The sequence below is a fragment of the Maribacter chungangensis genome (assembly GCF_042676845.1).
Taxonomy (GTDB): Bacteria; Bacteroidota; Bacteroidia; order Flavobacteriales; family Flavobacteriaceae; genus Maribacter; species Maribacter chungangensis.
On sequence record NZ_JBHTHY010000014.1, the window covers coordinates 1 to 115,343 of the forward strand.

The 115,343-nt window shown below is 41.3% G+C and carries 104 protein-coding genes, 2 tRNA genes and 1 pseudogene (1 of these 107 running past the window's edge); 44 read left to right on the top strand and 63 right to left on the bottom strand.

Going from position 1 to position 115,343, the window contains the following annotated elements:
• Nucleotides 1-315: 315 nt before the first annotated feature.
• Nucleotides 316-2,307: a putative porin gene (locus ACFQZJ_RS14345; RefSeq protein WP_379935507.1), complete on the bottom strand. Its 1,992-nt coding sequence runs from the start codon at nt 2,305-2,307 to the stop codon at nt 316-318.
• A gap of 371 nt (nt 2,308-2,678) precedes the next feature.
• On the opposite strand from ACFQZJ_RS14345, the gene ACFQZJ_RS14350 reads away from it, so the two are divergent.
• The 3 genes from ACFQZJ_RS14350 (at nt 2,679) to ACFQZJ_RS14360 (ending at nt 6,761) form a co-directional block, all read left to right on the top strand.
• Nucleotides 2,679-3,275 (top strand): ribonuclease HII, encoded by a 597-nt coding sequence (locus ACFQZJ_RS14350; protein ID WP_379935508.1) that lies wholly within the window; start codon nt 2,679-2,681, stop codon nt 3,273-3,275.
• Nucleotides 3,276-3,410: 135 nt separating this feature from the next.
• A complete protein-coding gene (locus ACFQZJ_RS14355; protein ID WP_379935509.1) occupies nt 3,411-5,873 on the top strand; it encodes a ribonuclease HII in 2,463 nt (820 codons plus the stop codon).
• Between the two features lie 189 nt (nt 5,874-6,062).
• Nucleotides 6,063-6,761 carry a TapB family protein gene (locus tag ACFQZJ_RS14360; RefSeq protein ID WP_379935510.1) on the top strand — a complete coding sequence of 233 codons (699 nt, stop codon included), beginning with the start codon at nt 6,063-6,065 and terminating at the stop codon, nt 6,759-6,761.
• 123 nt (nt 6,762-6,884) lie between these two features.
• Here the strand turns inward: ACFQZJ_RS14360 and lipB are convergent, their stop codons facing one another.
• Nucleotides 6,885-7,583, bottom strand: coding sequence for a lipoyl(octanoyl) transferase LipB (lipB, locus tag ACFQZJ_RS14365; protein ID WP_379935511.1), 699 nt, complete (start codon nt 7,581-7,583; stop codon nt 6,885-6,887).
• A gap of 85 nt (nt 7,584-7,668) precedes the next feature.
• Nucleotides 7,669-7,824 (bottom strand): YqaE/Pmp3 family membrane protein, encoded by a 156-nt coding sequence (locus ACFQZJ_RS14370; protein ID WP_379935512.1) that lies wholly within the window; start codon nt 7,822-7,824, stop codon nt 7,669-7,671.
• A gap of 186 nt (nt 7,825-8,010) precedes the next feature.
• Between ACFQZJ_RS14370 and ACFQZJ_RS14375 the strand changes: the two genes are divergently transcribed.
• The 15 genes from ACFQZJ_RS14375 to ACFQZJ_RS14445 all read left to right on the top strand — a co-directional run bounded on the left by ACFQZJ_RS14375 (nt 8,011) and on the right by ACFQZJ_RS14445 (nt 27,864).
• On the top strand, nt 8,011-9,063 hold the full coding sequence (locus ACFQZJ_RS14375; protein ID WP_379935513.1) for a helix-turn-helix domain-containing protein: 1,053 nt from the start codon (nt 8,011-8,013) through the stop codon (nt 9,061-9,063).
• 104 nt (nt 9,064-9,167) lie between these two features.
• Nucleotides 9,168-9,731 (top strand): thioredoxin family protein, encoded by a 564-nt coding sequence (locus ACFQZJ_RS14380; RefSeq protein ID WP_379935514.1) that lies wholly within the window; start codon nt 9,168-9,170, stop codon nt 9,729-9,731.
• An 88-nt stretch (nt 9,732-9,819) separates the two neighbouring features.
• A complete protein-coding gene (gene lysS, locus ACFQZJ_RS14385; RefSeq protein WP_379935515.1) occupies nt 9,820-11,511 on the top strand; it encodes a lysine--tRNA ligase in 1,692 nt (563 codons plus the stop codon).
• Between the two features lie 83 nt (nt 11,512-11,594).
• Nucleotides 11,595-11,732 carry a hypothetical protein gene (locus ACFQZJ_RS14390; RefSeq protein WP_379935516.1) on the top strand — a complete coding sequence of 46 codons (138 nt, stop codon included), beginning with the start codon at nt 11,595-11,597 and terminating at the stop codon, nt 11,730-11,732.
• Between the two features lie 436 nt (nt 11,733-12,168).
• Nucleotides 12,169-14,904 (top strand): PSD1 and planctomycete cytochrome C domain-containing protein, encoded by a 2,736-nt coding sequence (locus ACFQZJ_RS14395; RefSeq protein ID WP_379935518.1) that lies wholly within the window; start codon nt 12,169-12,171, stop codon nt 14,902-14,904.
• 249 nt (nt 14,905-15,153) lie between these two features.
• Nucleotides 15,154-16,668 (top strand): DUF1501 domain-containing protein, encoded by a 1,515-nt coding sequence (locus ACFQZJ_RS14400; protein WP_379935520.1) that lies wholly within the window; start codon nt 15,154-15,156, stop codon nt 16,666-16,668.
• Between the two features lie 256 nt (nt 16,669-16,924).
• Nucleotides 16,925-17,791: a sugar phosphate isomerase/epimerase family protein gene (locus tag ACFQZJ_RS14405; protein ID WP_379935521.1), complete on the top strand. Its 867-nt coding sequence runs from the start codon at nt 16,925-16,927 to the stop codon at nt 17,789-17,791.
• Nucleotides 17,792-17,991: 200 nt separating this feature from the next.
• Nucleotides 17,992-19,386: a c-type cytochrome domain-containing protein gene (locus ACFQZJ_RS14410; protein WP_379935523.1), complete on the top strand. Its 1,395-nt coding sequence runs from the start codon at nt 17,992-17,994 to the stop codon at nt 19,384-19,386.
• Between the two features lie 90 nt (nt 19,387-19,476).
• Complete coding sequence (locus ACFQZJ_RS14415) at nt 19,477-20,907, top strand: SLC13 family permease (protein ID WP_379935524.1); 1,431 nt, start codon at nt 19,477-19,479, stop codon at nt 20,905-20,907.
• Nucleotides 20,908-21,065: 158 nt separating this feature from the next.
• Nucleotides 21,066-23,564, top strand: a complete 2,499-nt coding sequence (locus ACFQZJ_RS14420; protein ID WP_379935526.1) for a zinc-dependent metalloprotease — start codon at nt 21,066-21,068, stop codon at nt 23,562-23,564.
• Between the two features lie 178 nt (nt 23,565-23,742).
• Complete coding sequence (locus ACFQZJ_RS14425) at nt 23,743-23,919, top strand: hypothetical protein (protein ID WP_379935528.1); 177 nt, start codon at nt 23,743-23,745, stop codon at nt 23,917-23,919.
• Between the two features lie 247 nt (nt 23,920-24,166).
• Entirely contained in the window at nt 24,167-24,322 is a 156-nt protein-coding gene (locus ACFQZJ_RS14430) for a hypothetical protein (protein WP_379935529.1), read from the top strand.
• 173 nt (nt 24,323-24,495) lie between these two features.
• Nucleotides 24,496-24,924, top strand: coding sequence for a hypothetical protein (locus ACFQZJ_RS14435; protein ID WP_379935531.1), 429 nt, complete (start codon nt 24,496-24,498; stop codon nt 24,922-24,924).
• Nucleotides 24,925-25,283: 359 nt separating this feature from the next.
• A complete protein-coding gene (locus ACFQZJ_RS14440; RefSeq protein WP_379935532.1) occupies nt 25,284-27,203 on the top strand; it encodes a DUF294 nucleotidyltransferase-like domain-containing protein in 1,920 nt (639 codons plus the stop codon).
• Nucleotide 27,204: 1 nt separating this feature from the next.
• Nucleotides 27,205-27,864 (top strand): 3'-5' exonuclease, encoded by a 660-nt coding sequence (locus ACFQZJ_RS14445; RefSeq protein WP_379935534.1) that lies wholly within the window; start codon nt 27,205-27,207, stop codon nt 27,862-27,864.
• Between the two features lie 8 nt (nt 27,865-27,872).
• Here the strand turns inward: ACFQZJ_RS14445 and acs are convergent, their stop codons facing one another.
• The 9 genes from acs to ACFQZJ_RS14490 all read right to left on the bottom strand — a co-directional run bounded on the left by acs (nt 27,873) and on the right by ACFQZJ_RS14490 (nt 36,388).
• Complete coding sequence (gene acs, locus ACFQZJ_RS14450; protein WP_379935536.1) at nt 27,873-29,780, bottom strand: acetate--CoA ligase; 1,908 nt, start codon at nt 29,778-29,780, stop codon at nt 27,873-27,875.
• 125 nt (nt 29,781-29,905) lie between these two features.
• Complete coding sequence (locus ACFQZJ_RS14455; RefSeq protein WP_379936118.1) at nt 29,906-31,621, bottom strand: sodium:solute symporter family protein; 1,716 nt, start codon at nt 31,619-31,621, stop codon at nt 29,906-29,908.
• A 23-nt stretch (nt 31,622-31,644) separates the two neighbouring features.
• Entirely contained in the window at nt 31,645-31,905 is a 261-nt protein-coding gene (locus tag ACFQZJ_RS14460; protein ID WP_379935538.1) for a DUF4212 domain-containing protein, read from the bottom strand.
• A gap of 158 nt (nt 31,906-32,063) precedes the next feature.
• Nucleotides 32,064-32,138: a DUF6500 family protein gene (locus ACFQZJ_RS14465; RefSeq protein WP_379936119.1), complete on the bottom strand. Its 75-nt coding sequence runs from the start codon at nt 32,136-32,138 to the stop codon at nt 32,064-32,066.
• 174 nt (nt 32,139-32,312) lie between these two features.
• A complete protein-coding gene (locus ACFQZJ_RS14470; protein ID WP_379935539.1) occupies nt 32,313-32,747 on the bottom strand; it encodes a nucleoside deaminase in 435 nt (144 codons plus the stop codon).
• A 262-nt stretch (nt 32,748-33,009) separates the two neighbouring features.
• The gene (gene hemL, locus ACFQZJ_RS14475) at nt 33,010-34,290 is read right to left on the bottom strand and encodes a glutamate-1-semialdehyde 2,1-aminomutase (protein WP_379935540.1); all 1,281 of its coding nucleotides are present in this window, start codon (nt 34,288-34,290) and stop codon (nt 33,010-33,012) included.
• A gap of 3 nt (nt 34,291-34,293) precedes the next feature.
• Nucleotides 34,294-35,145, bottom strand: coding sequence for a glucosaminidase domain-containing protein (locus ACFQZJ_RS14480; protein WP_379935541.1), 852 nt, complete (start codon nt 35,143-35,145; stop codon nt 34,294-34,296).
• Nucleotides 35,142-36,068 (bottom strand): 1-aminocyclopropane-1-carboxylate deaminase/D-cysteine desulfhydrase, encoded by a 927-nt coding sequence (locus ACFQZJ_RS14485; protein WP_379935543.1) that lies wholly within the window; start codon nt 36,066-36,068, stop codon nt 35,142-35,144. Before ACFQZJ_RS14485 ends, ACFQZJ_RS14480 begins: the two co-directional genes overlap by 4 nt.
• A complete protein-coding gene (locus ACFQZJ_RS14490; protein ID WP_379935545.1) occupies nt 36,065-36,388 on the bottom strand; it encodes a hypothetical protein in 324 nt (107 codons plus the stop codon). Before ACFQZJ_RS14490 ends, ACFQZJ_RS14485 begins: the two co-directional genes overlap by 4 nt.
• 376 nt (nt 36,389-36,764) lie before the next feature.
• Between ACFQZJ_RS14490 and ACFQZJ_RS14495 the strand changes: the two genes are divergently transcribed.
• Together ACFQZJ_RS14495 and ACFQZJ_RS14500 are read left to right on the top strand one after the other, a co-directional pair.
• Nucleotides 36,765-36,923: a DUF5522 domain-containing protein gene (locus ACFQZJ_RS14495; RefSeq protein ID WP_379935547.1), complete on the top strand. Its 159-nt coding sequence runs from the start codon at nt 36,765-36,767 to the stop codon at nt 36,921-36,923.
• 77 nt (nt 36,924-37,000) lie between these two features.
• Complete coding sequence (locus ACFQZJ_RS14500; protein WP_379935549.1) at nt 37,001-37,603, top strand: DUF4136 domain-containing protein; 603 nt, start codon at nt 37,001-37,003, stop codon at nt 37,601-37,603.
• A gap of 63 nt (nt 37,604-37,666) precedes the next feature.
• Here the strand turns inward: ACFQZJ_RS14500 and ACFQZJ_RS14505 are convergent, their stop codons facing one another.
• Complete coding sequence (locus tag ACFQZJ_RS14505; protein ID WP_379935550.1) at nt 37,667-38,134, bottom strand: Lrp/AsnC family transcriptional regulator; 468 nt, start codon at nt 38,132-38,134, stop codon at nt 37,667-37,669.
• A 498-nt stretch (nt 38,135-38,632) separates the two neighbouring features.
• Between ACFQZJ_RS14505 and ACFQZJ_RS14510 the strand changes: the two genes are divergently transcribed.
• Entirely contained in the window at nt 38,633-39,097 is a 465-nt protein-coding gene (locus ACFQZJ_RS14510; protein WP_379935552.1) for a DUF3291 domain-containing protein, read from the top strand.
• A gap of 3 nt (nt 39,098-39,100) precedes the next feature.
• Complete coding sequence (locus ACFQZJ_RS14515) at nt 39,101-40,864, top strand: aromatic amino acid hydroxylase (RefSeq protein ID WP_379935553.1); 1,764 nt, start codon at nt 39,101-39,103, stop codon at nt 40,862-40,864.
• Here the strand turns inward: ACFQZJ_RS14515 and ACFQZJ_RS14520 are convergent.
• From ACFQZJ_RS14520 to alaS, 13 genes are all read right to left on the bottom strand, one after another.
• On the bottom strand, nt 40,854-41,465 hold the full coding sequence (locus tag ACFQZJ_RS14520; RefSeq protein WP_379935554.1) for a DUF4230 domain-containing protein: 612 nt from the start codon (nt 41,463-41,465) through the stop codon (nt 40,854-40,856). The genes ACFQZJ_RS14515 and ACFQZJ_RS14520 overlap by 11 nt on opposite strands.
• A gap of 16 nt (nt 41,466-41,481) precedes the next feature.
• Nucleotides 41,482-42,444: a GSCFA domain-containing protein gene (locus ACFQZJ_RS14525; RefSeq protein WP_379935556.1), complete on the bottom strand. Its 963-nt coding sequence runs from the start codon at nt 42,442-42,444 to the stop codon at nt 41,482-41,484.
• 151 nt (nt 42,445-42,595) lie between these two features.
• Nucleotides 42,596-42,820, bottom strand: a complete 225-nt coding sequence (locus ACFQZJ_RS14530) for a hypothetical protein (RefSeq protein ID WP_379935557.1) — start codon at nt 42,818-42,820, stop codon at nt 42,596-42,598.
• A 289-nt stretch (nt 42,821-43,109) separates the two neighbouring features.
• Nucleotides 43,110-43,406, bottom strand: coding sequence for a type II toxin-antitoxin system RelE/ParE family toxin (locus ACFQZJ_RS14535; RefSeq protein WP_379935558.1), 297 nt, complete (start codon nt 43,404-43,406; stop codon nt 43,110-43,112).
• The gene (locus ACFQZJ_RS14540; RefSeq protein ID WP_379935559.1) at nt 43,403-43,627 is read right to left on the bottom strand and encodes a type II toxin-antitoxin system ParD family antitoxin; all 225 of its coding nucleotides are present in this window, start codon (nt 43,625-43,627) and stop codon (nt 43,403-43,405) included. The genes ACFQZJ_RS14535 and ACFQZJ_RS14540 overlap by 4 nt, the downstream gene beginning before the upstream one ends.
• 105 nt (nt 43,628-43,732) lie before the next feature.
• Entirely contained in the window at nt 43,733-44,026 is a 294-nt protein-coding gene (locus ACFQZJ_RS14545; protein WP_379935561.1) for a type II toxin-antitoxin system RelE/ParE family toxin, read from the bottom strand.
• Nucleotides 44,013-44,255: a type II toxin-antitoxin system ParD family antitoxin gene (locus ACFQZJ_RS14550; RefSeq protein ID WP_379935563.1), complete on the bottom strand. Its 243-nt coding sequence runs from the start codon at nt 44,253-44,255 to the stop codon at nt 44,013-44,015. Before ACFQZJ_RS14550 ends, ACFQZJ_RS14545 begins: the two co-directional genes overlap by 14 nt.
• Nucleotides 44,256-44,459: 204 nt before the next feature.
• Entirely contained in the window at nt 44,460-44,771 is a 312-nt protein-coding gene (locus ACFQZJ_RS14555; RefSeq protein WP_379935565.1) for a hypothetical protein, read from the bottom strand.
• A gap of 94 nt (nt 44,772-44,865) precedes the next feature.
• Nucleotides 44,866-46,215 (bottom strand): rhomboid family intramembrane serine protease, encoded by a 1,350-nt coding sequence (locus ACFQZJ_RS14560; RefSeq protein ID WP_379935567.1) that lies wholly within the window; start codon nt 46,213-46,215, stop codon nt 44,866-44,868.
• A gap of 233 nt (nt 46,216-46,448) precedes the next feature.
• A complete protein-coding gene (locus tag ACFQZJ_RS14565; protein WP_379935568.1) occupies nt 46,449-46,721 on the bottom strand; it encodes a type II toxin-antitoxin system RelE/ParE family toxin in 273 nt (90 codons plus the stop codon).
• Nucleotides 46,711-46,950 carry a hypothetical protein gene (locus ACFQZJ_RS14570; protein WP_379935569.1) on the bottom strand — a complete coding sequence of 80 codons (240 nt, stop codon included), beginning with the start codon at nt 46,948-46,950 and terminating at the stop codon, nt 46,711-46,713. The genes ACFQZJ_RS14565 and ACFQZJ_RS14570 overlap by 11 nt, the downstream gene beginning before the upstream one ends.
• 180 nt (nt 46,951-47,130) lie before the next feature.
• Complete coding sequence (locus tag ACFQZJ_RS14575; protein WP_379935570.1) at nt 47,131-47,385, bottom strand: type II toxin-antitoxin system RelE/ParE family toxin; 255 nt, start codon at nt 47,383-47,385, stop codon at nt 47,131-47,133.
• A gap of 454 nt (nt 47,386-47,839) precedes the next feature.
• Nucleotides 47,840-50,455, bottom strand: a complete 2,616-nt coding sequence (alaS, locus tag ACFQZJ_RS14580; protein WP_379935572.1) for an alanine--tRNA ligase — start codon at nt 50,453-50,455, stop codon at nt 47,840-47,842.
• Nucleotides 50,456-50,559: 104 nt separating this feature from the next.
• Here alaS and ACFQZJ_RS14585 point away from each other — a divergent pair, with 104 nt between their 5' ends.
• The 5 genes from ACFQZJ_RS14585 to ACFQZJ_RS14605 are packed head-to-tail and all read left to right on the top strand — an operon-like array spanning nt 50,560 to nt 53,747.
• A complete protein-coding gene (locus ACFQZJ_RS14585) occupies nt 50,560-51,537 on the top strand; it encodes a M23 family metallopeptidase (RefSeq protein ID WP_379935573.1) in 978 nt (325 codons plus the stop codon).
• Nucleotides 51,537-51,866 (top strand): MerR family transcriptional regulator, encoded by a 330-nt coding sequence (locus ACFQZJ_RS14590; protein WP_379935574.1) that lies wholly within the window; start codon nt 51,537-51,539, stop codon nt 51,864-51,866. The genes ACFQZJ_RS14585 and ACFQZJ_RS14590 overlap by 1 nt, the downstream gene beginning before the upstream one ends.
• A 50-nt stretch (nt 51,867-51,916) precedes the next feature.
• Nucleotides 51,917-52,513, top strand: a complete 597-nt coding sequence (locus ACFQZJ_RS14595) for a LemA family protein (protein ID WP_379935576.1) — start codon at nt 51,917-51,919, stop codon at nt 52,511-52,513.
• Nucleotides 52,514-52,522: 9 nt separating this feature from the next.
• Nucleotides 52,523-52,960 carry a TPM domain-containing protein gene (locus tag ACFQZJ_RS14600; protein ID WP_379935577.1) on the top strand — a complete coding sequence of 146 codons (438 nt, stop codon included), beginning with the start codon at nt 52,523-52,525 and terminating at the stop codon, nt 52,958-52,960.
• A complete protein-coding gene (locus tag ACFQZJ_RS14605) occupies nt 52,941-53,747 on the top strand; it encodes a TPM domain-containing protein (protein WP_379935578.1) in 807 nt (268 codons plus the stop codon). The genes ACFQZJ_RS14600 and ACFQZJ_RS14605 overlap by 20 nt, the downstream gene beginning before the upstream one ends.
• Nucleotides 53,748-53,963: 216 nt before the next feature.
• Here ACFQZJ_RS14605 and der read toward each other — a convergent pair whose 3' ends face one another.
• From der to ACFQZJ_RS14620, 3 genes are all read right to left on the bottom strand, one after another.
• Nucleotides 53,964-55,268: a ribosome biogenesis GTPase Der gene (gene der, locus ACFQZJ_RS14610; RefSeq protein WP_379935579.1), complete on the bottom strand. Its 1,305-nt coding sequence runs from the start codon at nt 55,266-55,268 to the stop codon at nt 53,964-53,966.
• A gap of 76 nt (nt 55,269-55,344) precedes the next feature.
• On the bottom strand, nt 55,345-56,226 hold the full coding sequence (gene era / locus ACFQZJ_RS14615; protein ID WP_379935580.1) for a GTPase Era: 882 nt from the start codon (nt 56,224-56,226) through the stop codon (nt 55,345-55,347).
• 1 nt (nt 56,227) lies between these two features.
• Nucleotides 56,228-57,580 (bottom strand): alanine/glycine:cation symporter family protein, encoded by a 1,353-nt coding sequence (locus tag ACFQZJ_RS14620; protein WP_379935581.1) that lies wholly within the window; start codon nt 57,578-57,580, stop codon nt 56,228-56,230.
• Between the two features lie 187 nt (nt 57,581-57,767).
• Between ACFQZJ_RS14620 and ACFQZJ_RS14625 the strand changes: the two genes are divergently transcribed.
• Nucleotides 57,768-57,840 (top strand) — tRNA-Met (locus ACFQZJ_RS14625).
• A gap of 273 nt (nt 57,841-58,113) precedes the next feature.
• Nucleotides 58,114-58,695 carry a hypothetical protein gene (locus ACFQZJ_RS14630; RefSeq protein ID WP_379935582.1) on the top strand — a complete coding sequence of 194 codons (582 nt, stop codon included), beginning with the start codon at nt 58,114-58,116 and terminating at the stop codon, nt 58,693-58,695.
• 738 nt (nt 58,696-59,433) lie between these two features.
• On the opposite strand, the gene ACFQZJ_RS14635 is transcribed toward ACFQZJ_RS14630, so the two are convergent.
• From ACFQZJ_RS14635 to ACFQZJ_RS14675, 9 genes are all read right to left on the bottom strand, one after another.
• Nucleotides 59,434-60,285: a CPBP family intramembrane glutamic endopeptidase gene (locus ACFQZJ_RS14635; protein WP_379935583.1), complete on the bottom strand. Its 852-nt coding sequence runs from the start codon at nt 60,283-60,285 to the stop codon at nt 59,434-59,436.
• A 196-nt stretch (nt 60,286-60,481) separates the two neighbouring features.
• A complete protein-coding gene (locus ACFQZJ_RS14640) occupies nt 60,482-61,534 on the bottom strand; it encodes an alpha/beta hydrolase (RefSeq protein ID WP_379935584.1) in 1,053 nt (350 codons plus the stop codon).
• Nucleotides 61,521-62,975, bottom strand: coding sequence for a serine hydrolase domain-containing protein (locus ACFQZJ_RS14645; RefSeq protein ID WP_379935585.1), 1,455 nt, complete (start codon nt 62,973-62,975; stop codon nt 61,521-61,523). The genes ACFQZJ_RS14640 and ACFQZJ_RS14645 overlap by 14 nt, the downstream gene beginning before the upstream one ends.
• Nucleotides 62,962-64,140 carry a hypothetical protein gene (locus ACFQZJ_RS14650; RefSeq protein WP_379935586.1) on the bottom strand — a complete coding sequence of 393 codons (1,179 nt, stop codon included), beginning with the start codon at nt 64,138-64,140 and terminating at the stop codon, nt 62,962-62,964. Before ACFQZJ_RS14650 ends, ACFQZJ_RS14645 begins: the two co-directional genes overlap by 14 nt.
• Complete coding sequence (locus tag ACFQZJ_RS14655; RefSeq protein WP_379935587.1) at nt 64,140-64,826, bottom strand: hypothetical protein; 687 nt, start codon at nt 64,824-64,826, stop codon at nt 64,140-64,142. The genes ACFQZJ_RS14650 and ACFQZJ_RS14655 overlap by 1 nt, the downstream gene beginning before the upstream one ends.
• Before the next feature lie 110 nt (nt 64,827-64,936).
• Nucleotides 64,937-65,812 carry a LytR/AlgR family response regulator transcription factor gene (locus ACFQZJ_RS14660; protein WP_379935588.1) on the bottom strand — a complete coding sequence of 292 codons (876 nt, stop codon included), beginning with the start codon at nt 65,810-65,812 and terminating at the stop codon, nt 64,937-64,939.
• 690 nt (nt 65,813-66,502) lie between these two features.
• Nucleotides 66,503-67,177: an ABC transporter ATP-binding protein gene (locus tag ACFQZJ_RS14665; RefSeq protein ID WP_379935589.1), complete on the bottom strand. Its 675-nt coding sequence runs from the start codon at nt 67,175-67,177 to the stop codon at nt 66,503-66,505.
• Between the two features lie 3 nt (nt 67,178-67,180).
• Nucleotides 67,181-68,443 carry an ABC transporter permease gene (locus tag ACFQZJ_RS14670; RefSeq protein WP_379935590.1) on the bottom strand — a complete coding sequence of 421 codons (1,263 nt, stop codon included), beginning with the start codon at nt 68,441-68,443 and terminating at the stop codon, nt 67,181-67,183.
• Nucleotides 68,440-69,546: an efflux RND transporter periplasmic adaptor subunit gene (locus ACFQZJ_RS14675; protein ID WP_379935591.1), complete on the bottom strand. Its 1,107-nt coding sequence runs from the start codon at nt 69,544-69,546 to the stop codon at nt 68,440-68,442. Before ACFQZJ_RS14675 ends, ACFQZJ_RS14670 begins: the two co-directional genes overlap by 4 nt.
• A 243-nt stretch (nt 69,547-69,789) precedes the next feature.
• Here ACFQZJ_RS14675 and hpf point away from each other — a divergent pair, with 243 nt between their 5' ends.
• Nucleotides 69,790-70,089: a ribosome hibernation-promoting factor, HPF/YfiA family gene (hpf, locus tag ACFQZJ_RS14680; protein ID WP_379935592.1), complete on the top strand. Its 300-nt coding sequence runs from the start codon at nt 69,790-69,792 to the stop codon at nt 70,087-70,089.
• Nucleotides 70,090-70,149: 60 nt separating this feature from the next.
• Here hpf and ACFQZJ_RS14685 read toward each other — a convergent pair whose 3' ends face one another.
• Complete coding sequence (locus tag ACFQZJ_RS14685) at nt 70,150-70,566, bottom strand: hypothetical protein (RefSeq protein ID WP_379935593.1); 417 nt, start codon at nt 70,564-70,566, stop codon at nt 70,150-70,152.
• A gap of 496 nt (nt 70,567-71,062) precedes the next feature.
• Nucleotides 71,063-71,362: a thioredoxin gene (trxA, locus tag ACFQZJ_RS14690; RefSeq protein ID WP_379935594.1), complete on the bottom strand. Its 300-nt coding sequence runs from the start codon at nt 71,360-71,362 to the stop codon at nt 71,063-71,065.
• Nucleotides 71,363-71,481: 119 nt separating this feature from the next.
• On the opposite strand from trxA, the gene ACFQZJ_RS14695 reads away from it, so the two are divergent.
• From ACFQZJ_RS14695 to ACFQZJ_RS14705, 3 genes are all read left to right on the top strand, one after another.
• Nucleotides 71,482-72,324, top strand: a complete 843-nt coding sequence (locus tag ACFQZJ_RS14695; protein ID WP_379935596.1) for a universal stress protein — start codon at nt 71,482-71,484, stop codon at nt 72,322-72,324.
• Between the two features lie 127 nt (nt 72,325-72,451).
• Nucleotides 72,452-72,844 (top strand): hypothetical protein, encoded by a 393-nt coding sequence (locus tag ACFQZJ_RS14700; protein WP_379935598.1) that lies wholly within the window; start codon nt 72,452-72,454, stop codon nt 72,842-72,844.
• 147 nt (nt 72,845-72,991) lie between these two features.
• Nucleotides 72,992-73,654 (top strand): hypothetical protein, encoded by a 663-nt coding sequence (locus ACFQZJ_RS14705; RefSeq protein WP_379935600.1) that lies wholly within the window; start codon nt 72,992-72,994, stop codon nt 73,652-73,654.
• A 133-nt stretch (nt 73,655-73,787) separates the two neighbouring features.
• Here ACFQZJ_RS14705 and cls read toward each other — a convergent pair whose 3' ends face one another.
• From cls to ACFQZJ_RS14720, 3 genes and pseudogenes are all read right to left on the bottom strand, one after another.
• Nucleotides 73,788-75,191, bottom strand: coding sequence for a cardiolipin synthase (gene cls, locus ACFQZJ_RS14710; protein WP_379935602.1), 1,404 nt, complete (start codon nt 75,189-75,191; stop codon nt 73,788-73,790).
• Between the two features lie 470 nt (nt 75,192-75,661).
• Nucleotides 75,662-76,789, bottom strand: a complete 1,128-nt coding sequence (gene galK / locus ACFQZJ_RS14715) for a galactokinase (protein ID WP_379935603.1) — start codon at nt 76,787-76,789, stop codon at nt 75,662-75,664.
• Between the two features lie 67 nt (nt 76,790-76,856).
• Nucleotides 76,857-76,961, bottom strand: a pseudogene (locus ACFQZJ_RS14720) (hypothetical protein); the annotation flags it as partial.
• A 528-nt stretch (nt 76,962-77,489) separates the two neighbouring features.
• Here ACFQZJ_RS14720 and ACFQZJ_RS14725 point away from each other — a divergent pair.
• Nucleotides 77,490-79,154, top strand: a complete 1,665-nt coding sequence (locus tag ACFQZJ_RS14725) for a hypothetical protein (RefSeq protein ID WP_379935605.1) — start codon at nt 77,490-77,492, stop codon at nt 79,152-79,154.
• On the opposite strand, the gene ACFQZJ_RS14730 is transcribed toward ACFQZJ_RS14725, so the two are convergent.
• The 5 genes from ACFQZJ_RS14730 to ACFQZJ_RS14750 all read right to left on the bottom strand — a co-directional run bounded on the left by ACFQZJ_RS14730 (nt 79,141) and on the right by ACFQZJ_RS14750 (nt 85,433).
• Entirely contained in the window at nt 79,141-80,040 is a 900-nt protein-coding gene (locus ACFQZJ_RS14730) for a flavin reductase family protein (RefSeq protein WP_379935606.1), read from the bottom strand. The genes ACFQZJ_RS14725 and ACFQZJ_RS14730 overlap by 14 nt on opposite strands.
• A 202-nt stretch (nt 80,041-80,242) precedes the next feature.
• Nucleotides 80,243-81,478 (bottom strand): fumarylacetoacetase, encoded by a 1,236-nt coding sequence (fahA, locus tag ACFQZJ_RS14735; RefSeq protein ID WP_379935608.1) that lies wholly within the window; start codon nt 81,476-81,478, stop codon nt 80,243-80,245.
• 256 nt (nt 81,479-81,734) lie between these two features.
• Nucleotides 81,735-82,898, bottom strand: a complete 1,164-nt coding sequence (locus tag ACFQZJ_RS14740) for a homogentisate 1,2-dioxygenase (protein ID WP_379935610.1) — start codon at nt 82,896-82,898, stop codon at nt 81,735-81,737.
• A gap of 225 nt (nt 82,899-83,123) precedes the next feature.
• Entirely contained in the window at nt 83,124-84,257 is a 1,134-nt protein-coding gene (gene hppD / locus ACFQZJ_RS14745) for a 4-hydroxyphenylpyruvate dioxygenase (protein WP_379935611.1), read from the bottom strand.
• A gap of 63 nt (nt 84,258-84,320) precedes the next feature.
• Nucleotides 84,321-85,433 (bottom strand): pyridoxal phosphate-dependent aminotransferase, encoded by a 1,113-nt coding sequence (locus ACFQZJ_RS14750; RefSeq protein WP_379935612.1) that lies wholly within the window; start codon nt 85,431-85,433, stop codon nt 84,321-84,323.
• 110 nt (nt 85,434-85,543) lie between these two features.
• On the opposite strand from ACFQZJ_RS14750, the gene ACFQZJ_RS14755 reads away from it, so the two are divergent.
• Together ACFQZJ_RS14755 and ACFQZJ_RS14760 are read left to right on the top strand one after the other, a co-directional pair.
• On the top strand, nt 85,544-86,002 hold the full coding sequence (locus ACFQZJ_RS14755) for a MarR family winged helix-turn-helix transcriptional regulator (RefSeq protein WP_379935614.1): 459 nt from the start codon (nt 85,544-85,546) through the stop codon (nt 86,000-86,002).
• A 174-nt stretch (nt 86,003-86,176) separates the two neighbouring features.
• Nucleotides 86,177-86,250: transfer RNA gene (locus ACFQZJ_RS14760), tRNA-Arg, on the top strand.
• 384 nt (nt 86,251-86,634) lie between these two features.
• On the opposite strand, the gene ACFQZJ_RS14765 is transcribed toward ACFQZJ_RS14760, so the two are convergent.
• From ACFQZJ_RS14765 to ACFQZJ_RS14795, 7 genes are all read right to left on the bottom strand, one after another.
• Nucleotides 86,635-86,976, bottom strand: a complete 342-nt coding sequence (locus tag ACFQZJ_RS14765) for an L-rhamnose mutarotase (RefSeq protein ID WP_379935616.1) — start codon at nt 86,974-86,976, stop codon at nt 86,635-86,637.
• A gap of 44 nt (nt 86,977-87,020) precedes the next feature.
• A complete protein-coding gene (locus ACFQZJ_RS14770) occupies nt 87,021-90,185 on the bottom strand; it encodes a PVC-type heme-binding CxxCH protein (protein WP_379935618.1) in 3,165 nt (1,054 codons plus the stop codon).
• A gap of 21 nt (nt 90,186-90,206) precedes the next feature.
• Nucleotides 90,207-91,178, bottom strand: a complete 972-nt coding sequence (locus ACFQZJ_RS14775; protein ID WP_379935620.1) for a Gfo/Idh/MocA family protein — start codon at nt 91,176-91,178, stop codon at nt 90,207-90,209.
• Nucleotides 91,175-92,194, bottom strand: coding sequence for an NAD-dependent epimerase/dehydratase family protein (locus tag ACFQZJ_RS14780; protein WP_379935621.1), 1,020 nt, complete (start codon nt 92,192-92,194; stop codon nt 91,175-91,177). The genes ACFQZJ_RS14775 and ACFQZJ_RS14780 overlap by 4 nt, the downstream gene beginning before the upstream one ends.
• Before the next feature lie 26 nt (nt 92,195-92,220).
• Nucleotides 92,221-93,333 carry a zinc-dependent alcohol dehydrogenase gene (locus tag ACFQZJ_RS14785; RefSeq protein ID WP_379935623.1) on the bottom strand — a complete coding sequence of 371 codons (1,113 nt, stop codon included), beginning with the start codon at nt 93,331-93,333 and terminating at the stop codon, nt 92,221-92,223.
• Between the two features lie 93 nt (nt 93,334-93,426).
• A complete protein-coding gene (locus ACFQZJ_RS14790) occupies nt 93,427-94,590 on the bottom strand; it encodes a Gfo/Idh/MocA family protein (protein ID WP_379935625.1) in 1,164 nt (387 codons plus the stop codon).
• A gap of 51 nt (nt 94,591-94,641) precedes the next feature.
• Complete coding sequence (locus ACFQZJ_RS14795) at nt 94,642-95,691, bottom strand: TIM barrel protein (RefSeq protein ID WP_379935626.1); 1,050 nt, start codon at nt 95,689-95,691, stop codon at nt 94,642-94,644.
• Nucleotides 95,692-95,873: 182 nt separating this feature from the next.
• On the opposite strand from ACFQZJ_RS14795, the gene ACFQZJ_RS14800 reads away from it, so the two are divergent.
• The gene (locus ACFQZJ_RS14800) at nt 95,874-96,758 is read left to right on the top strand and encodes an AraC family transcriptional regulator (protein WP_379935628.1); all 885 of its coding nucleotides are present in this window, start codon (nt 95,874-95,876) and stop codon (nt 96,756-96,758) included.
• Nucleotides 96,759-97,257: 499 nt separating this feature from the next.
• Here ACFQZJ_RS14800 and ACFQZJ_RS14805 read toward each other — a convergent pair whose 3' ends face one another.
• From ACFQZJ_RS14805 to ACFQZJ_RS14815, 3 genes are all read right to left on the bottom strand, one after another.
• The gene (locus ACFQZJ_RS14805; RefSeq protein ID WP_379935629.1) at nt 97,258-98,265 is read right to left on the bottom strand and encodes a zinc-binding alcohol dehydrogenase family protein; all 1,008 of its coding nucleotides are present in this window, start codon (nt 98,263-98,265) and stop codon (nt 97,258-97,260) included.
• Nucleotides 98,266-98,807: 542 nt separating this feature from the next.
• Nucleotides 98,808-99,923: a ThuA domain-containing protein gene (locus tag ACFQZJ_RS14810; RefSeq protein ID WP_379935630.1), complete on the bottom strand. Its 1,116-nt coding sequence runs from the start codon at nt 99,921-99,923 to the stop codon at nt 98,808-98,810.
• A 22-nt stretch (nt 99,924-99,945) separates the two neighbouring features.
• Complete coding sequence (locus tag ACFQZJ_RS14815; protein WP_379935632.1) at nt 99,946-100,785, bottom strand: sugar phosphate isomerase/epimerase family protein; 840 nt, start codon at nt 100,783-100,785, stop codon at nt 99,946-99,948.
• A 979-nt stretch (nt 100,786-101,764) separates the two neighbouring features.
• On the opposite strand from ACFQZJ_RS14815, the gene ACFQZJ_RS14820 reads away from it, so the two are divergent.
• The 7 genes from ACFQZJ_RS14820 to fucP all read left to right on the top strand — a co-directional run bounded on the left by ACFQZJ_RS14820 (nt 101,765) and on the right by fucP (nt 109,378).
• Nucleotides 101,765-102,646, top strand: a complete 882-nt coding sequence (locus ACFQZJ_RS14820; RefSeq protein WP_379935634.1) for an AraC family transcriptional regulator — start codon at nt 101,765-101,767, stop codon at nt 102,644-102,646.
• Nucleotides 102,647-102,751: 105 nt separating this feature from the next.
• Entirely contained in the window at nt 102,752-104,071 is a 1,320-nt protein-coding gene (locus tag ACFQZJ_RS14825; protein ID WP_379935635.1) for an L-fuconate dehydratase, read from the top strand.
• Between the two features lies 1 nt (nt 104,072).
• Entirely contained in the window at nt 104,073-104,846 is a 774-nt protein-coding gene (locus ACFQZJ_RS14830; protein WP_379935637.1) for an SDR family NAD(P)-dependent oxidoreductase, read from the top strand.
• Between the two features lie 11 nt (nt 104,847-104,857).
• Entirely contained in the window at nt 104,858-105,715 is an 858-nt protein-coding gene (locus ACFQZJ_RS14835) for a fumarylacetoacetate hydrolase family protein (protein ID WP_379935638.1), read from the top strand.
• Complete coding sequence (locus ACFQZJ_RS14840; protein ID WP_379935640.1) at nt 105,712-106,542, top strand: amidohydrolase family protein; 831 nt, start codon at nt 105,712-105,714, stop codon at nt 106,540-106,542. Before ACFQZJ_RS14835 ends, ACFQZJ_RS14840 begins: the two co-directional genes overlap by 4 nt.
• Nucleotides 106,543-107,272: 730 nt before the next feature.
• The gene (locus tag ACFQZJ_RS14845) at nt 107,273-108,052 is read left to right on the top strand and encodes an SDR family oxidoreductase (RefSeq protein WP_379935641.1); all 780 of its coding nucleotides are present in this window, start codon (nt 107,273-107,275) and stop codon (nt 108,050-108,052) included.
• A gap of 15 nt (nt 108,053-108,067) precedes the next feature.
• Nucleotides 108,068-109,378 carry an L-fucose:H+ symporter permease gene (gene fucP / locus ACFQZJ_RS14850; protein ID WP_379935643.1) on the top strand — a complete coding sequence of 437 codons (1,311 nt, stop codon included), beginning with the start codon at nt 108,068-108,070 and terminating at the stop codon, nt 109,376-109,378.
• A gap of 205 nt (nt 109,379-109,583) precedes the next feature.
• Here fucP and ACFQZJ_RS14855 read toward each other — a convergent pair whose 3' ends face one another.
• The 5 genes in view from ACFQZJ_RS14855 to ACFQZJ_RS14875 are tightly spaced (at most 35 nt apart) and all read right to left on the bottom strand, a layout consistent with a single transcriptional unit that may run on beyond the window.
• On the bottom strand, nt 109,584-109,766 hold the full coding sequence (locus ACFQZJ_RS14855; protein WP_379935645.1) for a CPXCG motif-containing cysteine-rich protein: 183 nt from the start codon (nt 109,764-109,766) through the stop codon (nt 109,584-109,586).
• 20 nt (nt 109,767-109,786) lie between these two features.
• The gene (locus tag ACFQZJ_RS14860; protein ID WP_379935646.1) at nt 109,787-110,458 is read right to left on the bottom strand and encodes a hypothetical protein; all 672 of its coding nucleotides are present in this window, start codon (nt 110,456-110,458) and stop codon (nt 109,787-109,789) included.
• A gap of 35 nt (nt 110,459-110,493) precedes the next feature.
• Nucleotides 110,494-111,885 (bottom strand): TolC family protein, encoded by a 1,392-nt coding sequence (locus ACFQZJ_RS14865; protein ID WP_379935648.1) that lies wholly within the window; start codon nt 111,883-111,885, stop codon nt 110,494-110,496.
• Entirely contained in the window at nt 111,882-115,184 is a 3,303-nt protein-coding gene (locus ACFQZJ_RS14870) for an efflux RND transporter permease subunit (RefSeq protein ID WP_379935649.1), read from the bottom strand. Before ACFQZJ_RS14870 ends, ACFQZJ_RS14865 begins: the two co-directional genes overlap by 4 nt.
• Nucleotides 115,184-115,343 carry the end of an efflux RND transporter periplasmic adaptor subunit gene (locus tag ACFQZJ_RS14875; RefSeq protein ID WP_379935650.1) on the bottom strand. Its footprint extends 971 nt past the window's final position, so the window shows 160 of its 1,131 coding nt (coding positions 972-1,131); its start codon lies off the right edge, out of view; its stop codon occupies nt 115,184-115,186. Before ACFQZJ_RS14875 ends, ACFQZJ_RS14870 begins: the two co-directional genes overlap by 1 nt.

The window sequence follows — 115,343 nt, forward strand, 5'->3', positions numbered from 1 at the left end:
GCCATTTGCCTAAGCGGCTGCAAATATACAACTGTTTTTATTCCCGACAAGCTTTTTCAAAAAAAAATATTTTTTTTTCCAAGGCCGGGAAAACAACCGGACACCAACAACACTTTTAAGGAACGTACCGCTACTAACACTACATCACATAGCCCGTTTGCGGGGTGCAAATGTAACACCCTTTTTCAAACAGACAACAATAAAAAACAATCTTTTTTCAACCTTTTTCAACACAAGGCCATAAGACACTATTAGATAGGTGATTGAGAATAATTAAAAGTTATAAAAAAAACAAAAAGGACGAACCAATTAGCCTTAAGAAAAGAAATTCCAGACCAAACCAAAACGAACAACAAAATCTCGAAACGGATAGTTAGGTGCCGTATAGTAATTGAAACCGGTAAAAGAGGAGTTAAAATGTTCAGCTTTTAAATATATTCTTGTTTGCTTTACTTTAGCATTGATAAAAAAGTCCAGTAAAGGAAACCCTCCCAGCTCTTCATTATTCTGCACAAAGAACTCACCTAGTACAGGATTGTAAGCATCCATTGTATAGCTAGTGAAATATTTCAATGTGACACCCGTTTGCAGGTACATCGCCTTTTTAAATACATCCGAAGAAAAATACAAGGTATTCCTTGTGACCAATTGGGGCACGTTCAATACACTTTGGTCTTGGGATACGGATTGATACATAACGGTATTATTCAACGCAAACTTACCCAACCTAAACTCTTTGGCGTATTTGATTTTTAAATGTGTTACGCCATCAGCCTCTTGAAGCGGTTTGATATTCGCATGCTCAAGCCCCTCTTCAAAGACAGCGTTTGGATCGGCCGAGAAATAGGTATAATTATCCAATGCACTAAATTTCATAGACAAATTACCCCATAAGGGAGAATCTAATCCCACTTGCATAGAGTTCACCCGTTCTTTCTCAAAATTTGTGGTATTCTGCCAATTATAATTTAAATAATCACTTTGGTATAATAGAAAATTGAAATCGGGCATACCACTGGAAGAGTGCAGCGCAACCTTTACTCTGTGCTTATCATTAAATACATAGGAAACGGAACCATTAAAAACATTACCGGTCAAATCCCCAGCAACATTGTACCTAAGCGAGCCATCAACGGCAAACGAACCAATTTGTTTTCTATAATCACCCCCTACGGCAATTTCCGAACCCTTAAGCTGGTTCCCTACAGTCTCCCCATCCGCCGTAGTAAGTATGCTATTAAAAAAGTAGTTGTAATTATACACACTCACCACACCTTTAAGTGCTCCCAAGGTCTTATTGTAAAATGCAGCACCAAAATCATTATTAAACACCTTCAACGATGCCTTATCATTAATGGAACCTAAGATAGCATCACCAAAATATGAATCACTTGCATCTTGTAGGTATTGGTAGAATTTTGTTTCATAATTAAATGAGTGGGTGATTGCTAACGAAGTCTTCTCTACCAAGCTAGAATCTTGCCGGCTTCGTATCAGTTTATATTGCTGGTCTACATAATAACGCTTCCCCAATACCTTATTATCCGCATCCGTAAAGCGAACATCGACCTTAGGCCTGTCTATAAAATCATCGTCTCCACTCTCGAACTGTAGTTCCTTTTCCGTTAAGCCTCCATTTTCCTGAGAGGTGATATCCTGTGCAGCAATATGTGCCCTTAACAGATACCTATCGTTTTTACTAACATAATTGACCGTACTTATAAAATTACCGGATTGAATCTGTTCCGAATTGTATTTGCCCAAAGACCTAAAACCGGTGTACCCGATTGATATGTTAAGGCGCCTAGAGGTATTAAAGGTTAGCAGCGCATCCAACAATTGACCTTCCTCCAACGTAGTTTTGAACATAAGATCCGTCATAGGGGTCATTACATTATAATACTGCATCTCCTCTATCTCCCTATATCTGTGATGCTTTGCCCTTGCTCCCAACCTTGGATAAAGGTTAGACCGTTCGAAGTCTACCCCAAGTTTATTATAACCTTGACCAATGTTTCCAAAAGGCATGAGCTCAAAATCATCGGCACGAAGGTAATTGTATTTATATTCCTTCTGTATGGTCAATGTTGTATCCAAGAATGTGGTATCTCTTTGATGGGAAATCAACTTATAGTTTCTGATACTCACGGTATCTATCATTGCAGCTAAAGGCAGCTCCCTAGTCTTTGTCCTTGGTGTCCGCGCTATTGAATCCGCACTAGGCCTTAACCCAGACTCTTGTTCCGTTTCTTGCGCCATTAGCCCAAATGCAACTAACAAAAAGAGTGCAGTCAAAAAATATTTCATACCTCTCATATCTTCGGTGTCAAAGTTACTTTTTTTGTTCCTAACTAAATGTGAAAGTTTAGCCTAGAATAAAAACCCTAAATTTTCAATCATACTTTTGTTCCTCTATTGCATGTTTACAACTATTTTTTTTAAGCAGTTATTCATCTAATCCAAAACAAGGGTGTCTAATTTAATTTTTAGCTTCTGCAATGCTTAAAAACAGTACGATTAGCTTAATTGAAACATTTTTCACAAGCGTATTTTCGCGAATCTCCCTTACATATTGACCTCTCTTAACCAAACGATTATGAACCTAACCCTTGTAAAGCACTACTATAATTCCAATATTTGTTCAACAAACTAAAACAGAAACCAAAAGAATTCCCTAAATGCTTTTGAACTATTTTAAAATGCAGAATGAAGCCGGCACCGATGAAGCTGGCAGAGGATGCCTTGCGGGACCCGTTACCGCAGCAGCGGTGATCCTACCAAAAGATTTCAGAAACGAAGTATTGAACGACTCCAAACAATTATCGGAACATAAGCGAAATGAACTAAAACCGATTATAGAGGCAGATAGCACATCTTTTGCCGTAGCGCACGTGTATCCATCGGAAATAGATAAAATAAATATTTTAAACGCATCTTTCTTGGCCATGCACCGATCTTTGGAACAACTTGGAACTATGCCGGAACACATTATCGTTGATGGCAACAGATTTAACCGGTATAAGGAGATACCGCATACGTGCATCATCAAAGGGGATTCTAAATATTTAAGTATCGCAGCGGCATCCGTGCTTGCCAAAACTTTTAGAGATGCCTATATGGAAAAAATTCATGAGGAATATCCCATGTACAACTGGAAGAAGAACAAAGGTTATCCGACCAAGGAGCACAGGGCGGCAATTCAAAAATACGGCGTAACGCCCTACCACAGAAAAAGCTTTCAACTACTTGCCCCTACCCTTACACTAGAACTTTAAAAAGTATAAATTTGTTAAGCGATTTTTTTGAACTTGATTTAAAACCAAGGTGGGTGAAGTTTGCATTACCCAGCGAAGTTGGAATTATGTTCAGAAATGTAAATCAATGTCAAAAAGAAACAAAAAAAGGGATAGATGAAAGTTAAAATTCTACTGATTTTCAGTGTTTTATTAAGTCTTCAATGTTCCCCGGAAAAGGAATACGAGACCAGCTTATTGCAGTTTATGCCCGAAAATGCGAGCGCAATCATAAAGATAAACGATTATAACTCCTTTACCGCAGCGCTTGATGACAACGAACTGGTTAAAAAGTTACAAACATTAGATTTGAGCAAGAAAATTTCTAAGCTTCTTGTTCCACTAAATTATGCACAACCATCGCAGGAAGCCCTGCTAGGTTTTACAATAGACTCGCTACAGAAATTGAATTTCACTTTTACAGCTTCGGATACTATACCATACTTGCAACTATCCGAGGTAACCGACAAAAAGATAGAAACCCTTCAACACAAAGACTTCGATATTAAAAAATACACAGTAGAAGGTCATGATTTTTTTACGATCAAGCTTAACGGAAAAGAGGTTTTAAGCTCCTCGATTACGATACTAAAGGAGCTTATATCTTCTTTTACTACACGAAATACAAACCAGCAGCTAGCAAAATTCTACCGTGTTTCCGACCCCTCAAAACTGGCTCATTTATGGATCAACTTGAATTACAGTGATGTCCTTTTGCAGTATCTGACCGAGACAAGGACCGCCCCCCTGCCCTCGGGTTTTGCAGATTGGTTGTTTTTAGATATATCCTTAGGAAATGAAGGATTATTTTTAAACGGTATCAGTACTGCCGAGGCTTCCGAAACGAACTACCTGAGCTTGTTTACAGGAGCTAAACCTTTAGCAAACAGCACGTTTGAAATGCTCCCTGCCAATGTATCGTCCTTTGCTTCTTATACCTTTAGCGATTATACATCGTTTTCTACCAATCAAATGCGTTATTTGAATCAGAATACTGCGCTTGATTCCCTTTTCAATACCATTGAGGAAATAGGAACAGCGCAATTAGGGAAAGAACCACTGGTACTTATGAAAACCTTTGGCACGGACCAAATCACAGATTACCTTAAAGCCAAACGAAAAAGCGCGGAGGCGTTCCAAGGAAGTGAAATTTGGGAACTAGGAGATGCCTCCCTTCTAGTGGATACTTTCCGCCCCCTGGTATCCGGTTTTGAATCCAACTATAGCAGTGTTTTAGAAAACACCTTGATTTTTGCCCAAGATAAGAAGGTGCTAGAAAAAGTAATCATAGCATATAAGAACGCTAATACGATCCAGACCACCAACCTTTTCCAAAATATAGAAGCGCTTACCACGGAAGCCTCCTCCATTCTGGCCATTGCCAACGCCAAAGGTTTTGAAGATAGATTAACGGAATATAATTTTATAGAAACAGCGAAACAGCTTGGGGAGGCCAAGCTATCCGATTATATTTTTGGTTCCGAAATCATTTCCGATGCCGGTTTTTTTCACAGTAGTTATTTCATTAAAAAGAATAGCGCAAAGAAAGTTAAGAACAGTATCACGCCTTTGTTTACCTTACATCTGGATGCCGACCTGCGTTCGGTTCCACAGTTCGTGACCAACCATCGCACAAAAATGGGAGAGCTAATAGTGCAGGACATGGACAATGTTCTTTACCTTGTTTCCAACAACGGTAAAGTGCTATGGAAAAAAGAATTGGATGGTGCTTTACAAGGTAAGGTACATCAAGTAGACCTTTACAAAAACGGAAAGCTCCAATTTGCATTTACAACCAATAACAAGTTTCTAATTCTTGACAGAAACGGCAAGGAGGTAAAACCTTTTTCCATTGCTTTTCCCGGAGGAAATCTAAATCCCTTGGCCGTATTTGATTATGAAGGAAAAAAAGATTATCGTTTTGTAGTTACGCAGAACCAAAAAGTTTTCATGTATAATAATAAGGGTAAAATCGTAAGTGGGTTTAAATTCACCTCGGCACCTGAATCAATTATTGAAGCGCCGCAGCATTTTAAAATAGACAGAAAGGACTACCTCGTGTTTAAATTGGCCAACAATACACTTAAAATCCTTAACCGGGTAGGCAAGGTAAGGATTAAAACAAATGAAAAAATCCCTTTTTCCGATAATTCCATAAACGTGTACCAAAACAAGATTAGCCTTACCTCTAACAAAGGGCTGCTTTATCAAATAGACACCAAGGGAAAACTTTCGAAAACAGACCTTGGACTACAAGTAGACCATGGTTTCGATGCCACTTCAAAAACCTTGGCGATTATGGACGACAATGTACTAAGGATACGGGACAAGGAGGTGAGCTTGGATCTTGGTGTGTATTCCAAACCCACTATTTTCTATATCAATGACAAAATTTACGTCTCCGTAACGGATATTCAAAACCAAAAATCGTATTTATTCGATAGTCAGGCCGTACCTGTTCCCAACTTCCCCATCTACGGTTCCTCCGTGATCGATATGGCAAATATTGATAGCGATAGAAAGCCAGAGTTGGTCATTAAGGAACAGGACAACTCGTTTACGGTGTATAAAATCAACTAGAAACACCAAAAGCACGACACCTCTACATTACTGCAAATAAGCTACTTCGTCCGATCTGCCATAGATAGAGTGAACAAATCACACATTGTAACGCCCCTAACATACACCATCATCGGCCAAACATAATATTCTAGGATGCGCCGTAATAGAAAATTTATACATTAGACCACGAAACAAACAAGCACACGTATGAAAACTAGAATTTTATTATTGATTACATTTTGTTACGGCACACTAACCATGATCGCACAGACAAACTGTAGTAGATTTTACCCCATGGAGGAAGGCACTGTCTTTGAGTACACCATGTACAACAAAAAAGGCAAAACCGACGGTATCAGCAGCTACAAGGTCACCAGTGTGGAAAACAATGGCGACAGCACCACGGCTACCATGGCCATCGCTTTTACGGACAATAAAGGCAAAGAGGTTTACAATACCGACTATTCTTTTACCTGTACCGGGAACGTGGTCACCATTGATTACGAGTCCTTAATGCCCCAACAAATGTTGGAGCAATACGGGGAGATGGATGTGCAGATGGATATTACCGGAACGGACCTGGAGCTCCCCAACGACCTATCTGTTGGGCAAGTACTGGAAGATGCCAATGTTACCGTAAAAATAGCCATGAGCGGAATAAACATGACCACTACGGTAGACACGACCAACAGAAAGGTAGAAAAACAGGAGTCTGTAACCACACCGGCAGGCACCTTTAACTGTTACGTAATCTATAGCGACAACGAATCTAAAGCCATGATGGTAAAACAGAGCTTTCCATCACGGGTATGGCTAGCAGAAGGGGTGGGTATGGTAAAACAGGAGACTTACAACAAAAAGGGAAACTTGATGAGCAGTTTGGAACTGACCAAGTTTTCAAAGTAAAAATAAAAGCCCCAAAAACAACTAATAGTGGTTTTTGGGGCCGTATTGCAAGCTGCTCGATTATTACAGAAAGTTGTTAGTGCAATATCATTTCTTTAAAACGGATTTGGCGTAGGCTGTTTACTATATAATTTCCGCATCGAACAAGATTTTAAAATGATGTAATAGCTTTTGCTTCACCTCGTTCATATCAATTTTGGCCATACCGAGCTCTACGTTCAAGGATGTAACGGCTTTATCTTTTATCCCACAGGGCACCATTAAATCAAAATAACCCAAATCGGAATTTACATTTAGTGCAAAACCGTGCATAGTTACCCAACGGGACGCCCGTACGCCCATGGCACAAATTTTACGTGCAAATGGCGTTCCAACATCCAACCAAACACCGGTTTCGCCTTCGGAACGCTCCGCCTTTAAACCGTAATCGGCCAAAGTTAAAACCACCATTTCTTCAAGTAAACGCAAGTATTTATGAATATCCGTAAAAAAATTATCAAGATCTAGAATAGGGTAACCTACGATCTGCCCGGGACCGTGGTAGGTGATGTCCCCGCCTCTATTTATTTTATAGAATTTTGCTCCTTTGCTTTCCAATTCTTTTTCATCGACCAGAAGGTTTGAAAGATCTCCACTTTTACCCAAGGTAAATACATGGGGATGCTCCACGAACAAGAAATGATTCGGAGTTTCCAATCCCGCATCCTCGCGCCTATTTTTTATTTTAATATCTAGGGTCTGTTTAAAGAGTAACTCTTGGTAGTCCCAAGTTTCCTTATAGTCTTTTTGTCCTAAATCCAGTAAATTCACTTTCTTGTTCATTGGCACAAAGATACCAAAGTCCCTTAAGACCTATAAGACCGAACAAAAGGTTATTATCGGATACCTAGTTTAAAAAATAAACCTGTTAATTAGGGTTGTTTAGGATAACCAATGCTGCAATAACTCCAGGAACCCAGCCGCACAAGGTCAACAGAAAAACGATGATTATAGACCCGCACCCTTTTCCGATAACGGCAAGCGGCGGGAATATAATGGCCAATAAAACTCTTAAAAAACTCATTGATTTTGTGATTTTGATCGATGTACTAATATGTCGTAAAAATAGGCGTATTGTTACAAAATCCCTTACTTTTATAACAAAAGACCTCAAGGTTAGCCCTTGGGGCTTTAGTCATTAAACGAACTAAAATAACGTAGCAAGCTTTTTTCGCCATTGAATTTCAATTATCTAGCAAATAAAAAACAAGTGAATACCATACACGTATACATTGTCTTTCTACTTGGCATGCTGGGTTGTAATGCACAATACTCCTTCAGCGGGCAAATTTCGCCTAGCGCGGATAATAAGAAGGTATATCTTTCCATAATCGAGAACTACAGAAAATCTAGTCGAGTTTATGCAGATCAAGTATTATTAGAGACAAATGCCGATGCGGAAGGCAATTTTACTTTTGAGGGCGACAATCTATCGCCAAAAAACACTATGTACCGTATACATACGGACGACTGTAATGAGGACAATAAGGGAGGAAGTCATTTCTTTAGAAATTGCGCCAGTAGTAGAAGCATTTTATTCCTTGCTAAAAAAGGAGATACCATCCTCTTCCCTTTATTGCAAAACAACCAATCCTTTTGCGACATTACATCTAATAACCCTAAATCCGGTATCTTATTAAAAATTGATGAATTAAAAGAGGAAATGATTTTAGACTTTATGGAGTATCAAAGTGATGCTAGCATAACATTGAATTTAAAAAAATGGTTTCGAAGGCTGCAAGATTTTAGTATGAAAGCAAAGGAGCCTTTGGCCGAACTATATGTATATGATTTCCTTTCCGATAGAAAAAATGAAACCTACACCTTCTTTCTAGAAGATTTAAATACAAATGAATACTACACAGAGCTTGAAAAAAGACTGATAGCTACTTACCCCAATCGTCAGTTCACTTCACAGTATATACAGGAACGCAAGGCAGATACCGGTATTCAACTAGCTTCGTTGGGGAGACCAAAAGGGGCGCACTTTAACTATCACTGGTACGGGGGCGGGCTCTTCCTAATTTGCATTACAGGATACTATGCCCTTAAGCTAAAGAAACGCAAAATCGAAAAAAAAGCCCTGAAAAATTTAACCCCGCAAGAGCTGACCATCTTAGATGCCATTAAAAAGGACAAAACGAACAAAGAAATCGCTAACGAACTGTTTATTAGTCATAGTACTGTAAAAACACATATCAATAACATCTACAAAAAGCTAGGAGCGAACACTAGATCAGATGTAAAAGATATGTTTAAGTAAGCCACAGCAAAAATCCACCCCCGGTCTAGTCCTTATTTACAACTCCAAATACTCTGACTATACTGCACATTTAAGCAACTTCGGTTTTCAATTCTAAAAGCAAGATGATGAAAACCATGTTACCACTTTTAATGACCTGTCTTATTTGCGCAATCGGTAGCGCGCAACACACCAACCAAGAAATTACTTTGGATAATGGTCAAAAATTCCTTGTAGGTGAAATAACCAAGGAAAACTTATCCCGAACCGGCTACGCAAATTGGTATCTGCCAAATTTGAAGAACTATGCTCCTAATCACGAAATCCTTTCGGCAATAGAAGAAGACCTGCAAGGATATCAAATTTTGATATTTCTAGGCACTTGGTGCGGAGATAGTAAAAGAGAGGTTCCCAGATTTCTAAAAATTTTGGAAACAGCGAATTTCCCTAACGACCAATTAAAAATAGTGGCCCTAGACAAAAGAAAGGGCAAATACAAACAAAGTCCGACAGGTGAAGAATGGGGACTTCAAATTTTAAGGGTGCCTACCTTTATACTCTATAAAAACGGGAGAGAAGTTAACAGAATCATTGAATCTCCAAATACCAGTTTAGAGAAAGACCTACAAAAAATAATAAGAAGACAAGGCTATATTCCCAACAAAGCAAAATCAATGCACTTTGATTAGGACAAAACAGAAGTATAGCTCTTTTATGTTGTACCTACTAAGAGATTAATCCATTGTTAAGTATATTTGCGGCTTTAAATTAAGCGCTATGCAATTAACCGAACAAGAGGTTGTAAGAAGAGAGAAGTTAAGAAGATTACGGGAAATGGGAATAGACCCCTATCCTGCTGCCTTATATCCTGTAAATGCAACCTCTAAAAGCATAAAGGAAGATTACCAAGAAAGAAAAAAAGTAGTGATTTCGGGTAGGTTGATGCGAAAAAAAATACAGGGAAAAGCTTCGTTCGGGGAACTACAGGATAGCGAGGGCCGGATTCAAGTGTATTTCAACCGGGATGAAATATGCCCGCCGGACGACCATACCAAATACAATGAAATCTTTAAAAAATTATTGGACCTTGGGGATATCATAGGTATAGAAGGGGAACTTTTTACGACTCAGGTTGGAGAAATTACCGTGTTGGTAAAAGACTATACCATACTATGCAAGGCGTTACGTCCATTACCATTACCCAAACAGGATGCCGAAGGTAATACCTATGATGAGTTTAACGACCCAGAATTACGTTACCGTCAACGTTATGTAGACTTGGTGGTTAATCCGCATGTGAAGGATACGTTTATAAAACGTACTAAAATCACGAACAGTATTCGGCAATTTTATAATGATAAAGGCTACTTGGAAGTGGAAACGCCAATTCTGCAGCCCATCCCGGGAGGAGCCGCCGCGCGACCTTTTTTAACACACCACAATGCACTAAATATACCCTTGTATTTGCGTATTGCCAATGAGCTTTACCTTAAAAGATTGATTGTTGGCGGATTTGATGGCGTTTATGAATTCTCCAAGGACTTTAGGAACGAAGGCATGGACCGAACCCACAATCCTGAATTTACGGTAATGGAACTCTATGTGGCCTACAAGGATTACAACTGGATGATGGACACCACGGAAGAACTTCTGGAGAAAGTTGCCATAGACGCCACGGGAAGTTCAAAAGTAACCGTGGGGGAACACGAAATAGAATTTAAGGCGCCCTATCCACGAATTCCCATTTTAGAGGCCATTAAAATACATACAGGTGTCGATGTTGCCGGAATGAACGAAGTAGAACTCCGTGACACAGCCAAAAAATTGGGCTTGGAAGTGGACGATACCATGGGTGTGGGCAAACTGATAGACGAGATATTTGGTGAAAAATGCGAGCATTTTTACATTCAGCCTACCTTTATAACCGATTATCCAAAGGAAATGAGTCCGTTAACAAAGGAGCATCGCGACAACCCCGCATTGACAGAACGTTTTGAGCTCATGGTTAACGGCAAAGAGCTGGCCAATGCCTATTCCGAACTTAATGACCCCATTGACCAACGAGAACGTTTTGAGGAACAGTTGAGACTCTCCGAAAAAGGGGACGACGAGGCTATGTTCATTGATCAAGATTTTATCCGCGCCTTGGAATACGGTATGCCACCAACCTCGGGCATAGGTATTGGGATAGACCGTTTGGTAATGTTGTTGACGAATAACTCCTCCATACAAGAAGTCTTGTTCTTCCCTCAAATGCGTCCTGAGAAAAAGGCAATTGAACTGAGTGATGAAGAGAAGGCGATTATGGCTATTCTTAAGCCAAAAGGCACCATGGAACTATCTGTATTAAAAACCGAGGCCGGACTTAGCGGTAAAAAATGGGACAAGGCCATAAAAGCACTTGCTAAGCATGGACTTACCAAGGTTAACAAAACGGATGATGGTTTGTTTGTAGAGGTGGCTTCGTAAGTACTTTTTATACTTTTTAGCTCTAGTTAAAAACAGCGTTGATTTACCAAATCCATAAACGTCCCGTTTAAAAGTGGTCGCTAATGTTCGAAGCCCTGTGGGCTATGGGTCGCTTACCCATTATTCTTGACAGGCACTCCTTTTTTTTGAACAAACTGTTCCCATTATGGTTCCCTCCCCTAGCAGGGGAAGGAACACAGACCGAAAATAAAAGTGTATAGCGGTAATTTCAAAAGGTTCTATTTTGCTTAGTACAACATAAAGCTGTCAACGCAAAATTAAACTACAGCCTACTTTTTAAACTATATCGTAACCGGGATAAACTTTAGAAAGGTATAAAAAAACTTGGTTCGTTTAGATTACCAATAACGTGATACCCCAATTATAAAATAGGGTATCACGTTTTTTTTACTCCAGTGTTGGGTATAGCCTAGGTTTAAAAAAAATACCATAAACCGTTACGGAAACAACAAAACAATATCATCTATGGTTAAAATATCGCCGTCGGGCTAAAATTATCCATATTTTCATAAAAATTGTCTAATTTAATATCCGTGATAAGTCCTTAGTATTGAACAACCAACGGATTAACTGGTTGTTCAAAAAGATATTAAAGGAAGTATAATAGAAATTCTAGTTTTAGAGGGGAAGTTTAAAATGAAACACAAGACGTTTATCAAAATTAAACACCTATGCCTTGCCATAGGCGTCGCTTTACTGCACTCCTGCCAAAAACAAGAGCAGGTAGATTTCAGCACCCAAATAAAACCTATCCTTAACAACAACTGCATTACCTGCCATGGAGGGGTGAAAAAGAACGGCGGATTTAGCCTTCTGTTCGAAGAAGAGGCCTTTGCAAATACCGAATCTGGTATACCGGCCATTATTCGTGGGGATGCTGCCAATAGCGAATTGATCAAAAGACTCTCCGAAGACGATCTCGAACTCCGAATGCCCTACGAAAAACCAAAGCTTTCCGATAAAGAAATCGACTTATTAACGCGCTGGGTAGACCAAGGAGCCAAGTGGGGTGAGCACTGGGCCTACTCCCTTGCAGAAAAAGTTGAAGTGCCCAGGCAAACTATAGAAGCTAGTTTTGCTCCTGAAACAAGATCCCAATTTATCCAGAATGATATTGATCATTTTATACTGGCGCGTTTAGAGGACGAGCAACTGGAACCCAACGCACCAGCTAGGAAAAATACTATTGCCCGACGATTGGCCTTGGATATTACGGGCTTACCTCCGTCCCCAGCACTCTTAAAAAAATTCAATGACAACGAACTAAGCTATGAAACCCTTGTAGACAGCCTATTGTCCCAAAAGACGTATGGAGAGAAATGGGCTACATGGTGGTTGGATGTTGCGCGCTACGCAGATTCCAAAGGCTATGAAAAAGATATGGGACGATCCATCTGGAAGTATCGGGATTGGGTCATTGATGCATTTAACAGAGACCTTTCCTACGATCAATTTACCATAGAACAATTAGCCGGGGACCTGCTTCCAGAACCCTCTACAGATCAATTGATCGCTACGGCCTTTCATAGAAATACCATGAACAACGACGAGGGCGGTACGGATGATGAAGAATACAGGGTAGCCACGGTCATAGACAGGGTAAATACCACTTTTGAGGTCTGGCAAAGCACCACCATCGGCTGTGTGCAATGCCATAGCCACACCTATGATCCGTTTAAGCACGAGGAATATTACAACCTTATGGCCTTCTTTAACAATACCCGCGATGAGGACACCCCCAATGAATCACCGGTACTCAAATTCTATACGGAAGAACAACAAGGGCAAGTGGACAAGGTATTGGACTGGGTAGGCCAACATGGAAACAAGGCCGACCTAAAAACTTACAGGGATTTTATCCAGTTTACGGAACCCGTGTACAAATCGCACTTTTTTAAGGAGTTTAAAAACAGTGTTTACGACGACCATGCCTCGGTTGTTTTTTGGGATGATGGCAACCTCATTATACCCAATGCCTATACCAATAAGGCAAGTTATGTGTACCTCAACTACCGGTCGCATTATGACAATACAAAAATGACCATCCGAGAAAAAGATGCCAACGGTCCTATTTTAGCCCAATTCACGATAAACAAAAATAAAGGCAATACTACCTCGCAATTTGCCCTTAAGCGCATCGATAAACAAACGGATATCTATATTGAAACCCATAATAATGCCATAGCACCGGAAAAGAATATTTTAAACCTGTACTGGGTAGGTTTCATTCCCGATATGCCTGCGCAGGGAGCTCAGGGTTGGTCGGATATCAATACCACATTTTTAGAATTACTGAATACCAATACGGAAACGGTTCCCATTCTGGTAGAAAATCCGGAGTATATGAAACGTACCACACAGGTATTTGAGCGTGGAAGCTGGCTTACCAAGACCGATACCGTAATACCCGGCACCCCTCAAAGCCTGAATGCATGGAATGATACGTGGAGCAAAGACCGCTTAGGACTCTCCCAATGGATCGTGAGCAAAGAAAATCCGTTAACGGCCAGAACTTTGGTCAACAGGGTCTGGCACCAAATTTATGGTCGCGGATTGGTTGCTACGATCGAGGATATGGGCTCCCAATCGGACGCCCCTTCGCATCCTTATTTATTGGATTGGCTCGCGTTGCGCTTTATGAACGAACACAACTGGAGCATCAAAGCGTTGGTCAAGGAAATCGTCCTATCGGGCACCTACCGGCAAAAATCGGAAAGTACGCCGGAAATGTACCAGCTAGATCCGGAGAACGAACTCTACGCCAGAGGGCCGCGTATGCGATTGGGCGCGGAACAAATACGAGATCAGGCTTTGGCCGTGGCCGGGTTGTTGAGCGATAAAATGTACGGTCCGGGCGTAATGCCACCACAACCGGACGGTGTTTGGCAAACCGTGTACAATGGTGCCAACTGGATAGAAAGTAAAGGCGAAGATCGCTACCGTCGCGGAATCTATACTTATTTAAAACGCACCAGTCCCTATCCCTCGTTCCTCACCTTTGATGCTGGAAGCCGCGAAGTTTGTATGGTTCGAAGAACGGTGACGAACACTCCTTTACAGGCCTTGGTCACCCTAAATGACCCGGTCTATTTGGAAGCCTCCTATCATTTGGCAAAAAACAACCGTGTTACGGACAATCTGGAGCAAAGTATCTCACAAAGCTATGAACGTGCTACCTACAAAAAAATAACACCGAACCGACTGGAGGCCCTCACGGAACTATATGAAAATGCCATAACGGAATTTAAGGAAAATGGGGAGGCATCGGAATTGTTCCTGCATTTTGAGGAACAGCCAACGGCAGAGCTCGCCGCGCTGACCATGGTGGCCAACGCCATTTTAAATCTGGACGAATTTTTAACGAAAACCTGATGGATAGATAATAGTCGCTAGCTGATAGACGGTAGAAAATAGTAAATGAATCAAAAAAAATATACTAAAAAAGTTTTTGCGAGGAGCGATTTAGAGACGAAGCAATGTATTGAATAGATAAAATGCATTTCAAAAATTCACCAAACCAATATGGTATTTGTATTTGAGTTTATGAATTGTCGGGTAAGGCGAATAATCCTCCCTAATCCAGCAGCGGGCATCTAGCCCTTAGAACAAAAGAACGTAGACATGAAAGACATCGTAGAACGACTGATACAGGAAAAGCTAGCGAGGGAAGCCCAGGAAAAGACCCGTAGGCATTTTATAAAAAGTTGCGCCCAAGGCATGGGCGGTTTGGCCCTCAGTTCCATTTTTATGGGCTGCGACCCGTTGAGTTCATCGGCTCACAAAAAAGCCCCTGTTGCTTTCTCCGAGCGTGACCTTAATCCGTTATCTACCTTGGCACCTCCTTTTGCACCCAAGGTAAAATCCGTTATTTACCTGCACATGGCAGGTGCGCCGTCGCAGTTGGAAATGTTCGATTACAAACCTGCCCTACAAAAATTGGATGGTCAAGACTGTCCCCAGTCGCTTTTGGAAGGAAAAAAATTCGCCTTTATCAAAGGTACGCCCAAATTAATGGGCCCACAAGCAGAATTTAAGCAGGAAGGGGAATCAGGTAATTGGGTGTCGAACTTTATGCCACACTTTAAAAAGGTCATAGATGATGTAGCCTTCTTAAAAGCGGTGCATACAGACCAGTTTAACCACGGCCCGGCTCAACTGTTTATGCATACGGGAAGTGCACGTTTGGGCAGGCCAAGTATCGGGTCTTGGGCAACCTACGGCCTAGGCTCGGAAAACCAAAATCTACCCGGTTTTGTAGTCTTGACTTCAGGTGGGAATACTCCGGATGCCGGTAAAAGTGTTTGGGGCAGCGGGTTTCTACCAAGTGTATATCAAGGTGTACAATGCAGGTCCGAAGGCGACCCCGTATTATATATCGAGGACCCTGACGGCATTACCCGCGACTTAAAGAAAAGTACCATTGATGCCATCAATAAAATAAACAAGGAAGAATATGCCAAATATGCCGACCCGGAGATATTGGCGCGTATCAACCAATACGAAATGGCCTACCGCATGCAAATTGCTGTTCCGGAGGTCATGAACATTAATAATGAACCGGAACATATAAAACAAATGTACGGCGTAGAACCCGGAAAGGAATCCTTTGCCAATAACTGTTTGTTAGCCCGAAAACTGGTAGAAGACGGCGTGCGTTTTGTACAGCTTTTTGACTGGGGATGGGATACCCACGGTAATATAAGGGAGGGCTCAATTGATTTAGGCTTGCGTAATAAATGTCGTGAAATAGACCGTCCCATTACCGCCTTGATCATGGATTTGAAACAACGGGGCTTACTGGACGACACCCTTATTATTTGGGGAGGGGAATTTGGTCGTACCCCCATGCAAGAGAACAGGGGCAATACAAAAATGGCCTATAAAGGTAGAGATCATCACGGTGATGCCTTTACTATGTGGATGGCCGGTGGTGGTATTAAAAAAGGCGCCTCACACGGAAAAACGGACGATATTGGATTTTCTGGAATTGAAGGCCGGGTATCCGTCCATGATGTGCATGCCACGATTTTACACCTTTTAGGTTTTGACCACGAAAAATTTACACATGAATTTCAAGGAAGACCTTTTCGATTAACCGATGTGGAAGGACAGATCATAAAGGAGATTTTGGCATAGCCCCCTCACGAAGGGGGAAATTATTACTCGGAAGTAAAAATTTAAATGAATGAAAGAATGTTAGGGATTAAAGTGAAAAGAGCATTGAAGAATTGAAAGTTCAAAGACTCCTCCCACCAGGCGAGGGGAGGCGGTTTTTCCAGGTTAGTGTGGAAAAATCGGATGGGTTGAAAGCTCAAGCTATATTCCCAAACGCATCACTCAAAAAGAAGGAACAAAACACCCTTTTCTTAACATAGAAACACCAAACTAAAAAATGAGAATTCCACTAGTACTATCCATTTTTCTAGTCGTGCTTTACACCAATGCACAAGAAAAAAAACTGGAATTTTACCAGACCGATTGGGGCCGGCAGACTTCCTGGGACGCTTTTTGCGAAAAAACAAAAGCGGCTGGTTACGATGGCATTGAGGTATGGTACCCAACCGAACTACAGAGTAAACTAGATCTAAAAAGAGCACTTGACCAATACAGCCTAAAAGTCATTTTTTTGGCAGGCACTAATAAATCCCTACCGTTTGAAGAAGCCCTTATCCGCTATACGGAGAATTTAATGCGGTTGGTAGAATTTAACCCTGCTGCCATAAATTGCCATACAGGAAATGATTTCTATACTTTTGAACAAAACAAGGCTTTTATAGATGCCGCCAACAAACTGGCAAAGGAACATGATATCCCCATTTACCATGAAACCCACCGCGGGCGTTTTAGTTACAACCTCCCAGATACCAAAAAACACCTTGACGCCATACCAGACCTCAAATTAACCTTGGACATAAGCCATTGGATGGTGGTACACGAGTCGTTATTGGAAAATCAAGATGTACTTTTGGAAGAAGTTTTGAATCGGACCCACCATATCCATGCTCGTGTAGGTCATGCGGAAGGGCCACAAGTAAATGACCCGGAGGCTCCCGAATGGAAAAAAGCGGTTGACCGTCATTTGGATATTTGGGAAAAAGTGATTCGGGATAAATGGAAAACCCAAGATGTATTTACCATTACCACCGAATTTGGTCCGGCTAATTACATGCCTACCTTGCCCTACACCCGGGTTCCGGTAGCGGATCAATGGAAAGCGAATGTGTATATGATGACAAAACTGAAGGAGCGGATGAAGTAGGTTTAAGGTTTAAGGTTTAAGGTTTAAGGTTTAAGGTTTAAGGTTTAAAAAAATAATGTTAAGCTCATAACCAACTAAACTTCTAAACTATTCTGAACTAAAACCCTCCTGCGGCGTACAAGCTTGAGTTTGACATTTGTGATTGTATTTGTGCTTGATTTTGTATTTGTATTTGTATTTGTATTTGTATTTGTAAATAGATGGAAATTATAAAACAACTTTTGGGTCGCTTGCACCCGCTTATCGTTCATTTGCCTATCGGTTTTATACTGCTTGGGCTGTTGCTGCAATGGCACGACCGTAAGACAAAGCAATACAACATCCTTATAGCGCTCGTTTACAAATGGGCCGGTATTAGTGCTGTATTTGCCTGCATTACGGGATATTTGCAATATTTGGGAGAAGGCTATGCCTTTGATACCGTAAAGTGGCATTTATGGTCGGGTATCGCTACTGCGCTGTTCTCTTTTTTAATGTATGCCAAGCTTGCAAAACTAAATGCGATGGCTACGTTTGCAAAAATTCCGATTTCCACTTTTTCGATCGTATTCTTTATACTTCTTTCCTACACGGGCCATCAAGGCGCCAACCTTACCCATGGTGAGGATTTTTTGGTAGAGCCCCTGCCCAATAACATTAAATCGGTGTTAGGCTTTGAGACTTTTGAAGAAAGAGCTATCGCCCTGAACGAAGAAAATTGGGAAGAAGCCCAGATTTACGAAGATGTCATCAATCCCATATTAAATAATAAATGCGTAAGCTGCCACAATCCCAAGAAAACCAAGGGCGGATTACTATTGCATACCAAAGAGGGAATCTTGACCGGAGGCGAGAACGGTGAGGTGCTTTTGGCAAACAATGCGGAAAAAAGTGAACTGTTCCATAGGATCACACTGCCTATAGAGGACGACCTCCACATGCCGCCGGATGGAAAAACACAGCCTACAAAAGAGGAGATTCAACTCATGGGCGCTTGGATAGATGCCGGGCATCCATTTGAAGGTAGCATCAAGGACGCTGGCCTGCATAAAGCACTTTTTGCTTCGTTTTTCCCAAAAAAACACGATTTCGATTTTCCGGATATGGAAATTACAGCAGCTTCGATAGATAGTATTTCGGTCCTAGAGCAAACGGGAATCCACGTAGACCTCATCAGCACATCTTACAATTTTCTTAGTGTATCGGCCATCAACAAACCCACTTTTAACGACAATGATTTTAATAGCTTGCTTTCCATAAAAAACAATATTGCAAGACTGGACCTGGGGGGCACTGAAGTAACGGATGTTTTGGTCGAAAAGTTGAAACAGCTTCCCAACCTCACTGTTTTAAAGTTGGACAACACATTGGTAACCGGTAGTACCATAGACGCCCTGAATACGCTGGAACATTTAAAGGCCATCAACCTAACAGGTTCGCAATTTGACACCGCACATTTGGATAAGCTAACCGACTTTTCAAAACTAGAACAGGTTTTTTTATACGGCACCTCAGCGGACGCCAAGGGAATTCAAATGCTACGGGACGGACAGATCACGGTGGACTATGGAAATTATGAACTACCTCCTATTCCTTCCGATTCTATTGTGTATTAAAGCAAAGAAATGGCTTAACTAAAAATAGTAAGAACAAAAACTTCCCGAACTAAAAGAAAAAACATAGCTTAGAGCAGTCAATTTTATGATATGCCCTTAAGTAGCAAACTGGGTCTTTTTTTAGGCCCTATTGTATTTTTAATAGTCATCAACCTACCATTCGATTTACTTTCCTCGAACGGTGATGCGGTTATCGCGGTAGCCCTTTGGATGATTGTTTGGTGGATATCAGATGCCGTCTCCATCTCCGTTACCGCGCTTTTACCCTTACTTCTTTTCCCCCTACTTAAGATCATGCCCATTGCGGAGGTTGGTTCCAACTACGGGAGTCCCATTATTTTTCTATTCTTTGGAGGCTTTGTTATGGCCTTGGCCCTCGAAAAAGTGAACCTACATAAACGAATAGCCTTAAATATCATAAGAATTACCGGTACCACGCCCAATAAAGTGGTGCTTGGTTTTATGATCGCGACGGCCACCTTGAGCATGTGGATCAGTAATACCGCCAGCACGGTGGTCATGCTTCCCATTGCGATGTCGGTCATTGGTCTGTTAATCAATGACGCCGACGGCTTTACCAAGAGTGACCAAAACTTCGCGCTCTGTGTGATGTTGGGTATTGCCTTTTCGGCAAACGCCGGGGGCATAGCAACCGTTATTGGCACACCACCCAATTCGGTACTCATTGGCCTATTGGAAAGTGAATATGATATAGAGGTTTCCTTTTTAAAATGGATGGTGATAGGCTTGCCCTTTTCGATACTCATGATCGCCATTAGTTATGTGGTCTTGGTAAAATGGATGTTCCCCAACAAGCAGCTAAAATTTAATGCCAGCAGGGACGTCATCAAATCCGAATTATCAAAATTGGGTCCCATGAGCGGAAAGGAAAAAATGGTTTTGGTCATTTTTGGCATCACTATCTTTTTATGGATATTTAGAACCCTGATCAATAAACTGTTTCCAGATCTGGGACTTTCGGATACCATCATCAGTATCCTAGCGGCAATTTCGTTATTCGCCATTCCATACAATTTAAAAAAGGGTGATTTTATCATTCAATGGAAAGATACTTCCAAGCTTGCATGGGGTATCCTTATTTTGTTCGGTGGCGGTTTGGCCTTGGCCAAAGGAATGGCGGTAAGTGGTATTGTAGACTTTGTAGCCAATACCATTGCGGCCAGTGAAATATCGATATTAGTTACAGCCGTACTTCTGATCGCCCTAATGCTTTTTATGACCGAGCTTATGAGCAATGTAGCGCTCGTGGCCGTTCTTGCTCCCGTAGTGGCCGGTATCGCCATAGGTTTGGAAATTCCCATGCTCTATCTTTTAATTCCCGTAACCATGGCCAGTAGCTGTGCGTTTATGCTTCCCATGGCTACCCCGCCCAATGCCATTGTTTTTGCAAGTGGCTATATTAAAGTGCATGAAATGGCCCGTGCCGGAATTATCCTGAACCTAATTTCGGTTGGTTTGTTGATTTTGATGTTCCAATTTGTACTACCAATACTTTTTTAAGTCGGTAAATCGTGGCAGCCGATACAGACTACATCATATCACCGAGGTGCTTGTTAGCTTCTAAAAAAAAGCTCACTTAGGGTAGGCTTATGATTTAATTAACAATGGTTTTATTTATTTTTCCTGTTCTTTGGATATTGTACAAATGAAACCAAACAATGATTAGAAAACTAAGTATTCCCCTACTTGCTGTGCTTTTTATGTTCAGTTATCAAACTGCTGAGGCACAACTTTTCAAAAAGAAAAAAAAGAAGACCGAGCAAGCGGCCGAGAAACCAAAAAAAGATGCGATCAAACCTTATGACAAGGTAATTACCAAGGATGCCAAAACCGACTCCGGCCTTTTTGATGTGCATATAGTAGAAGACAAACACTACTATGAGATTCCTGATTCGCTTTTTAACAAAGAAATGTTGATGGTAACCCGTATCTCCAAGACGGCATCCAAAATTGGCTTCGGCGGTGGAAAAATAAATACAAAGGTGCTCAGGTGGGAAAAGAAGGACAAGAAAGTGCTCCTGCGTGTGGTATCCCATGATGTAGTGGCAGCCGACTCCCTTCCCGTACATGAAGCAGTAGTGAATTCCAACTTTGAACCGGTACTGTATGCATTTGATATTAAGGCGATAAAGAAAGACTCGGTAAATCCGGATGCATCTGCCACTGTTATAGAAGTAAACGATATTTTCACAAAGGACACCAAGGCGTTTGGAATGCCGGAATCCTATAGAAAACGATATAAGGTATCGCGTTTGGATACAGACAGGAGTTTTATAGAAAGTCTTAAAAGTTACCCCTTGAACGTTGAAGCAAGACACGTAAAAACCTATTTGGCCGGTGCACCGCCAAGTAACGGTAGCCTAGGCTCCATATCGGTAGAAATAAACAATTCCATGGTCTTATTGCCCTCCGAACCTATGAAAAGACGCTATTTTGACCGTCGTGTGGGTTGGTTCGCCAGGGGGCAGGTAGATTACGGACTGGATGCCCAAGAAAGCAAGACAGTGACATTTCTAGACCGCTGGCGTTTGGAAGTAAAGGAAGAAGACATAGAAAAATTTAAGCGTGGCGAACTGGTAGAGCCCAAGAAACAGATCGTGTACTACGTAGACCGCGCTACGCCGAAGCAATGGGTACCTTTTATAAAGCAGGGCATAGAAGATTGGCAGGTAGCCTTCGAGGCCGCCGGTTTTAAAAATGCCATTATTGCCAAAGACCCCCCAACGGTAGAAGAGGATCCGGAATGGTCGCCTGAGGATGTGCGGTATTCCGTTGTCCGCTATTTGGCCTCGCCTATCCCAAACGCCAACGGTCCGCATGTGAGTGATCCAAGAACGGGAGAAATTTTAGAATCGGACATTAACTGGTACCATAATGTCATGTCCTTGCTAAGAAATTGGTTCTTTGTCCAGACGGCTGCTATCAATCCAGATGCACAAAATGTTGCGTTTGATGACGAAGTTATGGGCAGGCTTATCCGTTTTGTATCTTCTCATGAAGTAGGCCATACCATTGGACTTCCTCACAACATGGGCAGTAGTGTGGCCTATCCTGTAGATTCTTTACGTTCGGCAAGTTTTACAAAAAAGTATGGTACGGCACCATCTATTATGGACTATGCCCGTTTTAATTATATAGCCCAGCCCGGAGATGAAGGTGTTGCCTTGATGCCAGATATCGGTGTTTATGACAAGTATGCCGTGCAATGGGGTTACAGACCCATTTTGGACGCTACGGCCGAAGAAGAAAAACCTACTCTGGACAGTTGGATACTAAAACATGCGGGGGATCCAATGTACCGTTTTGGCCATCAGCAGGTAGGCGATGTGGTAGACCCAAGTTCGCAAACAGAAGACTTGGGAGACGATGCCGTTAAGGCGAGTTCTTACGGTATCGCAAATCTAAAGCGTATTGTACCCATGTTAGTGACCTGGACCAAGGAAGATGGAAAGAACTATGACGACCTAGAAACATTATATGGACAGGTAATTTCCCAATTAAATAGATATATGGGGCATGTTTCCAATAATATTGGGGGCGTTTATGAACACCATAAGACCTACGATCAAGAAGGTGCGGTCTATACCCCGGTCTCAAAAGCCCATCAACAAAAATGTATGGCCTTTTTACAAGACGAACTCTATGCGACGCCAACATGGTTACTGGATCAAGATATTTTTGGCAAAACACAGTACTCCGGTTTTGTGGAACGCATTCGCAGTATGCAGGTAAGAACGCTGAACAACACCTTAAGTTTGGGTAAAATGGCCCGTTTGATAGAGCATGAGACCGCCAATGGCTCCCAAGCATATACCTTGATCGATATGATGAGCGAACTACGCAAGGGAATCTGGTCCGAACTTCCAAGAGGTGGCACCATTGACACCTATAGAAGAAACCTCCAAAAAGCACACATAGACCGTTTGGCGTATCTTATGACGGCTGAAAACCAAGGTAAAAAACCTGATTTTGGCGGATACCAAAAATCCACGGTTGTAAATACGAGTCAGTCCGATATTCGTTCTTTGGCCAGGGCCGAGTTAAATAGTTTAAAGCGCAGTATCAGAAATGCAGTTCCTAGAACATCGGACCAAATGAGCAGGTATCATTTACAGGATAGCGCGGAACGAATAGACATGATTTTGGACCCTAAATAGGGTTACGAATACGTTAGTTTTTTAAGCCTATCGGTCAAATGCAAATTACTTCGATAACCTAATAGCCTAAACCACAATTTATAGCTAGTTGACATCACAAAAAGCCCATTTAACAACAATGGGCTTTTTTGCGTTAACATGTGATTTACCTTTGTCATGTAATTAAAACCCCCAAATCATGACTAATAAAATCAAAAGTTTAATCTACCTAGGTTCTTTCATTTTTGCCGCTATAATCTATAATACGACCATAGAAACAAATACGTCGGAGTTATCCAATAATATGGAACTGAACAAAGCAAATACTATTGCAGACAGTAACTCCGAAGAATTGCATACCAGTACCATGAACTAACACCTACCTATACCTAAAATTTGAGCGCGGCCACTAGCCGCGTTTTTTTGTTTTGGATAGTTTTGGATTTGAGTAAAAACGGGGTGTTTTAGATTGAAATCGACCAAGTGCAAATTAATCGGACAACGCGATTTAGCAAACCACAAAAACAGGTTACTTTACATCAAAAAACACCAAGTTCACAACAAGCTACTTTTTAGCGTTTACTTGTAATTTACCTTTGTCATGTAATTAAAACCCCCAAATCATGAATAATAAAATCAAAAGTTTACTATATCTAAGTTGTTTCGTTTTTGCCTCTATAGTGTACAACGCTACCATAGAAGAAAATATGCCCGAGTTATCCAAAAAAATGGAATTGACAGAAACAAATACATTAGCAGATAGTCACTCCGAGGACTAACCACCTGCTTCTATGAATTAATACTTACTTGAACCCCTTATCTGGAGCGTGGCTATTAGCCGCGCTTTTTTTAAAATCTTTCTTGTTAGTTAAAGCTTTACTAAAAAGAGAAAGTTCTTTAAACCTTTGAAGACATAAAAAGTCATAAGTGCAAATCATTAAAATATAAAGAGATGAAAAAATTAGCACTTATTGTTTTATTGTTCTCGGGCGTTTATTTAACGGCTCAAGGACATAGCGCGAAACACAACGGAATGAAAGATTTAAACCCAGAGCAGATAGCTAAATTACAAACAAAGAAAATGACGCTTGCCTTGGATCTTAATCAAAACCAACAAACAGAAATCGAGGCATTGCTTCTTTCCAATGCCACCTATAGAAAGAACAAGATGGAAGAACACAAGGCTAAAAAAGAAGAAGGTAACCGCCCTTCAAAAGAAGAACGATTTGCGATGCAAAACGAACGCCTAGACCGAATGATAGCTCAAAAAGTTGAAATGAAAAAAATATTGACTTTAGAACAGTTTGAGAAGTGGGAAAAAATACAGCACAGCGGGAAGAATCGAAAAAAGGGTCAAAGACACAGGAAATCCAAACGATAATGTCTTATCGAAACAAATAATAGGATTATAATGGCCGCGTTCTCATGAACGTGGCTTTTTTTGGCAATGAATTTTACTTATAGAAGTCATTTAAACTATTTCCATTCGCTAAAAAATTGCCCTTTTTCGCCCATTTTTCGTCTTTTTTTCCTTCCGTAGCCCTGCTATGTAACTCAAAAAAGCCATCAACTGGGCAAAAAATGTCTAGTTTTCGCTATAAAGCAAAAAGTTTAAATCACTTCATAGTTTATGTCCTTACACAGCAGCTCGTTAAAATCCCAGCGACTATTAAAATCCGCAGGACCATACTTTTTTACCTAAAAAATTTAGTAGCAGATGTTAATTCACTACTTTAAAGTATGCAAAACACAATTTCAGATAGAATTGCCGACTTCCTAAAGAAGTACCCTCCGTTTTCCTATTTACAATTAGAGGAACTACAAGCATTTACTCCTGAGATCACCATCGTTTACAAGGAAAAAGATTCGATTGTCTTTGAGCGGGATTCCAAGCCTCACTTGTTTTTTTATGTGGTACACCAAGGAGCAATAGGACTTATACGCAAAGAGGATGGTATTATATTGGATATTTGCGACGAAGGGGATATTTTTGGTCTGCGGCCGTTAATGGCCAATGAAAACTACAGACTCCAAGCCAAAGCTCAAGAGGAAACAATACTCTACGCTATACCCATCTCGCTTTTTAAACCTATAGTGAAGCAAAATATGGATGTAGGCAGTTTTTTGGTAGAAAGTTTTGCCTCCAACACCCGAAACCCATATTCCAATACGCATAAAGGGCAGCTATTGGGCGATTCCGTACAATTTAATCCCAACAACACCGGATCCCGACTTTTAGATGTACAGCCAGTAGAGTTTAGCACCAAAATAACCAGTGCAAAACCAGGAACTGCAATACAGACTATAGCCAAGAAAATGTCCAAAAAAGGAATTGGTGCCATGTTGATCGAAAAAGACGGACTCCCAGTAGGTATCATTACGGATAAGGATTTTCGGAACAAAGTAGTTACAGGAATTGTTCCCATTACGGCCAAAGCGAAAGTGGTCATGTCCAGTCCCGTTATTACCTATCCTACTAACCTGACCATTACCCAGGCACAAATGGCCATGATGAAAAGTGGGATCAGCCACCTCGTTCTTACCCAGGATGGGACTCCAAACACGAAAGCCATAGGTATACTTTCCAAACACGATATTATGCTATCCTTAGGCAACAATCCGTCCGTTTTGGTAAAGGCGACAAGGCGTTGCAAACACGTAGACGAACTTGCACCTATAAAAAAAGGAGTCATGAACTTGTTAAAGGGATATTTGGAACAGAATATCCCCATGAGCCTTACCTCCAAAATAATATCCGAACTCAACGATGCCTGCACCAAACAAGTTATTCGCCTATCCTTAAAACAAATGGATACCCCGCCACCTGTAGACTTTGCCTGGTTGGCCATGGGGAGTCAAGGAAGGAGTGAGCAACTATTACATACCGATCAAGACAATGCCTTGCTATTCGCATCGGTTTCAGAAGCCCAAATGAAAGTAACCCGTGACTATTTTTTGCGCTTGGCAAAATTGATTACAAAAGGATTACACGAAATAGGATATGCATTCTGCCCTGCCGATATGATGGCCTCCAACCCAAAATGGTGTTTGAGCATCGACGAGTTTAAACGAGCTACCTCAAAATGGATTACCAATCCAGGACCGGACGAGGTGCTTTTGTCGGCCATCTTTTTTGATTACAATATAGTCTATGGCAACAAGGAACTAACCGACGACCTGTCCTCCCACATTTTTGCTACTGTAGCCCACTACCCTATGTTTTTGACCCATTTAGCGAGCGGCGCCCTACAAAACCCATCCCCTTCTGGTTTTTTTAGAAAATTTTTATTAGAACAGGACGGAGCGCACAAGGATTTTTTCGATTTAAAAAGGCGGGCGTTGATGCCCTTGATAGATGCAGCAAGAGTACTTATTTTATCGCATCAGGTTAAAGGAATAAGCAATACCTGGCAACGTTACGAGAAATTGGCGCTTTTGGAACCCAACAATGCAGAATTGTACCTCTCTTGCTCCTATGCTAGTAAAGCTTTGTTAAAATTTAGGACACGACAAGGACTGCTACATAACGATTCCGGACGTTATATTTCATTGGAAAAACTAAATAAAGAAGAGCGCATGAAACTTAAAAGGACCTTTTCATCGATAAAAGATATACAAGAAGTGCTGGCCGTAAGATTTATGACCTCTATAGTTCGCTAATATGTTCACAAAAAAAAACTACCCTGATTTTTGGAACAAATATGCAGCATCCTTTACAAACGGACTGCCTAAATTAGTAGTAGACAACACGTTTGTGGTACTGGATACGGAGACTACCGGGTTTGATATAAAAGAAGATCGCATATTAAGTATTGGCGCACTGGTGCTTCACCAAAACATGATACAACCCAAACAAGCCTTTGAGGTATTCTTGGAACAAAAACACTACGACAAATCAACCGCTAAAATACATGGGATACTCAGAACGGGAAAACAGAAAAGGATTACAGAGTTAGAAGGATTACAACGCACACTCAAAATACTGGAAAACTCCGTTTTGGTGGCACACCATACGGGTTACGATGTTGCCATGCTCAACAGTGCCTTAAAACGAAACGGATTACCCAAATTAAAGAACAAGACCTTGGACACCTCAAAGCTGTACTTTAAAACACTGGGTAGGATAAAACAGAAGGAATCGAACCGGCATAGCAGCTTGGACGATTTGGCAAAGATGTACGATATTTCAAAAAAAGACCGGCACACCGCTTTAGGGGATGCCTATATTACGGCAATAGCCTTTCTGCGGATATTGGAAAAACTAAAGCCCGTAACGCTCAACGAGCTGTTGAGGCAAGACGGGCCATTTAAACTTTGGTAAACTAGGTACTATAAGACTTCTTTAATGATTTCGGATACTACCTCGGGATTTAAGAGAGTAGATGTATCACCAAGATTACTTGTATCCTTAGAAGCGATTTTCCTTAAAATACGTCGCATGATTTTACCGCTACGGGTTTTAGGAAGTGCGGATACGAACTGAATCTTCTCCAATTTGGCAATGGGACCGATATGTTCGGTAATCATTTGATTTATCTCTTTCTTAAGGTTGTCCCGATCTCTAGACTCACCTGTCTCCTTTAACATGACATAACCATATAAGGCGTTCCCTTTGATATCATGTGGAAAACCGACAATGGCAGATTCGGCTACAGCTGGGTGCTCGTTAATAGCATCTTCAATAGGTGCCGTGCCTAAATTATGTCCGGAAACGATAATCACATCATCTACGCGACCCGTGATACGATAATAGCCAACCTCGTCTCGCAATGCGCCATCACCCGTAAAATACTTGTCTTTAAATGCGGTAAAATAGGTTTCTTTATACCGCTGATGGTCACCCCATATAGTACGCGCCATAGACGGCCAAGGAAATTTGATACACAACCTGCCATCTACCTGATTGCCTGTAATTTCTGTACCGTGCTCGTCCATTAACGCAGGCTGTATACCGGGCAAGGGCAAGGTTGCATACGTTGGTTTCGTAGGAGTTGAGAATGGTATGGGCGAGATTAATATTCCACCGGTCTCTGTTTGCCACCATGTATCTACTATAGGGCATTTTTTGTCCCCAACATGATCGTTGTACCAATGCCAAGCTTCTTCGTTTATAGGTTCCCCTACTGTCCCCAAGACTTTTAAACTGGAAAGGTCATGACTGTTCACAAAGTCCAAATGCTCTTTGGCCAAAGCCCTAATAGCGGTTGGTGCCGTATAAAATTGAGTAACCTTATGTTTTTGAACTACATCCCAAAAACGTCCAAAATCAGGATATGAGGGGACTCCCTCGAACATTACGGTGGTAGCACCATTTGCCAAAGGACCGTAAACGATATAAGAGTGACCGGTAATCCATCCAATATCGGCAGTACACCAATAGATGTCGTTTTCGCGATACTGAAAAACGTTCTTAAATGTATATGCGGTATACACCATATACCCTGCGGTAGTATGTACCATTCCTTTAGGTTTGCCTGTAGATCCGGACGTATACAAAATAAACAAAGGGTCTTCGGCATCCATAATTTCGGGCAAACAATCCTCTTTTGCAGCTAGCATTAAAGGTGCCAGCCATTCGTCCCTACCCTCTTTCATAAAGATGTCTGCATTGGTGCGCTTAACGACCAATACATTTTTAACATCCGGACAAGCGTCCATAGCATCATCTACGATTCCTTTTAAATCGATAGTCTTTTTACCCCGATAAGAACCATCTGAGGTAATCACCATTTTTGCACCGCAATCGTTTACCCTAGTGGCTACGGCCGTTGATGAAAAACCTGCAAAAACAACGGAATGTACCGCTCCAATGCGCGCACAGGCCAAAAGAGCTACTGCCAACTCAGGAATCATGGGCAAGTAAATAACAACCCTGTCCCCCTTGTTTATTCCTTTATCCTTTAACACATTGGCCATTTTACAGACACGCTCCTTTAACTCCAAATAGGTAATGTGCCGGGCTGGTTCATCTGGATTGTTAGGTTCAAAAAGAATGGCCGTCTTATCTCCTCGTATATGCAAATGCCGGTCGATGCAATTTTCGGTGATGTTCAACTTGGCCCCTTGGAACCATTTTATCTCAGGTTTGGAAAAATCCCAGTCCAGTACCCTATCCCATTTTTTGCGCCACACGAAATGTTCCTCGGCAATTTCGTCCCAAAAGTTTTCAGGGTTTCTTACCGATTTTCGATATACTTGATAGTACTCTTCCAAGTGTTTGATATGGTAATTACTCATGTAAGTCGAATTTTTAATTAAGTCCCAATACGATTAACGGATTTCTTAGCTAAATATAATTATAAAAGTCTCGAATTTCTAAATCGAAAGTGTATCTTTTTCGACCAGTTACGCATTAGAAAACACTAATGAGACGATGCCTCGCCCGCACCGCTAGGTATTCTAATATTTTCTACAATCTCTTGCACCTCTTTAGGCGGTGCGGGCGTAAACATGTTTACGGCCAAGGCCACGATAAAGTTCACAAGCATTGCTACGGAACCAAAACCTTCCGGTGATATACCAAACCACCAAGAATCCTGTAAACCGGCCACCGCTTCTTTACCTCCATCGAAAATACCGAATTTGAATTTCAGCATATAAAAGAGCATTAATAAAATACCTGTGACCATACCGGCAACGGCACCCTCTTTGTTCATTTTTTTATAAAAAATTCCGAGCACGATAGCCGGAAAAAATGAGGCTGCCGCCAGACCAAAGGCCAAGGCTACCACCGCCGCAACAAAACCAGGCGGGTTTATTCCGAAATACCCGGCAATGACCACCCCTACTATGGCCGCACCACGAGCTGCCCATAATTCTCCCTTTTCCGAGATGTTAGGAATAAAGATCTTCTTTACCAAATCGTGGGAAACAGAAGAAGAAATCACTAGTAATAATCCTGCCGCCGTAGACAAAGCCGCTGCCAGGCCGCCTGCCGCAACTAAACCTATTACCCAAGCCGGTAGATTAGCTATCTCCGGATTTGCCAAAACCATGATATCGGGATCAACCGTTAACTCATTTTTATTCGTATCAGCAACGTATTGAATCCTACCATCGTTGTTCTTATCATCAAAAGAAAGCAATCCGGTTCCCTCCCAGTTTTTGAACCAAACCGGCATACTATCATACTCTTGATCGCTTACCGTTTCGATCATGTTGGTTCTTGCGAAAACTGCTACGGCGGGGGCTGCGGTGTATAAAATGGCGATTAGCAATAGTGCCATTCCAGCAGATTTCCTTGCATCCTTTACCTTTTTGACCGTAAAAAAACGTACAATTACATGAGGTAGCCCAGCTGTGCCTACCATAAGCGCCAGGGTAATTGCAAATACATCTACCAAATTTTTAGAGCCGGACGTATATTCAGAAAAACCAAGTTCCGTAGATAGACCGTTTAGCTTTTCTAACAAATACATTCCAGAACCGTCGTTTACGATACTGCCCATACCCAATTGTGGAACAGGGTTACCGGTCATTTGAATGGATATAAAAATTGCGGGTACCATGAAGGCAAAAATCAACACACAGTATTGGGCAACTTGGGTATAGGTAATTCCCTTCATTCCTCCTAGAACCGCGTAAAACAGAACGATAACCATCCCTATGATGACTCCTGTATTGATATCCACTTCCAAAAATCTGGAAAAAACAACACCTACACCTCGCATCTGCCCTGCTACATAAGTAAATGACACTAGTAGAGCGCAAAATACGGCTACCATTCGCGCGGAATTGGAATAGTAACGATCACCTATAAAATCGGGAACCGTAAACTTGCCGAATTTTCGCAAATAGGGCGCTAATAACAAGGCCAACAACACATACCCACCGGTCCATCCCATTAAATAAACAGAGCCATCGTAGCCAGCTATGGAAATAATACCTGCCATTGAAATAAAGGAAGCTGCGGACATCCAGTCGGCTGCAGTTGCCATAGCGTTGGCCAATGGGGAAACGCCACCGCCGGCCACATAAAATTCTTTGGTAGAACCGGCACGTGACCAAATAGCGATTCCTATATAGAGACCAAATGTTAAAGCAACAAGGACATAGGTCCAAATACGAACATCGTTCATCATAATTTATTAAAGGTTGGTTGTTATTCGTCGTAGCCGTATTTCTTATCTAATTTGTTCATTAAACGAACGTAGACAAAAATCAAAATCACAAATACATAGATACTTCCTTGTTGTGCGAACCAAAAGCCAAGTTTAAAACCTCCTAAAGTAAATGCGTTCAAGGCATCTTTAAAAAGTATTCCGGCACCATAAGAGACGGCGAACCATATAGCAAGAAGAATAAATAGATATTTGACGTTTTCTTTCCAGTAAGCCGAAGCCTTTTTTTGTTTTTCTGACATTTGGTCAATGTTTTGTAAATTATCTAAAAATACTCTTAAAATTAGGATTGTAAAAGCTAATCCGGAATTTACATGAATACAACAATCAAAAATGAAACAAGGTAAAGTTCATACTTACCAACGAGCTAGACCTTTGCTAAACCAAAATATGATAAAACTTAACTAGTTTGAGCAACCATCATTTCCCTAATTTTCACCGCTTTCTCAAAATGGTCTAATCTATGCTCCTTAATCTACCATGTCGCTACTTGCATTAAAAGTTCTGGGGTATCATTTTATTCTTAAAAAAAAGTGTAAAACGATAGTACTACGTTGGCTCCCTTGGTACGAATTTTTTGATCACAAACATTGATAATCCTATCTCGTATTTGGCTATTCATATTTTTGATTGTTTTAAAGATTTATAACTAACGCCAAACATCTAGTGCCTCTTCTTTAAGAAGTTGGGTCATTTTAAACTCCGTTTGCCTCAGAGTACCGTCCATTTTATAGAATGTCTCCGAATATTCATACCCAAATTTTCGAGCATCGTCGGCAGATGCGCCATAGTAGATTGCTTTGAACTTTGCCCAATGGCATGCGCCCAAACACATCATACAAGGTTCACAACTTGTATACAGCACACACTCTTTAAGTTGGTCCTTGCCTATTTTAGCGCATGCAACCTGTATTGCTAACAATTCTGCATGTTGTGTTAAATCATCTGTTCCTTTGACCCGATTATGTACCTCGCAGATTATCTCGTTATCCCTAACTATTACAGCGCCAAAAGAACCGCCCTCTTTAGACTCTTTTCCTTCTTTGGCCTTCGCTATGGCTCTTCTTAGGTAGGTTTCATGCATAGGTAATTATTAGGAATTATAGAGGTCGGCAGATAAATACTTACATTTTTAACAAGTCAATACATTGAAAATCAAATTATTAAATCAGGTACCATTGTCAGTTTGAGCGCTCCCGAATTGTCGGGAGAGAACACTTGATCGGCAAAATGAGACTTCGACTGCGTTCGGCTTAACATTTTACTATTAATTCAGCTTAAAACAGGCAACTACCTGCTCACGTCTAACGTTTTAAATATAGCATCCCTTAAAATGCCAAATCGTCTTAAAGGTTCAGGTTTTCTACCGCGGCAATAGTTTCCTCCAAATCGGCATAGGTTAAAGCATCGTTCAGAAAATAGCTTTCAAATGCGGATGGGGGCAGGTAAATACCTTGATCTAGCATCCCGTGAAAAAAAGTGTTGAAACGTTCGTTGTTTCCTTTGGCGGAAGATGCAAAATCCACTACCGGTTCGTCCGTAAAATGCACAGAGACCATACTACCAAAACGATTGATTTGATGTGGTACACCTTTTTTCGACAATGCCTTGCCAATACCCTCATGCAGAAAAGCCGTTTTTTTGGCGAGGCTGTCAAAAATATCCGGATTCGTATTCAGTTCGGTCAGCATGGCCAGTCCGGCACTCATGGCCAACGGGTTTCCGCTTAATGTTCCCGCCTGATATACAGGGCCATCGGGAGCCAAATGGTTCATTATTTCGGTTTTGGCGGCAAAGGCTCCCACAGGAAGTCCACCGCCAATAACCTTACCGAAGGTTACAATGTCGGCATCAATACCCAGTGCTTCTTGCGCGCCACCTTTTCCTAAACGAAAACCGGTCATAACCTCATCAAAAATGAGCAAAATCCCTTCCGCAGTGCACAACTCGCGCAATCCCTTTATAAAACTGTCCGTAGGTACGATACAACCCATATTTCCGGCAACCGGTTCTATGATAATGGCTGCGATTTGACCTTTGTTCGCCTGCACCAGGGTTTTCACCTCGTCTAAATTATTATAAGCCGCCAGTAACGTATCCTTTGCCGTACCTTGAGTTACACCAGGGCTATTGGGGCTGCCAAAAGTAACGGCTCCACTACCGGCCTGTATCAAAAAAGAATCCGAATGGCCGTGATAACAACCTGCGAATTTTATGATCTTATCCTTGCCCGTATACCCGCGTGCCAAACGCACAGCGCTCATACAAGCTTCGGTACCACTGTTTACAAAGCGTATCTTATCTATATTGGGCACCATGGATACCGCCAATTTTGCCAGTTCTGTTTCAATTTCGGTTGGCATTCCAAAAGAGGTTCCCTTTTTGGCCTTATCTATAATAGCATCTATAACAGGCTTGTAAGCGTGCCCTAGTATCATAGGACCCCAAGAAGCGATGTAATCTATTAACCTGTTTCCATCTTCATCATATAAGTAGGCGCCTTTAGCCTCTTTTACAAAAATAGGATCTCCGCCTACCGCCTTAAAGGCCCTTACGGGAGAATTGACACCACCGGGAATGTATTTTTTAGCCTCTGCGAACAAGGCACTGCTTCTTTTATAAATCATTGCTTATTTGTTGATTTCCGTACTTTTAACCATCAATTTTTGACCAACGGAAAGGTTTGCGTTCCTTAGTCTATTGAGCCTCATTAGTTCCTCTATAGACACAAAGTACCGTTTGGAAAGCGAGTAAAGGGTATCACCCTTTTTAACGGTATGCACGGCATTATTCTCCGCCACCACGGGTTTGTTCTTTGCATAAACCGATTTGGGCACATCGCCATCATATTCATATAATCGATGTTTTTCTATAAGGTAAATCAATTTTTGGGGATATTTCTTATCGGTTGCATAGCCGGCCTTCCGTAAACCTTTTGCCCAGCTCTTATAATCCGTGGTATCATAATCGAACAAAAAGGCGTACCTGCTGCGGGTGGTGAGGAAAATACTGTGGTCCCTGTAGGAATACATAGGATGATTGTACTTTCTAAAACATTCCCCCTTTTCATCATCATCGTGAAAATCATAATCGCCCTCCCAACCGGTATGGCATTTGATACCAAAATGGTTGTTGGTCTTTTGAGCCAATTCGCCCTGTCCGTAGCCGCTTTCCAAAAGTCCCTGGGCCAACTTAATACTTGCGGGTATGCCGTAGGCCTTCATTTCGCGCTGTGCGACCTCGGCAAAAGTTGCTATGTAATCGGATATATCGTTAATCTCAAAACGCTCAAATTTTCCGGTATCGTGGGGTAATGAGGTATCTTTATTGCTCTTTGGGGCCGTATAATCAGACTTAGATTTTTGGTGCTCCGCAAGTACGTTCTTGGTACGAAGGGAATCCGAATAGGCCTTTTTAGATTTACACCCCGTAAAGGAGATACCAAAACCTAAGACCAGTACTAGTAAAAAAATCTTTTTCATAAGTCGAGTAAAGGTAAATTTTTCTTCCTGAGCACCGTATTCATTCCTTCAACACCCTGTAAACCTCCGGTATGTACGGCCAAAATTTTAGTGCCTCTAGCAAAATTATCATTCTTAATCATATCCAACAACCCAAATAGCATTTTTCCGGTATAAACGGGATCCAAGGGAATACCCGTTTCTGTTTTAAATGTATTGATAAAACGCACCAATTCACTTGTGATTTTTGCGTAACCTCCAAAATGATAGTCCATAATCAAGCTCCAATTGTCTTTTACGGTGATTTCAGCCAGGGTCTTATGAAGAAAATCGCCTTTTAAAGCAGGAAATCCTAACACTTGTTGTTGTTCATTAGCCGAATTAATGAGTCCGGCTATGGTACCGCCCGTACCCACGCAGGAAGTTATGATATTAAACGCAGCATCCTCTTCCGTCAAAATCTCTTCACATCCTTTTACGGCCAAAGGGTTGGTGCCTCCTTCCGGAACTAAATAAAAATCCCCGTATTCCTTGCTTAACTCCGCTATAAAACCTACACTATCCTTCTCTTTGTAGGCCTGTCTGCTGACAAACTTAAACTGCATACCATCTTGATAGGCCCTATCCAGGGTCGGGTTTCCGTACCAGTTATGATAAAGCTCTTCACCTCTTATTACTCCAATGGTCTTTATTCCCCTTTCCTTTCCTGCATAAGCAACCGCGGCAATATGATTGGAGAACGCCCCGCCAAAAGTAAGCAGCGTATCGCTTCCCTGTTTTTTGGCGGTCATAAGGTTGTACTTTAGTTTACGGTATTTATTGCCAGATATATAGGGATGCAACAAATCCTCGCGCTTTATGGCAAGCGTAATATTCTTTTCCGCAAGAAGGGGAAGGTCTAGATATTGATTAGTACTATGCAACTGAAATCTATCAGCTATCAAAGATATTTAATAAAGCTGTATGGTTTACGTTTGGACAGGTAATCGGACCGGCTTTCATTATGATAGGCCTCCCGTTCAAAACTGATATTCTGGTACCCACGATAGCTGTCCATGTACCATACGGCTCGCAATAACCATTCTGTAAGGTAAAGGATGTAAAATGGAATAATTAATAATTCCTGTTGTTGCCTTAAGTGAATTTTTTCATGATTAATGAGTACCATATCCTCCTTAAACGCATCACTTTTTAGAAAAATAAAGGGCCAAAGGGAGAGCCCCACATAGTTTTTATAAAAGAAATGTCTGAAAACCAATATCATAGGCAGTTCTGTAATCACTTTACACAAAGATAAATGTTAATTTTTTAATTAGTAAACATACCCTATGTTATTCCCAACAATGTCGACAAACAGGGAAACACCTTAATTTACTCACAAAATTAGCCATCGCATCGAGGTTATTAACAGAAAAAAACTAATTTTATTCATGGAAGTAGCGCAAACCCGTAAGGTTGGCAAAACAACAAGACACCTACTTCCTACACCATATTAAGCGTGGTCAACAAGAGCTGAAACAAATGGAATCTGTACGCCGGACCTCAGTAAAACGGATGACCCAAGATGCTTTAAACGGATACATTAAATTCAAGAGCAATGAAATGCCGCATCGCTATACCGGGTACAAGCTTGAGATATCATGAAAAAAATTATACCTATTGAAGAAGGCGACTCCTACTGGACCGAAGAAGGGTATCGTGTATTCACCGAACAATTTCATTTAAAACGGGGCTATTGCTGTGAAAGTGGCTGTAGGCATTGCCCGTATGGCTACGACCCAAAAACAAATAGACAATAAACACAAAAAGCTTCGGCATGATTTTTGAGGCATGATATATGATACGATAGAGGCCCCATAATTTAAAAATAAGTAAAATGAAAAAGTTAAAACTACTCCTATTACCAGTACTTGCACTTGCATTACTTGGTTCCTGCAACTCGGTACGCGTGCTATCGGATTATGACCAAAACACTAATTTTAGCGCCTATAAGTCTTATGCGTTTTACAAAACGGGTATCGACAAAGCACAAATTTCCGATTTGGACAAGAAAAGAATTCTTAGGGCCATTGAGACAGAAATGTCCTCTAGAGGTTTCGTTAAGTCCGAAAGTCCCGATATCCTCATCAACATCTTCACCAAAGAACAGGAACGTGTAGACGTTTACAACAACAACTTTGGTTGGGGCTGGGGAGGTTTTGGCGGCTGGGGCTGGGGCGGCTGGGGCTGGGGACCCGGACTCGGATGGGGACCCGGACTCGGATGGGGCTGGGGCGGTGGCGGCATGGTGAGCACAAGCACGGAAGGCTCCCTGTACATTGACCTGGTAGATACCCAGAGCAAACAATTGGTATGGCAGGGCAAAGGCGAAGGCACACTGGCCAACACCAAAAACATACAAAAGAAAGAACAGCGTATAAAGGAGTTTGTTTCACAAATCATGGAACAATACCCACCTAGTGGCATAGCGGCAAATTAAACCGCACACCGATCAAACAAAATCCAACATGGTTTTTTAACCTATTGTTGGATTTTTTTTGAACTATAACAAGGGAAAGTGTTGGGTGTTTTTGGCCTCGTTGAGTACAAAGGCACTTTTTACCGCGCCGATATTGGGAAGACTGGCAATCTTGGATTTTGCAAAATCATAGTACGCATCCAAATTTTTTACGGTCACCTTCAAAAGGAAATCGAACTCCCCTCCTACCACATAACAGGCCGTTATTTCCTCGAGCTCCTGAATCCGAAGGAGAAAATCGTCCATAAAGCTTCCCTTTTGGGCATCTAGGGAAACAAAACTGAAGACCGTAATACTACGTTCTATTTTGTCGGTATCCAAAAGAGCCACATAGCCCTTTATATAACCCTCTTTCTCTAGTCGTTTTATACGCTCGTAGACGGGAGTTTTCGTTAAACCCATACGTTCGGCTATGGTTTTGGCCCCGATTTTGGCATCGGTTTCCAAGATTTTTAATATTCCACGATCTATACTATCCAGTTGTTCGGGCATACTTTTTCCTGTTAAACGTTCTATTGATACATCAAATTAATAATAATTTCCTTTAAATTAATTTAAAAACAGGAATAATCACTTTAAATACATCCAAAGTTAATAAATAGGACTATAGTTACTATCTTTAGTAGAAAATAAATTAGCGCATGATAAACATTATTTTAGCCAGAACTGTTAAATTGAACACAGTCGAGATGCTAAAGAAACTTTAGGTTTAGAGGTCTTGGACTGCGCCTAGATTGACATTTTTTTATCGAAGTGGTTCAAACTTCTCGTGTTCAAGCGAAAACTAGTGGTTTTTTGAACATTTGAAGACTTTTTTGAGTTGTAAGGCATCACTACGGAAGGAAAAAAGACAGGGCCGAAACAAAAGCCAACATTTTGGCTTTTGAATGAGGAGCCAGCTGCAGCGCACAGTGAAAAAGAGCAATTTTTTAGTGAAAGGAAAAAGTTTAAATGACTTCATCATGTACTGAGGGAAAACAATTAAAATCTATGTATTATTTAGCACAGGTGAACGTAGCACGTTTTAAAGCTTCGTTAAACGATCCGGTGATGAAAGAGTTTGTTGACTTTTTGGAACCGGTAAACAAATTTGCAGAAGAAAGTCCCGGATTTGTTTGGCGTTTAAAAGACGAGCAAGGGAGATCTGCCAGTTATATAGAAACGCCTTTTAAAGACGAAATGATGGCTGTAAACATAAGTGTTTGGGAAGATTTGGATTCTTTTAAAGGCTTTGTTTACGGCTCCGTTCACAGTTACTTTTTACGGAACAAGAAAAAATGGTTCGATATGAAAGGTACCTCTCAATTTGTACTTTGGTGGCTACCCAAAGGCGAACTCCCCACCTTAAAAATGGCCAAGGATAAGCTAGAACTACATGAAGAAAAGGGAGATTCGCCCGAGGCCTTTACCATGAGAGCATTCTACGACCAGAACGGCAAACTTTTAAACCTATAACAGATGAGCGCCCCATCCTACGAAAGCAATCCCATCTTGGACAAACTGCCCAAACACCTAAAGCAGTATATAAAACCACAGAACTATGACGACTATACGGCCATAAACCAGGCCGTTTGGCGCTATGTAATGCGTAAAAACGTAGATTACCTGAGTAAGGTGGCCCATAGCTCATATACCGAGGGACTTAAAAAAACAGGGATTTCCATTGACCACATTCCTAACATGTACGGTATGAACCGGATCCTAAAGGATTTGGGTTGGGCCGCCGTGGCGGTAGACGGATTTATTCCGCCCGCTGCTTTTATGGAATTCCAAGCCTATAATGTGCTTGTCATTGCGGCAGATATTCGCCAATTGGAGCATATTGAATATACGCCCGCACCCGATATTATTCACGAAGGTGCAGGCCACGCCCCTATCATCGCCAACCCGGAGTATGCAGAGTATTTGCGGCGTTTTGGGGAAATCGGCTGCAAGGCGGTATCCAGTGCCAAGGATTTTGAACTTTATGAAGCGGTGCGCCATTTATCCATTATAAAAGAAGCCAAGGGCACCGACCCTTTGGAAATACGAGCTGCGGAAAAACATATTGAGGAACTACAGGACAATATGGGCGAACCCAGTGAAATGGCCCTTATACGAAACCTACATTGGTGGACCGTGGAATACGGACTCATAGGCACTGTGGACAACCCTAAGATCTACGGTGCCGGCCTGCTTTCGTCTATTGGAGAGAGTGCTTGGTGCATGACCGATAAAGTGAAGAAAATACCCTATTCCCTAGCGGCGGCACATACCGCATTTGATATCACCAAGCCCCAGCCACAGCTATTCGTTACACCGGATTTTGCTTTTTTAAACCAAGTGTTGGAAGATTTTGCCAATACCATGGCATTGCGCACCGGAGGTCTAAAAGGCATTCAAAAACTGATCAATTCCAAGGAACTAGGCACGATTGAACTGAGTACCGGACTACAGGTTTCCGGTAATTTTGAATATGTTATAGCGCACGAAGGGAAACCCATCTATTTTCAAACTACCGGGAAATCTGCATTGGCCTTTCGCGAAAAGGAACTGGTAGGGCAGGATTCCAACAAACACGCTACTGGGTTTGGCTCCCCTATTGGCCGTTTAAAAGGCATCAATATCGCTATTGAGGAAATGAGCCCAAGAGACTTAAAGGCCTACAATATCTTTGAAGGAGAGGTTGTTTCCTTGGATTTTGTAGGAGGCATCAATGTAAGCGGAAAAATCATCACCGGCACCAGAAACCTGCAAGGGCAAATTATTCTGATCACATTTGAGCACTGTACGGTTACCCATGAAGGAAAAATCCTGTTTCAATCTAAAAAAGAACTCTATAATATGGCGATCGGGGAACATATCGTCTCAGCCTTTAACGGTCCGGCCGATGTAAAAAGCTTTGACCTTCTAGACCATGAACTAAGCAAGACCATTTCCAACAAAGAAGACCTTTCCGAGAGCGGAATAGAACCGTACTACCAACAAATCCGCGATCTTAGGGAGGGAAAAAACACCACCATTTCCAGACATAAAGTGTTTGCAGAGGTAAAAAAACGTTTTCCAAAGGATTGGCTGCTCTCCGTGGAGCTTTATGAACTGGCCGTTACCAATGGGGATATCACATTTGCCCAAGAAATCAAAAATCATTTAGAGAACGTAAAGCGAGACCAACCTAAGTTAGGCCATTTGATTGACGATGGACTTTCTTTAATGGATAATCCGAAAGGCATTAAGGTTTAATTTGCACTTGACTAAAATCATCTACAGGCATATCTTCATAAACCAATTTCCAGCCCATGCTATTGGTAAGGATATAGAATTTTTGAAGCTCGCTCAGTAACCTGTTCTTTGCATTGGTCTTTAAACTGGATGCCGCTACTTTTTTGAGCAGCGATTTGTTTACATTTCGTTTTATTTGGTTGTAATCGCCTGCTTCGAACGGATTCAGGTAATCTGCCGTAACGTCGTAGTATTCAAAATCGGGGTTTAATTTGATTTCCGGTTCGGGAATGTTGTTCAAGTAAAGTGTTTTGTTGGCCTCGTCCAGTTCGAACTCAATTTTGGAAAGGTCGTAAGCGATAATTACTTCGGCATTTACCACTACCAAGGCCTTTTTATCCGCCGTAATCAAAGGACCGAACAGTTCTTTTGAATCCTTGTAATTGTAAACTTCCGCAAAATGGCCTTCGGTTACAATGAGTTTGGATACATTGTCTATTTGCCGTTGGATGAGCATGGAGTTTTCCTGAAGAATGGATTTTGAGGCTTTTGCATCGCCACAGGTTTTAAAAACCAGAAAAACAACTACCGTAACGGCAACACCCACCAAAACTTTTTTCATTTGTAACTGCTTTTAGTTAAGAATCAAACTCCATAAACGGATACGTATCCTTAAGATACGCAATACGGTCTTGAAGCGCAACTCTAAATTTCCGATGTTCCAATCCTTCGGGGTTAAAGGCCCTGTGCCGTAATCCCCTTTGCACTTCTTCCACTTTTTTCATGATTGCCCTTACGGCATCTGAAATCCAAACCGTTCGGAATTTTTCCCAGATATAATCAATGGCCAATTCGTTTGGGTGTACCATATCGGCAGCATAAAAGCGATAGTCCCGCAACTCGTCCATCATGATCTCGTAAGATGGGAAATAATATCCCCGAGCCCCAAAAGAGGGATCACCAAGCAGATTGTTCAAAGCTGTAATCAAGTGCGATTTACTTCGTTGGTTTTCTATAAAACCATCTTTAAGGTGGCGTACCGGGGAAATAGTAAAAATTAGCTGTGCATTTTTGTTGACTGTTTCAATTTGATGGGCAATTCGTTGTAAACTAAAAGTAATTTCATCTACCGACAACAATAGCTTATTGAACTCTTTTTGGGGAACTTTATGGCAGTTGGCTACCGTTTTTCCCGTTTCATTTGCCGTATAGGTCCACGCCGTACCCAAAGTGATGATGATATGGGTTGCTTCTTGAAGTTTCTTTTGAGTCACCCTCAGTTGGGCATTCAAATTTCCCAAGAGTTTTTCCTTGGAGATATCACTTACACTGGAATGCGCATCAAAACAATGCCATCTATCATTGAGGAAGAATACCTCATTTTCTGAATAGAATTGCTTTTTGATGGCCCGTGAGATCAAATTTTCGATGGCCAAAGGATGAAAAAGGATGCCGAACGGATTTTGTACGGTTTGAAATTTATAGTAATCCAACTTTGCGCCCATGTTCTCCGAAAAACAGGAACCCAATAGGAACAATTTACTAGCATAATCTATTTGATGATCTGCTTTCGTTAACGGAATTTGGGTTTGGAGTTTCATTTACTCGCGTTATGTTCAAATTTCAAAATTAGCTAAGCCCTTTTGTGTCATTATTCTGTTGTTCCAATATAAATCGATTCGAATTTTCATCTATATCGGCACCTTACATCTTATATGCCAAAACAAAATTATACGTATCCTTTATTTGAACTTAGGGTGTTGACATGTTAATAGCTCTTACCTCACTTTCAGGTACACAAACAGGCCCATTTTGACCTGGTATTTCAATAAACCCATCTTTACAAGGTAGCGAGTCAGTTTCGCAGCCTAAGAATACCATTCCAAAAATAACTATCAATACAATTCTTTTAACATCATCCTTTTTTTGAACTTTAGCTCTTATTAAGTTTCCTAATCCTGTCACTAACTTTCTCAATTCCTGGTCGTTCACCAATTTCAATGTACCTAATGGAAATTGTCTTGCATGAGCTGCACCAACCTTTTAATATCACATCATTTAAATTGCTGATATAACTTTTATAATTGACCAGTTCTCTATTTTCATCTCCACAATCACAAAAGAAAGAGTGTGTAAAAAGATGTATGTCTTCCTCCCATGAATCACCAAACATTAAACGGAGTTGAAATGGTCCGATTTCAACTTCATCCTTTTGTATGATATGTTCAGTTCTTTTTTTAGCCAATTTTCATCCTTTATTTGAACTTTAGTCTAGAAATCTAATAAGATCTCTTCCGCCATATAAAACCCTCACAATTCGTATTTTATCTTTTAAAATTCGGTAAAAAATAACATGTGAAATGTAAGGTAAACTATAAAGACCTTTTTTGATGTCATTACGCGTACGTCCTATATGATAATTGGCACTTAACTTATCAAAGTGCTCTTCAAGTCCGATTAAATATTTAATTGCTTGGTCATGGCCAAACTTATCTTTTCCGAATTCATAGATTTCATCTATATCGGCTTTGGTTTCTTCCGAGAGAGAATATGGATATTTCATGAACTCTTCTTGGATGCTATTATCTGGCTCATTGATAAATTACTATCTGGGCCATCCCATCCTTTTTCAATTTCTCTTCTTAAATCTTGAATAACCTTTTCTCTATAAATACTGTGTAATCTTAAGGCATCTCTTATCACCTCGCTATTATTTTGATACTCACCAGAAGCAACTTGCTCGTTTATGTAATCTACCTGTTTTTTAGTGAAACTAATATTCATATCTAAAATTATTTACAACTAAAATAACAAAAAATGTCCAAATAAGACATATTTGGACATTTTATTTGCAATATTATAAGGTTTAATCAATCCTTTATTTGAACTTTACAGATGTTCTTCAAAATTCATTCTTTTGCCGAGTATCCTAACCACAAGTATTTCCTTATGATCATCAAATGAATAATAGATAACATGACCTTTGAAATTGTAAAATTTCAAAGCGTTAGCTATTGGGGAAGCATCTCTGGCCAATTCAGGACGTTCGGCTAATTCTTCCAAAAAAATTTCTAATTGAGTTAAATAATCTAAAGCCTGCTCTGTGCCAAAAAACTTGATGCCATGCTTATATATACCAACAATATCAAATTGAGCTCTAGTGGATAAATTATAGCTCCCCATTATCCACCTTCTTGATTATATCGCTAATTTTTAGGGGGCTTCTGCCGCTTTGCAGCCCCTCATCAATGGCTTGTTTCAATTCTAAAAGTTTCATATTCTCCGCTTGGTCCTTTCTTACCAAATCTCGGATGTATTCACTATCGTTAGTGAAATCACCTTTTTCAACCCTTAGCTTTATCCAGCTATCCTGTTGTTCCGTAAATGTTATTGACTTTCTAGTAGTTTGCATAGAATAATAGATTATGGTGCAATATAGTTATTATCCGCACCATTATCAAATGAATTACTTGGGTTTCTCCCATTGAAAATGGAATATATAATTGAAACTTTTAATTTCATTTTGTTTGCCGATAATGTGTCCTAACCCATCGTTTTATTGAACTTTAGGTTTCGGGATTACACCACCCCAATTGAACAATCGTTTATTTGAACTTTAGCTCTTATTAAGTTTCCTAACCCTGTCACTAACTTTTTCAATTCCTGCTCGTTCACCAGTTTCAATGTACTTAATTGCAATTGTCTTGCATGAGCTGCACCAACCTTTTAAAATCACATCATTTAAACTACTGATATAACTTTTATAATTGACCAGTTCTCTATTTTCATCTCCACAATCACAAAAGAAAGAGTGTGTGAAAAGATGTATGTCTTCCTCCCATGAATCACCAAACATTAAACGGAGTTGAAATAGTCCGATTTCAACTTCATCCTTTTGTATGATATGTTCAGTTCTTTTTTTAGCCAATTTTCATCGTTTATTTGAACTTTCCTAAAGATAATGATTTTGCATTGTAACCTGTCCAGCTTTAAGGGAGGTGATCAGACCAAAATTGTAAAAATCATTTCGGATCAATTGATTTCTTATTGTAAGCAAGCATTAAAAAGTAACCAATTACAAACCCGGAAATCAGGCCGCCAAAATGAGCTGCGTTATCAATCCCTCCAATTAAAGTACCCAGTACAAGACTAACCCCTGCGTAAAAAATGAGAATCATCCAAATAAATCGTCGTACTTGAGAATCAAATACCTTAATTACCGTAAAGGCCAAAATAATTCCGAACAATCCAAAAATGGCACCTGAGGCACCAACGCTCACAACATTGTTGTTAAAATAAAAACTGGATAAACTTGCTAACAAACCACATGCTAAAAAAGACAATATCAATTTATGTTGACCAAGTTTTTCTTCCAAAACAAACCCACTCAATCCAAGTCCCATAATATTCATTAATAAATGTAAAGCACCTCCATGGATAAAAACAGAGGTTAATAATCTCCAATATTCACCATTTAAAACCTCTTCCTTTCTGCTTCCCCCAATTGCCAATAACTCATGACCAGTAGGCGAGATAATGTTGATTCCCATGACGATCATAACCAAAAAAGCAAAAATGTTTATCCAAACCAATAGGGCGGTCCCCTTGTATTCTCCCATAGGATTAAGAGCACGAAGGATTTCCTTTAAATCATCATCTTTTGAAGGTCTACCTGATTTTAATCGTTTTAACTCATCTTCATTTATTTGAGGAACTAGAACCATTATGAAAAAAATGAACGAGCCAATGGCAAAGGATCCAAAGGTCCATCCTAATGAATTATTACTTCTTTCCGTAAATGCATCTTTATGGGGAATCAATATTGTCAAATCCTGTCTATCTAGTTTAGGATACCTGAGCTGAATAGCATTTACATATCCATCTAGTTCATCGGAATGACGAAGTTTTTCAAAGTACCTGGCGCCATAAACATTATTGTGGTTGAATTGAATTTCCCAAGAGTCCATGAACTTTCTATAAGTCCTATTTTTTTCTGCCTCGGATAAGTAATTGCTCATGCTTGCCTTGTATTCGATTCCGTACCATACAGTATTGGATTTTTCAAAGGGAAGAGCAATAAATAGGGATATATTCAACCTATCGTTTGACCTCCCAGACGTTCTTGCGGTGGTATAGGATGTTTTTGAGTTTTTTTTCACAAGAAAGGACGATAACTTAAAGTATTTTTCCCCTACTACGTCATTAAGCTCCTCAATGGAACTAACTTCATATAAATCATATGAATTTGAAGCAGTATAATCTTGCGCATTGAGCAGGGAAGTAAAAATAGTTCCTGCCATTACGGCTTGATAGATAAAGTAACCACTATTATTATTACCCCGAACATTTAAAATACGTATTCTTCTTCTCATCCAAATGAGTATTGGAATCCACGGTAGTCCGAAGGGTATCCAAAAATTCAGCAAATCTTCTTTAATAGGTATGATGCCAAACCTAATGTCCAACAACCACCTAAGTAAGGTATATATGAAAACTGTTCCAATATAAACGACAAGAAAGGGCAGATAAACTTCTTGAAGCTTAGTTTTGAAGTTTTGTATCTTAATCTTTTGCAATTCGGTTAGGTTGGGTTTAATCAAATCCTTTATTTGAACTTTTGTTTATGATGTAACACCCTTAATATATAAACGGCATCATTGTGAACAATAAAATGGATTGAATATTTAAACGTATTAAAATGAGCCCTTCGAACATTTCGATAGTAAAACTGATAAAGAAATGGGTTGGCCTTTAAATATGCTATTTGGCTTTTAAAATCATTATCAAATATATCCTCTACACCAGAAACTTTATAATGACACTTTGCAGTTAAGAGATCCTTCTCGGCATCTTTTGATACATTAATTTCATATACCATTCCTACTCATTACTTCTTCAATAGAGGAAAATTCTATTTCATTATTATCAAATTTATTCAATAAACCATCCATCATATCGGTATACTCCTTTGAGGGAACTTCTAGCTTTTTAGCCTGCTCTATAGCTAAAAATTCTAAGTAGTTCTTAAGGCTACGATTTTGCCTTTTTGCTTCCGCTTCCAAAACAGAGATAATTGCTTCATCTAAGTGTAATTCCTTACGTATCATAATAGAAATATATTTATACGTACAATTTACGTATAAATATCGAATTTAATACAATTTGATCCTTCGTTTGAACTTTAATATTCCTGGTGCGGGTTCACACTGACTCTAACCCTTATCTTATTCCATCCTTTATTTAAACTTTAGCAATTCGTTTATTTTCTCCGGATTATCGAAATTACCCTATAAGTATTCAATCTCGATTGTGTCATCCAATATCCGATAAAACATAGTAGTATGCTTCGTAATAAATGCTTCCCGACTGATGTTATCATATTTAGAATCCTTGAACATCTCCGGATTCTCGATAATCAATTTAATGGTATGGTCTACAATATCGATAAAATTAGTGGTGATTTCTACGTTCCAAATACGCAATAGGTAATCGACTATTCCGTTGAAAAAATTGTCGGCCTCAACGGACCATTTCACATTCATGCACGCAGCTTTTTACGTACGTCTTCTATAACCTCTTGATGGTCTCTTGTTCTTCCATTTTTACTGTCCTCGCGACTAGCCCTCAGTACTTCCTTGATTTAAAAAGCCTTGGCTTCCTCAGGAAAAAGAATTGTGCTTAGGATTACCATTTGGTCAATGGTAAAATTCTTTTTTTTTGACCTTGTAGTAGAAAGTAGTGCGGGAAACTCCAAGTTGCTCGATCAAATACTCTTTCTTGTATTTACTATCATCGATATAACTATCTATATTTTCTAACAGATTCTGGTATCTATAAACTATGTCTAACATCTTTATAGTATTTGTCAACTTATATTAGACGAATATTCCAAAATAGTAAGACTTTTTTCTGATATTCTTGTTGAATTTCCTCCACTATGTGAACTCCAGGATTATATATTCATTAGGGAAACTTAGCGTCTGAACATAATTCTAATTATTTCAAATACCCCTTTACAGCTTCCAAAGCCTTATCTATCCCGGCGGGATTCTTACCTCCCGCGGTTGCAAAGAAAGGTTGTCCTCCACCTCCTCCTTGTATATGCTTTCCAAGCTCCCTTACAATTGTTCCCGCGTTCAGATTTTTAACGGCCGCCAATTCCTTGGAAATATAACAGGACAATAAAGCCTTGCCATTTTGCTCGGTTCCGAACAATAGAAATAGATCGTTCCGGTTTTGCCCCATTTCGAAAGAAAGGTCTTTGATGCCTGCCGCGTCCAAATCTATTTTCTTGGCCAAAAACTGCACTCCGTTTACCTCTTGCAATTCTTTTGCCAGATCACCCTTTAGATTTTTGGCCTTGTCCTTTAAAAGGCTGGCAATTTGCTTTTTTAATTCGGTGTTTTCCTCTTGCAGATTCACGACCGCCTTAACCGGGTCCTGTGCGTTCCCTAATACATCCTTGATTTCATAAAGGGAACGGTTGTTCTCAAAATAGAAATCCTTTACAGCATCGTATGTAATCGCCTCTATTCTGCGGATACCCGATGCAACAGCTCCTTCCGACCGTATTTTAAAATGCCATATATCCCTCGTGTTCTTCACATGGGTGCCGCCACAGAGTTCTACCGACTGTCCAAACTTGACCATCCTAACCGTATCCCCGTATTTTTCCCCGAACAAGGCCAAAGCTCCTGCATCCAAAGCTGTTTGCATAGGAATGTTCCGTTGCTCCTCAAACGGTAAATGACCCTCTATCCGCGCATTTACAAAATTCTCTACCTGGCGTAACTCTTCTACCGTTAGCTTTGCAAAATGAGAGAAGTCAAAACGCAGGTATTTGGAATGCACCGCAGAACCTTTTTGCTCTACATGCGAGCCCAAGACTTCTCGCAGTGCCTGATGCAACAAATGTGTTGCCGTGTGGTTGGCTTCTGTACGTTGCCGCTGTGTTGCATCTACTACGGCTCTAAAAGTCCCTTCCAGCTTTTGAGGAAGATTCTTGGCAAAATGCACTGTTTCATTATTTTCTTTCTTGGTATCTATGATATACACCACATCGCCATCTGCCGATTCCAAATATCCTTTATCGCCTGTTTGTCCGCCACCTTCTGCATAAAATGGGGTTAAATTAAAAACAAGTTGATACTGCACTCCGTCTTTTTTAGAGGTTATCTTTCTGTGCTTTACAATTTTAACATCGGATTGCAAGGCATCATAGCCAATAAATTCCTGTTCCTTATCATCGGCTAAAATATTCCAATCCTGTTTGGAAATTTCGGAAGCGGATTTGGAACGTTTCTTCTGTTCCTGCATCGCCTTCTCAAAACCGGCCTCATCCAAAGAAAAACCCTTTTCCCCTAAAATAAGTGCAGTAAGGTCTATGGGGAAACCAAAGGTATCATACAGTTCAAATGCCTTGGTACCGTCTACTGTTTTATCCTTTGAACTCTTTATGATGTTGTCCAAAAGCACCAAACCCTGATCTAGGGTCTTCAAAAAAGAATGTTCCTCCTCTTTTACTACGTTTTGTATCAACTGTTTTTGCTCGTTCAACTCAGGGAAAGCATCTCCCATAGTCTGTGTAAGTACATTCGCCAAGCGATACATAAACGGCTCTTTGGCTCCTAAAAAGGTAAATCCGTAGCGTACCGCACGCCTTAAAATCCTGCGGATCACATAACCCGCTCCCGTATTGCTGGGCAACTGTCCGTCTGCGATAGAAAAAGCCACTGCCCTAATATGGTCCGCGATAACACGAATGGCGATGTCCACCTCATCATCCTTCCCATACTCGGCGTTCGTAATAATTTCTATTTCTTTGATCAAGGGCGTAAAGACATCCGTATCGTAATTGGATTGTACATTTTGCAGCACCATGCACAAACGTTCAAAACCCATACCGGTGTCTACATGTTTGGCCGGTAGCGGCTCCAAGCTACCGTCCGCTTTACGGTTGTACTGCATAAATACCAAATTCCAAATTTCTACCACCAAAGGGTGGTCCGCGTTCACCAGGCTTGCACCCGATACTTTTTCTTTATCTTCCTTGGAACGTATATCTACGTGGATCTCCGAGCAAGGTCCGCAAGGCCCCTGGTCTCCCATCTCCCAGAAATTATCCTTTTTGTTCCCCATGATAATCCTATCCTCGGGTACGATCTTACGCCACAGATCAAAGGCTTCATTATCCTTTTCAAGTTTATCGGCATCGTTGCTTCCCTCAAAAACGGAAACATACAAACTGTCCTTATCAATCTTTAAAACATCGGTCAATAATTCCCATGCCCACGCTATCGCTTCTTCTTTAAAATAGTCGCCAAAACTCCAATTGCCCAGCATCTCGAACATGGTGTGGTGATAGGTATCCTTTCCAACCTCTTCCAAATCGTTATGCTTACCGCTTACCCTAAGACATTTTTGGGTGTCCGTTATCCGAAGATTCTTAGGCTTGTTGATTCCTAAAAAATACTCCTTGAACTGATTCATTCCCGCATTCGTAAAAAGCAAGGTGGGATCATCTTTGATCACCATGGGCGCAGAAGGAACTATTTTATGTCCCTTGCCTTCAAAAAATTGTAAAAATTGCTTTCGTATATCCTTGGAATTCATCTAAAATGCTAAGCTTTTACAAATTTTAACTGTTTGTAGAAAACAATTTTTATATTTGTTTGTTATGTTAAAAATAAACTACAAAAATAGCATAAAATCTAATCATGTCTAAGGTAAAATACTATTACGACCCAGACACGTTATCCTATCGGAAGATAGAACCGGAAAAATCTAGACGCTACCGCAATATTGTCTTTTTCTTTTTAGGGTCGTTTCTCTTTGGTTTTTTAGGTCTTATTTTACTACTGAACACCAATCTCATCAATACGCCACGAGAGCTTTCATTGGCGCGTGAGGTCAAGAACTATGAACTACAATTTGAGCTTTTGAACAAAAAGATGGAACACATAGAGGATGTTCTTGTTAATATAGAAGACCGAGATAATAATATTTACCGACTTTATTTTGAGGCCAATCCTATTCCAGAAGAGCAACGCCGTGCGGGTTTTGGAGGAATCAACCGGTATAAATCCTTGGAAGGGTTTAATAATTCCGACATGGTCATTGCAACTACCCAACGCTTGGACATCATTAAAAAACAGATGGCCATACAATCCAAATCCTTGGATGAAATCACAAAGTTGGCAGAAGAAAAAGAAAAATTGCTAGAGGCGATTCCTGCCATACAACCCATAAACAACGAAGAGTTAACACGTATGGCTTCTGGTTATGGTTGGCGTTCCGACCCTTTTACCAAGGCGCGAAAAATGCATTATGGTATGGATTTTACGGCCCCGAAAGGAACCCCGATCTATGCGACAGGAGATGGTGTCATTACAAGGGCCGACAACAACTCTTCCGGATACGGAAAACACATACGTATAGACCATGGCTACGGCTATTTAACACTGTATGCACACCTTAGCCAGTACAATGTTAAGAAAGGTAAAAAAGTAAAACGAGGCGACCTTATAGGTTTTGTAGGCAGTACGGGGCGTTCGGAAGCCCCACATCTACACTATGAGGTATGGAAAGACAAAGACCGTATTAACCCGCTAAATTTCTATTACGGAAGTTTATCACCAGAGGAATTTGAGAATATGCTGAAGTACGCAAACCAAGAAAATCAATCCCTGGATTAATGCAAATAGAACTCCCGGAAAAGAGATATTATGGCATTGGGGAGGTAGCCCGTGCCTTTGGCGTAAATACGTCACTTATTCGCTTTTGGGAAAAGGAGTTCGACGTGCTGCAACCCAAAAAAAACGCCAAGGGAAACCGAAAGTTTACGCCACAGGACATTAAAAATCTTCAACTCATCTATCACTTGGTCAAAGAACGAGGGTTTACCCTTGATGGTGCCAAAACACATTTAAAGGAGGAGAAGCAGAAGACCCTTTCCAATTTTGATATCATACAAAAATTAGAAGGCGTAAAGGCGGAGCTTATCAAAATAAAAAATCAACTATAAACACTATACCATGTTCCTTCCTTACGGGAACTATCTAAACCAATTTAATCATGAAAAAAGGAATTATTGCATTAATCGTACTGGGCGTTATCGCTTTTGGCTTATACCAATGGGGAGTTGGTTTTAACAATACCGCTATCGCCTTAAAAGAGACCTCTACCAAAACTTGGGCAAACGTAGAAAGTTCTTACCAACGTAGAAACGACCTTATAGGCAACTTGGTAAAAACGGTACAGGGAGCTGCCGATTTTGAAAGAGGTACCTTAACAGATGTTATCGAAGCACGTGCAAAAGCAACATCCGTGAGTATAGACCCAACCAACATTACCCCGGAACAACTGGCACAGTTCAACCAGGCGCAAAGTGGCCTAAGTGGTGCCTTGAGCAAACTTTTGGTCACCGTAGAGCGATATCCCGACCTTAAGGCGAATCAAAACTTCCTTGAACTACAATCGCAATTGGAAGGCACGGAAAATAGAATTAACGTGGCACGCGACCGCTTTAACGCAACCGTAGAGCCTTACAATCTGCATATTAAAAAATTTCCGAACTCTATTTTAGCAGGCTTCTTTAATTTTGAAGAACTCGCCTATTTTAAATCAGAAGCAGGTTCGGAACAGGCACCGGAGGTTAATTTTGATCTTTAATAATTACGTATGTCCCGAGTCGAAGATTTTTTGAGTGCCGAAGAGGAACAAGAAATTGTAGCGGCCATTCTGGAGGCGGAAAAAAACACCTCTGGCGAAATAAGGGTACATATAGAATCGCATACGCGCTTGGACCATTATGAACGTGCAAAGGAAGTTTTTCACCTCCTAAAAATGGACAACACCAAAGAAGAAAACGGTGTGCTCTTGTATGTAGCGGTTAACGACAGAAAGTTTGCTATTTGCGGTGATAAAGGGATAAATCGTGTAGTACCAAAAGATTTTTGGGAGTCTACAAAAGAAATTATCCAATCCCATTTTAAAGCGGGAAAATTTAAAGAGGGCATCCTACAAGGGGTTCTTAAAGCCGGAACCGAACTAGAAAAACACTTTCCTTGGGGACATGGCGACACTAACGAACTAAGCAATGAGATATCTAAAGGCTAGCCTTAGCTTCTTACTTTTACTGGCCTTTACCTCAACTTGGGGACAATTTCAAATACCCGAAAAACCAAAAAAGGAAACCAGCGTTTACGATTACATAAACCTGTTGCCGGTTGTTCAAAAAAATGCCCTGGAACAAAAACTGGTGCGCTACTCCGACAGTACCTCCACACAAATTGTAGTGGCAATAATTGCAAGTACGGAAGGTGAAAATATCACATATCTTGGAGCCCAATGGGGTCAGGCTTGGGGTATTGGGCAAGCCGGAAAAGACAATGGAGTTCTTATCCTTTTGGCTAAAGACGATAGAAAAATAGCCATAAATACCGGTTATGGTGTGGAAGGCAACCTTACCGATGCCCTATCTCGCAGGATCATAGAAAATGTAATTATTCCAGAATTTAAGACCGGCAACTATTATGACGGACTCAATAAAGGTGCAGACGTTATCTTCCAGGCTCTTAACGGCGAGTTCAAAGAAGACCGGGATTTTACCACCGAAGACGGGTTTCCGTTACGTGCCCTACTTCCTTTTCTGATATTTTTTATTATCCTGATCATTCTTTCCAAACGCAATAAAGGAAACGGTGGCGGCAATGGAGGTAGAAAAAACCGTGGACTGGACCTTTGGGACGTTATTATCCTAAGCAATATGGGGCGCAGCGGAAGAACCGGAGGAGGTTTCGGTGGCAGTGGAGGATTTGGTAGTGGCGGCGGATTTGGTGGCGGTTTCGGTGGCGGATTCGGCGGAGGCGGATTCGGTGGTGGTGGTGCATCCGGAGGGTGGTAGACTTTTGAAATTCCTACTTAAGCAAAGCTAAAGTGTTAGGTCCAAAGATTAAGACTATGCATCACAATATGATTCGGGTTATTGCATATCCTTCAAAGTCAAAAGGGGCATCCGTAGAGGATAAAAACTCCAATAGGATGACTTACAGCTATATGCCACAAGCAAACTCCTTTGCCCGAGTAGGTATATACATTTCGTCAAAGGCTAGTACGCCCCCTACTTCTTACGCATGTAAATGGTAATGGGAACTCCTGTAAAATCATACTCCTCGCGTATTTTATTTTCTAGATAACGCTTATATGGTTCCCTTACGTATTGCGGCAAATTACAGAAGAATGCAAACTGCGGATATTCGGTAGGTAGTTGTGTACAAAACTTAATTTTCACGTACTTTCCTTTGTATGCCGGCGGTGGGTAGTTTTCTATAATTGGCAACATGACATCATTGAAATTCCGTGTAATAATTTTTCTGCTACGGTTATTATATACCTCGACCGCAGTTTCGATCGCTTTAAAAATACGTTGTTTTGTAAGCACGGAGATAAATAAGATCGGTACATCAACAAAAGGCTCTATCGCTTGTTTTATACGCTGTGTATATTGCTTTATGGTATTGGTTTCCTTGTCCTCGACCAAATCCCACTTGTTTACTAAAATAACGATGCCTTTATTGTTTCGCTGCGCCAACCAAAAAATATTGGCCACCTGGCCGTCAAAACCCCGGGTCGCATCTACCAATATTAAACAAACATCGGCATGTTCTATGGCCCTTACGGAACGCATTACCGAATAAAATTCCAGATCTTCCTTGACCTTGGACTTTCTTCGTATTCCTGCCGTATCCACCAGATTAAACTCAAAACCGAACCTGTTGTATTTTGTATCGATACTGTCCCGTGTAGTTCCTGCAATATCGGTCACAATATACCTATCCTCACCGATCAAGGCATTTATAAAGGAAGATTTCCCGGCGTTTGGCCTCCCTACCACGGCAAATCTTGGCAGCACTGCTTCCTCCTCTTCTGTGTCCGGCAGCTTCTCTACCAAGGCATCCAACAACTCGCCCGTACCACTACCATTGATACTGGAAAGTGTGTAGTACTCCCCTAATCCCAGGGAATAAAACTCCACGGCATCCTCTTGGCGCATGGCATTATCTACCTTATTAATCGCAAGAAATACGGGTTTGTTCACCCTTCTTAACAATTTGGCCACATCTTCGTCCATTCCGGTAACTCCGGTCTCTACATCTACCATAAAAATAATGGCATCTGCCTCTGCAATAGCGAGTTCTACCTGCTTATCGATTTCCTTTTCAAAAACATCATCACTCCCCAGGATATAACCACCGGTATCGATGATAGAAAACTCCTTGCCGTTCCAATCACTTTTTCCATAGTGCCTGTCGCGGGTTACCCCACTAACGGCATCAACAATGGCTTCCCTTCGTTGAATCAATCTATTAAAAAATGTTGATTTACCTACATTAGGCCTTCCCACAATAGCTACGATAGCACTCATACCTCTAAATTTGGCTGCAAAGGTAGTATAAACAAAAGAATATGAGTGAGTTGATGGATAAATATAAAACTGGCACCTAATTATTGTACCCAAACCGTTTCAACTGCCTACTATCATTACGCCAGTTTTTGTTCACTTTTACATAGAGCTCTATATGCACTTGTTTATCAAAGAATTTTTCCAAATCTTTTCTAGATTCTACGCCCACTTTTTTGAGTGCACTTCCCTTATGACCAATAATGATTCCTTTTTGGGAATCGCGTTCTACCATGATAACGGAGCGGATACGGATAATCTCTTCGTCTTCGAAAAACTCTTCGGTCTCTACCTCGACAGCATAAGGAATTTCCTTTTTGTAGTACATCAATATTTTCTCACGGATTGTTTCGTTTACAAAAAAACGTTCCGGCTTATCGGTTAACTGATCCTTGGGATAATACGCGGGAGACTCTGGCAACAATTCCAAAATACGTTCAAAAACGCCCTTTATATTAAAGTTTTGCAAGGCCGATATAGGATGAATTTCTACCGTGGGCAATTGCTCTTGCCAATACTGTACTTGTTCTTCCAGCAATTCTTGTGTAGCCGTATCTACCTTGTTCAAAAGCAGCAGCACCGGAATTTTAGAATTTTTTATTTTATCGAAGAACCGCTCGTCCTTTAAGGCCTTTTCCCCTATTTCCACCATATAAAGTAAAACGTCGGCATCTTCAAAGGCCGATTTTACAAAATCCATCATGGAACTTTGTAAATCGTAGGCCGGTTTTATGATACCAGGCGTGTCGGACAATATCATTTGAAAATCGTCCCCGTTCACAATTCCCAAAATTCGGTGGCGGGTAGTCTGTGCCTTGGAGGTTATGATGGACAATTTTTCGCCCACAAAGGCATTCATCAAGGTAGACTTCCCAACGTTGGGGTTTCCTATGATATTTACAAAACCTGCTTTATGCTTCATTCTATTTCACTTTTAAAAAATAGGCTTTCATTGCCTCGTTTACTCTTGGTGCCAAATACAATACCGCTATCATATTTGGGATAACCATGAGCGCAAATGACAGATCAATAAGATTAATGACCAAATCTACCGACGCCACCGCAGCAAAAGTAATACTACCCACGTAAACGAAATTATAAAACTTCCCAATTTTCGCATTGCTTATAAAAGAAAGACATTTAGTACCGTAATACGAGTAGGTAAACAAAGTAGATAAAGCGAAAGCACTGACCACAACCATCAACAAAACCCCGCCATAAGGAATAGAACTTTCAAAGGCGTTCAAGGTCATGGCAATTCCGTTCGTTTCCGTCTCTAAGTGGGCGCCACTAATAATAATAACAACCGCAGTTAGAGAGCAGACAATAATCGTGTCTATGAAAGGCCCTAACATGGCTACTAATCCTTCTTGAATGGGCTCTTTTGTTTTGGACTGCCCATGGAACATAGGTGCTGTTCCTACTCCAGACTCATTTGAGAAAACGGCTCTTCGTATTCCGATTATAATCAATCCCCATAAGCCACCTGTTACAACTGTTTTTAGATTAAACGCTTCGGTAAATATTAATTTAAAAGAAGGCACAATCCCCGAAACATTGGTCAGCAGAATGTAGACTACGGCCATTAAATACACCATAACCATAAAGGGTACGATTGCAGTCGCTACCTTAGCTATCTTCTTTAGTCCACCAAAAATCACAAATGAGGTTATAACGGAAAGCACGACTCCTATTATTAATTTCCATTGAAAATCTCCCAATACCATAAAAACCTTGTCCGGTTCAATGACTTTCATCAAGGTTTGGGTAAACTGGTTGGTAGTAAACGCAGGCAACACCCCGAACAACCCTGCAATACAAAAGAAGACAGCAAGGGGTTTGGCCCTATTCCCCATCCCCTTGGTAATATAATACATAGGGCCGCCTTGTAGTGCTCCATCAGAATCCTCTCCACGAAACATGATCGATAAGCTACAAGAATAGAATTTGATACTCATCCCTATAATAGCAGTAATCCAAATCCAAAAAACGACACCCGGGCCTCCTAAATAAATTGCGATTGCAACGCCGGCAATATTTCCCATTCCTACCGTTGCAGCAACTGCTGAAGAAAGCGCTTGAAGATGACTAACCTCTCCTGGGTCATTTGGGTCGTCATACTTGCCAGCAGTAATTCGTAAGGCATGTTTAAAATACCGATAGGGCAATAATTTAGAATAAAACACCAAAAACAGACCGCCACCGATAATTAGGAAAAGCATAACCCACTCGGTGTAAGGCAGTATGCTCGACAAGAATTCATTAATTAGCTCCATGTATACATTAAAGAATGAGTTTAACTGGGTAATTTAGGAAATTTTAAACTGATAGCTTAAGAAATATTTATCAAATTAAGTTTTGATAGTCGCAAAAAAGCATCGTATATTTGCAATCCAAAATATGTCAGTCAACCTAATGAACTGAAAGCTTAAAAGCTAAGTTGACTATCTTGGAAACGCAAATCGCGGGATAGAGCAGTAGGTAGCTCGTCGGGCTCATAACCCGAAGGTCACTGGTTCGAGTCCAGTTCCCGCTACTAAAAACCACTTCTTACGAGGTGGTTTTTTTATAGGAAAAATCACTGGTTCCCCCGAAATTTCGGGGCAGTTCCCGCTACTAAGAACCACCTTCCACGAGGTGGTTTTTTTATGGGGAAAAGTCAATGTTTCCCCCGAAATTTCAGGGCAAGTCATAAATTTGCGGGATTTTGAATTTAGGCAAAAGGAGTAGTTAGTCCAAAAAATAAGAATTCTAAATTCCATACGTATCTAAACGCTGTTTGTACAGCGCTAATCTTAATTAAATAATAGTGAAACATATTCTTTTCCAATCGGGTTGGTCGGTACTATTCGCAATTCTTCTTACAACACATGGTTGCAACCAAACAAAAACAACCAAAGACACTGACTTTGAACAAGCAGTGCGAACTAAAGCAGTGGATTATTTTGAAACGTTTTCCGAACGTACCGATTGGAACAAATTCTGCTCATTTTATCGAGAAGATGTCCATTTTAAAGATATCGCCCTGCAATTGGAATTGGATAGCCTTTGGAAGTTCAAAAGGTTTTACAAATGGGATGAGGAAGGCAATAGGTTCAAGAAACTATTTCCAGAGCAAAAACACCTTGACCTAAAATCACTCGTTGTAGAAGGATATACCGTCGCAGCCAAGGGAAACGTTAATCCCTTTTATTATGATGGCTCACTGATAGATACCGAATGGGGTATGGAATTTACAATATGGCTGCGTTTTGATGAACATCTGAAAATCATCGAACAGATTGATTGGATGGAATACGACCCAGCTACCCTTGAAAATACAATTAAACGATGTAGGGAAAATGGTTCTGAGGCTATTCCGGAGTGGTTGAATTTATCTAAAAACGATTAAAGTATAGTCACGGTAAAGCCCCGAAAAAGCGAATCGCAGAGAATTTTACAGCACGCGGAACCCATACCTAAAAAATCAACGGTTTTATCATTTGATATGGTTTTGCACTTCTTATTCTTTAGACATCCACTTGTACCTTCTCTTGTGAAACTTCGCATGTACTGGCAAAAGAATAACAACCAAAAAGGTAGCCAAAACCACAATAAAGGAAGGCTCCGCGACCAAAAATGAGTAGAATACCAATGGAAATTGGTATAAATCCAACACCAATACCATACTCTTGAAGTGATTTTCTTAATCGGACCATTATGTCACTTCTAAATTGGCATCTTTAGCTCTTGTAAGGTAAGCTATAGCCCCTCTGAACTATCTCCAAAAGTCATTTTGACGTTTACTTAGATTACCGTGCACAAAAAAGGGAACCTATAGTTTAAGGGATAAATATAGAACAACGGTACGAACAACAACACTGCATTGCGCATCTCTGTTCTGCCATTTTGAAGCCGTATCGCTGGTAAAAGGTTTTATGGCTGTGCCAAATGGTCAGCCATATTATGGTATATACTATAAAATTTTACAACGATGCTGGTAACTAAAGATAGGTCTTTGGCACTTCTGAGGTGATGACCGATAAGGTAATCGCAAACCCAAAAATAGCATCGGTCAGGGCCTGTACTCTTGAGCCTTTTAATCCGCGATAGCGAAACCCATCGGCAGCTCTTTTTTTTGTTCGTTTTGCTACTTTTTATTTGATTTTGAAGTGATGATGTGCCTATCAATTTTGGTATGGCTTTCATCGGAATTCCTTCTAACCAATACCACCGCCAACAAAATGATCAGTGCCACTTGAATAAATAACAGGTTTTTGCTGGTAAAAAGGTCTGCGCCCAAAAACCCCATGGTAAAATTGAATCCGCCATGAAATAAGATGGCCAAAAGAACACTGCCCTTGGTGCGTTGGTACAGCCAAGCAAAGATGACCCCCATTGCCGTCAATAGGGGGATGTACGCCAATAAGGGAATATTACCTACCGCTTTCGGTAACCGCCACAATAAAGGCAAGTGCCATAGCGCCCAGAGCAAACCAATAACAACCCCCGAAACTCTTAGGCTGTACTGCTGTTGCAACCGCTCTTGGGCATAGCCCCGCCAACCCAACTCTTCGGCAATGGGGCCTCCTAAAAGTGTATTGATCACAAAAAAGAGCGGGGCCAACAAAAACGCCAATCCCCATTGGTCCCTTTCTAGCCCCATGCCTTCTACGATTACGCCGTAATCCAATGGGATATCCACAAAAATGGTATACAGGGCAATTGCAATAAGCGCACAAAGTAGTATTGCAAATACCGCAAACAGATAGTATTTGAAAGGTACCTTAAAAATCAAGAGTCTTTTCAATAGTTTCTTTACCCCTTTTTTTCCGTTATCATAAGCCGTTAATACGAGGGCCGCGATGGTGGGGCCCCAAGCCCCTGGTAGCGCCCAGAGTTCGTTCACCTCGCCATCAAAGTAAAAAGGGCTCCACAATACCCAAGAAATTAAAAACGTTAGGGCAAAGTATCTCACTATTTGTTTGTTCTGTGTTTTCATTTCACTTCTTCTTAAACTGTTCCATTAAGGAAATTTGGTTCGATGTCGATTTCATTTGATTCAAAACTTTTTTAAGATGGTTTAAAGTTTCCGGTTGACGCCCCTTATCATGGTTTTAGAACTGGTCGCCAATGATTTGGGGCCTTTATGTCGGGACCGGGTTCTTTTCTATTCCCCCGGCACTCATTACCTTTCTTTATAGTCTTTTCAGATACCCTGAAATTGTGCTGTGCAACACATCCGGTTGGTCCAAAAAAGATTGATGCCCAGATTTTGATAGTATCACGAGTTTGGAATTTCTCAAAAGCTTATGAGCATCATGCAGCTCTTCGGGTACGGCAATGGCATCATAACGACCTGTCAACAATAAAACTGGATGGTTGATTTTTGGAAGCAGCTCCCAAACCGTAGTTTGTTCTCCAGCGTCCCAAAGGGCTTTTTCGGCATACCAAAGCCTATCACCTACAAGCTTGTTATCTTTCTGGTTCAAGTATGTAAAAAGATTGTAGGGTTTTGAGAAAATTACGTTGAGCACCATGCCCAGGCCCGTTTTCCGTTTTGTTGCCGAAAAGGCATTATCGACATAGTAATTCCACTTTTTTGAATCTTCAATTGTGCCAATGGAATCTCTTTGCACCATCCAGTCTTGGGCTTCCTTCCAAAAAACAGTATCCACCTTTTTCCCTAAAAAATGCTTGCTAAGGTTCTTTAAATAATTAGGTCGGTACTTCTGGTAGCGTTCGGGTGAAAAATCGGTTGTAATCGGAGTATTCAACACCATGGCAGATGAAATAAATGAGGCCTCTTCAGAAAAGTTTGCCAAACACCTCAAAATGTCTTGACCACCAAGGCTGTGACCTAGTAAATGAATAGCTGCACCATACCGCTTTTTTAAAGCTTTGGCTATGCGGATAATGTCTTTGGATACTTGGGTTGCCGTAATTTTTGAAGTATCAATTTTCTTGATGGGTTTGTTCAACCCTCTTTGGTCAAAATAGGCAATGGCAACTTCTGACTCTAACGTCTTCTTCCATTTTGGATAATTTGACCGCCCAAAGTCAATACCGGTATCAGCACCGCCCCCTTGAACAAAAAGTAAAACCTTTTTACTCTCTGCATTACCGCGAACAAATACGGGCAGTTCTTTTGTTTCTGGTTCGGCGTAAAAGAAATCTTTTACCTTTTGGGCAGTTGTGGTTTGTATGGCAACAATTACCAGAAATAGCACAATAGGTCTAATCATTTTCATCGGTCAAGATTTTTTTACCAGTAATTTCCCGAGCCTTCCAATAGGCATCTTTTTCTGTAATGCCCTTTACATTAAAATCATGTAGCCATTTCCCCATAAATTCATCGTTGTTGAATTTTAAATAAAAGTCAATGAACATGGGCGATACAGCTACCGCATGGAGTTCATTGGTATCAAGCGTTGTGACGATGAGCGGGCAGGTGATGGTTTTTTTACTTCTTTTAAAGCTGATGCTTCCGTGAAGCATACCATCTGTATTTAACGTCAGTAGTAATGTGCCTCCCGTTTTTTTATCATTAAGGGAAGTAGTGGTTATGTTCCAACTTCCCACAACATCCTTGGCCTGGTTCATAGCAACTCCTTCTTCTTCGGCAAATAATTCGGTTATGGTCTGTGCCTCACGATCATTGAAGAACACATGGTCACCTGTATTGCTCAAATAGGCCAAGACCACTTCTTCTTCAGGATAGATGACCAAATGCGCCACACTGGTGGGCAACGAACCGCTATGAAAAAAGACCTTTGTACCCAAGCGGTTTGTACCTGTTTCCCAACCCATTCCATAAAAAGTTGAGGTACCATCTTTGAGCAAATACGGTTGGGTCAATACCTGTTTTGTTTCTTCATTTAGGAAATTGGAATTGATGAGCTGATCTCCCATGCGAACCAAATCCTCTGCCGTAGAGAGATACCCACCGCCAGCGTACATATAACTTCGGTTTTCAAAAGGGGTCAGTTTTCGTCCTAGTTTTTTGTGATGGACATAAAACCTACTTTTTTGGTCAATTTCTTTATGGGGAAAATCAAAGGACGTCTGTTTCATTCCCAGTGCATCCCAAGTGTTCTGCATTAGGTTGAAAAAAGATGTTCTGGATGCTTTTTCCATAACTGCGCTCAAAAGCACCCATCCGTAGCTTGAATACAAAAATTGGGTTCCAGGTTCAAAGGATAGAGGGTCTTCTTCAAATCGTTTTAAGGCATCTAAAACCGTAGGATACTCTTTAGTGTTGAATTCCTTATCCTTGGAATTATAATGACGGATGCCCGAGGTTGAAAAGGCCAAATGCTTTGTTGTAATGGTAAACTTCTTTTTAGGAAAGGAAGGCAAATAAGTATTTATGTCTTTGTGGATGTCCAATTTGCCTTGATCTATTAATTTACCCAATGCCATTGCAGTTACCGGTTTTGAAACACTGGCAATTCTAAATTTGGTTTTGGTAGATACTTTGGTCCTATTTTGCAAATCGCTAAACCCAAACCCCTCGGACCAGACCAATTTTCCTTTGACCATTACGGCAATTTGGCATCCGGGCAGTTTTGTTTGGGTCTTATGGGCTTCTACCAAGAATCTTGCCTTTTGTATTACGGCCTTATACTCTTGAGCCTTAACATTACATATCGCAACCAGGTAAACGAACAGTAATCGATTAATCTTTCGCATCGCTTGGGTTTAGGCTTATTTGAATTTCATTACCCGCTAAGGTCTCTACCGTTAATACCTCAGCATCCCATATTTTAGCGCTATTTAAAAAGTAATCGCAATGGGATGTAAACATCGTTTTTGGTTGCCGTCCGTTAACTGACCTTAGGGTGTCCCCGATTTTTAAGGAGATTTTAGGGTTGGTTCTATTGACGATCCAAAGGGAATCATTTAGAATACCTGGTATAAACGTCTTGCTCTTGTCTATGGTTATTGACGAATTGGGCCTGAGCAGTACAGTGTTATCCTCATAATTTAAATAGATGGTAAAATGCTCTAGAAAATCGTTGCCTATCAGTGCCTTGTTCAGGGACGAAAATTCAACGGGAATTTTTGCTTCATAAGCTCCGAGTTTTACATTCAAGTCCTTAACTATCAACGTATCTCTATTAGATCCAAAGATGCCTGCGGTAGATTGGTCAATTAGTGTCTGTGTGCTTTTAGAGGGAAAATGTTTGGCATATTCAAAAGGCACTACCAAACCACCATTGTAGCCCAGATCAAAAATGACATTTTCGATTAAACGCCCCTCAATTTCAATATCGACTTTTGGTACCCCGGATAAAAAGGAGGTTGAAAAGGGTATTTGTTGCAGTTGTTCTTTATCGGCAACGACGAAAGGCACTTTAGATACTTTCATTGTTTTTTGTTCATAATCAATCTTCCAATGGGCGAGTTTGATCAGGTTGGCGCCTATTATGCCAGCTTCCGCAACACACGGACTGTACGATTTTGCGTCGTACTTTAATCTGCCCGCCGCAATGTTCAGGAAGCATGCACTTGACATCTTCATGGAATCCAGACTGGTGATCTCAATTTCCCGTTTTATACCTTGAGCCGTACCGTTGTTTCGTTTGGTAACGGTGCTTAGCCCCAGCTCTTCCGAAAGATGGTATTCCACTTTACTTTGAAAGGCCCCGGTATCAAAAATGAAACTGCCGGTTTCTTTTGAATTATTGATTTGGGCATCTACCACAATAAGTTGTTTGACATACCGAAAAGGTACGGTGGTCACCGTATCTGAAGCAAAGCCAGATCTGGCCTGAAATCTTAATTCATTAATGGTGTTGCAAGCCGCCAATGTGAGTAGCAACACTACAACCAATACCAAATAGTTATTATTCATTAGAGTATCGTTTTTCTAGGATTGAACTTTCTTTCAGTTCGATTCTGCCAAAACAACAATAACGGAATACCGATGATGGATGGCAGCGCAAAAGCCAGGTAGGGGTTCATAAGGTCGAACCTTGTAACAATGGTAGATAAGAAGGCCGTAAACGTTGCTATGTAACCGCCCATCATGTTGCCAATATGCGAGAGGTACCAATGGTAGGATTTGTTGGGCCTTTTGATAAACGGACTTAGATTGGCATAAGAAATCAACAGACCGCCCAAGCCAAAACCGACTGACAATAAGGCACCCCCAGAGGTAAACCCGTTTGAAAACCCCAAATAGCTACCATAACCAACAAAAATTAGATTGACCACAGTATTTAAAATACCGGCAAACCAATCGAACCAGAGGGGATTTTGTTTTTTATGCAGTTGTTTTAGTTTTAGAATTCTAACCCCAGCGAACACGCTGTAGTAGCTTAAGAAGGCAATAAGAAACAAGAAAGCATTATGCCGAAACCCGGCTACTACGATACCTGTTAAGAAAACGCAGGTCATGGCATAGAAATAGGTTTTACCCGATTGTCCATGCCATTTTTTTCCTTTGCTGCTGGCTATGGCCATACCGCCGCTAAGCAGCGAAATAGAGCCTACCAAAATATGTAGGTAGAGGACATTGTTTACAATGGTTTGCATCATGGTTTTTTAGTTCACGAGGCAAAATTGCCCATTTCCAAGGGTTGTAACACCCTATTCAAAGGGCTTTGTGATTATCGGGATGTATTTGTGATGTTTGGGAGGACAAAGGGCTAGTTGCCCTCTAAAAATTTGGAAACCTCTTTAACCTTTGCCCTAGAAACAGGTATGTTCGTTGCAACGCCTTTTAGTTTTAACTCTAAATTTCTGGCATTGCCTTCTACTTTGATAATGTAATTTCCGTTGACGATAAAGCTTTTATGACATCTTAAAAAGCTAGTATTTGGTAGTACAGCGGTTATCGATTTCATGGTATTGCGGATCAACTTGGTTTTGATGTCATCCATATCATGGTAATATACCTCCATATAATTACCATCCGATTTCATAAAAATCAAATCGTTCGGGTCAAGTCGTAATTCGATGTTTTGGTTGTCTGACTTGATCAACAACTTTTCCCCCGGTTGTGAAGAAATACGGGTCGTTGCCCTTAACTTTTTATTCTCTGTAGCTAAGTAAGTGGTCAAGCTGGTGGCCTTCTTTACCTGTAGCTTTTGATGATGGTACTGCTCAAATAGTACCGTAATGATGATGGGGAAGATACTGATTCCGATGGTCAACGATGCTGTTTTAAAAACTAAGGCAACCACGGTTTCTTCATTGTCACGAAGAACAAACAGCAACACGCTTATGGCAATGATCATGATGCATACCACAGAAAGAATAAGAAGTATTTCTTTACCTATCGTCCAATCATCTTCATTCATGGCCGTTGGCAGCAGTTTTTTTAATAGGGGCACCGATAAGCGAATGCACAAACCAACCAACAGGGTAGTGAAAAATGCCGCCACGCCCCTTTCTATTGGCTCCAAGTTCTGAAAATAGGAAGGGGCCAACAACAAAATCAATAAAAACGTAATGGCACTGGGCACCAAAACGCTGAACTTGTTGAAAATAAATGGATGTGGTTTATTTAAAATACTAATCATAACACTAGATTAAAGATATACAATCTTTAAAAACTAGAATGACAAATCAAGTTAAGGTAACCGCTATATGCGACTTCTAGTCAAAATCTAAGTATTTACAATTAATATGTTTTGACAATTTAAATAACTAGGTCTATTTTCTCTCCATCTCACTTAAATCTATCTGATATGGCAAAGTGGTGTTCATTATCAAATTTATAAAATCATATAAGCACCAATTGGAAGTTATTACCAGTGGTTAAACACAATATTCGATTGCCAATCTTATCGAAAAGCACTAAGGAAATAAGCTCACTTAATTCCCTAAAATCAAATTTAACAACCCTTTTCAGCACCTTTGAAATAACGATGTCGTATACACTACCGTATACGGTACGCTAAAAAATTAAAGAAAATACAACTATTAATTTTCTGATTATCAATGTTTTAAATTATTAAATAGCACGCCCAACTAAACTCATAACCCAAAGGTCACTGGTCCCCCCGAAATTTCGGGGCTGTTCCCGCTACTAAGTACAAATAAGGCTTCATTAGAATATGATGCTTTTTTATTAAAAGAAAAAAGGGTTAGGGACAAGAAGTTTATCCCGCTTTTATATCGGGAAGTCTAATTCTGTATTCCATCTAAACAAGACCTTAAAAGAAGTCAGAAGCCTCTATTGCTCTACATGCTTTAAACCCCAATGAGCATCAACCCAAAATCCTCCCATCCTCCATCTCTATGATCCTATCGGTGCGCTTGGCAAAATCATGGTCATGGGTCACTACTAGTAGCGACAGGCCTTCTTCTTCTTTTAACCTTTTAAAAATATCGAATACGTTTTCCGAGTTATGACTGTCCAAATTACCCGTGGGTTCATCACCCATTAAAATGGTGGGGTTGTTTATTAGCGCCCTTGCAATGGCGACGCGCTGTTTTTCCCCGCCCGATATTCTAGAGGCACGTTGCTGCGCCAAATGGCCAATATGTAACATTTCCAATTTTTCCAGGGCATCGCGCTCAATTGCTTCATGTGATTTTTTGGCCAATTTTTTGGCGGGGAGCATTACGTTCTCAAGCACACTGAACTCGGACAGCAAATAATGGAACTGGAACACAAAACCAATATGCTGATTACGTATGCGGGCGAGTTCCTGTTGCGAGCGTCCCGTGACCAAGGCATCGTTCAAGAACAGTTCGCCGGTATAATCCGTATCCATAGTAGAAAGAACATATAACAAGGTAGATTTACCCGAACCCGATTTGCCCATCACCGAAACAAACTCGCCCTGTTCCACGGTCATGGAGATATCCTTGAGTACATGAAACTCCTTGGGCTTATGAAAATATTTATCGATATGTTTCGTAGCTAGGACTTGTTTCATGGCCTAAGTTCCTCTTATAATTTCTACGGGATCTATATGTTTTGCTTTTTTGGACGGTAAATATCCTGCGATAAATGTAGATACCAAGGCGAAGACCAGCCCAATGAGATAGTACATCAATTCAAAGGTTACGGGGTAAGTGGTAAGGGTAGGCATGGCATCGGTCTCAAATGGGGCATGGTCTATGGCTACGGAAAGTAAAAATCCTAACAGCAGACCCAGTAGCCCGCCTACCGCGCCAATAAGCACGGCCTGACTCATAAATATCAATTGTACGTCGTTACCCGAAAAACCGGTGGCCTTTAAAATGGCGATATCCTTCATTTTTTCATAAATAAGCATGTTGAGAATATTGTAGATTCCAAAACCGGCCACGATGAGCAGGGCTATGGACACGGCGTAGGTAATAAGGTTTCTAATGTTGGTACCGGTCTCAAACTGGGCATTGGCCTCGTTAATGTCGGTCGCCTTTACCGCGTATTGCTCCTCTAGACTGTTGGCCATGGACGCGGCCTTGTCCATATCCCATAATTTCACGTTGATATCCGTAACATAACTGTTCACTTCGCCCAAAATGCGCTGCACGGTCTTTAAATTAGCATAACTCTGTTGGTTGTCTACCTCGGCGATACCGCTTTGGTAAATTCCCACGATCTTTAAGGGAACTACGTTGCCTGCCACGGTACCCACCTGTACCCGGTCCCCAACGGAAAGCGACATTTTTTCTGCAAGGCCATAGCCCAACAGAATGCCATTGTCCGTATTCCGCAGGGCTTCCGGTGTGCCGCTTACAATATAATCCTCCATATTGGAGAGCCGCACTTCTTCCATAATATCTACCCCAACCAAGCTACCGCCCAGTTCTATGGAGCCCGCCAAATAAAACAACTGCGCCCGTAGCTGTGGCGTGGCGCCTTTTACATTCTTGTCCGCTTTCAGCTTGTTTAACATAGGCAATGCGTTGTGTATTTTTAGCTGCCCCTGCTTTGGCCGTATGGAAGAAATACTATTAAGGCCATCCTTAAATTGGGGGTACAACGCAACGGGCTGTTGTTTGGACGGTTCTATTTCGTTATAGATATGGATGTGGGGGGTCTGGTTAAGGATCAAATCGTCCAACAGGGTATTGAGTCCGGTCATAAAACTTACCAAGGTAATGTAGGCCCCAATACCAAAGGTCACCCCAAGGGTTGCCGTCACCGTAGATTTCATTTTGGTGAGCAAATGCGTTTTGGCGATATTGAGGATTACGTTCCAATTGGTCATTGCCTTGGTTTTAAGATATAGGTTTGTGCATCCAGGCCTTTCAAAACCTGAACCCTATCCAAATCCTGCAGCCCCAACTGTATGGTTTGCAGCCCGGTTTCCGTTCGTACCTTATTGCCTTCCAAAAGATAGTCCCGCGGAATCACAAGGGCATCGGTTTGCTGGGCTACCACGATATTTGCCTCACCGGAAAGTCCCGGATACAGTACGGCCGGCGGGGCATTAAAAAGGGCCTCTACGGTAAAGGTCTGTGAACGTTCGTCCTTTTTAGGATAGATTTTGTGTACACTGGCTTCAAAAACGGTAGCGGAATAAGCATCGAGCACCAGCAATACTTTTTGCCCCGTTTTAACGTTTACGATATCTACCTCATCTACCAAAAGGTCAACAACAAAAACGTCACTGCTCCCTATTGCTGCCAAGGGTTCCATTATGCTTACGATCTCTCCCGGATTTTTATACAGTGCGTACACCGTACCATTAATTTTACTGGTTATACTAAAGTCGGTCGTGCCCACCCTTGCACTGCTATAGTTGTTACGTGCCTGCTGCAGCTGGGTACGGAGTTGGTTCTTTGTGCGTTCGTATTCATGTTGTAAACGTACCAGATTATTGTGCGATAGTTCAAACGCCAATTTGCGATTATCATATTCCATTTTGGACCCGATGTTCTGCTCCCATAGCCGTTTTTGACGGTGGTAGTTGACGGAGTCGTTCCTGTAGCGGAGCGCTGCCGCGGCGATCTCCTCCTCAATACCCCGTAAAACGCCAGAACTGCCGCTGTAGTTTTCTTTGGCCAGTTCCAAGCTAAGCTTTGCGTTCTCCGTATTCAGTTCTGGAGCTGTATTTGTAATCTGTGCGATTACATCGCCCTTTTGCACCGTATTGCCCTCTGCAACCGTATTGGCTTCCAGAATACCCGATACAACGGCGTATACCTCGTACAGACTATCTGGCTGAACGGTGGCCGAGGCATATACCGACTGGGTAATCGTCGTTTTTTGCGGTAGTACTTTTTCCTGATCGGATTTACAGGCCACCATCAAAAAAAATACAAAAACTATCCCTGCAAGCGATACTATATCGGTTTTTATGCGTCTCATTTGTTGCGGATCGTATAGGTGCCAAGGTATCCAAGATGTGGCAAAAGAAGAATGACAAATATCATATCGCTCACCAGGTCCGTGAGTTTTCCATGCACCGGGTGAAACCTAGTCCCAACCTGATAAATATCATTTTATCCGGATGTAAATGGCACTATTTTAGTCCTATCCTTAGCGGTAACACCGAACACATAAAAGCTTAGTTTTTTTTTAAAATATAACCATCAGTAAAAATCCATCATTATGCAAATAAACATACAGTACGTACACATGCCCACCAGTGAAGCCCTTAACAGCATCATTACCAAGAAACTGGAGAAACTGGAACACAAATTCAGTTGGATCATTAAGGCCGAAGTATTCATAAAACAGGAGCATAGTGGCTCGGGAGACATTAAAATTTGTGAAATTGAGCTCAGTGCCCCAGGTCCAAGGATTTATGCTTCTACAAAAACAGATGACTATGAAAAAGCGGTAGCGGGCACCATTAAAGATTTGGAACGGCAGCTAGAAAAACGCAAACATAACTTTGCAACGCACTAAAAGCACCGCACCGCCCTAATCAAGGTCTGTTCCCATCCCAAAAATGGCAATGGACCTTTTTTATATCGCACCTGTGAACAGTAGACGAAGTTTACCCAATAATACCAGCTCTGCCTTGTTTTTCCCGGAAAACGAGTTTGCTATGGCGCTAGAGGTTTCAAAAATCAGGTTTTTGATGGAATCTGAAAATAAGGAGGTGTGTTCTTTGTAAAACTCGCTAAAGTCGTCAAAACAATCCTTGCTTTTTTTATCGGCTTCCATAAGCCAGTCAAAAACAATCTCTATTTGAAAAGCGGCATCCGTACCATAATCGTCCTCGATATCATCTAAAGGAAGCCACTTTTCCCTAATCATATTCTTTAGCACAGCCACCTCTTTGGCGTGTACGGTGCCGTCTGCATTGGCGAAGGCAAAAAACAAACTCCCGGTCTTTTGGTAAAAATTCTTTCCAAGGGCATCCGAATATGGTCTTTTCATATCAAATTATTTTAACATTTGGTCTAAGCTAAATATATGCCGGAACATGATACGCCACAATGATAAAAGTCAGTATTCCATTTTATCTTATGCCTATAGGCATTAAAAAGGCCAATACTTACCTAAAATAAGACTAAAAATCTTGGTATTACAATGCCTGGCGCGCTAGGTTTCCCAAACTTCAAGTGTATTATCCTACGAGTACAGATAAACTAAAGTGGACACAAGTTCATGGTCGGCGCAGCGTATAAATGGTCCTTATTAAACCTAAAAAATAAACTACCTCGGGGCAAGCCCGCGAGGCATTCGAAGGAAACGAACCTTTAATTTCGAGGCAAGCCTCGGGGTATTATACCCTTTGGCGGTGCCAATCAAAACAATTTAAGGCATAAAATACATAAGCAAAATAAATGTATACGGTACGCCGTACAAAGAATTCTAGAAACCCAAGCCCGCTTTCACCAAACAAGCCTTGTACATACCCCCCTTGTATTTCTTAGGATACTTCCTTGATCGCACCAACAATCTCGTGCTTGGGCAGGGCTCCGGATTTTCGCCATACCTGCTTGCCATTTTTAAACAATATCATAGTAGGTACTCCCCTAACCTGATACTTACCGGCCAATGGTTGATTTTTATCCACATCGATCTTTACGATTTTTACGGCATCGCCCAAATCTTCCTTTACAGCTTTTAAAATCGGCGCCAGGGTTTTACAAGGTCCGCACCACTCGGCAAAAAAGTCGACCAAAACCGGAGTTTCGGATGCTATTATCGTATTAAAATTCGCTTTCATACCATGCTCATATTAAACCTGCAATTTACAAAATCGGTGCTATTGTAAACTGACCAATATCATGGTTTTTTGTGTTGAATAGCGATAGTTTTGCTATTGAACCTATAAAATGCCTTATAATGCTACGTATACTCCTCCCTACCGATTTTTCTGAAAACTCCTATGACGCTATTCAGTATGCCCTAAAAACCTTCAAGAATGTAGCGGCCGAATTCTATCTTTTACACACCTATATGCCGCCCGTATACCACGCAGAATATTTAGTAGGCAGTCCCGGGCTTATTGGTCTGGGGGACGCTATACGGGAGGCTGCGGTAGAAAACCTTAAAGAACTTAAGACACGAATAGAAAAAGAACACCCAAACGACAAACATACGTTTACCTACCTTGCCAACCTTAATACGCTTACCGGTGAAATAGACAGAATAGTCCCGGACGAAAAGATAGACCTCATTGTTATGGGCACAAAAGGCGCAACCGGAGCCAAGGAAATATTGTTCGGCACCAATACGGTAGATATTATAAAAAAGGCCAGTTGCCCTGTACTAGCGGTTCCGCCCAATTTCGAATATGAAGTGCCCAAGGAAATTTTGTTCCCTACAGATTACGAAGTAGCTTTTAAGACGGCACCTTTAAAAATACTACTTACCATTGCACGGCAACATATTTCAAGTATAGAAGTTTTGCATGTTTCCAACGGGTATGAACTCACGGAAAAACAGCTCAAGAACCAAGAGCGCTTAGATGCCGAACTCAAAGGTATCGCCCATCTTTTCCATAATGTAAACAATCAAGAAATCATAACGGCTATCAATAATTTTCAATTGAAGCATAAGATGAACCTATTGGTCATGGTTCAAAACAAACACACTTTTGTAGAGCGACTTTTTATTGAGCCGGTGATTAAAAAAATAGGATTTCATATCACTATTCCGTTTATGGTGCTACCCTATTTCGACTAAGTTTAATGGTGTCGTTGGGCATAGAGTGTATCGTGAATAGCGGATATTATAACATTTAAAAGGCAGAAAAAAATCGAAGAAAAGTCTGTACTACTGCTAAAATTTTGATCGTGATTAAAATAAAAAAATGGCACAAAGAAAGGAAATAGGTTTAGAAGAGCTCCATTTTGATGTACAAGGATGGAAATCTAACCTGCACCATACCGAAGTTGAACTCTGGTTTATGGATAAACTACTACATTCCAATGCATTTAGACCGGACACACACAACCTGTTCGAACGTTTGGAAGAATATAAAACAAAAGTCAAGGCCATATCCGATAACAAAACGCAACTTCAGGATTCGATCGCCATCTATGAAAATAAACTAGGTGGCATAATGGGGCAAACGCTGGCGGACAATGATGCGAACCACCTTGAGAAACACCACGCGTTAAGAGAGAAGATTATGGAGTACAGGTCCCGATTTAAGGAGCTGAAATCCGAGCTGTTCAATTATACCGGTAGCATATTAAAGTGAGAAGCTAAAAAAATGGAAATGAGGTCAACTTAAAAAAAAACAGCCTTTTATAATAATTACTTTTTACTGCTACTGTCAATTGTTACTTCCAACTGCGTTAATCATTACGTTGCTAATACACCAGCGAGACAAACTAAAATAAAAAAAATGAAACCTGGAAACTTTAAAAAACAACTATTACTTTTTTTGGTCGTAACCTTATTGTGGAATTGTAAATCCACCGAACTTGTAAGCAATTGGAAAGACCCTGATACGGTCCTGTTCCATGCCTACAAAGTGCTTATCGTTGGCATGACGGAAAATGATACCGTACGGGAAGAATTTGAGACCAAAATACAAGCAGAGTTCCAAAAACGAAATGTAGAGGCCGTAAGAAGTACAGATCTATTCGATGTTGATTTTAGAGTTTCAGAGCAGTCGGAAAAACAACTTAACGAGGTAGAGGAACAGTTATTGGACAAGGATTTTGATGCTATTTTATTTACTAAAATAATAGGCTCCGAAAACAAAAAGACATTGCGTAGCAGGCTCGCCGATACCGATAGGCTGTTTAACACGTTCAGGGATGATTATCTAAGCAATCAGGGTATTTTTTATGAGGACAGTTACTACGACAATTATACTGTATTTCATGCTGAAACAGCACTATACTGTATTTGTGTTGGTAAGGAACGGGAAACCATTTGGAGGGCAGCTATAGACATCACAGAACCGAAGAACTTTCAAAAAACAATAGACGAATACATAAAACTTGTGATATCATCTATGGAGGAGGAAGATATTATCTTTTATGATGCGGCTATAAAATAAACTACCTCACTCGCCTTCCATCAAATCATTACCCCCTTTGTTTGGATACGAAGAAGTGGAACATCACCGGCCGTAGCACCCCGAATTTAAGATCGACCCTATATTTGAGTTTAAATTTGAGTTTAAGTTTGAACTACAGCACCGGGCTAAAGACCTTTCCAAATCCTTCCTTCAGTTTATCCGGCCAAGGTCTTTTGAGGTATTCGGCATAGGTTAGTACCGAACATATTTCACTATCCTGCAGAAAATCGTCCTTCAACAATTTGGCAAAAGCTTTATCATAAACAATGGCATTTACCTCATAGTTCTGGTCAAAACTACGGTCGTCCAAATTAGCGGTACCAATACTCACGATAGCGTCATCGCTTATCATGATCTTGCTGTGCAAGAACCCATCGGGAAACAGGTAAATTTTAACCCCGGCCCTCAAAAAAGCCTCAAAGTAAGATCGCACACACCAACCTACGATGGTACTATCCGTTTTTTCTGAAATCATAATGCGCACATCAACACCACTTAGTGCCAAGGTCTGCAGGGCCTGCAACATGGGAGCATTGGGAATAATATACGGATTGGTAATATACAGATATTCACTAGCGGTATTGATAATGGAAAAATAAGCCTGTTTTACACTGGGAAAATCGTCGTCCGGACCACTGGAGACTATCTGCACCCTTTTCCCTTTTCCGTTTAACAGGGTATTTGCCAATGGTAGCAGCGCAATTTTCTCCTGACTTACAAGATACCAATCCGTTGTAAAAACATAATCCAAATGCATGGCCGCAGTGCCCTTGATCCGTAAATGCATATCGTTCCAGTTTCCCAATGTAGGATCTCCTTTTAAATACTTATCGGATATGTTAATGCCGCCGGTAAACCCTATGCGGCCATCTACCGTGATTATCTTACGGTGGTTTCTATAATTTATAGAGCGTAGAAACCGTCCAAACTTAAAAGGAAGGAAAGGATACACATCTACCCCGATCTCCAATAAGTTTTTCAGGTACTTTTTACTTAGGGAAAAACTACCGACACCATCATAGATCATTCGGATTTTTACTCCATGTGCGATTTTCTTCGTGAACAACTGCAGCAAACGCTCGGCCAGTTCGCCATCCTCAAAAATATAGTATTGTATATGAATTCGTTTTTGTGCACCGTTCAAGGCTTCAAAAATGGCATCGAAGGTCATTTTGCCATTTTTCAGAAGATATAGTTCGTTGTCATCGGTTACTGGAAAACCACAGTTCGTATGTACCAGTTTTTGAAGTTTTATATAGCTATTTGCCGTTGAAATTTCTTCTGGCGTATAGACTTTCGGTTGGGCAATAGAGAGCGGTTTGCCCAGTTTAAGCAATTTTTGCTTTCGTCTATTTCTTCCTAAAAGCAGATAGAGCAATATGCCGCCCACGGGAATGGTGAAAATTGCCAAAAGCCAGGCCAAGGTCTTGGAAGGTTTTGCACCGTGCAAGAGCAGACTTATCACGATCATAAGTGCAATAAGTACATAGGCAGCGATAAAGATTGTTGGCCACACGAAAGTTTGTTTTAAAGACCAAAGCACATCCCAACGGATGCTTTTAGTCGTTGCATGTTATAAAAATAGTGAAACATACGTTTTGTGCCTATGACAATTCTCAGATGTCAAACATTGCAGAAAAATGACTTGCCTTTTGAATACACTAAATAAAATACACAAAACCTCCCATTTAAAAATACTGGATATCAGTATTTCTTACACCTTTATTTTCGGCGGATAGTTATACGTTATGGTCACCAACTAAAAATAAAAATTCCGTTCAACCAGAAGGCCTCTTTCAAGAGTGGCACAACGTTGAAAACCTTTGTTTAGATGAAGGTTTACCACATTCCTACAACATATCGACATTTTCAATTGAAATCTTTCCATGAATCCGACACGTTAAGTCAACAATACATAGGAGCAATAGCGCTGGCTCCGATTCTCTAATTATAACAGGGAACAAAACACGGAAAAGGCCAATGGTTCTATGACTTATTCAACAGGGAGGTACCATCACTCGGTAAAGTTTCAAACGCACTAAGTTCCAGTGCAAAAGTATCTTTATACAAACGGGAAGCCTTGTCAACAAAAGCGGCTATGGCGTCTTTATGTATTAGGTTTAGCGTGCAACCTCCAAAACCGCCTCCCATCATCCTTGCTCCCAGAATGGCCGGCTCGGTTCTGGCGAGTGCCACTAAAAAATCAAGTTCCCTACAGCTTACTTCGTATTGGGCACTTAGACCCTCGTGCGTCTCGTACATTAGTCTCCCCAAGTCATCAAGGTCATTGCTTTTTAGTGCTTTTACAGCCTTTACAACGCGGCTTATCTCTTCCACTACATAGGAACATCTTTTAAATAATTGTAGTCCGAGTTTATCCTTGGTCTCCTCCAACATCTCCAAGTTTACGTTCCTAAAGGAAGGGACAATCGAAAAATGATTTGCAATATATTTTAGCCCTTCCTCACATTGCGCCCCACGGATATTGTATTCCCCCGTGCTAAGATCATGGGAAACATTGGTGTTCAACAACAAAAGGCTATAGGGATCCAACCGGGTGGGAACGTATTCATATTCCAAGGACTTGCAATCCAAGAAGATGGCATGTCCCTCCTTACCCATTACGGATGCAAACTGGTCCATAATTCCACATTTGGTTCCTACGTAATGGTGTTCCGCATTTTGTCCAATTCGAATCAACTGCCATTTGTCCAGTCCTAACCCAAACAGTTCGTTAAGGCCGTAGGCGAGTCCGCACTCCAATGCGGCCGAAGAACTTACGCCGGAACCAACAGGTACCTTGCTTTCTATCTCGCAATCAAAACCTTCTAGGCCATCCGTTAATTTTTGAATTTCGCTCAGCACACCAATCATGTACGCGTGCCAGCCCTTGATACCTTTTTTTATCTCGTTCAGGTCCACTTTCAGGACATTGGAAAAACCTTTGCTTTTTATGGTACATAGATTTTGGCTACCGTTCTTCACTAGGGTGAAGAAAATATACTTGTCTATTGCCGCCGGCAGCACAAAACCATCGTTATAGTCTATATGCTCCCCGATCAAATTTATTCTTCCGGGAGATGCGACCTGCACCTTGTAGATAGTATTTTCCAAAAAATCTATGTTTAATTTTAAGTACATCCAAAAATACACCATTCTGGGTACAGGTGAAAAACCATAGCTATCGCTTTAAAACAAAACAACCCTTTCTGGTTTTGTCATTTTCCAATTCAAAACTAAACCAATAGGTATCCATTGGCATGGCCTTACCGTTCTTAATAACATCCCAAACATGATCTTTTTATTACTCCGCTATAGACTGAACCTAACTATTGTATATACGGGTTCGCGAAGTTGGCTAATAAAAGTTCGCTTGCACAGACCAGGTATCCTAATAACCATCTGCCTTGGGCGTAAAAAACTTGGGATAGACTAAAACAACATTCTCTTTTATAATGGTTTCAAATCATGTAAGGTCGATTACCGTAAGTTGGTGTTTGCCAGGACTCACATTCCCGATGCTGTTATTGGTATGAAACGGTTCATGATTGATAGCTGTATGGACAGTAGCTTTGGCGGCGCAGTGGTAGTCGCTACCTCTCCATGTACATGCGTTTGAATACTATATAGACTTCCATTTACTTTGTCACAGAGTTTTTCTGTAGCCTGTAAAAGTGTATGATACGTTCCAAAATGGTCTTTTCCCGATCACTAAGAACAACATTTTTCATTATTTACTTCGTTTCAAATATGGAAAAACTTTTTTTATCTACTTTTAGAGTCTAACTAGGTACATAATTCTCAAAAAAATAGTATGAAAAAAACAGCAATCGGTAGTTTAAAAATACTTTTAATCCTGTTGTTGTTTTCTACCGGCAACAGCAATGGACAGTCTAATGCCGGCAGTTCGTACGAGGCGTTAGAAAAACTCTTCCAAGAGTGGCGTGCATTCGAAACTCCACCTTTATTTGAAGGTGCTCCAGACTACCGACCGGAAACTTTTCTTCGAAGGGATGCCAATTTCAAACTTTTTCAACAACGTCTAAACAATCTGGACATCACATCTTGGCCAATTGATAAACAGGTAGACTGGCATATTGTAAAAGCGGAAATGAACGGTTATGATTTTAACCAACGTATTCTAAAACCGTGGGAGCGAGACCCCGCCTTTTACAAAACGATATGGAATTCCCGTAGCGATGTGCCTGCCCACGAAGGACCCACCCACCATGCCGTTTTAGAGGTCTGGCAATATAATTTTCCGTTATCAGAGGAGAGACGAAAGGAATTTATCACCCAGCTTAACGTAATTCCGGCCTTAAATGCACAGGCCAAAATAAACCTCACAGGCAATGCAAAAGATTTATGGATTACGGGCATACGGGACATCCATTCCCAAACCACCAACTTGGAAAACCTAAAGCGAAAACCTGGAATCGGAAAGGACAAACAGGTCCTTAAAGCCATTGATAAGGCGATTGCAGCAACCCAAGACTTGGCAACTTGGCTGAAAGCACGGGCATCATCCAAAACAGGACCATCGGGTATTGGCAAGGATAATTATACCTGGTACCAACAGAACGTTCACCTCGTACCCATGACGTGGGAAGACGAAGTCCTTCTCCTAAAAAGAGAGCTTACGCGGGCGTGGGCAGGGCTAAAATTGGAAGAACATCGCAATAGGGATTTACCAACATTAACGGCAGCCAGCACGCCAGAGGATTATGCACTGTTAAACGAAAAAGCGGCGAACAGTTTATTGTCGTTCCTTGAAGACCAAGATATCGTAACCGTTAAGGACTACTACGAACCCGCACTGAAAGCACATTACGGCAAATTTATTCCAGAAGAAAAACGGAATTTCTTTTGGATTACGGCGCATTATGATCCGCGACCCCTTTTTTCTCACTTTTACCACTGGTTTGAGCTTGCCCGTATGGACAACGAACCGCACCAAAGCAGTATTCGGAAAAACGCCCTTTTGTACAATATTTTCGATTCGCGAAACGAGGGTATGGCTACGGCCGTGGAAGAATTGTTTATGCAAGCGGGCTTGTATGACGATAGTCCGCGTGTGCGGGAAATCGTATATATTATGATCGCCCAACGTGCCGCCCGTGGACTAGGTTCCTTGTATGCACATGCGAACGAAATGACCATGGAAGAGGCCGGCAAGATCCATTCCGACTTTACCCCAAGGGGATGGATGAAGACCGAGAAAGAGCTACTTATTTTTGAACAACACCTGTACCTAAGACAACCAGGTTATGGAACCAGTTACATTACCGGTAAATATTTGGTAGAACAAGCCTTGGCCGAATATGCCCGAAAACTGGAAAACGACGGCACCGAGTTCCAACTTAAATCCTTTTTTGACGGATTGAACAGTATTGGTAATATTCCTATTAGTTTGGGACAATGGCAATTGACGGGAGACAAGGAACATCTATCACAACTTGAAGCTTTTAGCCCAAACTAAGCAAAAGGGCAAGTGCATCATTAGCCCGATTGGTTTCTATCCACTTTTTGGCCAATTCGTGGGCTTTTTCCTTTAACCAATGATTATCAGATACTTCCAATATGGAAATAACTTCGGTATCTTTTTGTATATCTGCAATTGCTTGGGGAGAAGGCAGGCGTTCTAAATTCCCCAAACGGCCTAAGTTATTTCCGGTAAGCACGGTGCTCTCTACAACTACTTTTGGCAAATTATCCACCCCAATACCTTTGGTGCGCAAAGGTTTGGGGATTTCAAAAAGGGAATCACCACTGGAGCGGGTGTACCAACTGCCGCCCATTCTACCGATCAGGTCTAATCTTTGGGTGTCTAACTGTCCCTCCGCATCCAAATATTCTTCTTGGATATGCATACGCTCTACTCGTGCTAGGACTAGATTTCCTGCTCCGGGCGCATCCGCCAGGGGAATTACTTGGGTTACCGTACACTCTAAAGCTACCGGTGCCTCCCCTACCCTTGGAGGGGAAACTACATCGCTCTTCACTTGTGTAAATCCTGCCTTTTCAAATTCATTTACGCCTTTATCGTAAGCTGTACTAGCAAGGGACATCTGCTCTACCATGGGGTAGTTGACGATATTGATGACCACCTCAGGCACTTCCAATACGTTTTGATGCGTATGTTTCATGCTACCATCGCGTCCGCTACGGGCGGGAGAAAAGATAAGCACGGGCGGATTGGAACTAAACACATTGAAAAAACTAAACGGACTTAAATTTACATTCCCGTCCTTGTCTACCGTACTGGCAAAACAGATAGGCCTTGGCGCTACGGCCGATAATAAATAGCTATGCAATTCCGGCTGTGAAACATCCGAAGGGGAAATGGTTTTTATTTTTTTGTTCATTCGTTTTAATCGGTTTAAAACATAATTCAAAATTATCGACATGACATGAAAATGTCACATTGAGCGCCCCCGACGGTTCGGGGGAAATGCGGATAATCCTATAAACTTATTGGTCTTCGATTGCGCTTGGACTAACACTCATCTGAACAATCAATTTCTATAATACCAAACTATATTTAAGGTTTACGACAACAAATCGACCTTAATCCGCAGGTAAAATAGTTCCACGTACTTCTCCAAAACCAACTTTGATTCCGTCTTTTTCTGCAAAACCTCTCATGATAACCGTATCGTTATCTTCTATGAACGTACGCGTACTGCCGTCCTTTAAGGTAATGGGTTTGGAACCGCCCCATGAAATTTCCAGCATTGATCCGTACGAACTTTCATCCTTTCCGGAAATGGTGCCCGATGCCATGACATCGCCAATATGGATATTACAACCGTTGATGGTATGGTGCGCCAATTGCTGCGCCATGTTCCAATACATGTATTTAAAATTGGAACTGCTCACCGTTTGTTCCTCACCGTTCTCGGGTTGCAGGGCGACTTCCAATTGCACATCGTAATTCTGGTTTCCTTCATATTTCAAATACGGCAATACCTCCGGATCCTGTTTTGGTCCGGCAACCTTAAAAGGTTCCAATGCCTCTATGGTAACGATCCAAGGCGAAATGGAAGAGCCAAAGTTCTTACCCAAAAAAGGCCCTAAAGGAACGTATTCCCATTTTTGGATATCACGTGCGGACCAGTCATTGAACAAAACCAGACCAAAAATATAATCCTCGGCCTCCTTGGTCCCTATACTGGTACCCAATTGCGTGTTTTTTCCCGTGATGAAACCCATTTCCAGTTCAAAATCCAGTCTGCCGGAGGGTTTGAATACCGGCGCGGTAGCATCTTTGGGCATCAATTGTCCTTTTGGTCTTTTGATAGGCGTACCACTTACTACAATGGACGATGCCCTGCCATGATACCCGACCGGAATATGCCTCCAATTTGGTAAAAGCGCGTTCTCGGGATCACGAAACATTTTACCCACGTTGGTAGCATGTTCTATACTGGAATAAAAATCGGTATAGTCTCCAATGTGAACCGGTAGATGCATTTGTACATCGGCCTGTGGGACCAAGATTTCCGGTTTTTTCTTTAGGGGAGAATCGGCATCGATCAATAAGCCTTGTACATCTAGTCGTACCTTATTGGTTACTTCTTTTCCCAGACCGATAAATTCGTTCAAGGTGGATTGTCTGAATACGAAGGGAGAAACGTCTATCAGTTCCGCTTCGGCCAAGGCGGCCAAATCTACAATATGATTTCCGATGGCGATACCCGCCCTTGTTTTTCCTTTTTTCTTTGAAAAGATGCCAAAAGGCAGATTATATATACTAAAATCAGAATCGGCCGGAATGTCCAGCCAAGATGTAAGTTTTTTCATGTATGTTTTTTAAATATCTAATAGCTTTGTAACTTATTAGTAATTAGTATTCTTTAGTTCTAACATGGCTTAAAAGTCAATTTTTAAAATTATATTGTCAGTTCGAGTGAAACCCTGTAAGTGGTTTTTTATCGATAACTTTTTATACTATTTAGATTTCTCGATACGACTTTTACTCCCGAAATGGTCGAAAAAGTCACTCGAAGTGACATCCTAACACAAAGTCGTATTCTTTATTATAGTGCCATTTTTCACATCACTCCTTATCCAACCACGACTTAAAATACTTTCCGTCATCAATTTTCATTGCATTTTCGGTGAGTTGAAGCGGCTTAAAGGTATCGATCATTACGGCCAACTCCTCGGTCTTTGTTTTGCCGATACTTGCCTCGTAGGTTCCCGGATGGGGACCATGGGGAATACCTGCAGGGTGCAATGATATATATCCCGGACCAATACCGGTCCTACTCATGAAATCGCCATCTACATAGTACAACATCTCATCCGAATCTATATTGGAATGATTGTAAGGAGCCGGAATGGATTTTGGATGATAATCATACAAACGCGGGCAGAAGGAACATATCACAAAAGCACTTGTTTCAAAGGTCTGATGCACTGGTGGCGGTTGGTGCACACGTCCTGTAATAGGCTCAAAATTATGGATCGAAAAACCGTAGGGGTAATTATAACCGTCCCAACCTACCACATCAAAAGGATGTGTGGCATAGACCAAATGATGTAGCATGCCCTGTTTTTTTATCTTCATTACAAAATCACCCTTCTCATCGTGCGTTTGAAGGTCTTGTGGCAGCTTATAATCCCGCTCGCAGAAAGGCGAGTGTTCCAGTAACTGTCCAAACCAATTTCGATAGCGTTTTGGCGTATAAATGGGATGCGCAGATTCTGCGTACAAGATGCGATTGTCCTCCGTATCAAATTCCATCTGATATATCATTCCCCTCGGAATAATGAGGTAATCCCCATATTCAAACGGAATATTCCCTAAGAAAGTTTTTAAGGTTCCCGTTCCCTTATGAATGAACAGCATCTCATCTGCATCGGAGTTTTTATAAAAATATTCCGTCATGGATTTTCTTGGAGCAGCGAGACCAATTAACACGTCACTATTGACCATCATAGGTTCGCGCGAGTCCAAAAAATCGTCTTTTGGCGCCACATCAAAGCCAACAAGTTTACGGGAAGCAATATTTTTGGCCACGGCAATCTTTGGGGTCATGTCCATAGCCTTTCCTATTTCCTTAACCTGGGTAGGCCTGTGTACATGGTAGAGCAATGAGGACATGCCATCAAAACCGATCGTTCCAAATAATTGCTCATAATACAAGTTTCCGTCAGGTTTCCGAAACTGGGTGTGCCGCTTTTGTGGAAATTTACCTAAGTTGTGATATATGGGCATTTTTTTTAGTTTAAGTTTAAATACAAAATAAAGCCTGTCCGCCGTAACAGGATTCAAGTGTCAAGCCTGTCCGCCGCAGGAGGATTCCATTTCAAGAGTCAAGAGTCAAGAGCCAAATATGTGATGCTACACACCTCTTTTTACTTACCAACTTATGACCAACTACTTAATCCTCTTTATTTACACTAACTACCTTTTTTAACCTTGAACCTGAAACTTTAAACCCTAGTGCAAGGTACCTCTAAGCTCTTGCTCCCGTTCAATGGCCTCGAACAGTGCTTTAAAGTTACCCTTTCCGAATGACTGTGCACCCTTTCTCTGAATAATTTCAAAAAACATGGTGGGTCTTGGCTCTACCGGTCTTGTGAAAATCTGCAATAAGTAGCCTTCATCATCCCGATCCACCAAAATACCCAGTTCCTTTAAGGGTGCAATATCTTCATCTATCTTGCCCACACGGTCCAAAACGACATCATAATAGGTATCCGGAACTTTTAAAAACTCGATTCCCCTACTTTTTAATTCTCTTACCGTTTTTATGATATCATCAGTAGCTACTGCGATATGCTGTATACCTTCGCCTTCATAAAAATCCAAGTACTCTTCCACTTGAGACTTTTTCTTTCCTTCTGCAGGCTCGTTGATCGGAAATTTGATACGCCCGTTTCCGTTGCTCATCACCTTACTCATTAACGCGGTAAAATCCGTAGAAATATCCTTATCATCAAAAGATAAAATCTGAGTGAAACCCAACACGTTGGCATAGAAATCTACCCATTGGTTCATTCTGTTCCATCCTACATTGCCTACCATGTGATCTACATATTTTAAACCGGTTGGAGACGGATTGTAATCCGGGGTCTCCCATTTTCTATAGCCGGGCAAAAAGGTTCCGTTATAGTTTTTACGTTCTACAAAAATATGGACCGTTTCGCCATAAGTGTAAATTCCGGAATGCACTACGGTACCATCGGCATCCTCCTCGGTCTTTGGTTCCATATAGGATTTGGCCCCTTTCTCCATGGCCGTGTTATAGGCATAGGTGGCATCATCGACCCATAGCGCAACCACTTTTACTCCATCTCCATGATCATCTATATGCTTGCCAATTGCCGTTCCACTTTTTAAGGGCGATGTAAGCACCAAACGAATCTTATCCTGAATAACTACGTAACTTTCCCTGTCTTTGAGTCCGGTCTCCAATCCGGCATAGGCTAAAGATTGAAATCCAAAAGCAGTCTTATAAAAATGCGCCGCTTGTTTTGAGTTGCTCACATACAGCTCTAGATAATCCGTACCGTTTATAGGCATAAAATCTTTCGCGTTTTCATGTAGTTTAGGCAAGGTAGTCGTATCCATTTTTTTATCTTTTTGTTGTTTATGCAACATGTTCTCTAAAATTATATAATAATCCCTGAAGTTCTAATTATTTAACACGGTTTTAATAGCGGAAAGCATGGCCGTATTGGCCGCTCTGACCCCAAAGGAAATACGCACTTTGCCTGGCGCACCAAAGACCCCTACGGGACGTACCATAATCCCCTGTTGTTCCATTAAGGAGGTAAATTTTATAGCTTCTACAGGCGGATCTATCAAAACGAAATTACCTTGGGTAGGCCAAAAGGTAATACCTAGCTCCTTTAATCCGGCTAAAACAAAGCTGCGTTCGGTACGAACAAGGTCAACGGTTTTTTCCACAAAAGCCGTATCCGCCAATGAGGCGATAGCACCTTCTAGTGCCAAGGAAGAAAGCAAGAAAGGCTTACATATCTTTCTCATGTAATTACTCAATTCCTTCGGAGCATAGCAATAGCCTACGCGCAAACCCGCCAAACCATAGGTTTTTGAAAAACTGTTAATAGCTATGATATGATGTCCTGCCTTTACAAATGGCAAAGCAGACGTGTAGTCTTTGGCGTCAGCAAAATGGCGGTACACCTCATCATAAATGACAATGACATGGCTTGGTATTTTTGATAAAAATGTATTTAAATCCTGATAAGGAATATAATTCCCGGACGGATTATTTGGCGAGGCCAAGAACACCAATCTTGTTTTTGATGTTATTGCTTTTAAAATCCCGTCTAAATCGTAATTATAATCAGGAGTCATGGGAACGTTGATCGCGGTAGCACCCATCCATCTGGTAAAAGCCGTGTACGGTAAAAAGCAGGGTTGGGAAACGATAATCTCATCACCCTCCGACAAAAATACTTTGGATATGATATCGATAATCTCCGAACCACTATTGGCGGTTACGAAGTGATCTACAGAAAGTTCGTTTTGAAAATCCCTGACCAATGCCTCTCGTAGTCGAATATCGGTATTGTCCGGATAGAGGCTTAAATCATTGGTTGCCCTTGTAATAGCTTCCTTAGCCTTATCTGAAAAACCCAAAGGATTCTCGTTAGAGGATAGCTTATGAACCTCTATACCGTCTGGCATCACAATTTTCTTTCCTCCGCCTTTATAGGTACTATCTTCAAGGATGTAACTTTTAAATAAGATAGTTTCCGATTCCTGTTTCTTTGTCATCGCACTGCTTGTATTATGGCAATCAAAAATACTACAAATTTTTAATATTGTTGCATCAACAACATTATTTTGTTTTTTCTCCTTATTTTTGACCTTTATACCGATGATTTATGGATCGTACCGAAGGTTTTGGCGTGTATTTAGATCGTACCTTAAAAAAGGTACAGGCTACTTTTGTTACCGCATTTACCGAAAACGATATTGATCTTACCATAGAACAATGGGTCATTCTTAGAAGGGTACATTTATTGGGTACCGATGCATCGCAAGCCGAAATAAGCAACACCAATTTTAGAAACAGGGCTACCACCTCCCGGGTAATCAGCGGACTTTGTAAAAAAGGTTTTTTGAAGAAATCACGCTTCCGGGATGACCAAAAGCGATTTAAACTGATCATGACCCCTGCCGGCCAGGAATTGATGGAGCGCGTAATGCCCATTATCAAGGATATTAGAGAAATGAGTATCGCCGGTATTTCAGAGGAAGATTTTGATATTTTTCTTAGTGTACTGGATAAAATTTGGGAAAACTATGACCGTTATGAAAGTCATCGCTCCGCTAAAAAATAACACAATCACACCCCTATCCCCTTTATTTTCAACACCATACCACACAAACAGTTTTTTAAAACACCGGTGTGTCCATACCGGCTTATACGTCCTTTGGATATAATCGTTTTTTTTGAACCGTTTTCGTTTTACAACGCTATAATTTTTAATACATTTGCACGCAGATTAAAAAATGGTGGCATAGCTCAGCTGGATAGAGCACCTGCCTTCTAAGCAGGCGGTCCTAGGTTCGAATCCTAGTGCCATCACTTCACTCAAGAAACCACGCCCATTTTGGCGTGGTTCTTTGGTTTACGGAAAGAGGGAACACCGTTCCCGATCTTGGAGAAAAATAAAGAACTAGGGCGATAGCCCGTGGTTTCTTATTTGCAAAGGCGAGGGCCGTTAGGATATGTAATCCTGGTGACTTTGCTTAATGCCAAAAGCGTACGCAATAACAATACGTAAGCCGTTTTATCTTCCGCAGAAAACGTACCGAACCGAACCTTTTTAAAGTTTCCAAAACAGCTTTGGGAATACCTAATAAAATACTTGACCAGAACAGCGAACGGCACTCATCAGGCCGGAAAAAATGTTACAGCACTAAAAAACAACATTTATCTTAAACCACCTCCCATAGATTTATGAGTAGGTTACACTTCAATACTAAAATCAAATATCTTGTTCATAGGCAACCATTTTTCGCCTTGCTTAGCGAAGGGTAAGGCTTTTTGATACTCCCACATTAACACCTCCCAATCTTGAACTCGAGAATTATTCGCGTCCATTTCACTCTTCTTCTGAAAGGAAAATTCCTCGGTTACTTCGATAATCATAAAAAGTCTATTTCCGATACGATAAATTTCCATGTGGATTATTCCAGAAGCCTTAAGACTATCCAAAACTTCTGGCCATACATTTTTATGGTACTCCTCATAGCTGGCAATTAATGCGGGGTCATCTTTTAAATCAAGTGCTAAACAATGTCTTTTCATCTATTTTATGTTTATGGTTTACCATAGGGAAACATATCTCCTCCCTATTCCAAAGGATGCTCGATCAATAGCTCCGCAGGCGTGTAAAAACCTTCTTTGTCCTTTGTGCTTTCTCTCACTTCTTTGACCATTTCTGGAGTAATGGCACTAGCTTTATTTCCAAAGGTATTCCTCACAAAAGTGAGCACGCTGGCCACCTCGGTATCGTTCAACATTCCTCCATAAGGGGTCATGGGTACTTGGCCCGGGTAGGTTTTGCCTAAAAGCTCCATAGGCCCCATAAGCCCGTGCAGTGTTAATTTTATGAGTCGTTCCTCACTACCGGTCACCCATGGCGATTTTGCCAACGGCGGAAATTGTGAAGCACTTAATCCCTTGCCGTCCGTTTGGTGGCAGGTGACACAAAATCCCTCTCTATTGTAAATCTCCTCGCCCTTTACAAAAAGGTCTTTTTCCACACCTTCTAAATCCGTCTTGGTACCCTTAGTTTCCGGATCTTGACCCACATTAACATCTTGGATATGTGACAAGGCTGCTTCGTAAGGTTTTTCCATCCACTTGTCCAAAGGCATTTCACCCGCTTTTTCTAGAATAGGAAGGCCTGTTTGTTTAGGCAGCCATGACGCTGCAACAAAGGCTTCCAAGCGTACTCTTGGATTTTTATCCGTAACGGCCTGCATCAAAAGGTCCGCTTGATTGGAAATCTGGTGTCCGTTATAACGTAAAACCTTTACTGCTGCGGCACGGGCCCTAAAATCCTTAGCTTTTAATAGTTGATTTAGCAAAGACTCGTCTACCTTGTTCAGCCCCCAGGTAACCCAAAGTGCCTCTAACAGGTTGTGCTCGTATTTTGGGTCGTTTTTATCAAGGTTGGCGACCCAAGGTGTTATTTTTTCCAAAACCGCTTCTGCATCCCTAGCACGCAACTCCCTTTTTGTACGATAGCGCGTTCTAAATTCGGGAAGTTTTAAATTATCCAAGAGTTCCGCTATACTCGCATCCGAAACCTTTGCCGGCGTAACCAAAGGCCTTGACGGATAGGTTATTCGATAAATTCTTCCATGTACATGATCGCGCAACGGGTCTCTAGCATTATGCTGCATGTGGCCTACAAGTACATTGTGCCAATCTACAAGATATAGGGAACCATCGGGAGCAAACTCCATATCAACAGGTCTAAAATTGGTATCGGTTGAGGTGAGGAGGTCTTTTCTGAACCGACTATTGTATCCAGCACTTTCGGGATCATCGACCATGGTATGTTGCTTGGTTCCCAAAAAGCCAATAGTATTGTTTATAATTATATCACCTTGTACTTCATCGGGAAAATGACGACTAGATACGAACTCGAGGCCCGAGGTAGGTCGCACACGGTGCTCATCTTGTATTAAATTTTGGGGCAAGGGAGATGTTTGTCCATAACGGGGTTTTATAGTGCCGGGCATCATCCATGTCATATCGGGCCCGGAGGTATGAGCGAAAAACGGCTGGCCCCAATCATCAAATGCAATGCCCCATGGATTGGGTATGGGCAATTGCGCCGTACGTTCTAAATGGTGTCGCTGCGGACTGTAGCGATAAAAACCCCCGTTTGTAGCCCTTACCGGGCCATAAGCTGTTTCAACGTTCGTGTGCAAGAACACACCTTCGCCCATATAAATGGCACCGGAAGGATCCGCGGCAAAAGCGCCGGCGGTATGATGGGTATCGTGGTCATCAAAGCCACTTAAAATAATTTCTTTCTCATCTGCCTTATCATCGCCATCCGTGTCTTTTAATAACACAAGATTGGTGCCTTGGGACACATAGACCCCTTCTGGTGCGAATTCAAAACCTATGGTCAAATTCAAATCGTCTACAAAAGTGGTTTGTTTGTCCGCCTTACCATCATTGTCGGTATCTTCCAGTATGATTAGTTTATCCTGGGGTTTTTTATCTCCCGGTTTGTAATGCGGATAGGACGGCATCACTCCCACCCAAAGTCTTCCTTTATTGTCAAAGGAAAGTTGAACTGGATTTGCCAAATCCGCAAATTCTTCTTCCGAGGCAAAAAGCTCTAATTTATATCCCGGTGCAACTTTGATTTTATCCAAGGCATCTTGCCCATATTGATAGCCATCTTCAACATTGCCCATTCCTGAATTATAATTCGACACTACCGGCGGAAGTGTTCTTGTTTTTGCATCAGCACTTACCAGATCAAAGGATTTTCCCTTGGTCGCCTCCCAAATAGCCGTATCCCTAATGGCCGTCATTTGTTGTATTTTTTCCTTTTCAAAAGGATAGTTGTCCGGACCGAAAGGATCATACCGCCGCCCCCAGGCATGCACGCCGTTTGGCAGCTTTATTTGGTTGTGCCAAAACCAGTTCTTTTCCATGACTGCATCGTGCACCAATTTTCTATTAGGTTCTGCATTTGTTGCACCTTGCCCAAAAATCTCGTCCGCAAGGAACTTGCCAAACTTTTGATAACCTTTGTCGTTAAGCTGAAAGCCGTCCGCCGTGATCGGGTTTTCGGTCTTCATCCAAGACTTACTTGGGGTAAAGGCATCTATGAACGGTACCTGATTTAAGGCGGCGATTTCCCGCATAGCCTCCGTGTACAACTTCAGGTTTTTATTCTCTTCAATGCCATTGGGCAGATCCCTTTTTGTGGACAGGTCCTCAAAAGCAATAGGAGACACCAAAACCAGGGTTGCGGCTCCGTTTTCGTTGTACTCTTGCTTTTGGGAATGACTGATAAATGCCTGGAGTTCCTCCTTGAAATTTTGCAAACCGGCTTCGCCCCCAAAGGATTCGTTATATCCAAAAAATGCCAAAATAACATCAGCGCCCAAGTTGGTAAGCCATTCGTCTTCGGTAGGAAAAAAACCTTGACTTCCAGATTTATTCGACAATTCATTTTTATAGAACTCCTCGGCTCCTGGAAAAGCCCAAGGCAACTTTCTTGAGGAATGTGGCCTAAACCCCGGTGTGTTGCCCGGATCCGCCATATTTCTGATCACCAAAGAACTATCGGGGAAACGCAGGTACATTTCGGTCTCGAAATGACCAAAATTCAACATTCGAGAAGCTAAATTATTACCAATAAGTACGATGTTGTCGTTTTTATTGACGTGCACCAGTGCTTCTTTCCGCTCTGTACACCCGATAAAAAATAAGGTGATAAAAAATGACGTTATTATACTTGTTTTGAACTTTTGTAACATCCTCTCGTCTTTATTACTTGTTTATACTAAAGGTACATGAATTCCTTTTTCAACGGACAATTCACAGGCCTCGATTATTTTTTGGCAGGTAATGGCATCCTCTAGATCGGACAGCGGCGCTTCGCCCAAACGTACTACACGGTTTATGAAATGTGCCGCTGCATTCTTTATGGATTCCGGATAATTTTGATAGGTTTGGGAGTGGGCTCCGTTCCTTTGATTGATCACAAAATCGCGATAACTGTAGCGGGTGCTTCCTTTCGTCCCCATTACTTTGATAATACATGTCCAAGGATCACCGGCGTGATCGTCGTTGGCAAAGCTGGCGCAGAGGTGGCTCAAGGTCCCATTTTGCATTTGAACAGTAGCCATCGCGACATTTTCTTGAGGCGCAAGGGAATCGTCAACCGTTTGTTTAAAGCAAGAAACGGTTTTTGGCTTACCGGCCAAATACAGCATCGTATAGCTATGATGGGTTAAAATTTGGCGGATTACCCCTGGGTATCGGACACGGATATTATCGGCGTGATGAATATTGTACATCATGTAGAACTGGGTAACACTGCCTAGTTTTCCGGTTTCGATCATGGATTTTGCCCGCTCTATCCCAGGTTCGTATATATAATTGTGCACTGGCATACATTGTACCGACGCTTTTTTGACAGCGGCGTTCATTTTGGACAATTCGGCGATAGATGCCGCTGCGGGCTTTTCTACTAAAATATGTTTTCCGGCCTCGGCAGCCCTTACGGTATAGTCGCAATGTGTTTCCATGTTGGTCAACACAAAAACAGCATCTACTTTTGGATCACTTAACAATGCATCGACCGACGGGTACACCTTACATCCGAATTGTTTTGCCTTTGCCCTACCTTTCTCCAAGGTCCTGTTCCAGAGCCCGAGCAATGTAGCATCGGGAAGGGCATTTACGGCCTCTGCATGCAGATCCGCAATATCGCCGGCTCCTATAAATGCTATTCCCAGTGTTTTCATGAGCCAGGTGTAGATAAGGTTAAGGTACCTTTTTGGGCCATGGACTTAAATTCTACAAGCGATTCTATGATTCCTTTCGAAATTGGGGTACGGTGAAGATCGGCGAAGGCTTCCGTGATTTTTGTATGGTCCAGATCACAAACAAAGAGATTCGGCGGGGCTTTATCCATAATACGTAGCGATGCATACTTGCCCATGCCAAGTGCTTTGGCCCCATCAGCGGCCAACTCTAAAAATGTTTGGATAGGTATGGTCTCCCCTTGAATATTAAATGCACCGAAGCCTTTAAAATCCTGAAGGGTTACCGCAGCGAACTGGGCGCCTACATCTTCCACAAAATGATAATTTTCCCTTCCTGTATAGGGCATTTCAAAAGGCATAAGCTTTCCTTCTACCGCGCCTAGTGCAATTGCTTTAAGGGCATTGGTAGGTGCGGAGGTCTTTCCTTTGTCCCTCCCTTTTCCGTATGTGGTGTTGATACGGAGACAAACCGTTGGAACTTTGGTGTTGTCATGATAAAGACGGGCCAGATGTTCGCCTGCCAATTTCCAGATACCATAGTGGTTGGGAGGGGCCAGGGGAGCGTTTTCGGAGATAATGCCCTGCCCATACATGGAACGCATTCCATAAACCGCCGCAGAACTTGCAAACACGAATCTCTTGAGGTTTTTGAGTTTTTCAGCAGCATCGAACAAGGCCATAGTGCCACCTATATTTATTTCCATACCACCGATATGGTTGCGGGAACAGTCCGGACTTTGATAGGCACCCAAGTGAATGATATGTGTAGGATCCACCTCTAAAACTAGTCGTTCTATATCCGAATAGTTAGAAACATCCAAGGTTACAAATTCGAGTCTTGCATCCAAATCCTGGCCTAACCATAATTTTAAAGGATCGGGATTGTTTGATCGTGTTGCTATAACTATTTTGGCAACTTCATTGGACTGTAAAAGTTTATATATGGTAACCGAACCAATACATCCGGTTCCGCCTGTTATAAATATTCTATGCATTATTTGTTTTTATCGGGAATCCCCATTTAGTTCATTTTTACTACGGCCTTCATGATCTGTGCTTTTATAGAGTCTTCAAATGCTTGGGTCACCTGTTCAAAATCATATAGATCCGTATAAAACTGGGAGGGAAACACCCCGGTAACCATCAACTTCATAGCCGTCATATAATCCTCTCTACAAGAACCCATAGACCCTTTCATGTTTAGGGAGGTCCTTGTTAAATGGGTGGCGTTTATGGCCACATCCGTGCCATAGGTAGCAATAACACATATATCTCCTTCCGGGCGTACCACATCTATTGCCTCGCTGAGGACCGCAGGGACTCCGGAACATTCAATAAGTACATCTACTTTTCCGTTCTTGCCAAAAGGGATGCCGTTACTATCTGTAATTCCTTGTTTTAACTGTGCTGTCAAACTATTTTCAGGGGAAACTTCCACGGTTATGAATCCTCTTTCTTCTGCCTTTTTCAACCGGATGTTGCGGTCATGGGCAATACCTGTGACCAAAACCCTTGCGCCTGAAGCCCGTGCTACTTCTGCGGACATTAAGCCTATTATACCACAACCCGAGACCACAACATCTTGACCCGGTTTAATATGGCATTTATTGTATAGGGCGTTGGTTATAATGGACAAGGGCTCTACCAAGGCACCTTGCACGGGTGTTAATCCTTGCATCAAAGGAACTACCCGATCAGATTCCAAGACGACCCGCTGACCAAAACCTCCGTTTCTGTGAAAGCCTATAATTTCTTTTTGCGGGCACAGGTTCCATTTTGCCACACTGCAAGCTGGGCAATCATCATCCCGGCAACCCAACATGGCCAGCGGGGTAAAGATATCACCAACTTTAACATCTCCATGCTCACCGGGGCCCAATTCTAAAACCTCGGCACTAAACTCATGCCCGATAATACGTGGGCGTTGAACCCAGTCAAAATTTGCCTTACCAATAGCGGCACTATTGTCCGAACCGCATATTCCCGTATATAGCGTCTTTGCAAGAATTTCACCTTTCTTTAGCTCGGGTGTTTCCATTGTAACCACTGCCGTATTGCTTGTGACTGCCACACCCGAATCCGGATATATCTTTTGTGTCCCCTGTAGTGAAAAACCTTTTAACGTAGCGCTCATTTTTTAGGTATTGTAAATTAATTATTAAACTGTTCTATAACGATGGTTCAAAAACATATCACTTAAAATACCAAAATAATTTGGTTTTGTACGTTAAGGTCTGCCCCATTGTACACCGGTATCTTGCCAGCTTTTTGATGTCGCGGACGTAAGTACCGCCTCGCATACTTTTTGGGTTTGCTGTGCTTCACGAAAGGTTGGGGAACAGGGTTTTCCTTCTCCCAAATTTTTTAAGAAGTCCGCTACCTGATGTACAAAACTATGTTCGTAGCCTATAGAAAGGCCGGGCACCCACCATTTGTCCATATACGGCTGGTCCCCATCCGTAACGTGGATGGAACGCCACCCTCTTTCGATAGATTCGTCTCTATGGTCAAAATATTCCAAACGGGACAAATCATGTAGGTTCCATTTAATGGACGCATGTTCGCCATTGATCTCAAATGTAAACAGTGCCTTATGGCCTCTGGCATATCTTGTAGACTCAAAAAGGCCAAGCGACCCATTATCAAAATGACAATGGAAGATACAAGCGTCATCTATCGTTACCTCTTGCTTTTCCCCTGTTGCGCTATGTACCCTCTCTTTAATAAAAGTTTCGGTCATGGCCGATACATCTTTTATTCCACCGTTAAGCCACATCGCAGTATCGATACAATGTGCCAAGAGATCCCCGGTTACTCCGGATCCGGCAGCGTTATTATCCAAACGCCATAGCCCTTCACCTCCTTGCGGCAATTCCGGACTTATGGTCCAATCTTGTAAAAAATTAGACCTAAAATGAAAAATCTTGCCCAATTTACCTGAATCTATGAGCTGCTTGGCCAAAGTTACTGCAGGAATACGCCTGTAATTAAAATACACGGTATTTGGCACCCCAGCTTTTTCAATAGCGTCTACCATGGGCTGCGCCTCGGCAACAGTTCTAGCCAAAGGCTTTTCACACAGTACCATTTTTCCTGCCTCCGCCGCTGCGATGGCAATCTCGGCATGCATGTTATTGGGCGTGCAAATGTCAATGGCATCAATATCGTCACGGGCAATTAATTTTCGCCAATCCGTTTCAAAGGATTCGTACCCCCATTGTTCGGCAAACGCTTTTACTCGTTCTTCGTTTCGTGCACAGACGGCTTTTAATACAGGTTTGTATTTTAGTTCCGGGAAAAAATCCCCTACTCTTTTATAGGCGTTGGAATGGGTACGCCCCATAAAACCATAGCCTACCAATCCTACCCTAAATTCCTTTTTTTCGCTCATAGTATACTATCCTAATAATGTTGAACTCCTTTTTTACCTACTGACCAGGTTTTATTCTGCTTGGTACCAACCATGTAGATCGCGCACTTTTATCATAGCAGCCAAAATGTCGTTCCAAGTTTTTGGTTCCATCATTACATCGTTTGGAAACATGCAGCCATCCCAACATATATGATTAAATTTCTTGGTCAATATTCCATTTTCATCCCGTAACCAGTGTCCCGCATCCACAGCAATATCCAATTTACCATTAGGATCGGCGGCTTGGCAATGTCTTCCCGTTTTATCGTGGGAGCCTGCGCCAAATACCGTACCGTCGTTTTGTGCCACATGAAAATCTATGGTCCAAGGTCTCAGGGCCGCTGTCAAGGTTTTGAGCCCGGCGGTCAAGGTTTCCCGATCGTTCCAATCAAAATCTTTTGGTAAAATTCGCTCATCTTCCTTGTTATAACCAAGAAGATACAACAAGGTGTGCGCCATATCCGCTTGGAATCCTATGTTTGGCCTATCAACAGCTTCCAGCGTGTTTAACATGGTTTTCCAACCGTGCATACCGCCCCAACAAATTTCTCCTTCGGCAGCTAAGGATTCACCATAATCTGCCGCCACATCGCAGGCCTCCCTAAAGGTTTGGGCAATCAACTTTGTATTTCCCACTTCATCTTTTGCCCAACTTTCCGGATCTATGGAGGAGTCTATTCGTATAACGCCATTGGGACGTATACCAAGGTCCCTTAACTTTTTTCCAATACTACTGGCCTTACGCACCTGTGTCACGAATTGTTTTCGTTCTTCGGCAGACCCCATGGCAGAACCACCGCCAGTGCCTGCCCAAATGGGCGCAACCAAGCTTCCGATTTCTAAATTTTTAGCTAGCGCCTTATCGGCCATAACCTTAATGGCATCGTCGTCCGAGTCAATATCCAAATGTGGGTCCGCTACAAAAAGGTCAAACCCATCAAATTTAACGCCGTCTACCTCGGCACTGGCCGTTAGCTCGATCATAGTATCAATATCTATTGGAGGTTCGGAATCAGGTCCTTTTCCCACCACTCCGGGCCAGGAAGCATTGTGCAATTTTGGAAAGTTGTTTTTTTGCATAACTTAAATTTATTAGAGCTGTTACTAATGAGCTATCCTAAGCAGATAGGGGAGAGAAATACAGTACGGTATCGTACCCTAACAAATATAAGCTATGATACCGCGTTGATTTTCCTATATTTTGCTAAAAGATGACACTATTTTGCACTAATTTAGTAAATATTGGAAATTAACAGAAAATAATGACCACTCCGAATATAGAGAAAACCCTCAATCCCAATGAGCTTCTGTTGTTCAAGGATTTGGTGAGTCCGCATTTTAATCCGAATTGGCATTTTCATCCGGAACTACAAATCTCGTTTATTGTCAAAGGCAAGGGCACCCGCTTTGTTGGGGATCATGTTGAAACGTTCGAAGAAGAGGATTTGGTGCTGACCGGTCCAAATGTTCCCCATCTTTGGAGGAGTGACGAAGCCTATTTTGATGCGGACAGTAACCTGTCTACCAAAGGTTTGGTGATATACTTTAATCAAGAGCTGCTACATGAAGGTCTAATGAAAAAAAATGAATTTTATCACATTAACAAACTAATTAAAAATTCCGCTAGGGGGGTTGAGTTTTATGGGGAAACAAAACGTACAATAAAGCCATTACTGTTGCGAATGGGAAACATAAAGGGGTTTCAAAGAATCATTCTTTTAATGGAAATCGTGAATGTTCTTGCCAATAGCAATCAATTTAAATTACTGTCCAGTCCTGCGTACACCAATGTATTAAAAGGAGATGACACAAAAAAAATGAGTTTGGTTTACGCCTATGTTATGTCCAACTTTAAAAATAAGATTGCACTTAAAGAAGTTTCCGATATGTTGAATATGAACACTACGTCATTTTGTAAATATTTTAAGCCAAGGGCAAACAAAACATTTACCCGCTTTGTAAATGAAATCCGAATTGGTCATGCGCGAAAATTACTTCTCGAGGACAATTTGAATATTTCGGAAATTGGTTACGAATGTGGCTTTAGCACCCTATCCAATTTCAACAAACAATTCAAATCCATTGCCAATATGCCGCCCCATGAATATCGTAGGTTGTTTTTAAAAATTAAGACCCCGTTATCATAGATATAGGCTTGTGTAACGGGCTATTGAAGTAAACCCCTAAAGTGGTACCAGTGCGGTACAGGCGTTTTTAGCATATAAATTATTTTCTAGATAGCCTTGCTTAGTCCCTATGATCAGAATACCCACGGTAATTCCAAGTTTCTCCCCTTAGAGTTCGAGGGCACATTAGGCCTAATACCATCTCCCAATTGAAAATAAGCCGTAGCTAGGCTATGCACGGTTTTTCTTTTTCGCAGGCCAAAAAAGCAATTCAATTTCTTTGGCTTAATTTCAACAGAGAACTGGTACAAAAATCCGTGTTTTAGATGCCCATGGTCAGTGTCTAAAAGTATTCGCGCCTATTTTAAATCGTCAATTTTTTCAGAAATGAACGAGTACGTCCAACCACAAATTTGATTATTCTGAAGTAAGAGGTTTTCTTTAGTGCCAGATGTTGGCCTTACCGTCATCGTTTCCCAAAATCATCTTCGTTCTTGGTAAATCAGTTATCGCTATATAATCAAAAGGTAATGGTCGCTTTAATAACACCGGTTTCCGGTTTTAGCCAGCTATCAAAATTCTCGATCATCTTCGTATAAGGTACTTCATGGGTAATAAATGAATCTGTTGGAAATTGATCTATTATCTTAATAACATGTTCAAAATCTTCTATGGTTGCATTTCTACTGCACAGGAGGGTGATTTCTTTTGCATGTATCTTAGGATGTAAATACGATAGCGTCCCATTGGACAAACCTACCAATACAAAGCGTCCGCCGTGGGACATGTATTCCGGGCAGGATTCCAAGGCAATTTTACTGCCAGAGGCATCAAATACCGCTGTGCACAAATCCCCATTTGTAATTCGAGCCACTTCGTTAACGGCCTCCGAACCTGCTTTTATACTATAATCCACACCAATTTTTTCTTTTGCGTAGGCAAGACGTTCTTCGTTAATATCGATGGCAATTACCTGCGCTCCGGCAATTTGAGCCAGCTTCATAATTCCTATACCAATTGGGCCACAACCCACCACCAGAACTATTTCCCCGGGTTTAATAGCCGCCCTTCTTATTGCGTGGGCACCAATAGCCAGAGGTTCAACTACGGTCATTTGATTATCAGAAAGATGAGTAGCGGGCAACAGAAGATCAACCGACACTGAAATCTGCTCTTGCATACCTCCATCGCCATGAACGCCCAACACCGTAATATCTGTACAACAATTTGTTTTTCCATTTTTACAGGCAATACACTTTCCGCAACTGATATAAGGCATTACCACTACCTTGTCCCCAGCTTTTATACCTCTACTATTCGCACCTATTTCCAATACTTCGGACGCTAATTCATGACCCAAAATTCTTGGGTAGCTAAAAAAGGCCTGGTTTCCTGCATAGGCGTGTAAATCCGTTCCGCAAATACCCACTTTAATAATCCGCAATAAAGCCTCGTTCCCTTTTCTTATTGGAACCTCTTTTTCTTTTAAAAGAAATTTCCCCGGTTTCTCGCAAACAAGATATTTCATACAGTTGTTTCTAAATAAAAAGTAGTTCTATGCTATGGCTACACCAAAAGGGAACCATACCACTAAAGGTTCAGTGAATTCTAACAGGCTGTACAACTCATACTATTGAAATCAAGAGCCTTATTCATGATCGATTTAATAATGGCAGAGATAGTAAACACGCAGATTGACGTCCATCTGAGTTTTACGAAACTATTATGAAGTGGTTTAAACTTTTCACGTTCAAGCGAAAATTAGCAATTTTATGACCATTTGAAGGCTTTTTTGAGTTGCATAGCACCGCTATGGAAGGAAAAAAAGACAAAAAATGGGCGAAAAAGAGCAATTTTTTAGCGAACAGAAAAAGTTTAAATGACTTCTATATCAAATACTAAGCAATTCAAAAGGCTTACAGCGTTGATGCGCAACGTTTAGGCATATTCAAAAAACAAAATATCCAAAATAGAAGTTAGTTCCATGCGGTCAATGCTAACTTACTTTCCGATTTAAATCTTCAAACGACCTAGCGATCCTTTTTCTATACCTCAAAAACCTACTAGATGTTACCGAAGACTACCAATCTCCAAATTTTTATCCACCCAATATTCATCGGTCTTAAATCCGTATGCCGAAGGAGAATACTTCCCTACCAAATCTACGTTGGCCTTATCCGGTACTGTCTCGCCCAAAGCCCAAAAAACGCCATTTACCCATAGCCTTCTAAGACTTTCATTTAAAATATCGGTAGATGAACCTATTGTAGAGGTAAAGGATTTCCCTTTTTTGCCTCCAGGGAGTTGGTAACTTTTGGTCCAAGCTATAGGCATCAAAATATCATTGACTTTAAGTCCGGTGTTATTCTCCTTAGCGAGTTCTACATCTGTTGGTTTCATACCATAAAACAAGTCGTTTTCATCGTATTCGCCCTCCCTATTTATAATTTGCCCCAACAACACAGGATGGCTATCTCCAGGCAGGGGTAAACGAACACCATAAACATCGGTAGCTCCCCAGATACTGCCACTTTCTATTCCAGACACTATAGGGTGCGACGTGGCGTCCTCAGGAATAACACCCCGCGTACTTTGATGCTTGTGATGGCCATGGTGGGTATGCCATTTTTCTCCCAGCACCAAACGACCGAAACCATCGGCCCAATCGGTCTCAGCACCTTGATACCCGTTACCATAATGGGCAAAGTTGGTAACGTCCTCTTTTCCAAAATTAAAAGCGTGAGTCGCGGTTCGGATACCGATGACAGGTTTTCCGGCCATCAAAAAATTATCAAAATACTGCATTTGTTCGTCTGGCAAAGCTCTAAAACGAGTAAATACAACCATGATATCAGCAGTTTCAAGCGCATCCAGACCGGGAATGTTCTTTACATAATTTGCATCTACTATACCTGGGCTATCCGGATTTTGGGCAAATAGCACCGTACACTTGAATCCATGGTGCTTTGATAGTATTTTAGCGAACTGGGGCAAGGTTTCCTCTGAGCGATATTCCTCATCGCCCGAAACCAGCACAATATGTTTGGCACTTTCTCCTTTACCTTCAAATACAAGCCATTGCTGGGGAACCTCTTCCATAGGAGCGGAAGTAGTTTTTACAGGTTTTTGCTCCTTACAAGCGAAAAATAGTATGGCCGAGAACAGGTAAATTAACTTTTTCATCATAATAATCGTATTTAAAGAACTATTATCCTTTTATTCCATTTTTTATAAACTGTAAGCCGCTAGTATATATTTCTTTTGCAGGGGAATAATCCCGCCACACGTTTATAGCGTTTGCAAATTCCGGAATTATGGTACTGAACGCTTCAATGGTCAACCAACCGTCATAGTTAATTTCCTTGAGCGTTGAAAACACCTCGTTCCATGCCACCTGTCCACTTCCTGGTGTGCCGCGATCGTTTTCGCTAATATGAACGTGTTTCAGGTAAGGCGCTATGGTCCTAAGTGCTCCGGATTGACTTTTTTCTTCAATATTACCGTGATGGGTATCATACATGGCACCTAAATTTGGATGATCTACTGCTTCCACCAAAGTCTTTAAATCGGCCATGGTGTTATACAAGTAACACTCAAAACGGTTTAAGGCCTCAGGACAAATCATAATTTTGGCCGCGGCCGCATACTCGGCAGCTTTTCGCATCACTTCGGCACTTCGCTTTCTCTCGTCCGAAGTAGGTGGTTGCCTGCTAAAAAACGCAAAAGAAGAGTGGAGAGGGCCACAGAGCACATCTGCCCTAAGCGCCTGAGCATTGTCAATAGCCCACTTTAAACGATCCAGCCCAGCTTGGCGAACCTTAACGTCTGAACTAGAAATATTCTCCTCCGGAGAAAGACCGGTTACCGCACTTACGCCAAGACCAAGTTCGGAAAAATGATCGCCAAGTTTTTTGTAATGCGCCGTATTGCCGTCCCCCATATAGAGTTCAATGCCATCATAGCCTGTTTCTTTGAGCGTTTCCACTATGGGATAATGTTCCTCTGTAACGTGGTTGGTCCAGAGCAACATATTCATACCTATTTTCATAAATTAGACTATTAACATGGCTCCTTCTACAAAGAAGCCTATTCCTTAACTTTAAGTACTGGAGCGTATTAATTCAAGTTTTTTCGATATCCGTATTTTTATTGGATACGGTTCAACTATCAAAAATGCCCATTAGGAAATATAATCATTAAATGCCAAAACAAACAGGCCCAACTATATCAAATCGATTATTTCTTATACTGATAGTTATCGATTACCCATGGCGAACTGTGCAACGCACCGACTGTTACAAAATATGATTACTGTAACTTTACGTCCTAAAGTTATTCCTAATTGAAAAATTACAATTCCTTTATTTTATTAAAAAACAGTACTTTTTTATCAAAACTCAACTATTGGACTACATTTAAAAGTTAATTCACTTTGGTTATAAACTGCATTCTTAGAAAGGCAGGTTTAAAAACGGGAAGTATCTATTGTACACTTAATGACCGTGGTGTTTAACCAATGCTCCGTTCTGAATGGATTTAAAAATTTGAGAATCGGCAATATAATTGAAAAAAATGGACTTAAAAAAACATAAAACTTGGCTTTCATTTCTTTACAGTAGATGCAAAACAGCTACAGGGATAATCCAGAAAGTATAAACTAGGCCATACTACTATCCTGCTTTTACACGTATATATGATTTATGCTGTAAATTTGATTATACCAATTTAAGTTTTGAATGTCGTATTGAAAATTTGAATTATTTTTTTCTCAGTTTAGGAACAAAATCTAAGCATAGATTTAGCTATGGTTCTATTTTATGACGACAAATGAGTAAAAAAGAAACTTGTTTTATGCGACAACTAGATTTTAAATTGATATTAAATTAGCCATGCTGGCGACCTGTTAAACCCGCCCTGTTTTTTACTTAATTTCACCTCAAGATATACCCGACCTCGTACATAGGGGATCTTGCATTCTTTAAAAGTTTAAGTCACGGCTTACTTTATAATTACGGTACTATTTTTAGATGAATACAACAAATACGAAACTTCACTTACTAAACCGGTCCAGCGTTTCAAATGAGTCCCTAACGGTTTCTCATAATAAACACCCTAACTTTTTAAGGGTATGGCACTTTCATCCAGAGTTTGAGCTTGTTTTAATACTAAAAAGTACTGGAACGCGATTTATTGGAGATAATATTCAAAAATTTGAGGAAGGGGAGGTCGTTCTCATCGGTAAGAACTTGCCCCACATGTGGTTAAACGATGAAGCTTATTTTCAAGGCAATACTACCCTGACAGCCGAAGCTATTGCAGTCCACTTTAAAAGGGAGTTTTTGGGAACAGAATTCTTTCAAATACCGGAAATGAAAAGTATTTCCAGCTTACTGGACCGCGCGGATAGAGGCATTAAATTTCAGGGACTAAAACCCCTTCTCTTGGAGAAGATAAGCAATCTAATAACCTATGATCCTACCTCCCGAATTTATAAAATAATCGAAATTTTAGACCATCTGGCAAAGCATGAAGGGCAAATATTGTTATCCAGTAATAGTTACCTCAATTCTTTTCGCAAAACAGAAAACAAGCGTTTGGATAAGATATATGAGTTCGTATTTCAAAATTTTAATACCCAAATCGGTTCAAGTGATCTGGCCGAAATAGCTGGAATGAATAAATCCGCATTCAGCAGGTTCTTTAAAAAAACCCACAAAAAGACGTTTACCGCATACCTTAACGAAATTCGGGTAGGCTACGCCTCTAGGCTTCTTTTGGAAAACAAGGAGAGTATAACGGAAATTGCATATTTATCCGGCTTTAACAATATTTCCAACTTTAATAGACAGTTTAAAAAAATTCATAGGATATCGCCATCATCCTATTTGAAAATTCAAAAGCAAAAATAATGCAACATCCGCACCTTAATGGCAAAAAAAGTACCAGTACCGGTATCTTTTGATTTAGTTTTTTCAACAAATGATGTATAATTTTGTTCATCTAATTCAGTTTGCATGTCACAACCTATTATTATAACGGATATTGTAACACGGGATATTCGTTTTCCTACCAGTAAATCGCTTGATGGATCGGACGCTATGAATCCAGATCCAGACTACTCAGCTGCGTATGTAATATTAAAGACCAATAGCCAAAAAGGTATAGAGGGTCACGGACTCACCTTTACGATAGGTAGAGGCAATGAGCTTTGTGTACAGGCTATAGCATCATTATCCTATTTGATCAAGGGCAAGACCTTAGAGAGTTTTACCTCGGATATGGGGGGCTTTTGGAAAATGATAACAGGTGATAGCCAATTACGCTGGTTGGGGCCGGAAAAAGGAGTTATCCATTTGGCAACCGGCGCTTTGGTTAATGCGGTATGGGATCTTTATGCAAAAGTTGAAGGCAAGCCCTTATGGCGATTGTTGGCCGATATGTCTCCCGAACAGCTTATTTCCTGTATAGATTTTACATATATCACCGATGCCATAACCCCTAAAGAAGCACTGGAACTAGTAAAGAAAAACGAAGCGGGAAAAACGAAGCGTATTTCATACCTAATGAAGAATGGTTATCCTGCGTATACAACTTCCGCGGGTTGGTTGGGCTACCCCGATGAAAAGATGAGACTGCTATGCAAAGAGGCCAAAAAAAATGGTTTTAAGTATATGAAAATCAAGGTAGGTTCAGACTTGAACGATGATATGCGAAGGGCAGCTATAATTAGGGAAGAAATAGGGCAAGATCTCAAATTAATGATGGATGCCAATCAAAAATGGGATGTGGACGAAGCTATAACCAACATGGATTCGTTAAAGCAATTTGATCCTTGGTGGATCGAGGAGCCCACCAGCCCAGATGACATTTTAGGCCACGCCAAGATAGCTAAGGCGGTTTATCCGATCAAAGTAGCTACAGGGGAGCATTGCCAAAATAGAGTGGTTTTTAAACAATTAATGCAGGCCAATGCCATAGGTATTTGTCAAATAGACAGTTGCAGGGTGGGCGGCGTTAATGAGATATTGGCCATCTTGCTTATGGCGGCCAAATTTAAGATACCAGTTTGCCCGCATGCCGGGGGGGTGGGTCTTTGTGAGTATGTTCAGCATCTATCTATGATCGATTATATTGCAATAAGTGGCTCCCTAGAAGATAGGGTCATTGAATACGTAGATCATCTACATGAACACTTTTATGATCCGGTAGTCATTAAAGAAGGGGCTTACATGCCCCCGGAACTTGCAGGCTACAGTATTACGATGAAAGAAAAATCCTTGGAAACCTACCTGTTCCCCAACGGCACGTATTGGTATAACGAAAAAAACAGCTAACATGAAATTTAGTTTAAAGAACAAAACGGTATTGGTCACCGGTGGAGGCAGCGGAATTGGAAAGGCAATTTCCAAGGTGTTTGCCTCCCAAGGAGCCCATGTGCACATTTTGGAATTAGATCCCGCTAATGCAAAAGACACCCTAGCGGAAATTGAAAAAGCCGGCGGTTCGTCAGAAAGCCACGAATGCAATGTTGCCGATCAACAAGGGGTGAACAAAGTGGTAGAAACAATACTTAAATCGGGAAAGATCGATATTTTGGTAAACAATGCCGGTATTGCCCACATCGGAAATATTGAGAACACTTCGGAAACCGACATGGACAAAGTCTACGATGTAAATGTTAAAGGTGTGTACAATTGTATCTTGGCGGTCATTCCCGGAATGAAAGAAACAGGCGGCGTTATTTTAAATATGGCCTCGATCGCTTCTTCGGTCGGGATTTCGGACCGGTTCGCCTATTCCATGAGCAAAGGCGCTGTTCTTACCATGACCTACTCCATAGCAAAAGACTATGTATCGCACGGTATTCGGTGCAACAGCATTTCACCTGCGCGCATCCACACCCCTTTTGTAGATGGATTCATAAAGGCAAACTACCCGGACAACCAAGCGGAAATGTTCGCAAACCTTTCCAAGACTCAACCTATTGGCCGCATGGGCACGCCCAAAGAGGTAGCCGATCTTGCACTATATTTATGTTCGGACGAAGCTTCCTTTATCACCGGATCGGATTTCCCGATCGATGGTGGGTTTATTAAACTCAATAGTTAAACAATAATAGTATGAAACTGATACGATTTGGAACAACCGGAAATGAAAAACCAGGGATTCAATTGGCCGATGATACTTGGATTGATATCTCTGCTTTCGGAACAGATTATGATGAAGATTTTTTTGGAAATGGCGGACTGGACAAACTTGAGCAATGGTTAAAAACCAACCAAGACAAGTGCCCCAAAGTAGATAAAAAAACACGTTTAGGACCACCTTTAACAAGACCTTCTAAAATTGTTTGTGTAGGACTGAACTATGCACAGCATGCAGCCGAAAGCGGCATGGCAGTTCCCAAACAGCCCGTATTGTTCTTTAAGGCTACTTCGGCTATTGTGGGGCCCAACGATGATTTAATACTTCCAAAAGGCAGCGAAAAAACAGACTGGGAGGTAGAACTGGGCATTGTAATAGGCAAAAAGGCTTCCTATGTTTCGGAAACGGATGCAGTTGATCATATTGCAGGTTATGTTTTGCATAACGATTATAGCGAACGCGAATTTCAATTGGAAAAGGAAGGACAATGGTGCAAAGGAAAAAGCTGCGATACGTTTGCCCCCATTGGCCCTTTTATAGCTACAAAAGATGAAGTAACAGACCCTAACAACGTAGACCTTTGGTTAAAACTTAACGGGGAAACAGTGCAAAACAGCAATACCTCGGATTTTATTTTCAACGTACAGGAAGTAGTAAGCTATATTAGTCAATATATGACCCTGCTCCCCGGGGACATCATCTCCACCGGAACACCATTTGGAGTAGGTTTAGGTTTTAACCCACCAAAATATTTAAAACCGGGCGATGTTGTGGAATTGGGCATAGAAGGTTTGGGAACTTCTAAGCAACAGGTTAAAGCTTACCAAAAATGAGATTGGATAGTCATCAGCATTTTTGGAATTACAACGCCAAAAGGCACAGTTGGATGGATGAAACTATGCTACCACTGCGAAAGGATTTTATGCCAAACGACTTAAAACCGCTATTGCAAGCGCGGAAAATTGATGGCTGTATAGCTGTACAGGTAGACCAGACCGAAGCCGAAACATCTTTTTTGCTGGATTTAGCTGCAGAACATGAATTTATAAAAGGTATTGTAGGCTGGTTGGATCTGCGTTCTGACACCATAGAGGAACGCTTGCACCATTTTGTTAAAAACCCGTACTTAAAAGGGATTAGGCATATCTTACAAAGTGAACCGGACGATTTTGTATTGGGCAAGACCTTCTGTAACGGTATTGCCAAATTGGAACAGTTTTCGCTCACGTACGATATTTTAATATTTCCCCAACAATTAAAGAACACCATTTCATTTATAGAGAAATTTCCAGATCAAAAATTCGTTTTAAACCACCTGGCCAAACCAGATATAAAGTCTCAAAAAATTAAGGAATGGGAAAAAGAGTTACAGATACTGGCCCAACATCCAAATGTATACTGTAAAGTTTCGGGAATGGTTACCGAGGCGGATTGGTCAAATTGGAATGAAGACGATTTTAAACCGTACATGGATGTCGTTTTCGGAGCTTTCGGCACCCATAGAACAATGTACGGATCGGATTGGCCAGTATGCCTTTTAGCCAGCGGATACGAAGGGGTTTTTACTATTGTAAACAATTATATTACACAATTTACCAGAGAGGAACAGTTGAGGATAATGGGTGGGAATGCTGTGGATTTCTATGACCTACCTAGCTAAAACCTAAAACAAATTATTTGTTTTTTTAGTTGTGTATGTAAGCTTATCAAGAACAAAAATCAACTTCCTTGAAATAAAACATTGATTTCCGAATCTCGATGTCTTATTACAAATTAGGGAATACTAATAGTAGACACTGAAGTGATTTAAACTTTTCGCGTTCAAGCGAAAATTAGTGATTTTTTGAACATTTGAAGACTTTTTTGAGTTGCATAGCATCGCTACGGATGGAAAAAAAAGATAAAAAATGAGCGAAAAAGAGCAATTTTTTAGCGAACGGAAAAAGTTTTAATGACTTCACTAAAAAGAAACCTAGTTGCGAAAACTATTCTCTTCCTGTGTTTGTTATCAACACAAAATACACCGGTATTCTGGTCCCAATTTTTGACATGTTACTAGGAATAGATAAATTGTAAGACTTTCTTGTACTATTCGATTTTAAAACTTAAAAGTCTTCGTCACGGTTTTTAAGCGGTTTTGATTCTGTACAACCAAAAGAAACATGTAGCCAGAAACTTGATACAAGGGATGCATAATCATCACATACCGGAGCTAAACTCGAAATAAGAGAAATCCGGGCAGTCCCTATCCGAATTGATAAATTTAGTTTCAATGCATTCAGTAGACTAGAACATGAACAGGATATTGTTTAAAACCTCTCATTTCAGAATAAGTTCTATTCGACTTGATGAACAACCAAAATATAAAAGGGATAAAAAACGATACTAAAATGGATCTAAAATTAAAAGACAAGGTTATTATTGTTACGGGAGGGGCTGCGGGAATTGGGAAAGGTATTAGTATTTCTCTAGCAAAAGAAGGTGCCATCCCGTTTATAATAGAACGAAATAAAACCGATATTAAGGATACTATTTCCGAAATTAAAAAGCAAGGAGGCCAAGCAGCATTTGCCCATGCCGAACTAACCAAACCAGAAGAATGTAAAAATGCCATAAACGAATGTATACTTCGTTTTGGACGTATAGATGGCCTAGTAAACAATGCAGGGGTAAATGATTCGATAGGATTGGAAAATGGCAACTATGAAGATTTCACGACTTCTATTCATAGAAATCTGACCCATTATTACATGATGGCCCATTATGCCCTGCCTGAACTCAAAAAAAGTAAAGGCCCAATTTTGAACATCGGCTCAAAAACATCCTTTACCGGACAGGGAGGAACCTCGGGGTACGCCGCGGCGAACGGGGGCAGGAACGCGTTAACCCGTGAGTGGGCGGTAGAACTTCTACCCTATACTATAAGGGTAAATGCGCTGATCATTGCAGAGTGTTTTACGCCCTTATACAAAAGATGGATTGCTACTTTTGATAATCCAGAAAAAAGATTGGACGAAATCAACAATAGGATTCCCTTTGAACGAAGAATGACAACGGTTGAAGAAATTGCGGATATGGCAGTGTTTCTACTTTCCGAAAAATCATCACATACCACAGGTCAACTCATATTTGTTGACGGTGGTTACACCCACTTGGACAGGTCTATATAAACTAACCGTACGGTCATGGAAAAGAGAAGAAAAATACCGGTAGTACCCAAAAAAGTTATCATCCCCTTTATTTTAATCACATCTTTGTTTACCCTATGGGGATTTGCCAACGCCGTAACAGACCCAATGGTACAGGCGTTTAAAAAAGTATTGGAACTCAGCAACGTTCAAGCTTCATGGGTTCAAATGGCATTCTACGGAGGTTACTTTTGTATGGCATTGCCAGCTGCGCTATTTGTTCGGAAATACTCCTACAAGGTAGGCATACTTCTTGGTCTGGCACTTTATGCCGTGGGAGCACTGTTGTTTTACCCAGCGGCAATAACAGAGCAGTTCTGGTTTTTTTGTCTAGGCCTGTACATATTGACTTTTGGACTTGCATTTTTGGAAACTACCGCCAACCCTTATATTTTGGCAATGGGAGACCCTAAAACAGCTACACAACGCCTAAATCTAGCTCAGGCGTTTAACCCGGTTGGGCTGATACTAGGGCTTTTGGTAGCACAACAGTTCGTTCTTAAGCGGCTTCAGTCAGATGATATAGAAAATTATTCTGAACTGGCAGAAGCTAAAAAGGCACTGATCCGCACCTCCGATTTGGTCGTAATTCGAGACCCTTATGTGATTTTGGGGCTAGTGATTATAGGAGTATTCATTCTTATAGTTGCCAATAAAATGCCTCAGACCAAAGGAGAAGGAGCTATTCCTAGTATAGGCAGAACCTTCTCCTCCTTATTTACCAATAAAAAATATATACTCGGTGTTGTGGCACAAATATTTTATGTAGGCGCACAGATTATGTGCTGGACGTATATCTATCAATATGCAGAGGGTATAGAAATAGATAGTGACATAGCCGCCAATTACCAGTTCGTAGCCTTCCTTCTATTTCTGATAGGCCGTGGAATCGGCACCTATTTACTTCGCTTTGTCCCCTCTGGAAAGTTGTTGATGTACTTTGCCATTACCGCGGGCGTTTGCACTTTGGGAACAATTTTCCTTCAAAGTGTTTTTGGCCTGTATTGTTTGGTAGGTGTTTCGTTCTGTATGTCATTAATGTTCCCTACAATTTATGGTGTAGCCTTGGAAGGGCTAAACGAGGAAGAATCCAAAATTGGTGCTGCAGGATTGGTCATGGCGATCGTAGGAGGAGCTTTTATGCCAGGCTTACAAGGGCTGATTATCGATGCCGGCGGAACCGGGGTTAACGACACCAAAATCCTGGGAGTTGCTGAAGTAAATTTTTCTTTTATCCTACCCCTTGTTTGTTTCATGTTCATCGCTTTTTATGGCTACAAGGTCTACACGAATTACATGCAAAGGTGAACCTGATGAAGATGACGCCTTTTTGTTTTAAACCCTATCTAAAAATAAGTTGGATTCATACTACCCTTTCTGTTACGTCTTTTGTCGATTCCCAGAAAGAGAACGAAGAATTATAACGCTTGACCTGTAATTTATTACGATGGTGACGATTCGGAACTCCACTCCTGGCCTCATTTTATCAATAAGAAACAAACTACAGCATTCCTTACTGTCCTATGTCAACCGCCTGGAAAGCCGTTAGCTCATCACCTTGAAACTGAACCATGACCTCGATAGGTCTGCAACACACCTCACAATCTTCTATATAGGTTTGTTGGCTTACCGAGCTATCCAATAACATGGAAATCTCTTCCCAACAGTAAGGGCATTGAAAGAAATGTTCGTACATACAACTAGTAGGATTGGGACCTATCCTTGTTTAAGAACACTCGTTAAGCGTTCTATGGTAAGTCTTTGGACAATATTATCGGCATTGGAGTTCAAGATGGTACGCTCCCCAAGTTTTAATATAAGCTCGTCCTCATCCGATTCCAAAAACAACTCGGAGGTCTTTGCTTTGATCTCCTCCAACTTAAGGTCAAAACGTTTCTTTAATGTAATTGTACCAGCGTGATTGGACAAACTAAATCCTGTAAAATCTATAAGTCTTTGGATACCGTTTAAAAATTTGAAACCCAAAAGCACAAGACCCGCCATGGCCAAATTCACCGCTAATGAGAAAACGTTTATCTCCTCACCGTTTACGAACAACGAGACCAAGGAACCCACGCCATAAACACCTAATAAAAATACCAATACACCAAAAATAACGGCAATAACATCTGCAAATATCGCATTGGACGTTCTTGTAACCGTTACACCACCGTTATCCCTAGTTGCGTTAAAACCAAGCTCGTTCAGGTATTCCAAATCGTTTATTTGCGACATCTTTACTTCAATGGCCAGTTCCAAGGCACTTTTATCTACCACTAAACCCCTAGATTCCAGTTCCCAATTTAAACTTAACTGCGACTCAAATGTAAGCATCTGGTACTGCTCCAAAATCTCCAACAATTCCTTTTTTGTTCTATCGCTATACATTTTCAATGTTTTAATACCAATATGTTGTCACTTTCTTATAATTCCACGTTCAATAGTTGCCCGGTGAGCTGCAACAATTGTAACTCGGACAATTTAGCATCGTACTTGGCCAGGTTTTTATTGGTCTGGGCGTTCAACAAATTGATCTGTGCCTGTCTAAACTCTATAGAAGTAATCCTGCCCAACTGAAACTGCTCTCGGGAGCGCTCAAAATTATTTTGATTGGTGAGTACGTTTTGCGCCTGTATTTTATAAATATTCAATCGGTTTTCATAAATCGCCATGGCATTTTTAATGTCCCTATCCACTTCCATCATTACCTGTTTCTTTAACAACTCTTGGTTCTTGTAGGCAATCTTAGCGTTCTTGACCCTAACGGTAGTTCCTCCGCCATCAAAAAGATTCCAAGTTAAGCGCGCCCCAAGGCCAAAACTCCTATCGTTATTTACGTTAACCCCCGGGAAGAAGGCCGATGGTGCATTCTGATTCAAATTCCATCCATAGGAACCCGTAAGATCCAGCGTTGGAAGATAACCGGAAGTACTTACCTTAATATCGTACTCGTTTATTGCCAAATTTCGGTCGGTCTGCAGAATCGCCACATTATTAAGCTTTGCTTCTGCCATAAATTCATCTAGCTTTAACTTGGGAATAAACGTAATTACGGTATCTACCTTAAATACCTCGTTCAAATCTTGGTTCAAGACCACGTTTAAATCACGTTTTGCATTGGCCAATTGCTGATTCGTATTTAGTAGGTTGATGCTATCGTTGGTGACATCGACCTGCGCATTTAAGATATCCAGTTTGGTATTTTGACCATATTCAAAGGCATATTCCGATCTAGTTATCCGTTGTTTGGAAATTTCCAAAGCCTGTTGTTGTACCTTTTTATTCTCTGTTAAGCGTGCAATCTCAAAATACACACTGAATAGCTGTATCATGGTGTTTTCTATAGTTTCGCGCGCCTGAAGAGTACTTAATTGATACTGTTCCTTTAGGCTCTTAAAGGTGTAGAACCTACCAAGGCCATCGAACAGGGTATAATTGGCAACTAAACCTGCATTATAGCGCTGTGCCTCTGCCTTATACAGGCCGGTGTCCGGTCTTGGTACGGGATTTCCAGAGTCGTCCAACAAGTTTGCTCCGGTCTCGGGATCTCTTAGAAACTGCCCGGGAAATTCAAACGTGGAATCGTCCCTTTGGTAATTGGCACCTGCATTTCCCGTTAGGGTAGGTAAAAAACCAGAGTTGAGCACGCTACTGTTGTTTTCTGCAATTTCAACTTGGTTCTTGGCAACTTGTATCCCGAAATTATTTTCCAATGCCTTAATAACGGCTTCTTCTTTAGAAAGCAATTGTTCTTGTGCCATTAATACCGAAAACGGCATTATTAAAAGTATGGCAATTCCTTTTGATCTGATCATTCTATTGTAGTTCCTTCTAATTTTTCAACAGTTTCCTTCCCACTTTCTTCGTATACAGGCAATTCTTTGGTATTCCCATGCGATATATGCAATTGTTTACCTTCCAAATGCAGCCCTTCCTTTTTTTCCTTTATCGCGCGTTCCACTTCCTCTTTGGTAATCTTATAGCCAGACCCAAAGGTCCCGCTCTTGGATTTTAAAATATTGCCAAAGGAGAGGAATAACGGTAAGAGCAATAAGGTAAGTACCGTAGCGATCCCTATACCGTAAGCAATGGAAATGGCCATTGGTTTTAGGAACTGCGCCTGTCTACTGGTCTCCAACATCAAAGGCGCCAAACCTGCAATGGTGGTGATCGAAGTTAGAAATATGGCTCTAAATCTTGATCGACCAGCCTCTAAAATAGCGGCATCAAAGGTCATGCCTTCCCTAAGATTGGTATTGAACCGTCCGATCAATACCAACCCGTCGTTGACCATAATTCCTATTAAGGCAATAATTCCTAAAAGAGACAATACGTTTAAAGGAAAATCGTGGATCCAATGCCCCCAAGATACCGCAATCAAACTAAACGGAACCATAATGAGCAATAAGAGGGGCTGACTGAAACTTCTAAATGTAAACGCAATGGTAATATAAATTAGAAGTAAGACCGATAGCCCTACTACCTTTAAAGAACCCGTAAGCTTGCCAACTTCCCTGTTCTGGCCTTCAAAAGAAGGAGAAACAGTGGGATACTTAGATAGTATTTCCGGTAAAATCACATTTTGTATTTCTGCCATGATATCGGTAGGACTGTCCTTTGGGTTCTTTAAATCCGCGGAAACCTGAATTTCACGCCTACCTTCCAATCTATTGATGGCTACATCTCCGCGTTCAATACTATATTCCGCAATTTCCTTTAAAGGAACACGACTGCCGCTTGGGGTAACGATACGCATTTCGTCCAAGTCCGAAATAGAGGAGCGATTTTCCCTGTCATAACGAACCCAAACGCGAATTTCATCTTGAGAACGCTGAAAACGCTGAGCCTGGGTTCCAAAAAATCCGGCACGAACTTGGTTCATTACATTTCTTAGGTCCAGACCTAGAAGGTAAGCGTTATCCCTAAGCTCCAGCCTTATTTCCTTGATACCTGCAGGGTCGTTATCCGCTATGTCCTTTAACGCAGCGTTATTCTCCAAGGCTGTTTTGAGTTCCTTTTTGGCAGCTTTCAACTCGGTAATATTGTTTCCCAGTAACGAAACAGATACAGGAGAACCACCAAAATTACCGCCAGAACCGTATATGAGACTCTCTACACCTACTACCGGCCCCATGAGTTCCTCGAGCCTTCCCGTAACCATATCGGCAGCGATTTCATCTGGCCTTTCTTCCCCTGGCAACAAATTAATCGTCAAAGTTGCCGTGGCCGAACCAGGGCCCGCCCTACGTATCATGTTCTCAAAAAGTACTTTATCGGTCCCTTTAAAATATTTTTCCGTCAGTTCCTGATTTACGATTTCGGCCTTTTCCTCTATAAGGCTAATGATAGAATCCGTAACCCTTTCGTTGGTGCCATTTGGCATTTGTAGTTCTACCTGCACTCGATCACTGGCAATTCTGGGAAAGAAAGCCGTTCTTATGATTCCTCCTCCAACAGACCCCAAGGTTAAAATCAGTGCCGCCATAAAGAAACTAAAGGTCAGAATCTTGTTTCGTAACGCAAACAAAATTGCGGGAGTATATAATTTGTCCCGCATCCAGGACATGAACTTGTCGCCGGATTCGTTAAATACCCTCAATTTGGCAAAGGCCTTGCCCATTCCCTTTTTTGGTTTGTCGTCCGCGGGTTGTAGTGCTTTGGAATGCGCCAAGTGCGCGGGCAATATAATCAATGCCTCTATCAACGAAACCGCCAAGGTAAGAATTACGATTACGGACACTTCTCCAAAGAACTCACCAATTCTACTGTCCAAAAACAAGAAGATAGAAAATGCCAAAATAGTTGTCATAATCGCCGATATAATAGGAGGCAGCACTTCCATAGTACCGTCTACGGCCGCCTGCACCGGACTCTTACCTTTTTCGTAATGTTGGTAAATGTTCTCCGCAATTACGATACCGTCATCCACTAAAATCCCAATAACGATAATCATCCCAAAGAGGGACAACACATTTATGGTAACATCAAAATACCCTGCAAACACAAACATTCCTAGAAAAGCTACCGGAAGTCCAAAAGCCACCCAAAAAGCTAGCCTTGTATTTAAGAAAAGGGATAAAAATATCAAGACCAAGAGCATACCCATGATAGCGTTCTCGGTCAACAATTGGGTTCGCTGCACCAAGGTTGTGGACAGGTCCGAAACCACATCCAACTGAACGTTGTTGTACTTCTCATTAAACTCGGCTACGTATTCCTTTACCTTTTCCGCGGAACTTACCAAATCTTCCGTATTGGTGCTCGTAATGGTCGTATTTACGGAAAGGTTGCCATTAAAATAGGAGGCATCCGGGGACTCTGCGAAACGATCCCGTATTTCTGCCACGTCCTTTAAACGTATGGTACTCCCGGAGACATCTGCCCTAACGATCAAATTCGAGAGCTCATCTCCGTAATAAGACCTATTGTTGGCCCTAATGAGGTACTCCTCCGCATCGGTCTTAATGGTACCACCAGTAACAAGGATATTGGCGTTACCGACCGCTTGGGCAACTTCTGTAAACGAAATTCCGTAGGCCAAAAGATCGTTCTCGTTTACGGCTATTTCTATTTCCTCCTGCGGATAACCGGTTATCGCTATTTGTGAAATACCATCAATGGCCCTGAGGTCGTTTTCTATCTGACGCCCCACACTTTTTAAGGTAGCCAGTGGAATATCGGCTCCACTTATGGCAAAACTGATCGTTTGCCTTACAGACTCCAGCTTGGATACGATCAATGGCTCCATACCCGTAGGAAAGGTCGGAACACGATCCACGGCATTCTTTACCTCCAAGAGCATAAAGTCTATATCCCTACCTTTTTCTATCTCCACGTTTATACTACCGCTATTCTCCCGTGATGTAGAGGTTACCCGATCTACACCTTCCAGTCCCTTTAGGTTATCCTCAATCTTTAAAACGATACCTTCTTCTACCTCTTGCGGCGATGCGCCAGGGTACGCGATACTAACGGATATGTTCTTAGAATCTGTAAGTGGAAAAAACGATGACTTTAAGGACTTGGCCCCAACGATTCCAAAGATCGCGAACGCAATAATAATGACGTTTACGGCAACATGGTAACGAATAAAATATTCAATTAATTTTCGCATTATTCCTGGGTGTTTTCCGGTTGATCGGTGAACTCTTTAACCGCCATTCCCGTATAGGCACCAATAAGCGGTTTGGACATTATGGTTGTGCCGTTAGGTACATTTTTCAACACTACGGTTTTGTTGGAAAAATAGACCGGATTTACGCTAATGACGTCT

Bases quoted from the DNA above. Each gene is read 5' to 3' on its own strand.
- ACFQZJ_RS14345 (WP_379935507.1), bottom strand. From the start codon at position 2,307: ATGAAATATTTTTTGACTGCACTCTTTTTGTTAGTTGCATTTGGGCTA.
- ACFQZJ_RS14350 (WP_379935508.1), top strand. From the start codon at position 2,679: ATGCTTTTGAACTATTTTAAAATGCAGAATGAAGCCGGCACCGATGAA.
- ACFQZJ_RS14355 (WP_379935509.1), top strand. From the start codon at position 3,411: ATGAAAGTTAAAATTCTACTGATTTTCAGTGTTTTATTAAGTCTTCAA.
- ACFQZJ_RS14360 (WP_379935510.1), top strand. From the start codon at position 6,063: ATGAAAACTAGAATTTTATTATTGATTACATTTTGTTACGGCACACTA.
- lipB (WP_379935511.1), bottom strand. From the start codon at position 7,583: ATGAACAAGAAAGTGAATTTACTGGATTTAGGACAAAAAGACTATAAG.
- ACFQZJ_RS14370 (WP_379935512.1), bottom strand. From the start codon at position 7,824: ATGAGTTTTTTAAGAGTTTTATTGGCCATTATATTCCCGCCGCTTGCC.
- ACFQZJ_RS14380 (WP_379935514.1), top strand. From the start codon at position 9,168: ATGATGAAAACCATGTTACCACTTTTAATGACCTGTCTTATTTGCGCA.
- lysS (WP_379935515.1), top strand. From the start codon at position 9,820: ATGCAATTAACCGAACAAGAGGTTGTAAGAAGAGAGAAGTTAAGAAGA.
- ACFQZJ_RS14390 (WP_379935516.1), top strand. From the start codon at position 11,595: ATGTTCGAAGCCCTGTGGGCTATGGGTCGCTTACCCATTATTCTTGAC.
- ACFQZJ_RS14395 (WP_379935518.1), top strand. From the start codon at position 12,169: ATGAAACACAAGACGTTTATCAAAATTAAACACCTATGCCTTGCCATA.
- ACFQZJ_RS14400 (WP_379935520.1), top strand. From the start codon at position 15,154: ATGAAAGACATCGTAGAACGACTGATACAGGAAAAGCTAGCGAGGGAA.
- ACFQZJ_RS14405 (WP_379935521.1), top strand. From the start codon at position 16,925: ATGAGAATTCCACTAGTACTATCCATTTTTCTAGTCGTGCTTTACACC.
- ACFQZJ_RS14410 (WP_379935523.1), top strand. From the start codon at position 17,992: ATGGAAATTATAAAACAACTTTTGGGTCGCTTGCACCCGCTTATCGTT.
- ACFQZJ_RS14415 (WP_379935524.1), top strand. From the start codon at position 19,477: ATGCCCTTAAGTAGCAAACTGGGTCTTTTTTTAGGCCCTATTGTATTT.
- ACFQZJ_RS14420 (WP_379935526.1), top strand. From the start codon at position 21,066: ATGATTAGAAAACTAAGTATTCCCCTACTTGCTGTGCTTTTTATGTTC.
- ACFQZJ_RS14425 (WP_379935528.1), top strand. From the start codon at position 23,743: ATGACTAATAAAATCAAAAGTTTAATCTACCTAGGTTCTTTCATTTTT.
- ACFQZJ_RS14430 (WP_379935529.1), top strand. From the start codon at position 24,167: ATGAATAATAAAATCAAAAGTTTACTATATCTAAGTTGTTTCGTTTTT.
- ACFQZJ_RS14435 (WP_379935531.1), top strand. From the start codon at position 24,496: ATGAAAAAATTAGCACTTATTGTTTTATTGTTCTCGGGCGTTTATTTA.
- ACFQZJ_RS14440 (WP_379935532.1), top strand. From the start codon at position 25,284: ATGCAAAACACAATTTCAGATAGAATTGCCGACTTCCTAAAGAAGTAC.
- ACFQZJ_RS14445 (WP_379935534.1), top strand. From the start codon at position 27,205: ATGTTCACAAAAAAAAACTACCCTGATTTTTGGAACAAATATGCAGCA.
- acs (WP_379935536.1), bottom strand. From the start codon at position 29,780: ATGAGTAATTACCATATCAAACACTTGGAAGAGTACTATCAAGTATAT.
- ACFQZJ_RS14455 (WP_379936118.1), bottom strand. From the start codon at position 31,621: ATGAACGATGTTCGTATTTGGACCTATGTCCTTGTTGCTTTAACATTT.
- ACFQZJ_RS14460 (WP_379935538.1), bottom strand. From the start codon at position 31,905: ATGTCAGAAAAACAAAAAAAGGCTTCGGCTTACTGGAAAGAAAACGTC.
- ACFQZJ_RS14470 (WP_379935539.1), bottom strand. From the start codon at position 32,747: ATGCATGAAACCTACCTAAGAAGAGCCATAGCGAAGGCCAAAGAAGGA.
- hemL (WP_379935540.1), bottom strand. From the start codon at position 34,290: ATGATTTATAAAAGAAGCAGTGCCTTGTTCGCAGAGGCTAAAAAATAC.
- ACFQZJ_RS14480 (WP_379935541.1), bottom strand. From the start codon at position 35,145: ATGAAAAAGATTTTTTTACTAGTACTGGTCTTAGGTTTTGGTATCTCC.
- ACFQZJ_RS14490 (WP_379935545.1), bottom strand. From the start codon at position 36,388: ATGATATTGGTTTTCAGACATTTCTTTTATAAAAACTATGTGGGGCTC.
- ACFQZJ_RS14495 (WP_379935547.1), top strand. From the start codon at position 36,765: ATGAAAAAAATTATACCTATTGAAGAAGGCGACTCCTACTGGACCGAA.
- ACFQZJ_RS14500 (WP_379935549.1), top strand. From the start codon at position 37,001: ATGAAAAAGTTAAAACTACTCCTATTACCAGTACTTGCACTTGCATTA.
- ACFQZJ_RS14505 (WP_379935550.1), bottom strand. From the start codon at position 38,134: ATGCCCGAACAACTGGATAGTATAGATCGTGGAATATTAAAAATCTTG.
- ACFQZJ_RS14510 (WP_379935552.1), top strand. From the start codon at position 38,633: ATGTATTATTTAGCACAGGTGAACGTAGCACGTTTTAAAGCTTCGTTA.
- ACFQZJ_RS14515 (WP_379935553.1), top strand. From the start codon at position 39,101: ATGAGCGCCCCATCCTACGAAAGCAATCCCATCTTGGACAAACTGCCC.
- ACFQZJ_RS14520 (WP_379935554.1), bottom strand. From the start codon at position 41,465: ATGAAAAAAGTTTTGGTGGGTGTTGCCGTTACGGTAGTTGTTTTTCTG.
- ACFQZJ_RS14525 (WP_379935556.1), bottom strand. From the start codon at position 42,444: ATGAAACTCCAAACCCAAATTCCGTTAACGAAAGCAGATCATCAAATA.
- ACFQZJ_RS14535 (WP_379935558.1), bottom strand. From the start codon at position 43,406: ATGAAATATCCATATTCTCTCTCGGAAGAAACCAAAGCCGATATAGAT.
- ACFQZJ_RS14540 (WP_379935559.1), bottom strand. From the start codon at position 43,627: ATGAATATTAGTTTCACTAAAAAACAGGTAGATTACATAAACGAGCAA.
- ACFQZJ_RS14545 (WP_379935561.1), bottom strand. From the start codon at position 44,026: ATGGGGAGCTATAATTTATCCACTAGAGCTCAATTTGATATTGTTGGT.
- ACFQZJ_RS14550 (WP_379935563.1), bottom strand. From the start codon at position 44,255: ATGCAAACTACTAGAAAGTCAATAACATTTACGGAACAACAGGATAGC.
- ACFQZJ_RS14560 (WP_379935567.1), bottom strand. From the start codon at position 46,215: ATGAGAAGAAGAATACGTATTTTAAATGTTCGGGGTAATAATAATAGT.
- ACFQZJ_RS14565 (WP_379935568.1), bottom strand. From the start codon at position 46,721: ATGGTATATGAAATTAATGTATCAAAAGATGCCGAGAAGGATCTCTTA.
- ACFQZJ_RS14570 (WP_379935569.1), bottom strand. From the start codon at position 46,950: ATGATACGTAAGGAATTACACTTAGATGAAGCAATTATCTCTGTTTTG.
- ACFQZJ_RS14575 (WP_379935570.1), bottom strand. From the start codon at position 47,385: ATGAATGTGAAATGGTCCGTTGAGGCCGACAATTTTTTCAACGGAATA.
- alaS (WP_379935572.1), bottom strand. From the start codon at position 50,455: ATGAATTCCAAGGATATACGAAAGCAATTTTTACAATTTTTTGAAGGC.
- ACFQZJ_RS14585 (WP_379935573.1), top strand. From the start codon at position 50,560: ATGTCTAAGGTAAAATACTATTACGACCCAGACACGTTATCCTATCGG.
- ACFQZJ_RS14590 (WP_379935574.1), top strand. From the start codon at position 51,537: ATGCAAATAGAACTCCCGGAAAAGAGATATTATGGCATTGGGGAGGTA.
- ACFQZJ_RS14595 (WP_379935576.1), top strand. From the start codon at position 51,917: ATGAAAAAAGGAATTATTGCATTAATCGTACTGGGCGTTATCGCTTTT.
- ACFQZJ_RS14600 (WP_379935577.1), top strand. From the start codon at position 52,523: ATGTCCCGAGTCGAAGATTTTTTGAGTGCCGAAGAGGAACAAGAAATT.
- ACFQZJ_RS14605 (WP_379935578.1), top strand. From the start codon at position 52,941: ATGAGATATCTAAAGGCTAGCCTTAGCTTCTTACTTTTACTGGCCTTT.
- der (WP_379935579.1), bottom strand. From the start codon at position 55,268: ATGAGTGCTATCGTAGCTATTGTGGGAAGGCCTAATGTAGGTAAATCA.
- era (WP_379935580.1), bottom strand. From the start codon at position 56,226: ATGAAGCATAAAGCAGGTTTTGTAAATATCATAGGAAACCCCAACGTT.
- ACFQZJ_RS14620 (WP_379935581.1), bottom strand. From the start codon at position 57,580: ATGGAGCTAATTAATGAATTCTTGTCGAGCATACTGCCTTACACCGAG.
- ACFQZJ_RS14635 (WP_379935583.1), bottom strand. From the start codon at position 60,285: ATGAAAACACAGAACAAACAAATAGTGAGATACTTTGCCCTAACGTTT.
- ACFQZJ_RS14640 (WP_379935584.1), bottom strand. From the start codon at position 61,534: ATGAAAATGATTAGACCTATTGTGCTATTTCTGGTAATTGTTGCCATA.
- ACFQZJ_RS14645 (WP_379935585.1), bottom strand. From the start codon at position 62,975: ATGCGAAAGATTAATCGATTACTGTTCGTTTACCTGGTTGCGATATGT.
- ACFQZJ_RS14650 (WP_379935586.1), bottom strand. From the start codon at position 64,140: ATGAATAATAACTATTTGGTATTGGTTGTAGTGTTGCTACTCACATTG.
- ACFQZJ_RS14655 (WP_379935587.1), bottom strand. From the start codon at position 64,826: ATGATGCAAACCATTGTAAACAATGTCCTCTACCTACATATTTTGGTA.
- ACFQZJ_RS14660 (WP_379935588.1), bottom strand. From the start codon at position 65,812: ATGATTAGTATTTTAAATAAACCACATCCATTTATTTTCAACAAGTTC.
- ACFQZJ_RS14665 (WP_379935589.1), bottom strand. From the start codon at position 67,177: ATGAAACAAGTCCTAGCTACGAAACATATCGATAAATATTTTCATAAG.
- ACFQZJ_RS14670 (WP_379935590.1), bottom strand. From the start codon at position 68,443: ATGACCAATTGGAACGTAATCCTCAATATCGCCAAAACGCATTTGCTC.
- ACFQZJ_RS14675 (WP_379935591.1), bottom strand. From the start codon at position 69,546: ATGAGACGCATAAAAACCGATATAGTATCGCTTGCAGGGATAGTTTTT.
- hpf (WP_379935592.1), top strand. From the start codon at position 69,790: ATGCAAATAAACATACAGTACGTACACATGCCCACCAGTGAAGCCCTT.
- ACFQZJ_RS14685 (WP_379935593.1), bottom strand. From the start codon at position 70,566: ATGAAAAGACCATATTCGGATGCCCTTGGAAAGAATTTTTACCAAAAG.
- trxA (WP_379935594.1), bottom strand. From the start codon at position 71,362: ATGAAAGCGAATTTTAATACGATAATAGCATCCGAAACTCCGGTTTTG.
- ACFQZJ_RS14695 (WP_379935596.1), top strand. From the start codon at position 71,482: ATGCTACGTATACTCCTCCCTACCGATTTTTCTGAAAACTCCTATGAC.
- ACFQZJ_RS14700 (WP_379935598.1), top strand. From the start codon at position 72,452: ATGGCACAAAGAAAGGAAATAGGTTTAGAAGAGCTCCATTTTGATGTA.
- ACFQZJ_RS14705 (WP_379935600.1), top strand. From the start codon at position 72,992: ATGAAACCTGGAAACTTTAAAAAACAACTATTACTTTTTTTGGTCGTA.
- ACFQZJ_RS14725 (WP_379935605.1), top strand. From the start codon at position 77,490: ATGAAAAAAACAGCAATCGGTAGTTTAAAAATACTTTTAATCCTGTTG.
- ACFQZJ_RS14730 (WP_379935606.1), bottom strand. From the start codon at position 80,040: ATGAACAAAAAAATAAAAACCATTTCCCCTTCGGATGTTTCACAGCCG.
- fahA (WP_379935608.1), bottom strand. From the start codon at position 81,478: ATGAAAAAACTTACATCTTGGCTGGACATTCCGGCCGATTCTGATTTT.
- ACFQZJ_RS14740 (WP_379935610.1), bottom strand. From the start codon at position 82,898: ATGCCCATATATCACAACTTAGGTAAATTTCCACAAAAGCGGCACACC.
- hppD (WP_379935611.1), bottom strand. From the start codon at position 84,257: ATGGATACGACTACCTTGCCTAAACTACATGAAAACGCGAAAGATTTT.
- ACFQZJ_RS14750 (WP_379935612.1), bottom strand. From the start codon at position 85,433: ATGACAAAGAAACAGGAATCGGAAACTATCTTATTTAAAAGTTACATC.
- ACFQZJ_RS14755 (WP_379935614.1), top strand. From the start codon at position 85,544: ATGGATCGTACCGAAGGTTTTGGCGTGTATTTAGATCGTACCTTAAAA.
- ACFQZJ_RS14765 (WP_379935616.1), bottom strand. From the start codon at position 86,976: ATGAAAAGACATTGTTTAGCACTTGATTTAAAAGATGACCCCGCATTA.
- ACFQZJ_RS14770 (WP_379935618.1), bottom strand. From the start codon at position 90,185: ATGTTACAAAAGTTCAAAACAAGTATAATAACGTCATTTTTTATCACC.
- ACFQZJ_RS14775 (WP_379935620.1), bottom strand. From the start codon at position 91,178: ATGAAAACACTGGGAATAGCATTTATAGGAGCCGGCGATATTGCGGAT.
- ACFQZJ_RS14780 (WP_379935621.1), bottom strand. From the start codon at position 92,194: ATGCATAGAATATTTATAACAGGCGGAACCGGATGTATTGGTTCGGTT.
- ACFQZJ_RS14785 (WP_379935623.1), bottom strand. From the start codon at position 93,333: ATGAGCGCTACGTTAAAAGGTTTTTCACTACAGGGGACACAAAAGATA.
- ACFQZJ_RS14790 (WP_379935625.1), bottom strand. From the start codon at position 94,590: ATGAGCGAAAAAAAGGAATTTAGGGTAGGATTGGTAGGCTATGGTTTT.
- ACFQZJ_RS14795 (WP_379935626.1), bottom strand. From the start codon at position 95,691: ATGCAAAAAAACAACTTTCCAAAATTGCACAATGCTTCCTGGCCCGGA.
- ACFQZJ_RS14800 (WP_379935628.1), top strand. From the start codon at position 95,874: ATGACCACTCCGAATATAGAGAAAACCCTCAATCCCAATGAGCTTCTG.
- ACFQZJ_RS14805 (WP_379935629.1), bottom strand. From the start codon at position 98,265: ATGAAATATCTTGTTTGCGAGAAACCGGGGAAATTTCTTTTAAAAGAA.
- ACFQZJ_RS14810 (WP_379935630.1), bottom strand. From the start codon at position 99,923: ATGATGAAAAAGTTAATTTACCTGTTCTCGGCCATACTATTTTTCGCT.
- ACFQZJ_RS14815 (WP_379935632.1), bottom strand. From the start codon at position 100,785: ATGAAAATAGGTATGAATATGTTGCTCTGGACCAACCACGTTACAGAG.
- ACFQZJ_RS14820 (WP_379935634.1), top strand. From the start codon at position 101,765: ATGAATACAACAAATACGAAACTTCACTTACTAAACCGGTCCAGCGTT.
- ACFQZJ_RS14825 (WP_379935635.1), top strand. From the start codon at position 102,752: ATGTCACAACCTATTATTATAACGGATATTGTAACACGGGATATTCGT.
- ACFQZJ_RS14830 (WP_379935637.1), top strand. From the start codon at position 104,073: ATGAAATTTAGTTTAAAGAACAAAACGGTATTGGTCACCGGTGGAGGC.
- ACFQZJ_RS14835 (WP_379935638.1), top strand. From the start codon at position 104,858: ATGAAACTGATACGATTTGGAACAACCGGAAATGAAAAACCAGGGATT.
- ACFQZJ_RS14840 (WP_379935640.1), top strand. From the start codon at position 105,712: ATGAGATTGGATAGTCATCAGCATTTTTGGAATTACAACGCCAAAAGG.
- ACFQZJ_RS14845 (WP_379935641.1), top strand. From the start codon at position 107,273: ATGGATCTAAAATTAAAAGACAAGGTTATTATTGTTACGGGAGGGGCT.
- fucP (WP_379935643.1), top strand. From the start codon at position 108,068: ATGGAAAAGAGAAGAAAAATACCGGTAGTACCCAAAAAAGTTATCATC.
- ACFQZJ_RS14855 (WP_379935645.1), bottom strand. From the start codon at position 109,766: ATGTACGAACATTTCTTTCAATGCCCTTACTGTTGGGAAGAGATTTCC.
- ACFQZJ_RS14860 (WP_379935646.1), bottom strand. From the start codon at position 110,458: ATGTATAGCGATAGAACAAAAAAGGAATTGTTGGAGATTTTGGAGCAG.
- ACFQZJ_RS14865 (WP_379935648.1), bottom strand. From the start codon at position 111,885: ATGATCAGATCAAAAGGAATTGCCATACTTTTAATAATGCCGTTTTCG.
- ACFQZJ_RS14870 (WP_379935649.1), bottom strand. From the start codon at position 115,184: ATGCGAAAATTAATTGAATATTTTATTCGTTACCATGTTGCCGTAAAC.